Origin of the sequence: Granulicella sp. S190, from assembly GCF_009766095.1 — a bacterium.
In the GTDB taxonomy this organism is placed as follows: domain Bacteria; phylum Acidobacteriota; class Terriglobia; order Terriglobales; family Acidobacteriaceae; genus Edaphobacter.
Genome location: NZ_LMUD01000039.1, coordinates 98,762 through 214,104, shown reverse-complemented (window position 1 = coordinate 214,104; position 115,343 = coordinate 98,762). Strand labels below are relative to the sequence as shown.

Here is a 115,343-nt window from a genome sequence, read left to right as displayed (position 1 = left end):
GAGACCACCGTGGAATCATGAAAACTGTCGATCCCTTTGGAAGTCGCTACCCAGAGTGTGCCTTCGTGGTCTTGGTAGATGTCGCGCACGGCGTCGCTGGACAAACCATCACGACTGTCGAAGTGATCGACCTTGCCGTCGGTGATTCTGTATATCCCGTGATCTTCCGTGCCTACCCACATGGAGCCATTGTGATCCATCAGCAGTTTTCTGATGGAATTGTCGGCAAACTTGAATTCTGGTGAGTCAAGTGGTTTCCATCGACCGTCGCTAATCTTGCCCAGTCCGGAGCCCTTGCTAAGAGAGTTGAGCCCTGCCCAAAGGGTGTTTTGGCGATCCAGGAGAAGTGTTTCGATTGCCCCCTGATCTTCTCTTTGGGGAGGACTTCCGAGAGCCCACGTCGATTTCGACCCAGCTCGCCAACGCACCAGATGCGCACCGCTACATATCCAAAAGTTGCCATCCGCGTCCAAAACCAGATCGTTTGGGAACGGCAGAGAGATTGAATCTAGCTCTCCGACACATTGGGTTCCTGTGCCTTGCACCCGACACAGCACACCATCTTTGTCGCTAGACCTCAATCTTGATCGTGCGAACCAAATCGTCCCGTCCGGTGCCTCAACCATCGAACTTACGTTTTCATCTCGACTGGAATACTGGGTGAGATGGTTATCCTTCCATCGGTAGAGACGGAAACCTGCTCCGATCCAAAGACTGCCATCGCGACCAGCAAATAGCGCCGAAACGTTCGCCGACGCAAGCACCTTGTCCTCCGAGAGGTCTGCCCAAGGCACGAAACGTACTCCATCGAACCGGAACAGGCCATTGGCGGTGCCGATCCAAAGGTACCCATCCAAGGTTTGTGACAGCCGTAGGGGAGACCCGGCAAAGAAACCGTCCTGCGTACGCCAGGCAGTATGGGAGTACTGCGTAATATGTACTTTTGGGTCGAGCGCCCATCCCCTGGGAATAATTAAGAGGAGCGCCGCAATAGCGAATAGGAGTCTCGTCCTAGATACCCAGTCGCGATAATGCAACGGTGTTCGCATGGGAACCAATGTACTTTCGCTCTCAGACCGCAACTCTACCAGGCGGTTCTGCAAGGAACGACTCGCTCTTCATGGCGAACATATCATGCAGTACAGCTCTTATACTCGTCTCAGCCGAACTCTCAGCGAGAAGTACAACGTCTCGCTGAGTCCAGTAAATCGCCTGGTTTAGAGCATCGTCTGGCTCAGGAATCCAAGGTGAATCTGCATTACGCTTTGGAGTGCTCTACAGCTATCGCTTTCTTGCCAAAATAGCCGATCAGATAGAACGCCACGCCAAGCGAAATGACATCTTTGTAGAGAAACAATCCCAAGAAGCTCATATAGCGCATGCCGTGGACCAAGCTCGTCGTTCCCGGCGTAGTGATGAGCATTGTACTGGTTGTGAAAAACATAACCACTGCCACCATACCGCCCAGAACTCCGGCCTTTGGCTTTATATAGCCAACGATCAACAGGGTGGCTGCGAGCCATTCCGTGATGCCGATTATGTCCGAACCGACATATGTGCCGAACAACTTGAATTGCCAGCTGATCAACGGACTATTGGAGACGAGAGGTACGATCCCCTCTGCTCCAGGGGCGGTTAATTTGTACGCGCCAGCCCACAACAGCATAACGATCATGCCGATACTTGTTACGAAGAAGGGGATGTTTCGATCGGCAATCGCAGCGGCTACCTTCGTGATGAGACTTCTAGGTGAAACGGAAAGATCGTCCGTGGTACTTGTTCTCGATGATGTAACTGCTGTCGTCGCTTGGCTCATTTCATTCTCCTTCATACCGTAGTGTGCGATTCCTGGTTGCCTTTTCTCTTCACGTAACAGACCCAGTGAGCCACCGAAAAGACCGCAAGACAAAACTCGCCAACCCAACCGGCTCTCACCCCGCGTAGTCACCATCGCGGTGCAGAATCAATCTGCAAATCAGATGACGACACCTTTAAAAATGATTCTAAATGGTGTCGCAAGATATTAGAAAAAAATTTTAGAACAAATAGACTCGCAATCTTTAACCTAAAAATTGGCTGTATCACCGCAGATTTTGCCGTCTTTAGGGACTCGTGAGTAACGAAAACGTCGAATGATCTCTTAAATGAGACCGTTCAGACATGGAACGTCAAGTAAAGAAAGAGCCTCATCCGTCGGATGAGGCTCGTCAAGATTTTCGTCCGTCTAATTTGTGAGGGTCGCCTGAGCGGCTTCCAAAACTATATCCACGACCGCCTTGGGCAGAGTCAACGAGGGGGTATGGTCGGCAGGCGCACTACGGATCGTTGCGTTCATCCGTTCGGCCATGAATCGTTGTGTCTTCTCCACAATCATTCGATCCTCTTGCGCGATCAGAAACCAGGTGGCTTTTTTCTTCCACGCGGGCGCAGGTGATTTCTCTTGAATGCAGGACACGTGAATCGGACGCTGGACAGCCTCAAGCCGCACCAACTCATCCGCCTTCGCATGCTGAGCGAAGGCCTTCGAGAATGCTTCGTGCGGAATCCAGATGTAGCCATTCTTGTCGGGCGCCAGCTGCGGAGCCTCGCTATGCGGAGTATGCCGATAGAAGACCTCCGCGACTGTTTCACCTTCGTCAGGTGCCAAGGCCGTGATGTACACCAATCCTTTCACTTTGCTGTCTTCGGCACCGGCAATGACCGCACCCGCATAGGCATGACCCACCAGCAGGACCGGACCGTCAATGCGCTCTATCACTCTTTGCACAGCGGCGATATCGTCACTCAGCGTAGTCATAGGAATTGGAGCGCAAACCACCTTGAGGCCAGCCTCGGAGATCGAATTTATCACGGTGCCCCAGCTGGACCCGTCCCCCCAGGCACCATGAACAAAGACCACGGTTGCGTCCTTTTGAAAACTCATCATTACCCCTTTCTTTAGACCAGGTGCCGGGGAGAGCATCTCTCCCCGGCATCTGATTGTTCAGGCAAGAAACCTATTCATCTTTTCAGCAATAAAGTCCAACTCTTCTTCCAGGGCGAAGTGACCGGTATCGAGCAGGTGGAGTTCCGCCTTGGGAACATCCTTCAAGTAAGCCTTCGCACCCTCGACTGTGAAGAACGGATCGTTTTTGCCCCATACGATCAGCATGGGGGGCTGGTGCGTCCTGAGAAACTCATGCCAACCTTCATACTTGGGCGGGTTCGACTGATAGTTGTGAAGGAGATTCAACTGAATATCGTTATTTCCGGGACGATCAAGCAGCGCCTGGTCGAAGGTATACGTGTCCGGACTGATCTTCGAAGGATCTTTCGCGCCATGCGTGTACTGAAATTTAGTGGTATCGAGAGTCAACATACCTCGGACAGGTGCTTCCGTCTCGGCATTCCGGTTCGCCCAGAAGGGCTTCATTGGATCGAAAGCGCCGCCAATACCAACGACGTAAGCATTCCCGTTCTGAACCACGATTTTATCGATCGCCTTTGGATTCGATGTCGCAATGCGATAGCCGATCGGCGCACCATAGTCCTGCACATAAATGCTGAACTTATCCAACCCGAGCTTGCGAAAGAGGAACTCCTCCATAACACTCGCAACATTGTCGAAGGTGTACTCAAAGTCCTTCACGGAGGGGGCGTCGCTGAAACCGAAGCCCGGATAGTCCGGAGCGATGACATGGTTCGTCTCCGCTAGAAGAGGGATAAGGTTTCGAAACATAAATGACGATGTGGGGAATCCATGCAAAAGAACAATAGTGGGTGCACCCCTCTTGCCGGCTTCTCTGTAGAAAATCTTCAAACCGCGGACTTCAGCATGTTGGTACGTAATCATGTCGTATTCCTTTCATCGAAGCGAATCTGTCAGTAGCGGCACCAGTTCGTCCTTGGGAAACCCAAACCGCAACGTCCGATACGAATAACGGCTTAAACACCATATTGACCAATAATACCCGGTGTACATAAGAGCAGAGATCGGGGCAAGGAGATGCAAGAAAATACCCTCGAAATACTAGAACTTCTGAATGGGATTCTGGCATCTTCATCGGTTAGACACCGGAACGGATCGACATGCTGGTGTATGCGACTGGAACTGCTTCATCTCCCCGACTTTGAAGGAGTACGAGTCGGTGTCTGAAAGGCATCTGGAAGAGCGCCCTTAGGAATGTGGCCCGGTTTCGAATCATTCTAGAGGTTCGACTTCAAGCCGCTGCCTTTACTAGCTGAGGAACTTCAACTTCAGGTGCGTTGCTGAAGATCGCCCAGCCAGCCCTCAGCAAGCAAATTGTGGAGTCTAAATGAGGGTAGGGACTGCCCACGCGATGCAACCTGCAACGCAGGTTCGAAGAGGATGAATTGAGCATTTATCTCAAATGCTACAAATCGCCTCTCGGCCTGCCTGTAAGTTGTTCAAAATATGGTGGGCACAGCAGGATTCGAACCTACGACTTCCACCGTGTGAAGGTGGCACTCTACCGCTGAGTTATGCGCCCGGTGGCTTCGGCTGATCTCACGATCCACTCATCAAAGCTTTTACCTAGAATAGCATCCCTCTTTCCGGTTGACCAAGTTCCGTTTCGCCAACAAGTTCCACCTGACCAGGGCTGGGCAGGGAATACTTGGGTACGAGCTTTCGCTGGCGGTACAATCGACCAGCAGATGTCCGCTCCCCCTCCGAATCCCCGCCGTGCTGCCCCCCCAGGCCTCCTTCCCAGAGAGGGCAATACGGAGATTCAGGCGAAATTTGAGGAAGAAACGCAACCCAGTGGCCAAGATGGGGTTGAGGATGATATGGCTACTCTGGCGATCAATCCGAGACTCTTCGAGAACCTCCAGACTGCGGAGACACATCATGCAGCTGGCGAGTTCGGGCAGATGGACGATGCCGCAATCATGCTGGAGTTGCGCACCGGCAACATGGCGGGCTTTGACTTCCTGATCCAGAAGTACCGCAAGCCGATCATTCACTTTATGTATCGTATGGTTCATAACCAGGCGGTGGCCGAGGAGCTGGCGCAAGAGGTGTTCCTCCGGGTTTACAGGTCCAGAGAGACTTATCGAGCCGAGGCTCGGTTCAGCACCTGGCTCTACCGAATTGCGACCAATCTGGGAGTGAACCATGCGCGAGATACCCGGCACGAGCGCACCGCTTCGACCGTCTATCTCGATGAAGCCGACTCCGAGACCGGAACAACTCCGGATGTTGCAGACTCTACCCCGGATGTGGAAGCTAAACTTCTGCGGCAAGAGCGTCTCAACGCTATTCGAGAACATGTGCTTGCGCTTCCTGAACGGCAGCGCATGGCGGTACTCATGCACAAGTATGAAGGTATGGACTACAAGCAGATTGGTGACGTCCTTAAATTGAGCGAGTCCGCCACGAAATCATTACTCTTTCGCGCCTATCAGACACTACGCGAAAAATTGAAAGATTTTATTTAAGCCAGCTTAGGCCTCTGGAATTTATGCGCACACTGAAACGCGCCGCAGCAAAGAAATTGGAAAGGGTCACTATGATCTGTAAAGACTGCCAATCCGCTATCGTCGATCTTCTTCTGGATCCGGGCGTGCCTGTAAGCCGGGAGATGCAAACGCATCTTGAGTCGTGCACGGCTTGCACTCAAGAGTTCAAATCGTTAGAGGCTACGTTTGCTTTGCTCGACACCTGGAAGGCTCCGGAGCCGTCCCCGTACTTCGACCAGAAGCTTGCTGTCCGTCTTCGGGAGGAGCAGGTACTGGCACCGGCGGGCTGGTTTGAGCGGCTCAAATCTCGCTTCCTCTTCAATACCGGGCGTCAGCTTCGTCCAGCGCTCGCGGCAGGTCTGGCACTTATCCTTTTGGTGGGCGGCGGAACGTTTGCTAATCTCACCGGCTTTCCTCACCCAGCTCCTGAGACTTCCGCGACAGTTCAAGACCTGCAGATTCTCGATAAAAATGACCAGGCGCTTCAGACGATGGATCAACTGCTGCAGGACGATAAGCCAGCCGACGATTCCACAACTCCACCCAGCAGCTAATCTTCGAGCCAATGTCCTACTTCAAGAAAATTGATGAAAGGGGGAGGGATCGCGATAAGCTGCTCTTAACAATAAGTTTCTATTGACTTGTATCCTCTTCATGCGCTGAGCACATGCCATCCTCCTTTCACTTCCGGCGTCCTGTTGGTTTGGCACTAGCCGCGGCATTTTTGTTGGTTGCCTCGACGGTTGTCACGGCCCAGGGAGGTGCTGCGCGTAGACCTGGCGCGGTCTTCCGCCCCTCCGCAGCTCAGGCTCAGGTGCGGCCAAGCCCCGCAGGGCCAGGGCCAAGGAGAAACCAGGAGCACTTGGCGCAGTGGATGGATCGCCATAGCAATCTGCCTCTCCCCGAGCAACAGCGCGCACTTGAGAACGAGCCCGGCTTTCGGGATCTGCCGCCGCCAACCCAGCAGCGTATGCGCGATCGTCTCACGCAGTTGAACAATATGTCACCGGATCAGCGCCGCCGCATTCTCGATCGTACCGAGGCGATGGAGAGGCTTACCCCTCCGCAGCGGCAGCAGGTGCGCGGGGCCATGCAGCAGCTTGGAGGACTTCCGGAGGACCGTCGCCGCCTCGTAGCGCGAGCGTTTCGCGATCTTCGCGAGATGCCCCAGGCGCAGCGCCAGGCAATCTTGAACTCCGATAGATTCCGAGGACAGTTTTCGGAGGAGGAGCGTAGCACTCTCTCCGGCCTTCTTGCCGTGGAACCCTATCTTCCTGTCCAGCGGCCCAATGAGGGGCCTTCGTACGGGAAGTAGTCGACTCGTTGGCAGATACTTGCAGAGGAGATAGCCGCCCGAAGGCGGCTATTTTTCATTGCAGGGAGGGGGTAGGGCTATGAGTGAGGAACACCGTCTGCTTTGTGGCCCAGCGTCTAGAGGACATCTTCTGGATGTATACGATCAAGCCAAACAGGATTGCGGCGAGGTGATCGCGAAGTCTAAACAGATCCGAACGATGTCTCCTGAACGGTCTTCCTCCCCATAGTGGATACAGTCTGCGCCTGCTCTGGTTGACTATCCATACAACTTTGGAAGAGGGAGAGTACTTCCTTTGCGCGAGGGCGCTTTCGTATGGGCTTGACCTGGATATGCTGGTCGGCCTAACCTGTTCTTATGCACATGCAGCACAGCTTCTGTTGTTGTCGCCGCTCCCCGCTGGCATAGCTCTGTGCTCTGGGTCCGCTGAGTTCCGCGGATTCCATTTAGACTTCCTCACACAATCCTAAAGAATCGAGATCTTCTATGAAGCTCTTCGCCAGTCTTTTTCTGGTCGCTCTCTCTGCCGCAGCTCAGGGTTCGAAGCAAGGTGTAGTTGTCGGATCGTGGGTCGGTGATGCCACGGTTCACGGCCAGCAGGTTCCCGTTCGCCTTGAGATTACGGGTATGGGGAAGGATCTGCATGCGGCACTTCTTAACGGCCCTGAGCGTAGTCCTGCTTCTAGCGTGAGCTTTGTCGGCAATCATCTGCTCGTCACATTCAACTACTTCGCTCGAACCATCGACGCGACGGTAGTCGATGGTCATCTGACCGGAACCTTCGGCACGATTGCTACCCGCTACCCGGTCGATTTGACGATACATAGTTCAGCCGCCACTGATACGAAAGCCGACGGTCCGCCTATTCCCGGGGATTGGGAGGTAGAGGTCAAATCCTCCAAGGGAGAGTCGGCGTGGCAGCTTCGCATGGAACCCCTCGATCGCTCGAACGAAGTGAAAGCGGTGATTCAACGGATCGATGGAGATACCGGCGCGCTCTATGGAAGGTGGACAGGGAAGGAGTATCTGATCGGCCATTTCACAGCTGCTGGCCCTGCGCTTTATAGCGTTGTTCCGCAGGTGGATGGAACGTTGCTGGTCTCAAACAAGCTGCGGGCCGACGTGAACGAGCAGCAGAACCTTGTCGCTCGCAGGCCTGCACAGGCGCGAGCTGCGGAGCTTCCCGGCATGACCGATCCGACGCAGCAGACGACGGTGAAGGACCCCTCGGCGAGGTTTGCTTTCAGCTTTCCGGACCTCAGCGGGAAGCTGGTTTCAAATACCGATCCGCAGTTCGATGGGAAAGTTGTGATTGTTGCGATCGGCGGGTCGTGGTGCCCTAACTGCCATGACGAGGCTCCGATGCTGGAGAGCCTCTACAAGCAGTTTCACAGCCAGGGATTGGAGGTTGTGAACCTGTCGTTTGAAGAGGAGGATCACCTGAAGGATCCTACGCGATTGCATGCGTTTATTGAAAAATACGGCCTTACCTACACGGTTTTGCTAGCCGGGGAGACCGAGCAGTTGGCTGAAAAGATTCCGCAGGCCGTGAACTTGAACTGCTGGCCGACCTCGTTCTTCTTAGGGCGGGATGGGCGAGTGAAGGAGATTCATGCAGGCTTTGCGGGGCCGGCCAATCCTCCGGCGCATGAGGCTCTGATCAAGGAGACTACGGAACTGGTAGAGAGGCTGCTTGCGGAGCCTGTTCCTGTTCAGTCTGCTTCGCGCTGAGCCTGAAAATAAAGTTCAAAAACGTGGCGTGTTTTTCGTTGTTGAAAAAGCACCTTCAACGCGCCACGTTTCACCACCCATCCACCACGGTCTCACCAGCAAAAAACCACCGCCAGCCACCCACTTTTTCCAAAAACACCCCTCAAAAACACAGCAAAACAACGAAAACCCGACGCCCAACCACACCTGAATTTTTCTTACCAAAATACGACTCTCGACGCCTAGTTTTTGAAGAAATTTTTGGCGAGAAAGATGACGTTGGCGGGGCGCTCGGCTAGGCGGCGCATGAAGTAGGGGTACCACTCAGGACCGAAAGGAACGTAGACGCGGACGCCAAAGCCTTCGGCGGCGAGACGGCGCTGGAGGTCGCGGCGAACGCCGTAGAGCATCTGGAACTCGAAGGCGGATTTGTCCAGATTGTGCTCGCGGACAAAGGCGCGCATCTGCTCCACGATGACCTCGTCGTGAGTGGCGATGCCGCAGAAGACACCCTTACCCGTCGCCGGGTTGCAGAAGGTGACCATGCGCTTCATGAGCTTGACGTAGTTGGCATCCACGTCGGACTTGGCGGGGAAGGCGATCTCGGGGCCTTCCTTGTAGGCTCCCTTGCAGAGACGGATGCGAATGCCTTTGTTGAGCAGGCGTTCGGTATCGGCTTCAGTGCGAAAGAGATAGGCCTGAAGGACAGTGCCGACGGCGCCGGGAAACTTTGCGGCGAGGCGCTCCGTCATGGCGATGGTGGCTTCGGTGTAGGGGGAGCCTTCCATGTCGATGCGAACGAAGGATTGGACGTGGGCGGCGTGCTCGACCATCTCACCGACGATCCGCTCGGCCAGCGCGGGATCGAAGTCCATTCCGACCTGCGAAAGTTTGACGCTGACGTTGGCATTGAGACCGCGCACGCGGATGGCGTCGAGGAGCTGATGGTAGATGTCGGCTGATCTGCGGGCTTCTGCTTCGCTAGTGACAGATTCCCCAAGGGAGTCGAGGCTGACGGCGATGCCTTCCTTGTTGACGCGCTGACAGGCGGCGAGTGCCTCTTCCACGGACATGCCAGCGACGAAGCGGCCGGACATCTTTTTTCCCATCGTGGAGCGCTCTGAGAACGAGCGAAGGGACTTGTTTTGAGAGAGAGCAATAAAAGCAGATCGAAGCAAACGTGGTACCCCTGAATTTGCGAATTAGCGCGAGTTCTATTGTTTCATGGGAGCAATGACGAGTGCCAGAGCGAGGTTTGCCCTGCGCGTCCGGCGGTCACTTTGTGACGTGTATACCCCTTTGGTTGACGCTCCCGTTGGTTGCGACTGATATTTTTAGGGTTCAGTCAGCGGGCAACTGAAATCTGGGTGAGCATCATCTCGAGTGCGCTGGTGTCGGTGTCCTCGTCGGCGGTGAGGGCCAGGTCGGAGTAGTTTTTTGCCGCTGGTTCGCGTTTGAGGCGCTCTTTGAAGTTATGGAATCGCCACGCCAGGCGAGCCATCCGGTAGTGCTTGTAGACGAGGTCGGAGACGTAACGGGGATAGAAACTGAACAGGCTTTGGACGGGGAGGGTAGGGCGGCGGTCGCAGCGGTATTTGCGACGCAGATAACCACCCTGCAGGGGGTCGATCTTCTCGTAGACGATGCAGAAGTGGAACCAGAGCAGAAGCACCATCATGTTCGAGGAGCTGATACCGGTCGCGACGGCGCGGCGGATCACGGTCTCCATGTGTTCCGGGGTGTAGAACTCTTTCCAGGTGTCGCGGTAGAGCTTCTCCCACTGATCCGTCGACATTGTGGAGTGAGTCGTGGTGACGTGCTCGAGGTCGTACTTGTTCAGGTCGGGGTCGAGATAGGCTCCGGCAGCGTGAAGCTGCTGGTGATCCGCGGAGCCGGGCAGGGCGGTGAGACAGTGAGGCTCGAGGAGATCGATGGCGAGCTCTTTTTGAATGACGCGAATGTCGTGGAGTACGGACTCAGGGGTTTCGCCGGGAAAGCCGATGATGTATCCGGCGAAGACGATGGCTCCGGCCTGCTTCCAGGCGAGGAGCATCTTGCGGTATTCGGAGATCTTGTTTTGTTTCTTATGTGCGCTGGCGAGGCTGACGGGATTGATGCTTTCGAGGCCGATGAAGACTCTGCGGACGCCAGCTCTTCCGGCCTTTTCGATGAAGTGCGGCAGCCGGTGACACATGGTGTCTACCTGGATCATGAACTTGATGTTGAGATTTTCCTGTTCGCGCATCTCGATGAGGCGGTCAAAGATCTTTTCCCAGTCGGTGTTTCGGGCGAAATTGTCATCGGTGATGAAGAAGCGCGCGACGCCTTGTTTGAGGTTGTTGCGAACGATCTGTTCGACCTCTTCGACGGTGCGGCGACGAGACTTTCTTCCCTGGACGTTGATGATGGTGCAGAAGGAGCACTGGAAGGGACAGCCACGACCAGCGTCGAAGCTGGTGTACTTGCCGATGGTGCCGCGAATGGTGGCGGCAGGGAGCATGGGAGCGGGAGCTCCTTCGAGCGAGGGCAGATCGTTGAGGTAGTTGTAGAGCGGTTTGAGCCGATTGTGCCAGGCGTCGTGGAGGACGAGGTCGAGACGGCCTTCTTCGGCTTCTCCGGCGAAGAGTGAGATGCCCAGGTCCATGGCGGATTGCAGCTCGGGCGTGACGCCGCCGAGCATGGAGATGCTTCCGGATACGTGAAAGCCTCCGAGGCAGACGGGGATGCCCGCGACTCGCAGGGGGCGTGCGATATCCATTGCGCGGGGAAACTGGTTGGACTGGACGCCGACAAGGATGACGATTCCGCGCTGGCCTTTGAGCTGCTTGATGAGGCGGCGGGTCCGGATACGCGTGTTGTCCTCATCCACGGATTGGACGTCGATGTCGATCTCTGGGCCGAGGATTGCGCGGGCGCGGGCGTCGAGCGTGAGGCCATGCATAACGGCGAGCGAGTTGGAGGGGACGGCGGAGCGAAACCACTGGATGACGTATCCTTCGTCATCGTAGTGAGAGGGTTTTATGAGGACGACGGAGAAGCGATTGTCTTTGCCGTGGACGCCTGAGGGCGTACTGAAATTCGGTTCCGCGCCGGACAACTGCATGGAAGAACCTCTACTGGAAGACAGATTTGGTAGCTATTTCGCAGCAATTGTAACAGGCCGGTTTTGCTTCTCAGTTTGTGATGGGACTTGGTGAGTTACTTTCTGGTGCTGCCGAAGAGCCCTTCTTTATTCGGAGGAATAAATCGGTGGCTGCCCCCAGCGGTCGGAGCGATGGGCTTGAAGTTATGCCCGTCTACGGCTGCCAGTGGGCTTCGTTCTCAGAGTGATCAACTGTCGTATCCGCTGCGCGGTTTGAGTGGGAATAAAAGCAACGCAGAAGAAGGCTACTCCGCTGGGGTGTGGGCTCCGTGGCCACTAAAGATGGCCGACAACAAGCAGGCAACGATCAAAGCCAAACTCTCCAAGCCCAGATTGGATGTGTGCCGCGATAGCTTTGTTTCTCTGCTGCCCTCTAGCTAGACGCGAGGACCCAACTCTATGCCAATCTTTCCGAAATGGTTTGCCTCTTGCAGATGCAGGAAGGCGTCTCTGCTTTTTTCGAAGGAGAATGTGCTGTCGATAATGGGCCGTATTTGATGCTGCTCAAACCAGCGGATCATCTCCTCCAGCATGGTCCGCGATCCAGTTTCAATCCCGTCCAGGCGAATATTCTTCCTGAAGATATCTGCAAGATTCATCTCCACCTGCAAACCACCGGCAAGACCTACCACGCTGACAGTGCCGCCAAAAGCCGTCGCTTCAATAGCCTGGTTCAACGTGCTCGCTCCGCCAATATCGATCACGGCATCGACGCCTTTACCGTCTGCCATATCGAATATACGGCTCCCCCAATCTGGCGTAGTAGAGGAATTCAGGGTTGCCGCTGCTCCCAGCATCTTCAAACGTTCGAGCTTTTTATCGGAACGGCCAACCGCGAAAACCGTTGCTCCTGCGCTCAAAGCCATCTGCATCGCAAAGACCGAAACACCTCCGGAACCTTCGATGAGCACCTTCGCACCTTTACGCATGACATCAGCGCGTTTTAGGGCATGCCAGGCTGTAAGTGCCGCGACAGGCAAGGTTGCGGCTTCTACTGGAGAAAGATAGTCCGGCGCGAGAACCGCTCCCGAGGCTTGCAATACAACCTGTTCTGCGAATACGCCTTCAGCGGAAGGGCCACCAAGTGCGCCGGTACTCTTCTCTGCAGTCAGGTCTCCCTCTCTCCAGTTCGGAAGAAAGGTAGTCAAAACACGATCCCCAACGTTGAAGCGGGTGACTCCAGGACCAAGCTCGCTCACGATCCCAACACCATCGGAGCCGAGGACGCGCCCCTCCGGCGATGCCCACCGTTCATAGGCCGTGGCGACCAGCAGATCGCGGAAGTTTAGTCCGAGAGCCTCCATCTGTACCCGGATCTGTCCCTCTAAAAGCACTTGTTGCGCTGGCTTCTCTACCAATACCAGATCCTCAAGACGCCGGGATGGCGAAACTGTAAGGGTACGAATCTTCATATATGTTCTCCTTAACCTCCTTCATTATTCGAGGAATTCCCACGAAAAGGAATAGAGAAACGAAGGCTAACGAGTGTAAGATCCTTTTTATAGAAGGCTTTCCATCTAGTTTTTCTACTTAATCGGGGAAACGCTTCGTGAACGACTTAAATGACCTGGATAAAGAGATCCTCCGAACTATCGCCACAAACTCCAGGATTTCCTTGAAGGAGCTCGCGGGCAGCGTGGGACTGACCTCTCCGAGCACGGGAGAGAGACTACGACGCCTGGAAGAACGAGGGCAGATCGCCGGATATACCATCAACGTCGACCTGAAAAAGCTCGGATACACCATCGTGGCGATGGTCCGTATTAATCCGCTTCCCGGTAAACTTCGAGTTGTCGAACGGATGATTATCGAGACACCTGGCATCATCGAATGCGACAAAGTCACAGGTGAAGACTGCTTCTTTGTACGCCTTTGTCTTCGTTCTTTGGATGACATGGATGAGGCCTTGGAACAATTTCACGATCATGCTCATACCGTAACCTGCATCGTTAAATCGCAACCGATATCCCGCCGCCTTCCTCCCCTTTGACAATTGCCTTCGTGCACACAAGGATGTCATCGCCCTTGATTATTGCCCTGATTATTGACTGTTCGCTTGCCGGAATATGAGGCATGCCCGCCGCTTCACAGCAAGCGACCTGTTCTTCATTGGCGGATGGATCGAAGCTTGCCCGTTGATCTTCGTCTGCGTTCTCGATGCTGTCGAGATAGCGTTGTAATGCGAGTCGTTCGCGAGTATTATCGATGCTCGCACAGCGCGAAACTTTGTCGTCGCCTAACCGCGGTCAGCGCGTGCATTTGAGTGGTCCTTCAGGAAGGTAGCTCATGTACGCCAACCGACGGCTATGGTGAAGTCGCCCGTCCATCTCTCGTTTTCTCGGGAGGCAGATATCAATTCGTCTATTTTTTGAAGGTTGGTCGAGTGCTCTCCGAGACATCTGCTCTAGACTCACTCATCACTAGATCCCTAAGACGATGCTCCCCCCGGTCAGACCGGCCCCCGCAGCAGTCAGGAGCAATCGTTCACCTGAGACGAAGGGGCGATCTCTATTGGCGAGAGACAAAGACAACGGAATGGTAGCTGCCGAGGAGTTTCCGAACTCCTCGATCGTCCGGATAGTCTTGCTGCTTGCCAGTCCAAGATTTTCGCAGACAGCTTCGAAGAGGCGGACGTTGGCTTGGTGGGGTACAAACCGATCGATGTTTTCCGGCGTCAGTCCAGCCTGTTCCATGGCGCGAATGGAACATCCAGTCATCATACGCACAGCTTGAGAGAATACCGATCTGCCATTGCTCATCGTCATCAGCAGTTCTTTAGGGTCCATGCCAGCAGCGAAGGGCCTCCTGCTTCCGCCAGCGGGAATCGAAATCAGATCATAGTGACTTCCGTCAGATACCAAGTCGACCCCGAGTATGCCAGTGCTCGGTGAGGAGGAAGGAGCAAGAACAATCGCTCCAGCTGCGTCGGCAAATAAAATTGCGCTGCCGCGTTCCTCTGGATTGATACGTCGGCTCAAGATATTGGCGGCCACAATGAGGACGGGCTTTCCCTGCGTCCTGACGAAACCATCGGCCAGGGTCAAAGCGTAAAGGAATCCTGAACAAGCGCCAGCGAGATCGATGGCACCTGAGTTCGGGAGATTCAATCGATGAGCGAGTAGCGGAGCGGATGGCGGCAACAGGTGATCAGGCGTTGACGTTGCGAGAAGTGTCAGCGCCACATCCGCACGCGCGATACCCGCATCCTTCAGGGCCATGTCACCAGCCTTAAGAGCGAGATCCGTGAGCGCTTCATCGGGAGCGGCCCAACGCCGCGCGCGGATGCCGGTTCGACGTTCGATCCAACCGGATTCAAGGCCAAGCCTCGCCTCGATCTCAGCATTCTCGACACGTCTTTCAGGAACATAATGGCCTAAACCGGCGATGCGGCTTGATTGCACATGAGTCACTTTCTGGCCCTTCCGAAGACCTCGGCTGCTTCATCAATGGCGGCATAGGCCCGGTCGAGATCCTCAGGCGTCACGCAATATGGTGTCATCAGATAGATCACGTTGCCGAGCGGACGGAGGAGGAGATCTCTATGTCGAAAGAAAGCTCTAAGCTGGAGCCCGACGTCAGAGAGATAGCCCGATGTCGAAACATCGAGGTCGAGAGCCGCGATGGTACCGCTCTGTCGGACGTTGATGAAGCGTGGATCAGTACGGAATGGCTCTAGTCTTTCACGGTGCATCTTCTCCAGTGCTTCGATACGTTTGAGAACCGGTTCATTCTGCCAGACGATGAGGTTGGCAACCGCCGCCGCGCAAGCAATCGGGTTGGCCGTGTAGGAACTGGAATGGAAGAATGTTCTGCGGCGATCCGATGACAGGTGCGCGTCGAAGATCTCGGCCGAACATAGGGTCGCAGCAAGAGGAAGCGCACCTCCTGTAATGCCCTTGGAGACGCATAGAATGTCTGGCGTGATGCCCGCCTGTTCGCAGGCGAAAAGAGTGCCCGTTCGTCCCCAGCCAGTCATGACTTCGTCCGCGATCAACAAACTTCCGTAGCACTCGGCAATTCGCTTCAACTCAGTCAGGACGTACGGTGGATACATCTTCATGCCGCCGGCGCCGAGGATAAGCGGCTCAACCAGCAACGCAACCACTTCCTGTCCATAGCAGAGGCGCTCGAAGGCATCCAGCGTCTCTTGTTCACGACCCGGTGTAGGAAAAGGAATGGTCTCCACGTTAAAGAGCAGTGGGCTGTAAGCAGCGTTGAAGACGCCACGCTCGCCAGCGGACATCGTGCCGATTGTATCGCCGTGGTAGCCGTGCTCCATGACGACAATGCGCGAGCGTGGATCGCCAGCATTATGAAAGAACCCCAGTGCCATCTTTAGCGCCACTTCGACCGAAGTGGCGCCGCTGTCGGAATAGAAGACGTGCTTGAGGCCGGGCGGAGCTAACCGGATCAATTCTCGCGCCAGTTCTTCCGCGGGCTCATGGGTGTATTCCGCGAAGATGATCTGATCGAAGGTCTCGGCTGCTGTACGAATCGCCTCCATGATGATCGGATGCCGGTGACAATGCGTAATCACCCACCAGGAGGAGATCGCATCGAGAACCGAGTGGTCATGTTCGTCGATGAGATAGGCCCCCTCCGTTCTGACGATCCTGGTGGTTACGGGATCGAGTGCGTGTTGAGTAAAGGGGTGCCAGATAGGGGACGGCGGATGAGAGCGCATCACGCGATCACTTCCCGAAAGGATGAGGTGTCAAAGTTTTCGCGAAATGCTCGGCGTAGACTATCGGGCGTCAATGGTTCCAGCCGGGGTAGCCTGCCAAGGATCCGCACATCTCCCATCTCCTCGATGATTCGTGGCGTGTCGGGATAAGCATCCCCTATAAATGCAACACCCAGGATTGGAATCCGCCGTTGCCGCATCGCTTCCAGCGACAAGAGTGTGTGGTTAATGGTTCCGAGACCGGTTCGGGCACAGAGGACAACCGGAATCTGCCAGCGCGCAAAGACATCTACAAAAGTTTTGTGACGGGTCAGCGGAACGAGCAATCCGCCGGCCCCTTCGATGATGAGAGGCAAGTTAGTCTCGGGCGGCTGTAGCGCATCGGGATCAAGCGTGACCTCGTCAAGTTCTGCTGACAGGTGTGGTGAAACCGGCGTCTTGAGCCGCCAGGCTTCGGGAAGAATGCGCTGTGAGGATATTCGGCCGAGTCGGAGGACTGTCTCGCTGTCGGTCTCCTCGTGAAGGCCGGATTGAATAGGTTTCCAATAGCAGGCACCGAGCGCATCGGTCAGTGCGGCAGAAAACACCGTCTTGCCAATCCCTGTATCAGTACCTGTGATGACCAGTCTCAGATTCACGGCTGCTCCTTCGTCATCACCTGTGCCAGCCGCTCGAACATGCGGGACACACTTGGGAGATCGACATTCAATGTAATGGCGATTCGCAGCCGAGCCGTGTTCGCGGGAACTGTGGGTGGCCGGATGGCTCTGATGTCGAACCCATCCGCCTGCATCTGTTGGGCGATGCGCAAGGTGCGCGCGCTGTCGCCAATAATGACGGGGAGTATCTGCGAACCGCTGCCTTCAATCCCAAGATGAGTGGCGATCTGTTCGTTGGCGTAGACGATCAACCTGTGAAGCTCTTGCCTCCGCTCCGGTTCCTCCGGAAGTATGTGCAGGGCTTCGCGAACACTGGCAGCGGCAAGCGGAGAGGGTGCAGTCGCGTAGATAAAAGGGCGCGCATGATTGACGAGATAGTCGCAAAGAATCCGGCTCCCTCCGACCAGCGCGCCGGATACGCCAAGCGCTTTGCCGCAGGTATGGAGCACGACGACATTGTCGCGCCCTTCCAGCTCGGTCGAGAGACCACGACCATCTGCACCGTGAACGCCCGTTGCATGAGCTTCATCGATCAGAAGAAATCCGTCGTAACGATCGGACACGCCTGCAAGTCCGATCAGGGGAGCCCTGTCGCCATCCATCGAGTACAGGCTTTCGACCACAATCCAGGGATGTCCCTTGCCGCCCGCTTCACGCCACTTGCGGACGACATCGTCAAATGCGTCGAGGTCATTATGGGGCACCGCGACTGCTGTGGCCCGCCCCGCTGCAATTCCCGCATGCACACTCGCATGAATCAACTCGTCATAGACAACCAGATCATTGCGTTGCGGCAGAGTTGAGAGGATGGCGACATTCGCGGTATAGCCACTGCCGAAATACAGCATCTGCTCGGAGTTAAAGAATGCGGCCGCTTCCTCTTCCAGCGCCTCATGCTCGGGATGATTGCCGCGAAGGAGCCGCGATCCGCCTGCTCCAACCGGCACTCCCCTGTCGAGAGCGGAGATCACGCTCGCTTGGAGTCGAGCCGATCCGGCAAGGCCAAGGTAATCGTTCGAGGTGAAGTCGATACCGCTTTGCCGCGCCAGGGCGCGCCTTCGACCTTTGCGTTCGAGCTGCCCGAGCGTCACTTCATATCGAGCCAGCCGTTCCGGCATCATTCGATGGTGCTCATTGCCTCTGGAGTTAATCCGAGGCGACGAAGCAGACTGCTGTCACGGTCTTCTCCGGGGTTGGCGGCCGTCAGGAGAGTGTCACCGACAAAGATCGAATTAGCCCCAGCAAAAAAGCAGAGGGCCTGCAATTCGTCCGACATGCTTTTCCGTCCGGCTGATAGGCGGACATGAGATTTCGGCATGAGGATTCGGGCGAGCGCTATGATCCGAATGAATTCGATCGGATCAACCGGCGCTGCATCGGCAAGCTTCGATCCCGGAATCGGTATGAGCATGTTAATCGGCACGCTCTCGGGCGGGGAGGGCAGATTTGCAAGCGTCACCAGCATGTCGATGCGGTCTTCAGCCGTTTCGCCCATGCCGATAATGCCGCCGGCGCAAACCTTGATCCCTGCTTGTCGGACATTTTCGAGGGTCTCCAAACGGTCTCCGAAGCTTCTTGTGGTGATGATCTTCGGATAAAACCGTTCGGAGGTATCGATGTTGTGGTTGTAGTAATCGAGTCCAGCCGCACCAAGGGATTCAGCTTGCTGCGGCGACAGCATTCCCAACGTCATGCATGTCTCAAGGCCGAGCGCTTTCACGCCCTGGACCATAGTGACAACCATCTCCATGTCGCGCGGCTTCGGGCTACGCCAGGCAGCTCCCATGCAGTAGCGTGTGGCTCCACCGTCCTTTGCCTTGCGTGCTTCGGATAGGACGTGTTCCACCTCCATCAACTTCGAAGCCGTCAGTCCGGTTTCATAGCGTGCAGACTGACTACAATAACCGCAATCCTCCGGACATCCTCCGGTTTTTACACTGAGCAATTTGCTGAGTTGTATCCGGTTCGGATCAAAGTTCTCGCGATATTCAGAATGGGCCCGGAACAGGAGGTCATTGAACGGCAGCTCATACAGCGCACGCGCGCTCGTGGAGGTCCAACGCGCCGAAGAGATATGCGCTGGAATTACGGGCGTATGGGACGCAGAAGTGGGTTCGTCCTTCATGAATTGAAATCTCCTGTAAGCGTCTCTCGGCCGAAGGGCAAAATTATAGATAATCAGCCCCATTCGCAACGGACTTTTCGAACTATAGCAATTTGATGGAAGAGTTATCAGAGATAATCTACAATTATGACGAGAAATGAATCGCTGGCGGAACGAATTGCACACACGCTTGCCGAGAGAATCGTTACTGGGGAACTTTCTCCCGGGGTCCCACTTCGCCAGGACCGTATCGCAGAGGAATTTGAGTCGAGCCATGTGCCGGTCCGAGAAGCGTTTCAGCTTTTACGCGCGCGACGGCTGCTAGTAAGTGAACCTCGGCGTGGGATGCGCGTGGCCCCTCTCAATCACTTCTCCATGCAGGAAATCGTCGAGATTCGTGCTTCCCTTGAGACCTTGGCGCTGTCACATGCCGCCCCGAGGTTGAATGCCGCCTCTTTCGAGAAGATCGAACGCGCGATGCTGGTTGGAGACAACGCACAAACAATCATCGAATGGGAACGGGCCAACCGAACATTTCACAGTGAGCTGATCGCGCCATGCAAAATGCCAAGATTGCTCGAGATGCTCGATGAGCTTCAACTCGCCAACTCCCGAATCATATTTTCTGCAACGCGTTCTGCGGGCTGGAGACCCACGTCAAGTCACGATCACCGTCAGATTGTCGATGCTTTAAGGACAGGGGATTTTTCAAAGGGGGTAGCTCTGCTTCAGAGGCACATACGAGGCTTAGAGCGTGCAACAGGGTGAAGGAAGCAACACACTGAAAGAACAGCTGGCGTCTTCGCAGCCGCTCCCCAACATGCGCAGGTTCGAGACAACTTCAGTTCACCGTTCTTATCAGGTATCTGCTTTCGCGCAGATGTTGATGGAGGCTGGCCAGATGAAAGAGGTATTGGCTGAAGCCTGCCGCCATCTGTTTCATCATGGACGCCCGCTTGCCTACTGCCGCCATGAGATAGCACTCTCTGCCCATGGCGGAGTAGAAGGCGATGTTGTGTCGGTGCTTATTCTGGGTTTGAAAGAAGCCGGCGTAGAGAAGAATGTGCGCACCGGCTGACTCCATCCAGAGAGGATTTTTTGCGCTGGTGAGTTGTCGCATCATCATCTCGGCGATCTGAGTAAGGTCGGCAAACTGCCGAAACTCCCGGTCATCCGGGTTGTAGTCTGGAGAGAGCAGTTCGGCGCGATCTACGGATTGCAGGCAGAAGTGACCCAAGACGCTGGCCAGGTATACCCCTGTCGAGTCGCGGATTTGGGACCACTGCTTATTTCCTATCGCTTCATGAAGATTGGAGGCCCAGAAGTTGAGAGCCCGCTCTTCAGTGACACCGTATAGCTCTTCAAAATAATCAGTAGATGGCATATCCGTACCCCCAACCCCAGGTTTACGAGCGATACGGCATTGTGATGCAGAAGCTGTCAGGTGCGAAGCGTTTCTTGCTCGCTGTATCTAAGTGGGTACCTCTGCTCATGGATAACAGATTCTATTCAGAGGGAGGAATCGGCTGTTGGCCCCAGTGGTCGGAGCGAATGGGCTTGACGTTTTTCCAGTCCCTGAATACACCGGTTGTCTTTACTCTCGAGGTGACTAGCTGGCGGATACGCATGGCTGTCTGAGTAGGGACTAGGAAGACGTAGAACAGTATCCCGCTAAAGTGGGTTTTGGGGTTGTTACTGAAGATCATTGCCAGGAGACCGAAGCAGCATAAGATCAGGCTCGCCCAACGCCAAATTGGATTTGCGACTAACGCCTTTACGGGCTCGAGTTCAGCCTCGCTCCAGAGGTCATCGTGGAAGCCGCGATTGAACCGCCGCTCCGCAACTTGGGAGATCGCAAGTCCGAGAGCAAGGGGGGTGAAGAACGCGACGAATCGCAGTCGATTCATCCAGAGCAGAGCCCAAAGACCGTGCCCGTGGGAGGGGAGCCGTGGAATCGGCACAAAGACCAGGAGATAGGAGCTTGTCGCCAGGAACGCGCCTGCAAGTGCCCATGTGGCCAGCTGCTTCGGTCTCGGCTTTAGCTCTTCCATGGGCGCCATTATAGCGAGGCGTAGTGTTTGTCTTATTGCGCGACGAGAGGTTCTGGTTCACGTTTGCCTTGCGCGGGCGGCGGCCACTTCGTGACTTGTGTACCGGCTTCGCCCGTGGTCTCTCGATGGTCGGCGGAAGTTCTCCCATCCGGCTCAGAAGCCGGGTGGGGTTTCGTGGGCTACGTTGAAGTGGCGTTCGAGGGCGAGGCCGGCACGGGCGATGGTTCCTTCATCGAAGAGGCGACCGATGAGGGTGATGCCATGCGGGACGCGACGTGGGGTGCTGAACTTTGGCGTCGGTTTCGTGGGGTCGGGCGCCCAGTCGCTGCGGGGCTCGGAGACTTCGACGAAGCCGGCGCGGAGGGTGAGGGAGGGGTGGCCGGTGAAGTTGGTGATGGTGAGGATCTCGTCGCGGAGGGAGGGTACGAGGAGCAGATCTACTTCGGACATGATGCGGGCCATCTCCACGGCGACCATGCGGCGGAGCCGGTCGGCCTGGACGTAGTCGACTGCGGAGAGAAAGTGGGACTGGCGGAAGGTGTTAGGCCAGGCGTCCGGGACCTGGGCTTTGAGGAGGTCGAGTTGATGGTTGAGGGTGATCTCTTCGAAGGCTGCGGCGGATTCGGCGAAGAGGATGAGGTCGAGATTGTCGAAGGACCAGTCGGGGAGGGTGACCTCGACGGGCGTCATGCCAAGCGTGGTGATGGCTGCGAGTGCGGCGCGGTCTACGTCGGTGGCGGGTGCTTCCTTCATCCACTGAGGGAAGTAGCCGACCTTCAGATTTTTGATAGGGGCTTGGGCGTCGAAGTCGAGCTTGCTGGGGACGCAGGCTACGTCGTGGCCGTCTGGTCCGGTGATGGCGTTGAGGACGAGCATGGTGTCTTCGACGCTGCGGGCCATGGGGCCGAGTTTGTCCAGGGACCAGCAGAGGGTCATGGCTCCTGTGCGGGGGACGCGGCCATAGGTGGGGCGGAGGCCGGTGACGCCGCAGCGCATGGATGGGCTGACGATGCTGCCTCCGGTTTCGCTGCCGATGGAGAAGGCGACGAGGCCTGCGGCGGTGGCTGCGCCGGGGCCTGCACTACTGCCGCTCGAGCCTTCTTCCGTGAGCCAGGGATTCATGGTCTGGCCGCCGAACCAGATGTCGTTGAGGGCGAGTGCGCCAAGGGAGAGCTTGGCAATGAGGACTGCGCCGGCGGCGTTGAGGCGCTCGGTGACGGTGGCGTCGGCGGTGGGGACGCGATGCTGGAAGGGTTCGGCTCCCCAGGTGGTGGCGATGTTGGCCGTGTCGAGGAGATCCTTTGCTCCCCATGGGATTCCGTGGAGCGGGCCGCGATAGTGTCCGGCGGTGATCTCTGCATCTGCGGCTTTGGCCTGCGCGAGAGCGTGGTTGCGGGTGAGGGTGATGATGCAGTTGATCTTGGGATTGAGGCGCTCGATGCGCGCGAGGTAGATCTCGGTGAGGCGGGTGCTGGTGAGCTTGCGGGTTTCGATCCAGCGGGAGAGCTGGTGGACCGGAGAGAAGGCGATGGCCTCGTCCGTGGTTGGGAGTGGAGCGTCAGATTTGGTGCGGAGAAATTCGTCTTTCCCCGGGAGTGTGGGTTGGCCGGGAAGGATGGAGTTGATGAGCGAGTAGGGAGCGACGGCGTCAGGGATGGCGACTTTGCGTGGGCCGGTGCGGCGTTCGTAGAGGGGGGCCATGGCGACACGCCAGTTGCCTGCGGCCTGCGCGCGGTCCTTCTCGGTGAGAGCGAGCTGAATGAGCTTTTCAGCTTCGGCGAAGGTGCTGGTGGTGACCTCGGGGCCTACGGCGGGTGAGGTGCCGAAGGCTGGCGGTGCGCCGGGAGTGGCCGGGGTCGAGGGAGTTTGGGCGAGTGCGGAAGCAGAGGCAAGTAACGTGAGTGTGCTTTGAGTCAGGAATTCTCGACGTGATTTCGACATTGGTTCCTCTACTGCCGATTGTAGCGGCAGGGGAACGAGTAGAGGTCATTGTTGCGGAGTCGCGAAGCAAGAAAGCCAGCCGATTTTTTGCGGGACTAGTCGGGGACCTGCCAGCCTAAGGGGCTTTGAGCGAGGGTGATCTTGTCGGTTGCCTGGCTGGTGATGGCATGGGCCATGGCGGGGAACGCGGCCTGGACGTCTTTGCTCTCGGCCCAGACGGGAACCTCTTTCATGGTGTAGCTGTAGGTGATCGTGGTCTCTTTGAAGCCGTTGGCGACGGCGACGGGAGTGAAGCTGTCGATGCTGGTGACCTCGCGGTGGCCGTAGCAGAAGCGCGGGGCGTAGCGCGTTCCCGCAGGGGCAACGGTATAGCGGCTGACGTGGATGGCGGTCTCGACGGACTTTTCGAGAAGGAGATTTTTTACTAGAGCATCGAGCTGCTTTGTCTTCTCGGCATCGCTGGTTTCGAAGGGGAAACGGGTGTCGGTGAAGAGGCACTCGGAGTGGTCGAGATAGTGGTTGTTGATGCCGATGGTAAAGTTTGCCGGGGTTGCGGCAGCCTTGCCGGTGTTGTTACAGGCGGTGAGGGGGATGAGAGCAAGAACGGCCATGGATGCTGCAAATAATTTGTGAGTGCGAACGATCGTCATCGCTTCTCCTGTTGGTGTAACTGGTTGGATGCAAAGAAAAGGAGGAGATGGCCTCTATGGCGTTCGATTTGGAGAGATTTTTTTCAGTGCGAAGCTGGAATTGTTATTGCGGTTTAGTCGGCGGAGAGGACTTCGTCAGGGACGGGGTCGAGTTCGCCGATGGTCTTCATGGAGGCGAGTGTCTGCAGATTGGCTTGTAACTGCGCCCACTTCTGCGGATTTTTCTTGGTCTCGATGGGGGACTGCGGGTCAGCGTAGTAAGCGATGAGGTCGTGCTTGAGCTGAAAGGGAACAACGTTGGCGGGATTCTTCGTGATGGTGGCGAGAAGTTTGGCGTAGGTCTCGTCGGCGAGGCGATAGGCGCCTGGCTTTACGACGTCGCCGGTGTCTAGGTCACGGTTGGCGATGTAGTTGCCGATATTGTCGTAGTTCGCGAGTACGAGGCGCAGCGCGGAGATGGAGTGATTCACACTCTTGATGTAGAGATCTTCGGTCTGCTGATTGGGACCTTTTATGGCGAGGAGCTTGAGTGTACCGATCTTGGGGAGGATGAAGATGAAACCAGCGTAGAGGTGGCTGCGGATGCCGGGCTTTTTGCGGTAGGCCTCCCAGTTGTTGTCGGCGGCGGCTTGGTGGAGATCGTTGGCAAGTGTGTCGAGGTCGGGGCTGGGAAGATCGGTGGGGAAGTTCTTTTTGTGGAGGAGGGTTTCGGCACGGGCGATGTTGGGCAGGAAGCGGCGGACGGCGTAGCGATAGATGCGGATGGAGGTCTCTTTGCTGCCGATGATGTCGGGCAGACGCAGGCCGTAGGTTTCGAAGAAGGCTTTGCGGAGCAGAGGCTGGGGAACCTCGAGCCCGACGAACTTGGTGTAGGCGGATGGAGCAAAACGGAGCTTGCTGAGCTGATTGACGTCGAAGGCAAACTCGGTCTGGACGTGGGCGTGAGGGTCTTCAGCGTAGTTGACCGAGGTGCCGTACTTTGTTTCAAGCTTAGGGAATTCGACCGGCACAGACTGATTGACGGCGTATTTGTGCCCGTAGTTGTCACCTATGTAGTGCGAAAGGGAGCCGACAGCGAAGGCCAGCTCGTCGGGGGTATGAGCGTTATGAAGCAGCGAGAGGACGAAGTCGCCGGAGCGGACATAGTGGGTGAGGTCGGAGAAGAAGGCGTTGCCGAAGGGATAGTAGCCGAAGTCCTGAATGGCGCTCCCACCATAGGCGTAGGCGTGTGCCTCCTGGAGCTGCGATTCGGTGAGGGTAGGGAATTTTTTGAGCAGGAGGGGGCGGATGGACTGCTTCCACGCCAGATCGATCAGTGCTTGATGGGTTTGGACGGAGTACGGGACGGCAGGGATCGCGGTGAGGAGCAGGGCCAGAAGAGCTGTCGTTTTGAGGAGACCGGTGCGAGCGCGGGTGCGAATGAGGAGTGTCCCTTCTGGCTGCGGCGGTGGTGCGCCACTCACACTGTACATAGCTCTTGGATGCGAGGAAAGAGTTAGGCTGAGTCGACGGAGTTAGCGAGGTTGGGAATGGAGTCGAAGTGGGCCCGGTATGGAGCAGTGGCGATCGCCTTCGCGGGGCTGAGCTGGGCGTGGTACTTTGCGACGCGACAGTCAGGCGGGATTGTACCGGTGACTGAGCGCAGGGCGATGCCGGAGATGGTGATGTTGCGGCTCGACGGAGGGACTTGGAGGATGGCGGAGCATCGCGGGCAGGTGGTGCTGGTGAACTACTGGGCGAGCTGGTGTGAACCGTGCTGGGAGGAGACGCCGGGGTTGATTCGGCTGTCGCGGGATTTGGGACCGCAGGGGTTGGCGGTCGTTGGAGTGGCGGTCGATGAGGGCGGGACGGCGAAGGTGAGGAAGTTTGTAGAGGAGTTTCATGTGCCGTATCCGGTGGCGCTTCCGGAGCCGGGTTCGCAGATGGCGTATGGGATGGCAGGAGTGCCTGAGACGGTACTGGTGGACCGGCAGGGCAGGGTGGCGAAGACGTACTCGGGTGCAGTGCGGCAGGGAGACTTTGAGAAGGATGTTAACGTTCTGCTGGCGGAGCGATGAGCGAGATGGTTAGTAGCTATTCGCTGAGGATCTCCGGTTTGGTGTCAAAGTCTTTGCCGAAGGTGAAACGCTCGACGAGCATGCAGAAGATGTGCTCAAGGGCCAGGTGAGACTCCTGGATGTTCATGGTGATGGCGGAGGGGATGACGATGTTGTAGTCGCAGAGCGGGCGCATGGTGCCGCCGTCATTGCCAGTGAAGCCGACGGTGGTGATACCGATCTTTTTGGCGGTGTGCAGCGCTTTGACGATGTTCTTCGAGTTGCCGGAGGTGGAGATACCGAGGAAGATGTCGCCGGGCTGGCCGAGGGCTTCTAGCTGACGGGAGAAGAGGTGATCGAAGCCGTAGTCGTTGCCGGCGGCAGTGAGGATGGAGGTGTCGGTGGTGAGGGCGATGGCGCGGAGGGCAGGGCGGTCAACGGTGAGGCGGACTACGAACTCGGCGACGAGGTGCTGGGCGTCGGCTGCGGAGCCACCGTTGCCCGCGACGAGTAATTTGTGGCCGGATTGCATGGCGTTCGCCGTGAGTTGGGCGACGGTAACGAGGATGCAGGTGATGGTGTCGTCGGCGAGTACTGACTGCAGAGTGGAGATGGATTGAGCGAGCTGCTTTTGGACCAGGTGCTTCATGGATTCTCCGGCGTAGCCTTTCGTGCTGACGCAAGGGTACGGGATTGGTGGGTGCGATGTCGAAGGGATCCATGACGAGTGGTCCTGTCGGACGGGCTCGCCGCGAGGCGGCCCGTCCGGCAGAACAGTCAGCGGAGGTAGCTGTCGTCTTTGTCGATCCAATCCTGGCGCGGTGGTGCAAAGATGTCGAAGTCGATGGTGTCTTCGAGCGCGGTGGCCGAGTGCGGAAGGTCAGCGGGGATGACCAGGACTTCCCCTGCTTTTACGGTGTGGGAGGTGCCGTCGTCGTAGTCGAAGCGGAGGATACCTTCGGTGATGAAGGTGATCTGCTCGTTGGGATGAGAGTGCCGCGGAACAACGCAGCCTTTGGTGAGCACTACGCGGGCGAACATAGCCAGCGCGCCGGTGACGAATTGGCGGGTGAGAAGAGGGTTGAGCTGTTCGGGTTCGATTTCGTTCCAGCGATGGAGAGTTGCGGTGGACATGAGGCGTGCCTTTCGGGGGAAGACTATGGGAACAACTTCTCGCTTTGTGTTGCGCGCTCCCTTGTGTAGAGTAAAGCGAACTGGAGCGATGCGGAGGGTGCTTCGCTTCTGGTGACGTGTGAAGATTGAGTTGCAGGCTGCCGGATTGGCGAATTGACGGCACATCTCTTCTCTCCTGATAACTTTGTTTATTTTTAGATGACTAACTTTGAAACGGGTGATTGAAACGATGCGTCTTCCAGTGGCGAAGGTGTTTCTGGCTTTTTTGTTTGCGCTGATTGTTGTCGGGTCAGTGGTGGGTGGGTCGCGTGTGATGGCCCAGACGATGTCTCCTGCGGCTTCGACGGTAGGGACGAGTCAAGCGGATCGGATCGCGGTGCTGGAGAAGCAGAACGCGGATAATGCCGCGTTGATCGCGCAGGCGCAGACGGCTGGTGACAACGGCTGGATGTTGGTTTCGGCTGCGCTGGTGCTGATGATGAGCGGGCCGGGGCTGGCCCTGTTTTACGGCGGCCTGGTACGCAAGAAGAACATTCTGGGCACGATGATGCAGACCTTCGCGATGATGGCTGTGATCACGGTGCTGTGGGCGTTGGTAACGTACTCGCTGGCGTTTGGCGAGGGCAACGCGTTTATCGGCGGGCTGCACAATGTGTTTCTGCGCGGGGTTGGTCTGGCTCCGGATGTCAAGTATGCCGCGACGATTCCTCTGCAGACATTCATGGTCTATCAGTTAATGTTCGCGATTATTACACCGGCGCTGATCACGGGAGCGTTTGCGGAGCGTATGAAGTTCTCCGCGATGCTGGTGTTTATGGTGCTGTGGGCGCTGATTGTGTATAGCCCGATGGCGCATATGGTGTGGGGTAAGGGCGGATTGCTGAATGCTTCGCTGGGCGGACGGTTTCCTTGTCTGGACTTCGCGGGTGGGACGGTGGTGCATGTGACCTCGGGAGTTTCGGCGCTGGTGACGGCGTTATACCTGGGCAAGAGGCTGGGGTACCCGAAGGTGCCAATGCCGCCGCACTCGGTGGTGTTGAGCTTTATCGGGGCGTGTTTGCTGTGGGTGGGCTGGTTTGGCTTCAATGCCGGCTCGGCGTTGAGCTCGGGGACATTGGCGACGTCGGCGTTTGTGGCGACGCACTTTGGCGCGGCAGCTGCGGCGATTGGCTGGAGTGTGGCGGAGTGGATTCGGCAGGGTAAGCCCTCGGCGTTGGGCGCGATCTCTGGAGCAGTGGCCGGGCTGGTGGCGATTACTCCCGCTTCGGGTTTTGTGACGCCGATGTCAGCGCTCTGGATTGGGCTGATCGCGGGGGTGTTCTGCTACCTGATGGTGGTGAAGGTGAAGGCTGCGTTTGGCTATGACGATTCGCTGGATGCGTTCGGTGTCCATGGCGCGGGTGGAACCATCGGCGCACTACTTACGGGCGTGTTTGCGAACAGCGTGATCAATCCGATCTTCGGAGCGGGGAAGGCCACGGGGCTGATTGAGGGAAATGCTCACCAGCTGCTGAACCAGCTGATCGGCGTGGCGATTGCGTGGACTCTTTCGATTGTGGGTACGTTGATTATTCTTTTCATCGTCGATAAATTGATTGGGCTTAGGGTGAGTGAGGACGACGAGCGCGAGGGACTGGATCTTTCGCAGCACGGCGAAGAAGGATACGATTGGGCGCACTAAACTTGCGCAGCAGAGAGCTCCGCTACAGAGACAGGTTCGAGAGGAAGATACGGATATGCAGAAGATTGAAGCGGTGATTCAGCCGTCGAAGCTGGACGCGGTGAAAGATGCCCTGGTGGAGATTGGCGTTGAGGGCATGACTATCATTGAGGCTCGGGGGCATGGGCGGCAGAAGGGGCATACGGAGTTCTACCGCGGGCGCGAGTACTCGGTGGATCTGCTGCCGAAGGTGAAGCTTGAGGTGGTGGTCGCGGACGAGATGCTGGATAAGGCGATTCTGGCGATTACAGGCGCGGCGCGGACGGGGACGATCGGCGACGGAAAGATCTTCATCTCGAAGATTGATGAGGCGATTCGGATTCGGAACGATGAGCGTGGGGAGATTGCGCTTTAGGCTGAAGATGGGTCCTGCCGGACGGGCCCACTGCGCGTGGGGCGGTCACTTCGTGACTATTTAACTCCTTCGGGTGCCCCAGGGCGAAGTCGATATACACGTCACGAAGTGACCTGGCTGTATGCTTAAACTTCTTTCGAGCAAGATAGCCATGCAGGGGAATGAGTCCATAGCGGGTGGGATGCGCGGAGTGTACCAGCGGAAGATGCTGGAGGTTCGTGGTGCCTTTGAAGCGGGTGGCGTCTCGGGTGCGGCTGCGATTGCTGCGCGGGCTGCGGCGATGGATGAGCTGGTGGGCGGGCTCTGGGCGCAGGCGGTGGAGCACGAGCCAACGCTGAAGGCTGGAGTTACGCTGGTGGCTGTCGGAGGTTATGGACGGCGGGAGCTGTTTCCTTACTCCGATGTGGATCTGCTCTTTCTGCTGGATGGGAAGCTGGCGGAGAAGGATGCTAAAGGCGCGATTCGACGGGTGACCCAGGAGATGTGGGACTGTGGGATTCGGGTCTCGCCAGTGACGCGGAAGATTGCAGAGTGTGAAAAGTTCGATCCTGAAAACGCGGAGTTTCTGCTCTCGCTGATGGACCATCGATTAGTGGCTGGGGATGGGGTGCTGTATGAGAAGCTCGCGGGCCAAAGTGGGCCGAAGCTGCTTCAGCGAGAGCACAAGGCGGCGACTACTCGATTGCTGGAGCTGACGCGGGCTCGCCATGCGAAGTATGGGGATACGCTTTTTCATCTGGAGCCGAATATCAAGGACTGTCCCGGCGGCCTCCGGGACGTGCATGTGTGCGGGTGGATGACGAAGTTGCGCCATGTCGCGGTGCTGGCGCAGAAGAAAAACGACGGCGATCATGCGGCTGGGGAAGAGGACGGCGAGTTTCGCAAGGCGGTGGAGTTTCTCTGGCTGGTACGGTGTTTTCTTCATTACAGGCATGAGCGCGACGACAATACGCTGGACTGGCAGGCCCAGGATGCCGCGGCGGAGACGATGGTTGGGTTGACCGGGCGCAAGTCGAAGAAGGCGGATGCAGCGTACTGGATGCGCCTGTACTTTCGCCATGCGCGCAGTGTGGAGCGGCGAGTGACGCAGATGCTGGACGAGGTGCCTGCCCCTTCGGGTTCGAAGCTGTTGGGGTTGAGGCGCGAGCGGAAGTCTGAGATGCAGCATCAGGGGTTTTGGCTGGAGCGCGGACGCGTGATCCTGGAGACGCTCGGCGAGTTTGGACATGAGCCAGCGGAAGATCCGGATGTCGTGCTGCGGGTGTTTGCGGCGATGGCACGGACTGGGGCGACGCTGGGCAGAGAGGCGGAGGAGAGGTTTTCGCGGGGGCTCCCGCTACTCTCGGCGCACCTCGAGGAGGGGCCAACGCTGTGGCATCATCTGCAGGAGATTTTGACCGGGCCACATGCGGGAGATGCGCTGCGGTCGATGCACGCGCTTGGCGTGCTGGAGCTCCTGATTCCTGAGTTTCATGGAATCGATGCGCTGGTGATCCGGGATGCGTACCACCGGTACACGGTGGATGAACATACGTTTGTGCTGATTGACACGCTTCATGGGCTGGAGACCGCGCAGATGGGTGGCATGGCGGAGTGGGCGGCGCGGTTTGGCGGGGTTCTGCGAGAGCTGCCGCATCCGGGGCTGTTGTATCTGGCGGCGCTGCTGCATGACACTGGGAAGGGCCGCAGCACGGGGGATCATACGCGCGAGAGTGCCCGGATGGCCGAGAGTGTGCTGGAGCGGCTGGAGCTTGATGCGTACGAGAGTGGGCTTGTGGTGAGCCTGATTACAAATCATTTGGAGATGTCGGCTGCGCTGCGGCGGGATATCTTCGATGCGGAGACGGTGCGGGCGTTTGCGGGGAAGATGCAGACGCCGGAGGCTCTGCGGATGCTGACGTTGTTTACCTATGCGGATATCAATGCGGTGCATCCGGATGCGTTGACACCTTGGAAGGCGGAGAATCTGTGGCGGCTGTATATGGCCACTGCGAATTTCCTGGATAGGAGCGTAGATGATGAGCGGCTCGGGGCGCAGGAGGAGAGCGAACTGGTGCATCGCGTAGTCGCGTTGCTGCCTGGACAGAAGGCTGCAGTGAGGGAGTACCTGGAGGGATTTCCGGAGCGCTACGTTTTGACGAGAACTCCGGAGCAGGTGCGGACGCACTTCAAGATGGCGATGGCATTTGAGAGCGATGCCGTACAGTTGGACTTTCGCTACTCGTCTGTGGTGAGTGAACTGACGCTGGTGACGCGGGACCGGCCTCAGCTGTTTGCAGCGATGGCAGGGGCACTGGCGGCCTGGGGGATGAATATCGTGACTGCGGATGCGTTTTCAAACCGGCAGGGCGTGGTGGTGGATATGTTCCGGTTTACGGACAGCTTCAAGACACTGGAGATGAATGCCTCCGAACATGCTGCGTTTGTGAAGAGCGTGCATGACGTGATCACGGGTACGGTAACGGTGGAGAAGCTGTTGAGCGGGCGACGGCGAGGGAGGCGGAAGGCTCCATTAGTGGTAGTGGAGACGCGAGTGGAGTTCGATGAAAAAGCCTCGTCTCACAGTACGCTGATGGAGGTGGTGGCGCAGGATACGACCGGGCTGCTGCGTGCGCTGAGCCTGACGTTGGCGGCGCAGGGGTGCAATATCGAGGTGGCGCTGGTAGATACCGAGGGCGAGATGGCAATTGACGTTTTTTACCTGACGCGGAGTGGGGCGAAGCTGGATAAGGACGACGAAAAGACGCTGCGGAAGGCGCTGTTGCAGGCGATGGATGAGAATGCGCGGTAGGCCTGAGCGCGGCTTGCACTTTGTTTGTCTGGCGATAAAGCGAGCGGAATAAGCTATGCGTCACCCGCGCGGGGTTTTATATTAGAGGCATGAGCACAGCTACCAACGACAACACGAGCAATGGCCGTCCGACCGCTACTCCGCAAAAGAACGACCGGTATATCTTCGGCACACTGGACAGCTTCGGTAAAAACCACGAGAAGGTAAGCGAGGTGAGCTGGGGAGAGCAGCAGCCGGAGGGCGTGGTGTTGGCTTCGATGGATGCTGCGATCAACTGGGTGCGAAAAAACTCCATCTGGCCTATGACCTTTGGGCTGGCGTGCTGTGCGATCGAGATGATGTCGATGGGCGGATCGCGGTACGATATCGCCCGGTTTGGGGCCGAGGTATTTCGTCCGTCGCCACGTCAGAGCGACCTGATGATCATTGCGGGACGGGTCTCGCAGAAGATGGCCCCGGTGATTCGCCGCCTGTATGAACAGATGCCCGAGCCGAAGTGGGTGATCTCGATGGGGGCGTGTGCGACCTCGGGTGGGGTTTTCAACAACTACGCGCTCTTGCAGGGGGTCAACCAGGTGATTCCGGTGGATGTGTATGTTCCGGGGTGTCCGCCACGGCCGGAGCAGCTGCTTTACGCGATTACACTTTTGCAGGAAAAGATCCAGCAGGAACGCGGATCTGTTCGAAAAACACTCAATTTGAGTTAACGCACTAGTAACGATGCAGTTTACTGGAAGGGTTCAGGCTAGTTGCTACTGGGAGATTTTTACCTCTCTCGCTGGTAACGTATTGAAAATAGTGTCACCGAAGAGTATTTTTTTACCGGATGCATTAGCAACTGAAGTAAGCTGTAAAGAATCGAACTTACAAAACGATCCCTGTAGAAGTGTGAAGGCTCGTAAAACGCAAGACTTTGAGTGGAGGAACTCGAATGGTTTATCGCCCGTTTCGTAGTACACGCCGGTATGTACTGGCTGCATGTGCAGTCGGTCTCGGAGTTGCCAGTCTCAGTGCGCAGACTCCCAGCACAGCCGCCCCGGTGGGGCCGAACCCTTCGCGCGTCGATGTTTTCCTTGGGTACTCCTACTTCGGAGCTCACGGCCAGGTAAAGCCGGCGGACGTCAACTATTCGTCAGTTGATGTGGGCGCGATCGGCAGCGGTGCGTACTACTTCAACAAATATGTCGGTGGCGAGATCATCTTCGCGGCTCATCCGAATGGCAAAAACGACGATGTCTTCACAGCTTCTGCGGGTCCTATCTTCCGCGTTCCGCTGCAGGGTTTCACTCTGTTTGCCCATGGTCTTGCTGGGGGCGCACGCATCGACGGTCCGAACTCTCATAACGGGACCTACTTTGAGCCCTTCCAGTGGGGTCCGACCCTGACCGTCGGCGGCGGGATGGACTACGATCTTCCCTTCTTCAACCACAAATTCTCGCTCCGCCTCTTCCAGGCCGACTATCGGTACATCCATGCGGACTTTGGCCCGCCTGCGACTATTCCGACCAGCGGCGTTCTTGGCGGTCGTGCCAACATCAGCGCGGCTGAGTTGAGCACTGGCATTGTGGCTCACTTCGGCCACATCATTCCTCCTCCGCCGGTGACCTACTCCTGCGCGGCTTCTCCTTCTACGGTTTTCCCTGGCGATCCTATTACGATTACCGGTTCTGCTTTGAACTTGAACCCGAAGAAGACGGCAACCTACACTTGGACAGCTGATGGCGGCACGATCTCGGGTAGCTCGAGCACTGCTAACATTGACACCAAGTCTGCGAACCCCGGCACCTACACGGCCAAGGGCCATGTGAGCGAGGGTGCAAAGCCTGGCGAGATGGCGGATTGCTCGGCCAGCTATACGGTGAAGGCATATGAGCCGCCGACCATCAGCTGCTCGGCAAATCCTTCGACTGTTGCTCCTGGAGACTCTGCGACGATCACTGCTAGTGGTCTGAGCCCACAGAATCGTCCTCTTACCTATAGCTACAGCTCCTCGGCTGGCTCTGTGTCCGGTAGCAACTCTACTGCGACTCTGACCACGACCGGTGCAGCTCCTGGCACCATTACTGTGACTTGCAACGTTGTCGATGACAAGGGTCAGACGGCATCTTCGACGACTACGGTCACGGTCAATGCCCCGCCGCCGCCGCCAGCGCCAACGACCAGCCAGCTTTGCTCAATCAACTTCGACCGCGACAAGAAGCGTCCGGCTCGTGTGGATAACGAAGCCAAGGCTTGCCTGGACGATATCGCTCTCAACCTGCAGCGCACCTCGGATGCGAAGCTCGCTGTGGTTGGCGATAAGGACAGCGCTGAGAAGCGTGGCGACAAGCTCGCTGCTGAGCGCGCCGTCAATGCCAAGGCATATCTGGTAACGGAAAAGGGCGTCGACGCCAGCCGCGTCTCGGTCTACACCGGTTCTGATAACGGCAAGACTGTGACGACGACGTTGATCCCTGCGGGTGCAACGTTGAGCACCTCTGGTCTCACCCCTGTGGACGAAAGCGCAGTAACCGCCAAGCCACGGACGGCGCCAGTGCACCACCACAAGAAGAAGTAACAATCAGCCGTAGACCTGCACACTGGCTGACTGGGGAGTTCCCCAGTCAGCTTTTGTGTTGATAGGCCGATGCCTTGATTTCTACAATCCGCTACAGACTGGAAAATTCCTTGAACAGATTTCTTCGACTCCCTCTCAGATTTGCTACTCTCCTGATCGTTTTATGTTGTGTCCGTTTACATGCGGCCAGTTGGCTTCCCTATGGTCCCGACGGAGGCGACGCGCGTGCCTTCGCTGTTGATCCTCACGATCACTCTCATCTGTACCTGGGTACGGCGACGGGTTGGATGTATGAGTCGCATGATGGTGGCGGTAGCTGGAAGCGGCTCGCGTGGATCGGTAAACGCGACGATCTGGTACTGGATTCGATTGTGGTGAGCGGTGCCGATTCGAAGCATCTGGTAGTGGGCGCCTGGGTGCTGGGCAGCCCGGATGGCGGAATGTTTCTCAGCAAAGACGGCGGTCTCACGTGGGAGAGTCAGAGCGATATGCAGGGACAGTCAATCCGCGCGTTGACAGCTTCTCCCTCGAACCCGCAGATGTTGGTGGCAGGCACTCTCAAAGGCGTCTATCAGACTACCGACGGTGGCGAGCACTGGAAGCTGATCAGTCCGGCAGGAAGCCAGGAGCTGCACGAGGTTGAGTCGATCGCGATCGATCCTGTCGACCCTCAGATCATCTACGCCGGGACATGGCATCTTCCCTGGAAGACCGTCGATGGCGGACAGCATTGGACCAATATCAAGCAGGGCGTCATCGATGATTCGGATGTTTTTTCGATCATCGTCGACCCCAAGGATCCGAAGGTGGTCTATGCGAGCGCCTGCTCGGGGATCTACAAGAGCCAGACCAGCGGCGAGCTCTTTCAGAAAGTACAGGGGATTCCTTCGACTGCTCGCAGAACCCGCGTGCTGATGCAGGACCCAACGAATCGGAACATTGTCTTTGCGGGAACGACGGAAGGGTTGTTTCGCACGGTGGACTCGGGCAGCACATGGCAACGTACCACAGGCCCGGAGGTAATCATCAATGATGTTTTCGTCGATCCGACCAATACGAATCGGGTGATGCTTGCGACCGACCGCGGTGGTGTTCTCGCGAGTAATGATGGGGGGAACTCGTTCTCCCAGTCGAACAGTGGCTTTTCGGCGCGGCAGATCACCTCGTACCTTGCCGACGCTTCGAATCCGAACGTCGTCTACGTAGGCGTGGTTAACGACAAGGCGATGGGCGGCGTCTTTGCCAGCACCAACGGCGGACTGGCTTGGTCGCAGACGAGTGCTGGATTGAATGGACACGATGTTTTCAGTCTGGTTCAGGGCCCGGACCGGGCTTTGCTGGCTGGCACACGACACGGGATCTATCGGCTGCAGGGAGCCATCTGGAGCCGCGTGGATAATGTCACGCTCAATCCTCCTCCTGCGCCGCCCGTAAAGGCAGGGAAGAGGTCTGCTGGAGCGACTCACAAGCCGCAGGCTACTGCCGTACGGAAGGTTGCTGCCCCGCAGCCGGTACACGACTTCCAACCAGCCATCAATGCCTTTGCCAGGTCCGGAGACACGCTCTTTACCGCGACCTCTATGGGACTCTTCGAGAGCGCTACGTCGGGGCAGAGCTGGAAAGAGGTTGCAGGCTTCGAGCCGCGAAGCTGGAACTTTGTTGCGGCTACGAAGTCAACGATTCTGGCGGCTAATCTGAACTCTGCGGTATTGTCTCTCGATGGCGGCCAACAGTGGACGCCCATCAAGCTTCCCGAGACTCTGGACCAAATCTCGGCTTTGGCCGTGGACGATGCGGGTGGTCTTTGGATCGGCGGTCGTCAGGGTATCTTCGTTTCCGACGATAAAGGGGCTACCTGGCAGACGATCAAGAACCTCTACCTGCGCGATGTGAACAGCATCTTTTATGATGCGGTCTCGCAGCGCGTCCTGATCGCAGCTGGTAATAAGAACACGATTGCGTTTGCGGTTCATCTGCCGGATCGCGCGGTACAGTACTGGAATACCGGATGGAATCTCAAGCTGGTACGTCCCATGGGCGATCACCTGGTCGGAACAACCTGGTTTGACGGGGTGGTGATCCAGCCGCGCATGGTTGATTCAAAGGAAGTGGCGACGCACTGAGGCGTGGCGAAGAGGCCGAGGAGGAATAGAATCTAATTATGACCTTTCCATCGGCCTCTTTGCCCGCGCGACACTCCTTCCAGACAGACGACGCTGCACTCCTGCCCATTGCGGCAAAAGTTCAGCAGGGAGAGCGGCTCAGCTTCGACGACGGAGTTACGCTCTACCGGAGCGGCGATATTCTCGCCGTCGGGTGGCTGGCGAACCTTGTACGGGAGCGGATGCACGGGGACATTGCCTACTTCAATGTGAATCGGCATATCAATCCGACCAACGTCTGTGTAGCCTCCTGCCGCCTGTGCGCCTTTGGGCGGAAGAAGGGCGATGCTGGCACCTACACGATGGCGCTGGAGGAGGCATGGGAGACCGCTGCCACGGGATACTCGGAGGCGGTGACCGAGTTCCACATCGTAGGCGGACTGCATCCCGACCTGCCGTTTGAGTACTTCATGGATCTGGTGCGCGGGTTGAAGGTCAGGTTTCCAAAGGTGCATGTGAAGGCGTTCACTATGGTGGAGGTGGCGTTTCTTGCAAAGCGCGGGAAGATGACGATTCCGGAGACGCTGGAGAAGATGAAAGCAGCCGGAGTGGATTCAATGCCGGGTGGTGGCGCGGAGATATTTGCCGACCGCGTGCGGCACATCATCTGCGACCACAAGATCGACGGCAGCGAGTGGTTGGACACGGCGCGGATGGCGCATCAGATCGGATTGCGTTCGAACGCGACAATGCTCTATGGACACGTGGAGAACGAAGAGGATCGCGTCGACCATCTCATGAAGCTGCGGGCGGTGCAGGACGAGACCGGCGGCTTTCAGACCTTTATCCCGCTGTCCTTTCACCCCGACAATACGGCGCTGGCTCATATTCCGAGGACAACAGGGATGCTGGATCTTCGTCAGATCGCCGTGGGCCGGCTGATGCTGGACAACTTTCCGCACATCAAGAGCTATTGGCAGATGGTCTCGCCGAAGATGGCGCAGATCTCGCTCCGGTTCGGTGCGGACGATATCGACGGCACCGTGATCGAGGAGAAGATATACCACGACGCCGGTGCGACGACTCCTCAGGGAATGCGGCGGACGGATCTGGTCCGTTTGATCACCGAGGCCGGCCGTGAGCCGTTTGAGCGCGATACGATGTACCGCGCTGTGACGCGGAGCGAAGACAGTTTTACTGTCGCGGTCTGAGCCTGCTGAGTCGTTAGAGAATGCTCATTAAAAGACGCCAGCCTCTTCCCACGGGAAGAGGCTTTCCTTTGCTGGACACGAATTTCAGCCAAGTCCCGTTTTCATCTTGTGCCTTATCCGTACAGATCTTTCTGCGTGAGTGAGCGTGAGTTGCCAAATTGCAGAGGAAAAGTGAAAAAGATTTCCCTTGTAGGCAATCTTTTGGCGTTCCCGAGTCGAGCAAGTGCATATTTCTTCTCGCTCCTCTTCAAAAAGCTCAAAAAACCAAGAGTTCTCTAATCTTTGCGATTGGTTCGCGACTTGCAATGAGTCAGGGCGAAGTAAGTATTTTCGCAATGACTTGCTGGTACAAGTTCACTGCTATCGGAACAGGTGCTGGTTCAACTCAATCGTTTTCCGCAGATTCAGTGCCCGGACTTGGGTGGGAGTTTGCGGGGATCAGAGACAACAAAGCTCTGACAACAGTTTCCGGGAGAAAGACCTTTGAAGATTAAATTTGCTTTGCTTGTTCCTATCGTCTGTCTTGGCATTGTTTCACTCGTAGGGAAGGCGGATACGCTCACCCTCAATAATGGTTCGATCAACCCTTCTGGTGGCAGTGTTGAGATCTATCCGTACTCGTTTCAGGTGAGCTCTAGCTCTGGCACGTCGACGCTCAATCTGATGTGCCTCAACTACAACCGCGAGATCGTCGCCGGCGAGAGCTGGACAGCCACCGAAGAGAGCATCCCTACGGGCAACTCGGTGATGGATCAGGACTATCGCGCCGATGCGATTCTCTACTTCGAGATTCTCCATCCGCAGCAGGGAGTGAGCGCGAGTGAGATTCAGTATGCCGAGTGGAGCATCTTCGATTCGGCTGATCTGAAGGGAAATTCGCTCTTCGATTCCATCGCCCAGAAGCTGGCGAGCAATGCGCTAAGCGCTGCGGACAATCAGGCGTTGATCAACTCTGGTTACTTCAACCAGTTCACTTTGTACATCCCCTCTAACGACACGTCTTCAGGCCCGCAGGAGTTTGTGGGAACCGCGGTGACGCCGGAGCCTTCGAGCTTGATCTTGTTTGGCTCTGGATTGATAGGAGTGGCAGGAGCGCTCCGCCGGAGATTAGTACGCGCATAAGTTGAGCCGGAGTCTTTGGTCTTGCAGATGCTCTTATCCAGGTGCCGGGTTGTGCTTTTGGCGGGCCGAATCTACAAGATCTATTTCAGTTACATACCTACTTTGGGAAGGAGGCATTATGTATATTTTGTTTACTCCAGCGATGGCGGCGGTTCTAGTGATCGGCGTTATTCAGCTTCGCGACCATTTTGCAGCTCCTGTCAAATAAAAGCTGCCAGTCGTCAATCCGTAGAGGTCAGGCCTTCGCCTGGCCTCTTTTCTTTGAAGCGCAGTCTAGGAGTTTGCTTTGGCAGTAGCATCAGTTTTTTCAATGACGATGCTGGAGAGAGCCAGAAGAAGGGCGGCTCCTGCGGCTGGTACGATCAACCCGGCGCGCAATCCGTGGAATTGAGTGGAAAAGACTCCCGTCAGCCAAGGCAGCACCGCTCCACCAATAGACGCGCTGGCAAAGAGTGGGCCGAGACGTTTGTGATTTCCAGTGCGGGCAAGCATGAACGCGACAAGAAGAGGAAAGACAGGGGCGAGAGTTAAGGCGCTGAGAACTGTGAGCGCGACGACTCCGGCTGCCGACGGGTGCACGATCAGACAGAGCAGTGCCTCGGTGAGGAGAAGCGATCCCAGGCAGAGTCGATACAGCGCACCCTCGCTGAGTATGGTCATCAGTGCGGCGACGAGCAGGCGCCCTGTGAGCTCTGCAATCCAGAAGTAGATCGCGATGGTGGAGGCGCGGAGGGAAGAGCTGGAACGGATGGCATAACTTGGCAGCCAACCGCCGAGCGAGTTTTCGACGCCGACGTAGAGAAACATCGCTGCGGCGAAGGCGATCATGGGGATCAGAGGAAGAGGGAACGTCCCGGTCCATGACAATCTTGATTCCTTCGGCGCGGATGCAACGGAGACTCTCTTAGGCTGTATGGTTCGCGGTATGGCGAGCGAGAGAATCAAAGCTCCGAACAGAAGCGCGGCGATAACGAGGAAGAAGCGGCGCGTGCTGCCGTTGGTGAGATGGATCAGCAGAGGGCAGCCGATCGCACCGAGCCCCCAGGCGACGTTCAGGATGACAAGCAGTCGTGCGCGAAGCGCTGGAAGGGTTGTTCCCGCGATGATGTTGCCGGCGGTAAGTCCGGCACCGAGACCAACGCCGATACCAAAAAGTGCCAGGTGAGCCGGTCCGAAGCCTGATGAGATGAGAGCGAGACACCCAGCTGCAGAGAGGATCGAGCCGTAGACCAGGCTGGCGCGTAGATTGCGTGCGGCGATCCATGCGCCGCAGAGCTGGCCAATGAAGTCGGCGGTGAAAAGGGTGCCTGCCTGAGAGTCCTGGATCTGCCAGTGCTGCATGAGCTGCGGCAACAGCGGACCCAGCATGACTGTGACCGCACCGGCTACGAGGAAGTAGAAGTACGCTGGCCCTAGGGTCCGAACGACTGTCGAGCGGCTCAGGCTAACCTGGGAGACCTCTGGCTGGACTGATTGCAAGGCGCTCCTGTCAACCTCTACCTCGCCGCGGCCGAGGCGGAGAGGTGTTCTGAATGCTTGCGGTCGATTCTCTCACGACGAGCTCCGGCTCGAACCGGACCTCCCGCGGATAGGGCAGGTCGGGACACTGAATGCGCTTGATGAGCAGCTGCGCAGCGGCCCAGCCCATCTTGTGGAGAGGCTGGCGCACGGTAGTCAGCCGCGGATTGAAGTATTCGGCAACGATGATGTCGTCGAAGCCGATGATCGAGATGTCGCGCGGGCACTCCAGGCCTACATCCTGAATGGCGCGGATAGCGCCGATGGCCGCCGTATCGTTGAAGCAAAACATGGCGGTGAAATCGCGGGTGCGGGAGAGTAGCTCGCGCATGGGAGGATAGCCCAGTTCCGGCGACCAGAGATTCTTCTCGAGGTAGATGCAAAGCTCGGGACGGATAACAATGCCGAGATCCTTCGCAATCTCAACGATCGCTTTCCAACGGGCCTCTGAATCGAGAGAATAAGACTGGCCCTTCATGAAGGCGATCTTGCGGTGACCGAGGTCGTAGAGGTGGCGGAGAGCCATCTTCGCTGCGTAGTCGTGATCCAACAGAATATTGGAGACCTCGGATGCCTTGCTGTGAGAGGAGACGCCGACCACCGGAAGCGAAACGTTTACCGGCAGGTCAGTATTGACCAACAGAAAGCCATCGACGCGGCGACTCATCAAAAGCTCTTTGTACTCATCGCGAAGGTCGGCGCGGCCAAGATGGCTGACCGTGAAGTAGAGAAATCCTTCCTGCAGGAGATACTGCTCAACGCCGAGCATGACACCGGTGAAGTATCCTTCGCTGAGCTCGGGAACGATGACGCCGATGGTGTTGGTAAGACGGGTGCGAAGCATGCGGGCGTTCAGGTTCGGCCGGTATTCGAACCGTTTCGCGGCGTCGAGAACGCGCTCCCTGGTGGCCGGAGAAATAGACTTGGCCACTGGGGAGTTATTGAGAACAATCGAGATAGTTGCAGGGGAGAGCTCCAGATATTCCGCGAGGACTTTAAGCGTCACGGGCTTGCCGTTATCCGGCTTGGTGTCCTTCTTCTGTTCTTTCATCTTGCTCCACAGAGATCATTTTTTGTATGGCAACAGTTGTACACCTTCACGCTCAAGGCAGGGAACAAGATCCTTGCCCGGGAAATAATGCATGAACGTCTGCACGAATGACAAGAAAAAGACAATCCTGAGACCTCACTGTGGCAATGGCCGAGGGAGATTTCAATAAATTCTCTTCATTGGCTCCGTACTTCGTGGAAGCGAGCCTGAAAGACCTCTTGTCAGGTGGAGCTCTCTTCTTCCATTGGAAGGTTGACCCTACGGATTTTGGGTGGAAGATCTCACATCCAGGACAGACGTGCAGCAACGCAGGAGCAGTCCAGGGCGTGAAGTTACACGAAAAATAATCAGAATGTAATGGCGCTGAGATATTGACAGCTGTTCTCGATCATGAAACGTTAGATATCACACATTACTCTTTACATCGTGGAACCGGTCACAGCCTCATCCATCAAGAGAAGCAAGAGGCGCACAAGACCGGACCACCGGCATCACTCCAGGGCATCGGGTGTGTTTTGCACACTACAAAACGATCAGGATCCCTAGTTCAGCAGCCGTAGTTCTTTCGAAGAAGAGTCTTTGAAGGGAGTACGTATCTCCGCAGGAGGCTTGCGATGAAAGTTTCACTGAAGTTCTCAACCGGTTTGTTCGCCTTGGTCGCAGTGATGACGATGAGTGTTGGCTTCTGCTTTGCACAGTCGACTGCAACGCTGTCCGGTACTGTAACCGATCCGACCGGAGCTGTAGTGCCGGGTGCGCAGGTAAAGGTTCATTCGGTTGCGACAGGGCTCGATCGTATGGTCGTTACTGACGGATCCGGAATCTATGGGGTTCCTTCGCTGCAGCCTGGTGTCTATGACGTTCAGGTCACAGCCGCCGGCTTCGGGCTCTACACGGTGCAGAAGGTAGATCTCGAGGTTGACCAGAAGGCTTCGGTCAACGCGCAACTCTCCTTATCGTCAGCCGGCGCGGTTGTTCAGGTGGATAGCGGAGCCGCTCAGATTGAGACACAGACGATGACCGTGGGTCAGGTCATCGACAAAACTACCGTCCAGGAGATTCCGTTGAATGGCCGGCACTTTCTCGATCTGACGGTCCTTACGCCGGGCGGCGTAGTTGCGCCCACAGCGGGAAGTTTGACTGGAGCGAGCCGTGGATTGGGCGCCAACTCCTTCATCACCGCAGGCAATCGCGAAGACTCTGTGAACTTCCAGATCAATGGCGTGAACCTGAATGACATGAGTCAGAACCAGATCACCTTTCAGCCTTCCATCAATACGACTTCAGAGTTCAAGATCGACAACTCGACGTTCAGCGCCGAATATGGCCGGAGCTCCGGCTCGATCGTGAACATCAGCACGCGGTCCGGCACCAATGCCTTTCACGGAGAAGTGTTCGACTACTTCCGCAACGAAGCCCTGGATGCGCGGAACTACTTTAACCGGCCCAACGGAACATCGAGTGGCGATAAGGCTCCATTGAAGCGGAACAACTTCGGCGCCGCTGTGGGGGGTCCGATCTGGAAAGATCACACTTTCTTCTTCGCGAGCTACGAGGCGTTGCGTCAGCATCAGGGAATCCTGCAGAATGGCACCGTCTTCTCGCCTGCGGTACGCAGTGCAATCGCGACCAGCGGTGCCCCGGCGGCAAAGGCTCTTCTTGCGCTGATTCCTGCGCCGAACAATGGCAATCAGTATGTTGCCTTCACGCCGGGCCCGGTGAACATCGATCAGGGCACCATCGATATCCTGCACCAGATCAGCTCGAACGATCAGTTGCATGGTTTCTACGCGTATCAAAAAGATGTTCGCACGGAGCCGAACCTGCAGGGGAATACGATTCCAGGATTCGGCGATCATCGAACCGGCAAACGGCAGATCCTGACACTCAACGAGACCCACGTCTTCAATCCTAATCTCGTCAATGAGGCTCGTCTTGGGTTCAACCGCATTGGGATATCCTTCACGCCGGCGACACAGTTGGATCCAGCCAACTTCGGTATTGGCGATGACATCACTACGGCCATCGGAATCCCGCAGATCACGGTCACCGATGTAGGCACCGGGCTGAACTTCGGCGGCCCATCTGGCTTTCCTCAAGGCCGCACCGATACCTTCGGCGTGTTCTCCGACGCTGCAACATTGTTGAAGGGGAGACACAGCATCAAGTTCGGCGGCGAGTTTCGACGGTTTCTAGGAGCCAGCTTCTCCTCCGATACCGGTACGATTACCTACGACACCACGGCTCACTTCGAACAGGATCTGGCAACAGGATTCACGATCACGCCCCAGACGATCAACAGCCGCATCTACGTGAACGCTGGCGGCCTGTTTGTTCAGGACAACTTCAAACTCACTCCCGCGCTGACATTGGAGTATGGTTTCCGGTTTGAGTGGAATGGAACTCCAACCGAGGGTGCCAATCGTCTCGTGATCTTCGATCCGGGCACGGTTTCGTTGATCAGAACCGGGACCAACGGCGTAGGCAGTATCTATCCGCAAAACTTCAACTACGAGCCTCGGCTTGGATTTGCCTGGGATGTATTTCGGACAGGGAAGACGGTCGTCCGTGGTGGATACGCCTACTTGGCAGATCAGCCGGTCTCCGGCGTAGTCACCGGCCTGGCGTCCAATCTCCCCTTCAGCACCAAGGTCTCTTACGCGAACTCGAAGGCTCCCATTCCGGTGGCGTCGTTATTTGCCTCCGCAACGGCAGCAGGCATCTCGATCAGCTCCACCAATCCGAATCTCAAGAATGCTTATACCCAGACCTACAACCTGAATCTCCAGCAGGAGATCCCTTGGGGCATCGTGACCTCGATCGGATACTACGGCTCCGTCGGCAGGCACTTGCGCGCGGAGACGAATGAGAACCAGCCGGACGCAGCCGGAGTGCGGCCATTCCCGAAGCTCTCTGGAACCAGCCCGTTCGGTGCTGGTCTGTCATCGAACTCCAACATCGGCGAGGTCAACGATGTGGGTTCGTCCAACTACAACGCGATGTGGCTGGTCGCAACGAAGAACGCCGGTCACGGGCTGCAGTTCAATATGAACTACACCTGGTCCAAATCGCTCGATACCAACTCGCTCGGATCGCAGGGAGGCTATACCTTCCAGGACAGCAACAACCCCGCCGGCAACTATGGTCCCTCGGACTTCGATACTCGGAACCACTATGCAGGCAACGCAATCTATAACCTTCCCTTCAAGGGGAATCGCTTTGTGGAGGGGTTCAGCCTATCGACCATCGTCCAGTACCAGACTGGCAATCCGGTCAATCTCACCTACAACACCTCTACCTTTACCGGTGTTGCGGGCGTGATTCGGCCAAATCTTGTCGGTCCGATTGCGACCAGGAAGATTCAGACAGGGATTGCCAATGTTACGTTCATCCAGTCGACGGTCTGCCCCATTGGTCCAACTCTTGCAGTTCCTGCTGGATGCAGCTTTCAGAATCCGGCTACGCAAGCTACTCCAACCTCTGCGGTCGTACCGGTAGAGATAGGGAATATCGCCCGCAACGCCATTACTGGTCCGGGATTCGCGGATGTCGATATGTCAGCGGAGAAGAATACGAAGATTACGGAGCGAGTGACCTTCAAGCTTCGCATCGACGCCTTCGACATTCTGAACCATCCGAACTTTGGTCAGCCCTCGGGCAATACTGCTGGCTCAACCTTTGGGCAGATCAGTTCGACACGCTTCGCCACCAGCGATGGCGGATCATCGCGTCAGCTTCAGCTAAGCGGAAAGTTCGTCTTCTAAGCGGAAGCAAGCAGTAGCGCCCCGCTGATCTCTTCAGCGGGGCGTTTTTTGCTTCTCGCTTTACGTTGCATCATGGCTGCACGCTCAAATTAACCAAGAAAAGATAGACTCGAAGTCTTGTCGCAGGATTATGATTGCTGACAGTCTTTTAACCGTTCGACCGCTTATTCCACTGTGCTGAGTCGATCCCAGCCGGGAGTAAACGCAGGATAGTTTGCAATCAGTCAGGCCATCTCGGAGGAGTTTATGCGCTTTCCTGTGGCACTATTAATCACCGCTTTCATCGTTGGATCTTCCTCGCTCGCTCACGCTGATACCGTATCGTTTATTGTCACGGAAGATGCAACCGGCTCCTATGGCAGCCAGACATTTACCAACGCGCCTTTGACGCTCACTCTTTCGTACAGCCCAGAGCAACTTAGCCAGGCCATTCTATTTGGATACTACGGTCCAAACGATTTCTCGTTTTTTCAGACTCCAAACACCAGCACTGTCAGTATCCAGGGGATAGGGAGTTTTGCTGTGGACCTCGGGGTTGACTCCATTTACGAAGGAGCACAGGTTTACGAGGATGACGACAATGGAGATCTTGGGCTACCGTTCACCCTTACGATTCCCGACTTCCAGCACTCGGTAGGGCCAGTCACTCAAACAGTTGGTTATACAAATCCTGACGATAGCTGCTATCCAAACATAAACACGGCGTGCCCGCCCTACTTTGCCACGACCTCGGGAAGCGACCCGCTCATCGAAAATGCCCCCATCTACGTTACCTCGTTGGGTGGTACGTGGACGCAAGAGATGATCGTCACATCCTCAACCCCGGAGCCTTCTTCGTTTGTCTTGCTGGGGACCGGCATCCTCGGGATGATAGGTCTGTTACGCCGCAAATCCCTCTCCATCTAATTGTCTTTATAGAGCACGAAAGCTCTTTAAAAATTGCATTTAAGCTGCAAGTTATTCTTCTGAGCCAATAAGCTCCTCGCTGATCTACTCAGCCAGGCGCTTATTAAGCAGAGGATGGTGCGGCTGAAACTCTGATATGGTCTCTGAGATTATGCGGAATAACTGACTGATCAGTGCGTTCTTGAGATTTTTGGATCACATAGAGATAAAATCAACTTAGTGTCGGGTGGCAGACAGATTCGGTTGGCTGTTATGTCTAAGTTCAATCGTCATGAAGCTGAATATGACGTTCAAACGTTCCCCGTACGATTATCTGAGGATTACTGCCTTCGACTCTGATAGGGATCCTCGCTTGGATTCGTATGTATCTATCCACCTCAACCACGAATCATTTGTTCGCTCTGTAAAGTCTGCTGAGATCCAGCAGTTGCATCTAGAGGCTGTTTTAGACGCCTCAAAGTTGGCCTGGAATGAGCCCGGAACGGTGACAATTTGCGAAGGTATTGAAATGACATCCGACCAATGCTCGCACTTGCGCTTTAGCAAGATGGTGCAGATGGTTCTGCCCAAAAGGCTACTCATGCTTGGTGTGTGGGGGGGTAGTGCTCTTCTGGTCTGCTCTATGTCTCTAATTGATGGTGCGCCCGGAGAGATTCGAACTCCCGACCCTTTGGTTCGAAGCCAAATGCTCTATCCAGCTGAGCTACGGGCGCGCAATACAGGAAGTGAACTACAAGAGCACTCCAAAACTACCGGAGAAACCAGCTCCAAGGCAACTAGCTTGCCGTAGCGGGCTCCGGCGGCGGCAGCGGGGGAGCGAACATCGGCATCGTTTCAACGATATCGAGCCCTGCGCGACGCAGCAGCTGGTGAATCACCGCTTCGGTCAGGCGTGTAGCGTCGTACTCTATCCGAACCGTCTTCTTCGCCTCGTCCAGCGCCATGTGGCGGACACCGTAGACCTCACGCACCTTTGCCATCGCCATCACAGACGCCTCAGTCGGCGAAACCCCATAACGGTAGAGAACATCAAGCTGTGTCATAGCTTCGATCATACCAGCGAGTCATCTGGTCGTCTCGTCTAAGGACGGAAAGCCTGATCAAAGGCGGAGTCCGCCTTACATCCTCGCTAGAAAGCTGGTGATCTCAGGACTGGTCCAAACCTGCGCTCCGATGAACTTTCTCCGCAGCACGCCCTGCTTGTCGATGATGTAAGTCTCGGGAATCTGCACCGTTCCGTAGAGCGCATTCACCTTCTGATCTTCGTCACGTACCGTTAGCAGGTTGACGTGATGGTCCACCAGAAAGCGCTGATAGACGTCTGGATCGGTATCCATGCTTACGGCGACGATCGCGAGGTCCGGCATCTGCTTCTGCAGCGCCAGCAGGCTGGGCAACTCCTCGATGCATGGCGCGCACCAGGTCGCCCACAGGTTCAACACGACAACCCGACCGCGCAGCTTGCTCAGATCCACGGTTCGGGTCCCGTCCCCCATCACGAACTGAGGCGCGGGCTTATCGATATTACCCGGATGGCTGCCCCGATCGCAGCCAGTCACCAGCATCAGCCCCGCCACTACACTAGCCAACAATCTACGCACAGGTCGCTCCACTTCCTATAATACGAAGTCGTGAGCAATACTGACCCCCAACTGGATCCAAAATCTGCAGAAACAGCCGACCTCGAACTCTCGGTCATCATCCCGGCCCGCAACGAGCAACGCTCGCTGCCGACCTGCCTGGCATCGCTTCTTAGCCAGTCCGAGCCCGGATTTCTCCTTGGCCAGCAATGGGAGCTGATCATCGTCAATGACGACTCGACGGACGATACGCGCCGCATTGCAGCCGAAGCAGCCGCGACTCACGAAGGGGTTGTGCTCCTCGATGCTCCCAAACTCGACCTCAGCAGCAACGGGGGATTCACCGGCAAGAACAATGCATGCTGGGCCGGCGTTCAGGCTGCACGCGGTAGATTCTTTCTCTTCACAGATGCGGATACGACTCACGAGACCAACGACATCTCCCGTTCTCTCCGCGAAGCCGATCGCCACCATGCGGCGATGCTCTCTTACTCGCCGCGACAGGTCGTGACAGGCTTCTGGCAACACGCTGTCATGCCGTTGGTCTTCTCCGAGCTCGCTTCGGTGTATCCCTCGAAGCTCGTGAATGACCCCGTCCAGCGCCTGGCCGCCGCCAACGGCCAGTTTCTCCTCGTTGAACGCGAAGCGTACTTCGCAGTAGGCGGCCATCGCGCCGTCGGCAAGAACGTGCTTGAAGATGTAGCCCTCGCTGAAAACTTGAAACACGGCTCCCACGCAATCCGCTTCCGCTACGCCCCGGAGGCCGTCTCCACCCGCATGTATTGGACGACTTCGGAGATGACTGAGGGCTGGACCAAAAACTTCGCCCTCCTCTTTCCTAAACCCGTTGCCCTGGCACTCTGGCGGGTCCTCGATCTCCTTCTCTTCTTTGGCCTGCCCGTAGCGGCATTCGGACTTTACTGGCTGCAACCCTGGCAGAGAAACGTTATCCTTCTCATCTGGGTTCGAACTCTATGGCGTTTTTACTCCCGTGTCGCCCGGTCGAACTTCCCGGCTCTCGACGTAGCAGTCTCCATCCTGGGCGTTCCTCTCTTTATCTATCTGCTTCTGCGGAGTGTCGTTCACTACCGCTTCAAAAAAAACGTAACCTGGAAGGGACGTAACTACAACACTGCCGCCTAGTTACTCAGGTTTGCATCTGCCCGTCCCCTAAATACGTCTAATCACAGGAATAACGATGATCTTTCTCACCCGCAAAGCCGAATTCTCCTCCGCTCACTTCTACTGGAACGATGCATGGTCACCAGAGGAGAATCAGCGCGTCTTTGGCAAGTGTGCCAATCGCAACGGCCATGGACATAATTACACTTTGGAAGTCACAGTCACCGGATCCGTTGACCCCACCTCCGGCTTTGTCGTCGATCTCAAAGAGCTGAAGGAGATTCTTGAGCGGGAGGTCATCAGCGTCTACGATCACCGCCACCTGAATCTTGAGGTTCCCGAGTTCAAAGCGGCCATCCCGACGACAGAGAATATCGCCATCGCCATCTGGCAGCGACTGGACAACAAAATCCCTCATGCAAAGCTGCACCGTGTTCGCGTCTACGAGATGCCTGACCTCTTCGCGGACTACTATGGTGAGCGATGAAAGCGCATCTCAACCGCCGCTACCACTTCAGCGCGTCCCATCGCCTCCACACCGAAGCCTACGATGCGGCACGGAACTATGCGGTCTTCGGTAAATGCAACAACCCCCACGGCCACGGCCACAACTACGTGGTGCAGGTGACCGTAAGCGGACAGGTGGACCCGTCCACGGGAATGGTTTGCAATCTCGCGGATCTGGACTCCTTCGCGCAAATAAATCTTATGGCGCGCTTCGATCATATGAACCTGAACACTTTGGACTGCTTTGCAGATACGGTCTCCACGACAGAGAATTTAACTACCGAGATCTACCGCATCTTCCAAAGCTTCCCTGCCGCTCATCTGGAGCGGGTTCATGTGGAAGAGACCAGTAACAACTCGTTCGACTACGCTGGCGAAGGTACGACACCGCCCGGCAGGATTTAAAAGAAAGGCCACTATGCCACGCAACTCGGGCACGATCGAAGTACCGCCTGAAGCTCCTCAGCTCGATAGCGTCTCAACCCAGGACCTTTACCGCGAGCTCCTTCTCCGCATCGGCGAAGACCCCACACGAGACGGCCTCCTCCGTACCCCCGAGCGTATGGAAAAATCCATGGCGTTCCTCACGCGCGGCTACACCATGAACATCACGGAGGTCCTCCACGACGCTCTCTTTGACGTGGACTACGACGAGATGGTCATCGTGAAAGACATCGAGTTCTTCTCGCAATGCGAGCATCATCTCCTCCCCTTCTTCGGCAAGGCCCACATCGCTTACGTCCCTAACGGCAAGGTCATCGGACTCAGCAAAATTCCGCGTCTGGTCGATGTCTTCGCCCGCAGGCTCCAGGTACAGGAGCGGCTGACCCGGCAGATCGGCGATGCCATCACCGACGCCATCCATCCGCAGGGTGTCGCCGTCATTCTCGAAGCACAGCATCTTTGCATGATGATGCGCGGCGTCGAGAAGCAGCATTCCTCCACGGTCACCTCCGCGATGCTCGGCGTCTTCAAAACGCAGCTTCAGACTCGGAATGAGTTCCTTTCGCTGGTACGACGTCAGGGAAGCGCTTACTAGCAGCTAAACTGGAGACTGCATGAACGGTCTCCTTGTACTCGATAAGCCCTCCGGCATCACCTCGCACGACGTCGTCGCCATCGTCCGCCGAGCCACTGGCGAAAAATCCATCGGGCACCTTGGAACTCTTGATCCCATGGCCACCGGTGTGCTGCCACTCCTGCTCGGCAAATACACACGGCTGGCGCAGTTCTTCGGACACGCAGACAAGCACTACACCGGTCACATCCGCTTCGGATTCGCAACCGACAGCTTCGACGCAGACGGAACTGCTATGGCTGAAGCTCGCCCTCTTGCTCATACGCTCGAGGAGCTGCGTGCGATGAGCCGGGAGTTTCACGGAGAGCTGGATCAGGTTCCGCCTATCTTCTCCGCGAAGAAGATCAATGGCGTCGCCGCGCATAAGCTCGCGCGAGCCGGGGCGGAGGTCGCCGTAAAACCTGCCCGCATCACCATCCATAACTTTGAACTGACCTCGCTCGAAGGCGACACCGCATCCTTTGTGATGTCTGTCTCGGCGGGCGGTTATGTGCGCTCTGTCGCGCATGAGCTGGGCCAGCTGGCAGGTTGCGGAGCCCATCTCTCCAGCCTTCGACGAACACGAGCCGGAGCCTTCACTCTCGACCATTCGATCACCGTCGAGCAGCTCAAGGCCTCCTCAGTCAGAGAGCTGGAAGCGCTTCTGCCTCATCCGCGCACGCTTCTCCCGGAGATGCCCTCGGTCACAGTGGACGAACAGATGGCTGGCAGGTTGAGGAACGGAATGCAGGTAAATCTACCTGATTTCTCGCAGGCTCCTTTGGTCAAGGTCTTTACGAGTCCAACGGATCTGCTTGCCATCGGCCGCCGCATCGCCGGCACTCTCATGCAACCGATCGTCGTACTTGGCTGAACGCTATCGCTTGAGCAGAGGAGTCACAAGTGGAAGGACATTCTTCGCCACTACCTTGTTTCCTTCGTTGGTGGCATGTGTCCGATCTGTCTGCATCATGCCATCTACCCCGAAGACGCCCTTGAGCAGAAACGGCAAAATCGGTACGTGGTACTTAGCAGCTAGCATCGCATAGGTGTGGGTGAACTGCTTGATGTAGTCCGGGCCGTAGTCGGGCGGCAGCGTGATTCCCGCGAGAACGACCTTGGTTCCACTGGCCTTCAGTGTGCCAACAATCTTGTCCAGGTTTGTGCGTGAATCTTCAATGCGCAGGCCACGCAGACCGTCATTTCCGCCGAACTCGACCACCACCACCGACGGCTTCAGCGCGAGCACCGTGTCCAGGCGGTCAACGCCGTCCTTGGTGGTATTACCGCTGATGCCTTCATTGACCACGCGGTAGTTATATCCTTCCGCGTTCAGATCCGTCTGAAGATAGTCGGGATAGCTTTGCCCGAGATCGGTTCCGTAGCCCGCGGTAAGACTGTCGCCGAAACAAACGATGACGGGCCTCTTGTCGTTCGCCGCGGCCGGAGCGCCCTCGGGTGCTTCAGCAGGAGGCTCTCCCACGGAGGAAGGCTGACTCGAATCCGCCACTCCAGACTGTTTCGGTGTCTTGTCGGCACGGCAGCCACTCAGCGAAAGCGCCGCTACCAAGAAAGACAAGACCGCTAGAATAGCTACAGACACTGTTCTCCGCATCTTTACAAAGTATCAAAACCGTTGCCGAAGAAGGAGAATCCCCGAAGTTGACATCCTCCACTCCTATGATCGCCGTAGAAGGCCTTCGCAAATCGATCCGCAACGGGCCACGTACAGTCGATATCCTAAAAGGTCTGGACTTCACCATTCCGCGTAGACAGTTCGCTGCCATCATGGGTTCAAGCGGCAGCGGAAAGTCGACCCTCCTCGGGCTGTTGGCTGGGCTGGACACTCCAAGCGCCGGCAACGTCCACCTGAACGGAACCGCGATCAGCTATCTTCCGGAGGACAAGCTGGCGCAGGTTCGGGGGAAGACCATCGGATTCGTCTTCCAGTCGTACCAGTTGATCCCCACGCTCACCGCCCTCGAAAACGTTCTGCTGCCGCATGAATTGAACGCCGATGCGAAAGAGAACGGACTCGCCCGCGCACGCGATCTTCTTGCGAGCGTCGGATTGGGCGATCGTATGGATCACTATCCCGTCCAGTTATCCGGGGGCGAGCAGCAGCGAGTAGCACTCGCGCGTGCCTTCATTCTGCGCCCGCCCATCGTGCTGGCCGACGAGCCCACCGGCAATCTGGACACCACCAACGGCGCTCACGTGCTCGAGCTTCTGCTGAATCTGAATCGTACCGAGGGCACCACCCTCGTTCTCGTAACTCATGACCCGGTGCTGGCCACCTATGCCAACCGGCGGATCACGCTGCGCGATGGATTGATCATCGCCGACGAGATTAATCCAAGCCCCGCCGAATCCCCGCGCGAAGCCGCTCTGGCCGAGGGCTGATGGCCACTCTCTCCTATCGCTCCGCCGCCAAGATCGCAGCTCGCGAGATGCACTCCTCCCGCGGAAAGTTCTTCTTCGTCATTCTCTCGGTCGCGATCGGAGTTGCCGCGCTCACCGGAGTTCGTGGCTTCTCCTCTTCCTTCCGAAGCACGCTTCTCAATCGAGCACGCGCCATTATGGCTGCCGATCTCTCCGCAAGAATGTTCCAACAACCGACGCCCGATCAGCAGAAGGCACTCGACGAAATCGCGGCCACAGGAGTCGAGATCACTCCGGTCACTGAACTGCTCTCGATGGCCTCTTCTGCAAAGACCCTCGACCCTCTTCTCGTCTCGCTTAAGTCGGTCGATCCTGCAATGTATCCCTTCTACGGAACGGTCGAGCTCGCACCGGCTGCGCAGTTGAAGACCGTGTTAAATGCCAACACCGTCGCCGTAGCGGACGATCTGCTGGTGCGGCTAAATATTAAGGTCGGAGACCAGCTCAAGATCGGCACACAGCTCTTCCGTATCGCGTCGGTTGTGGTTAACGAACCCGATCGTCTCTCTGGAAGCTTCGCGGCGGGTCCTCGTGTGCTGATCTCACGAGAGGGGCTCGAAGCAAGCGGTCTTCTTGCCCCAGGAAGCCACGCCGGACAGCGTTATCTCTTCAAGGTGCCGAAGCCCGGCAACGGCGCGCCGATCTCTGACAAAGCCGTCGCCGACCTGAAGCTGCGTCTGGAAAAGCTCCTGCCAGAGGCACAAGTTATCGACTACAGGGAGACCAATCCCGCTCTCACGCAGGGTCTTGATCGAGCCACGAGCCTGCTCTCATTGATGAGCCTGGTGGCTCTCGTCCTCGGAGCCATCGGCGTCGCCATGGCCATGCGCGCCCACCTTCAGCAGCGGCTGGACACCATCGCCATCATGAAGTCCCTCGGCGCGCGCTCAGGACAGATCATCAAGATCTACCTCCTGCAGACTCTCCTGCTCGGCCTGGCCGGAGGGTTGCTCGGAGTAGCGCTTGGTGTCGGCGTTCAGCTTAGCTTTCCCCGTCTGCTGGAGAGGTTGATCCATGTCGATACCGAGCTACATCTGCAGCTACGCACCGTCATCACCGGACTAGCCGCAGGCCTGTTGACAACCCTCCTCTTCACCCTGCCGCCGCTGCTCGATATCCGTGGAGTTCGTCCCATCCTCATTCTTCGCAGAGCTGTTGAAGACAACGACGACCCATTTATTACAGCAGCGTGGCGCAAAATCACGAAGAACCTCGCCCAGGTTGCTGCTGCCGTCCTCATCCTTGCAGGGCTCGCCGCGATCGCGACGACACTTAGCGACTCGCTGGTGGTAGGCGAGGTCTTCTCGCTGGGTCTGGTAGCTGTTCTCGCTGTGCTGATGGTTACGTCTGTCGCAGTTCTTGCCGGACTCCGGTTTTTTCTCTCCAAGACCCGCCTTCATCTCCCCTCGTCGCTTCGCCACGGCCTCGCCAATCTCTATCGCCCCGGCAATCCTTCCGCTGCTCTGCTGGCAGCGCTGGGCTTGGGGGTCATGCAGATCATGACCGTCTATCTCGTGCAGCAGGCCGTCGTCTCGGAGCTTCACATCTCCGCTGCTCCCAACCTGCCGAACGTCTTCCTCATCGACATCACGAATGAAGAAGTAGGCGGTATCCGCACACTGTTGAAGTCGCAACCAAGCGTTACCGCTCCGCCCGAACTCCTTCCAGTCGTCTCATCGCGCATCGTTGAGATCGACGGCGTCCCCGCCAACCAGGCCAAGCTGAAAAACTTTCCCAAGCGGATGCTCCGCTCGATCAGCCTCACGTGGTCCGATGTCGCACCTCCGGGAACCAGAACGGTTGCGGGGAACTGGTGGTCCGCTGGTGAGAAGCGTCCATTCGTCGCGGTCGAAGAGCGCGAGGCAGACAGGCTCGGTGTCCACGTTGGCTCGCACATCACCTTCGCCGCTCAGGATACCCAGTTTGTCGCCACAGTAGCTGCTCTCACAAAGTCCGACGGGCAACATGCCTACTCGCGAGCGGAGTTTATCCTGCCGCAGCCTGCCTTGGCGGGTCTCCCGGTGGTCTGGTACGGAGGCGTCCATGCCGACCCGAATCATGTCGGAGACCTGCAACGCGCGCTCTATAACTCTTTCCCCACAGTGACCGTGATCAACGTCGCTCAGGCGCTGGAAACCGTGCGCTCGGTAGTCGTTCAGATCACCTACGTTATCCAGTTTCTGGCGGCGTTTTCAATCTTCGCCGGCATCGTCATCCTCGCCAGCTCGATCGCTGGAACCCGCTACCGCCGCATCCGCGAGGTGGTGGTTCTCAAGACATTAGGAGCCACGCGCGCCCGCATCGCCACCGTCTTCTCCATCGAATTTGCGGTCCTGGGGCTGGTTGCGGGATTGGTGGGCATCCTCTTCGCCAATATCATCGCCCGCGTACTGCTGACGCGCCTTACGGTTACCTACCATTTCCAATGGCTGTGGACCTTGGCGGCGCTTTTGGGAACAGCCGCACTCACTGTCGCCACCGGTTGGCTGGCAAGCCACCGTATTTTGGGGCGAAAGCCCTTGGAAGTTCTGCGCGAAGAATAATCTGATAACGACCGGGCACGTTCACGGTTGTAAGATGATTTCGTATACAACTTTGAAATGTGGGTCTTTTTGAATGAAGGGAAATAACGAAGAGGCGCTCCAGGTACATCGGCAGCGATTTGGTGAGCCAGGACGACGATTTGCCGCGCCGGCGCGCGTGAATCTGATCGGGGAACACACCGACTATACCGGCGGTCTGGTAATGCCTATGGCGATAGGATTCCAAACCGTCGCCATTATTAGTGGAAGGCAGGATGGGCGCGCTGTCTTTTACTCGGCGAACTACGAAGAGGAGATCTCCTTGGAACCGGGTCCGCTGCAGGTCGCTGCCGACGGGCGCTGGGCCGACTATCCTTCAGGTGTACTTTGGGCGCTGCAACAGGAGAACATCGCTGTCGGCGGCTTCAACATGACCCTTGCCGGGAACGTTCCTTTGGGAGCCGGCCTCAGCTCTTCTGCCTCCATCGAGGTTGCGACGGCGATGGCTCTGCTGGATCATGCCGGAGTCGCCATCCCACTTCAGAAGCTTGCAACTCTCTGCCGACGCGCCGAGAACGAATACGTCGGCGCCAAGAGCGGCATCATGGATCAGTTTGTCGTCGCTGGCGCCGTGGCGCATCGCGCGATGCTGCTTGACTGCCGTTCTCTCACCTTTGAGCTTCTGCCTCTCCCCGATCAGGTGCGGGTCGTCATCTGCAACTCAATGGTGAAGCACGCTGTCGCTACAGGCGAATATGGAGACCGAAGCGATGAAGTCGAGGCTGGGCAGGCAGTCCTTCAGCGCGAACTGCCAGGCGTAAAGCTGCTCCGCGATGCGACCCTCGCAGACCTTGAGTCCTGTAAGGATAAGATGTCCGCAGCAAGCTTTGCCCGATGTCGGCACATCATTACCGAAAACCAACGCGTGTTGGAGGCCCGAGAAGCCCTTCTGCATGACGATATGAAACAGTTTGGTGCCCTCATGGTCGAAGCCCACAAAAGTATGCGGGATGACTTTGCCGCGAGCTGCGAGGAGGTCGATAAACTGGTCGAGATCGCCATGCAGCAACCCGGCTGCTTTGGAGCCCGAATCACTGGTGGCGGCTTCGGCGGATGCACCGTCAACGTCGTACGCGCCGAGGCCGCGGAGCAGTTTGTTGCGAACGTAAGGAAGGACTACGCGGCAGTCACCGGCATCACGGCGGAGTGCTTCGTCAGCGCCCCCTCGGACGGCGCGCTGGCTATGGCAGAAAGCGACGGTGCGCGATGATTCCTTTGGCTCAGCAGAATCCTCATCGACGGTTCAATCCTCTGAAGCGCGAGTGGGTGTTGGTCTCTCCGCATCGAACTCAGCGACCGTGGCAGGGCCAGACAGAGACAAAGACAGCAGAGGTCGCACTGACCTACGATCCAACCTGCTATCTCTGTCCAGGCAATGTGCGTGCGGGCGGTGTAAAGACGGACAGATACACCAGCACCTATGTCTTTGAAAACGACTTCGCCGCACTGAAACCGGACGCCCCACACTTCTCAAGTGATGAAGGCAGCAAAGGGCTATTACTTGCCGAGGGTGAGAGTGGAATCTGCCGCGTGATCTGCTTCTCGCCGCGTCACGATCTCACGCTGGCGAAGATGTCTGTGCCCGAGATTCGAGCAGTCGTCGATGTGTGGACCGAGCAGTACGCCGAGTTGGGTGCGCGTGACGACATTCAATACGTGCAGATCTTCGAGAATCGCGGAGCGATGATGGGAGCCAGCAACCCGCACCCTCATGGCCAGCTCTGGGCCAGCCGATCGATTCCCGATGAAATTGCAGCAGAGTTGGCAGGTCAGCGCGAGTACCTCGCAAAGAATAAAACCGTTCTCCTCTGCGAGTACCAGAAGCTCGAGGAGTTGCTAGGGGAGCGTGTTGTAGCGCAAAACGCCAGCTTCCTCGCCGTGATTCCGTTCTGGGCAACTTGGCCCTTCGAAGTCATGGTTCTGCCGCGGCGTCACGTTGCAGACCTTCAGGCCTTCACGGAAGCGGAGCGGTCTGACTTCGCATCCATCCTGCATTTAGTCACCGCAACCTACGATCAGGTCTTCGATACGCCGTTCCCCTACTCCATGGGCCTGCATCCGGCCCCGTGCGATGGCGAAGAGCACCCCGAGTGGCAGTTTCATGCTCACTTCTATCCGCCTCTGCTGCGGTCGGCCACCATCCGAAAGTTCATGGTCGGATACGAGCTGCTCGGTTCGCCCCAGCGCGACATCACCCCAGAATCGGCAGCAGAGACGCTTCGACAGGCAAGTCTGAAAGTCACTGGTAGCTAAGCCCGAGCACTAGCTCTCCAGTCGTCTGTGACGGCCTCCTCTATAAACCTGATGAAAGGGCAAATCACAACGTGATCTGCCCTTTCACCGTTTTATCTGTCCATCAAGAGCCGCAGCAGGTTAAAAGTTCAGCTTCAACTGAAACTCGGTCGTTCGCGGGCCACCGATGTCCGACGTACCCGAGCCGCGCTGCACCCGGTTCAGATCGTGGTCCGCAAAGCTGCTCGGACCATTCAGCAAGCCGCTAAGAGACCCCCCTTGGGCGGTTGTCGTATTCGCCAGCGTGCCGTCGATATAGTCCTTGAAGTTTGAGAAGTTGCCGACGTTGTAGAACGCGATGCCCGGAACAAGCGACATACCCTCCCGCAAACGAGCCAGGCGAATCGGATACGAGACGCTCAGGTCCAGGTTGCGATAGAACGCATTGTTCGGTCCCTGCGCCTCAGGGACAGGAGATATCGGCTGTTGCGTCGCCTGCAACGCCAGCAGTTGTCCCGGAGAAAAGAGCCCAGCTGCAAGCAAGGCCTGGCCCGCTGGCGTAAACTGACCTGCCTGCGTCGAGTTGTACTGCGTGATCAGCTTGTTGAGATTGTTTCCCTTGTACCGATGCATAAAGTCGCCGGGGTTCGTTCCCGGAACGATGTCGCCGATCGTTCCATCGCCGGTCACGTCGGACTGGAAGATCCCTCCTACTGCACTCCCACTGGTCCCAGCATTATCGAGATACAGGTTAGTCGCCGCCGCGGAGAAGAAGTGGCCGATGATACCTACCTGCGGGCCGTACTTGAGCGTCATCGATCCGCCGAACGAAACCTCATGCGTATGGTCCAGCCCGCTCCTGCCTATGTACGCTGTCGGATTGTCATAGTCATAAGAAGGCGACGAAAAGAATTGATCCCCGACACCCGTGTTCCCAGCGTTCGTAGCGGGATTTGCTGTGGAGATGGCTCGCGAAAAAGAGTACGAGATCTGCAGATTGGAACTCATCACTCCAGGAACCGGATGCGTCTTCTGTTCACGAAACACCGCCTGGAGAGCATCGTAGCCAGACCTTCCTGCGGGGAATAAAAAGAGGCCCTGGCCGAGAGCAGGATTGATCCCTGGGAACGCAGCTCCGGTTGCCACCGTGAGCCCGTTATACGATGCGGGATTACTGTTGAGGTAAGCATTGCCTGAGTCCAGGCCGTTGCCGGCAAAATCGGCTATCTGCGCGCCCGCGGCAATGGCGCAGGTGATTGCCGCTGAACTGTAACCGCCTGCACAGCCTAAGCCTGACGTGGTCGTAGCGATGGCGTTCTGCGCTGCTGCGGTGTTCAGTGTGCGCGCAGCGCCTACCCGGTTCACATCGATCTGCTGAGAGATCTTCAGCGTCGAGTTGTGAATATAGTCAACCGAGAGCACTCCGCCCTTGAAGACTTCACGCTGGATGCCGCCGTTCCACTGCTCCGAATAGGGAGTCCGATAAGGAGCGGCATACGCGCCGACGATCGTCAACGTATTTCCTACATACTGACCGTTGCTGGCTGGTCCCACAGCGGCCGTCACCTGCTGGAAGAGGTTTTGCAGGTTGATGAAGTGCTGCCCGGCCTGACTCAACGGCTCCGTGCAGATATCGGCAATCGAAACGCCTCCATCGCTCGTAACGACGGTGCCGTTTGGCAGCGTTAGCGAGTTAGTTCCGCCACAGATGCTGTGGCTCGTGTCATTAAACAATCCCTTCTTAATCAAAGCCTGTCGCGAGTTTGTCGTATTGTTGAAGACGTCACCCTCATAAAAGATTCCGAAGGCCGCGCGAACAACCGTCTTGTGATCGCCGGGGCTGAAAGCAAAGCCGAGCTGGGGCCCAAAGTTCGCATACGGCTGATGGATCCTCTTTCCCAGTCCCCCTTGAAATTGATCGAGCAACGGCGCGCTTCCGGAGCACGGCGAAGGGGTAATAGTTACATCCGAACAGAGCGGCGTTGGAAGATCCTGGTTGGCCCGATCGGTATCGACGCTCCACCGAACGCCCGCCGTCAGCGTAAAGCTTGGAGTGATCTTCCAGTTATCCGACACGTAAGCGCCCTCGCGCCAATCTTCGACGCCACCGCCTGCCAAGTCGAAGCCTGGGTTCTCCGTAAAGAAGCCCTGCCCGTTGCCAAATAACACCGTCGAAGCGAAGTACCCGTTCAAAGGATCTGAAGGGCAAGGACCTGGCGTGCCGTCTCCACAGTTGGCTAGCTCTGTCGAGGCCGTAAGGCTCGCACGTGGAGCGAGTCCAAGAAAACTCGCAAAGCCACCACCAAGAATCCGGTTAAGACTGTAACCATAGCGGATCAAATGCGAGCTCTTCGTCCAACTCCCGTCATAGCGAAACTGTTTATCCGATTGGTAAGTGTTCTGCGGAGAATCAACATTCGGCCCGGAGAACAAACCTGCCGTCTTCAGACGAAAGTTCAACCCGGGAAAACCGTTATACACACTGGTATTCCCAGTCGTGCCATCCACCAGCAGATTGTGAAACTTTTCATAGCTTCCGCGGAACGAGTGAGTGAAGTGGCCTGTCGTAAAGTCAGCGCCGCCCGCAAGCCCGGGTGTGTTGTCGCGATTGTTATAGATCTCATATCCAGCGCCAAAGTTAGAGCTTGAGATATTCACGTCGTAGTTGGCGCGAACGAAGTAGTGCACGCCCCTTGGCCCGTCGTAGTCCAGACGCGCCGTAGAGTAGGTCTCGCGGTAAGGAGAGGGAATCGTCGGGTGTGCCGCCTGAATCGCCGCAAACAGAGGAGACATGGTGATCGAAACCGGCGACTCCTGCTTAATCCGTTCCGCATTCCCGAAGAAGAAAAGCTTGTTCTTGAGAATAGGTCCGCCTATGCTTCCGCCAAACTGGTTGCGTTGAAAGGGCGTATCGATTCCGCCTGCTGTGTTCGCGAAGAGCGCACTGTGATCCTGAAAATTATAGAAGGCCTGTCCATGGAACTGGTTAGTTCCTGAGTTGGTGGAGACTAGCACCTGACCCGTCGAAGTAACCTCGCCCGAGACATCCTGCGTCGACCGATTCAATTGAAAGTCACCGATCGCGCCCTGCGAGACATTGAAGATCGTCGTTCCGACGGTTTCATCTGTGATGTCTTGACCGTCGAGAAGAATGCGCGTGGTGCGGCCAGAGACGCCGCTCGTCGAGATGGCAGAGTACCCCGCCTTCGTCGGATCGAACGATTCGCCACTCTGCAAAATCACGCCAGGCTCAATCTGAGCCAGGTCGAGAAAGTTGCGGCCGTTCACCGGGAGAGAGTCGATCTGATCCTTCGTGATCACATCGCTGACACCCGCCTGATCCGTATTAATCTGCAGAGCACCGGCGTTTACCTCTACTGTTTCGGTCGAAGATCCAACCGACAGCTTGAAGTTTCCGTTCGTCGCCGTACCAGTGCGAACGATGGTCTTCACGGTCAGCTTCTCGAATCCTGAAGCGGTCACAGTCACGATATAAGGCCCTGGATTCAGAGGCCCTACACTGTAGAAGCCGCTCGAGTCGGTCTTCAAGGTCTTGGAAGTGTTGGTGTCGCTGCCAAGGACGACGACCATGGCGTCGGGCACGATGGCTCCTGTGCTGTCCGTAATCGTGCCCTGAATCGATCCCCCGTTCACCGAGATCGCCTGTCCCTCCACCATCATCGTGGCCGCGAAAAAAAGTATGAGCGCCCCAATAAGCTTTTTCATCTGTTAGCTCCTGTCACCTGGCGAGATGAGTCACAACTTCCCGATTCCGCGGGGTACCCTCGCGGATCGACAAACTTGTTTACACGCCAGCTCTGGAGCGAATCGCAGCTAGGTTATCGCGTACACCTCTGGGAGCGGCACTTGCCTCATAAGTACTTCAAGAGACTGTCCAGTCTAGGAACGCTCAGAGGGAGAACCTACAACTGAAAACAGAATAAGTCATTGAAACTATCGTCTTAGTCGTGAAAGTAACTCGAAACAATAGGGGAGCTACTAACTACAAATGAAGTTAGGAGCATTTCAGGCAAGTTGGTATGGCCACCCTTGATTTTTTTTGTATAGCCACTAGCTGGAGAAGTAGGGAACTAACTCCCCACAGAACAAAACTCATCCATTAATGCACACGCTTATGCATGCGGATGAAAAAGGAGCTGATAAGAAAGAGAGATTCGCCGCATCGTGGACGTCGAAGAAAGTAATCGAGTTGCACCCGATCTCCGAGAAGAAAAGTAATAGCAGGACCCTGCTGGAAAACCTACACCACGCTCATCGCAGTAATTCGCGAGACGCGATGCGGAGCACAACGGGACCAGTATGAGAATCTGCCGCAGAAGAAATCAAGAGAGATCAGCCAGCGAAGGAAAGACTCATCGAAACCAGCGAAAGCTGACTCCGGCACCTATCAGAATATTATTTTGACGATCGTCGGCCCCATTCTTAAAGGTGGTCATGTAGTAGTCCGCCTGGATCAGCCTGATCGCGATCCCGGGCCTCAGCGGAAGGTCGACTCCTCCCCCAAGGCGGCCTGCAAACGCAGAGGTTCCGTCGGCGACGCCAGCCATCCCCCCGCCTGCGTGCGCCCCTCCCACAAGAACCTGAACAAAGGGCTGCAGGGCATGATCTCCATGCATCCACGGTCGCGGAAGGTAATAGCGAGCACCGCCAAGATAGGAGGTCAGCGTCAACGATCTGCTTGAGGAGAGAGCATTGCTCGTATGGTCCACACTGAACTCTCCCACTGCGGCCAGTCGCGTGCCAAAGTTCCACGATGCGGAGATGCCGCCGCCATTCAGTGGGAAGCAACCGCACCCTCCATCGGGAGGAGCATTCGTATGCACCCAGTGATAGGCCAGGGCCGCGTCGCCGCTGTGTGACTCTCCTATAGCCACGGCCTGGGCCCAGACCGTTGTTCCAACCATCAGCCAGAAACATATCAAGACAAGCGATCGCATTTTCTCGTTCTCCTCGTCCTCTTAGTTGGACGGCGCGGTAATAGTGGATGAGAGGTTGCTGATGACCGTCTGCTCGTCGAGAGCCCCGGTAGAAGCGCTGAAGTAAAGGTAGGCGACAGGCGGCACTGTAACGTTGCCGGAAAACACCTGAACTCCGTCCATTGTTACCGTCATCACGCCTTGGGCAAGGGAGACGACATAAGTATGCGTTACGGTCGCTCCCGCAGCAGCCAGCGGGGGGATGTTTGAGTTGACGTTGAAGTAGGGATTCTCCCACAACGCAGTCTCTCCCCGGCCAACTCCCAGATAGGGCACTGCTGGATCTCCCGGATCATGGTAGTCATCGAAGGCCAGCACGACTCCAGGAATTCCTTCGGCACCGAGCCCTCCTCCGGGATTCCCTATGCTCGTCAGCGATGCTCCGAGCGATGGGTCGCCCAGGGTCATGGCAAAACCATCCGCCGGCGGAGTACTCGAGTTACTTGTAGTAAGAGTGAAGCTCAGTTGAAGATCTCCCGTGGAGATAAGGTTTGGCCATACGATCTCACCTCGCTGACCAAGCGTCGCTGCGGATAACTGAATAGAGCAATCAGGCGCGGGAGGAAGTGCATCGCCAAGAGACTGCCAGCCCTCGCACAAGTTGCCGATTCCCGTCAGGCTGCCAACAAAGAGTGAAGCAGAGTGGCTCGTCACCGAAGTAGAACTCCCGTTGCTCACGACAACATAGAACACCGAACCAGAGTCGGACACAGCGGTAGTAGCCTGCGTATACGATGTGCTCGTAGCCCCTGGAATAGCGGTGAAATGAGAACTGCCTGGAGCTGCCTCGAACCACTGGTAGGTCAGCGGCAGGGCCGAGGTAGCGGTTACCGAGAAGGTAGCCGGATCACCCGCGCTGACATAAACATCCATCGGCTGCTTCGTAATCAGAATGCCGCTGCCCACCGCCAGTGTGGCCGTCTGCGAAAGGGCCTGCCCGTAGGGATTCGAGACGATCACGTAGTAGCCGTCTTGATCGTTGCTGATCGTTGTCGCACTCGAGGGCACGGTGTAAGTCGTCGCAGTCGCGCCTGAAACCGCAGTCCCCGTCACGCTTCCAGCAGGAATCCGATACCACTGGTAGGTAAGCGTTGGCGATCCGACTGCTGTCACCGTGAACGTCGCCGTGCCACCAATCGCCACCGTCTGGCCCACAGGCTGCATGGTGATCGTAGGTGGATCATTGCCGGTATTGACTGTCAGCATAGCCGAAGTACTTGTGAGTACGCTTCCACAGTTATCTGTAACCGTGGCGTAGAACTGTTCTCCGCTCGAACTTGTAGTCTCGACCGGTGTCGTGTAGACGCTTGAGGTTGCACCTGTAACCGCAGTTCCTGTCGAGCTGCCTGCGGCAATCACATTCCACTGGTAGCTGAACGGCGCGTCTCCCGTAGCCGCTACCGAGAATGTCGCAGTCTGGCCCTGCACGATCGAAAGGCTGACAGGGTTAGAGGTGATAGAACTTCCAACCACTACCTTGGCGGGTTTGGAGGTAACGCTACCCGCTGCATTCGTCACCGTGACCGTGTAGTTGCCCACATCCATCGCAACCGTGCTCGGGATAAAGTAGCTGGAACTCGTAGCCCCGGCAATCGGCGATCCGTTGAAGAACCACTGGTACGTACTCGCATACAGCGCCGTCACCGAGAGGGTGGTTGTAGCGCCATTGCACACGTTCACGTTGAGAGGTTGCCCCGTGATCACCGGCAAGCTGAGCGTTACAGTCGTGGTGACCGCAACCGATGGCTCATCGACGCTTGTTGCTGTGATCGTGTACGTGCCAATCGTAGTGGGGGAGGTCCAGACGTTCCCAATGAAAGTACCCGCGCTGGCAGTCCACATCAGGGTATTTGTCGTTCCGCCCGAAGCAGTCGCGGTAAACGTCTGCGTCCCTGGCGCGATCGTCGCATTCGCAGGAGAGATCGGCGAGATCGTGACACTCATCGGAGTCACCGTGCAGGTCGTAGAAGCAACAGCTCCGCCGGTCCCAGTCACCGAGAGCGTGTAGGTCTTGGCTGAGATCAGCAGCGGAGTCGAATAAGAGCTGCCGCTCACAGCGGACAAGGTAATATCGCTGCTCCCGACTCCCGTCGAGCCGATCACCGCGGTCCCGCCCGAAAATATGGGAACCAGGGTCGCAGACGAGTTATACGGAGGCGTAGAAGAGTTGCATGCCAGACTGGTGGCGACAGGCGTCGTGTTGACGACCGTCAGGGTTGCTGGATTGCTCGTCGCCGCGCCGGTCGCGTTCGTGACGGTCACCGTGAACTGCGAATTGTTATCGCCAATCACTGTGGCAGGCGTCGTGTAACTACTGGAAGTAGCACCTGGAATCAGTGTTCCGTTCTTGAACCACTGGTAAGTAAGAGGGGCAGTTCCATTCGCCGTCACGCTGAACGTTGCAGTCTGTCCCACCTGCACGGTCTGGTTTGCCGGTTGACTGATAATCAGCGGCGCACTCGGCGGTACTGTCGTGGAACTCACGGTCACCGTCAGGGTGGCCGGAGAACTCGTCACACTTCCCGACGCATTCGTTACCGTAACCGTAAAGACTGAGCCGCTATCGGTGCTCGCCGTTGCGGGCGTTGTGTAAGTGCTTGAAGTGGCGCCTGAAATGGCGGTCCCGTTGAGGAACCACTGATAGGTAAGTGTCCCGCTGCCCGTAGCGGTAACGCTGAACGTCGCCGTCTGTCCCACATTCACAGTTTGATTAACGGGTTGCTTGGTAATGGTCGGCGGTGCGCCAGAGTAGCCATTCCATCCGCCGCCGCACGCCGTCATCACCAGCAGAGCAGTCGTCGCAGCGAAAAGTTGCATGCCCGCACGGAGCTTCTTCAAGCTGCTCGTCCGTCGATCGTCAGGCCAAATGGCAACACCCGCCTTGGAGAGGGACGAAGCGACAAGCAAATTGAGAAATGCGGCAACGTTGAACATCGAGTCTCCTGGAATGCATCACAAAGTTTTGCCGATGAGGATTCAACACCCTCACCCACAGCTTCTATGCAGAAAAAGAAAACAAGTGTTCCAGGGCCAGGAATCGGCAAAAAGGTGAATCTCTAGCCAAGATAGCCGTAATGGTGTCTGACTTCTCTACACCTTCCGTGCTACCCCAACTGCAGCAGGGAACTCCATGCGCCACCGGGGCAGGGAAGAAGATATGGCAGGTCTCCAGATTCATACGGAGGTAATTGATACGTTCTCTCTGCGAGCGGCACTATCAGAGGCTCCTAATCCACACCCGAGGTTCATCGGATGAAACGCTCATTCTTGCTCTTGGCTTTCGCGTTCGTTGTCCTGCTCCCACGATTCTCTAACTCGTCTGCTCTTGCAGATACTTACAAGTCAGCGATTCTCGGGCCCCTGGACTCCAATAACACCGCGATCTACGGAATCGATGACGCGGGCGATTTTGTTCTCGATCGCCCGAATTGTGATCCGCACGGGGATCCTTGCTACTCCCTGTACGTCTCTGGTCATGAGGTTTCGACGAGTCTTTCCATCCCTTCTCTTGCCTATGACAGCGGCGCCAAATGCGGTGTCGGGTACATGGGTTCTGAAGAGATCTGCAATAACGGGAGAGAGGCATTCATCGCCGAGGGGACCGGTGCGGCTCCTGTGGTCTTGTACTCTGGAACCCCGTCGGATCTTTCCATCGTAAAGAGTGGAAGTTTTGGCTCCCTCAATCCGGTAATAAACGGCAAGGGGGATATCCTCTTCGACGACGGTAACAACTTCGAAGAGTTTATCGACGAAACCAGCCGCACCAATGTGACCCCCGAACCCTCGAGCATCGCTCTCTTCGGCACAGGAGTGCTTGGACTGGCGGGTATGGCGCGGCGCAAATACCAATTTGCCCGAAGCTAAAAGAGCACCGGAATACATCTATTGCAGCTGCTCGTGACGCTAGACCAGGAGCCCGCCTGCGTCACCGTCGCGAGGTACAGAGCAACTATCCCGGCGTACTAATTTACTTTGCATAATCTGTTCCCTGGGATACATTCGGCCCACCCCTGATTTCTGCGAGGCTGACGAAATGGACTCTCCCCAGGCACCATTACGTACTGGCGGTAACGACGCTGTCGCCTTCACCTCCGGCCCCGAAGGAACCTCCTTCTCGGCCGGGGCGGTACATGCATGGTTAGCGGCAGACCGCGAGAGGCCAAAGGTCGCAACCGGAATATCCATGGGGACCATCGCCGCAGCTGCCATGCGTCGCGTCTACGAAGAGCTCGAGCACGAAGACGGCGACGACCTCGAAGTCAAGCGTTGGCGCTGGTACCAGCGGTACTATCAGGCGATCACGCAGAATCCCATCGGCCCCCTCTGGGATGCGCTCCCAAACCCGGTAGATTTTTTCTCCGAGACTCCGCCCGCGCGAGACCCCTCTGTCCCGGCAAGCCTCTCCAAAGAGTCGGAGTACGCTCGCCGTCACTACTACCTTCTGACCAAGTGTGGCATCTGGCTGGCGAACCTCCCTGTGCGGCTCAGCAGCGTCGCCACGCTCGCCGTCATGTACGTCCGGCGCTCCGAACGCTACGGCGTACGGATACTCACCTGGATCTCGTTTTACTGGAACCTCTTCCTCTCCGTGTTGGGCGTGAACTTTCATCTGGTTCGCAGCCCGCAGTGGATCGCCGAGGGAGGATTCCTTACCTCCCGACGCAAGACCGTGAGACCTCTCATCGGCTGGCCCATGTACCTCTTCGCATGGTTCGCGCCACTGCTGCTGGCTGCGCTGCTGGCACTCTCTATCTGGGGACTCTATTGGTTATTAGGGGTGTGCGATATACCGTCGAAGCTCCGATGGCCATGCATTCTGGCGGTGCTGTTCTGCATATTTCTCTTGCTCGATCGTTGGGCTTACAACAAGGTGACCGCGTCCGGTAAGCCGAAGGCACAGAAACCCGGAGTCGCCGAAAAGCGAACCTGGTACGGAAAACTCCTGCTCAAAGTCGTTGCAGACAATCTCGATATCACGAAGGGGTTGCTCCATCCTTTCGAAGTAAGACGCGCGATCTACGATCTGTTTGTCAAAGGTGCGCCCGACTTCGTTCTCCATGGTCCTCCACCCGATGCCGTAAAGGCTCTGTTCGTCTGCGCAGCCTTGGAAGAAACTGACCAGATCATCCTGAAAGAGAATATGCCGGTGGTGGATGCGCTCACAGCCGCGCTTGCCATTCCAGGCTTGCTGCCGCCCCAGGCAGTTGGTCGGCAATGGATCGCCACGCAAACCGCAACCAACCCCAAGACCTTTCAGGTGATCGACGGAGCCTCCGTGCGGACCAACCCGCTCCCCGCGTTCTTTGACTGGTGTAAGCGCCTCAGCGATCCCGATCTTCGCGAGTGCCTCATGCGGAAAGACGGTGTAACGCCTTCTTTGCATGTTGTCTATAACGTGCCCACCGGCTACGACGGCTCTATACAAGACGCTCCGGGAATGCCTTGTCCAGACATCGTCCTCTCGGCACAGACGGCCATCCAGCTCGCCAAGCGCCGCGATACCCGGCAGGAGGTCCGTCAGACCAACAACCTCTCCCGCTTGGAGTGGCATCGTCGGCTGTTGATCCCCGACTCCCCCGGCGTCCTCATCATCTTTGCGGATGAGATTGCTCCACGCAAACAGATCGATCTCGGCAACGACCTGTCTCCCGATCATGACAAGCTCCGCTGCACCGTGGCAGACGGCTGTCGTGCCACGCTCGAAACTCTGTACCGCGAAGACATTCACCTGCTCCGGCATGGAGCCGCGAAGGTCTCCTGCATAAAGCTGCTCGCTCACGTCGCCCCCCGCCGCGCTGGTGCTATGACCGGCTGCGGAGGACTGAAAGCCGTCTGCGACACCTGCACCGGCGTGCTCGAGTATCGGCCCGCAGTCAGCCCTGGCGCTCCTCAGGAAGGCGCCCTGCAAACCTACGGACAGCAGGCACCGCCAACGAATAAGCAACTGGTAAACCTGTTTCCGCAGCTTGCAGAAGAGAAGTCCAAGGTTATCTTCCTTGGCAGCGGAGGCGTCTTTCGTGGTGCATTCCACATCGGCGTCATGGCGGCGATGTACCAGACTGAACTCTTTCCTGACCTCGTAGTCGGTGCCTCTGTCGGTACGTTGATGGGCGGAGCCCTCTGCCGCATGACCGTAGGCGATCCGGCCAAAGCGCCAGAGGTCTTATCCGACCTCACCGCTCTGTTCTCCCACGTCGACAAGAAGGTATCGCTCACCTTCACTCTGAAGAACGCAACCAAGCAGCTTGGCATTCGCGCAAGAGAGATCCGCCTCTCTCCTTCGGAGCTGGCACGCAAAGTCCGCAGCGGTTCGCAGTCAGACGCTGGCTACGCCGCCACAGGAGCGCCCCCGGTCTTGACGGATGCCTTGTCTTCACTCTTCGTCATTCCGCACATAAGCACCGCCGCGATCTCATCGCAGTTCGTTGCAGGCCACTTTAGCGAGGCTGTAGCCCGATTCCTCAGCGAAGTGAGACGCGAGACCCTCGCCAGCTTCGACATCCAAAGCTGCATCATGGGTGTCTCTTTGCTCGAAGCCGAGACTCGTCGCCTGCTCGCATTCAGCGCATCAGGCGATGAGTTGACGAAGGTTCAGCCCTATCAGGACAACACACCCTCTGGTCGTAAGGTCGCCTTCTTCGGAACAACCTCATTCCTCAACTCCAGCTCGTCGCTGGTGCTGGGCAGAGACTTTCTCACCACCGCCCCAAGTTGGAGCGCCACCCAGCAAGGCCTCTGCTCAAGCGCCTTTCCTGCCGTCTTTGCCGCCCGTACCGAGGCTGAGCTCATGCCGGGAGCAGGAAGAATGGATCGCTACTTTGCCGACGGAGGCATGTTCGATAACCTTCCCTTCTTCCCCGCGCTCGAAGTTCTCTCCGCGATTCAACGCGCTGTACCCTTCGCCAGCCCTGCTGAGGTACAAGCACGTGTGCAATCGCGAGCCGCCAGCCCCAATCTCATCATCTCCGCTGGGCTCAACGCCTCCCCAGTGCCTGACGTTAACGTGCAATCGGACACCATGTTTGCCGTCAAGGATCGCGCGACGAGCCTCTCCTACGAAAGCAAGACAAGCACCTTCAAGACCTCCGCACGAAAGAGTCTCTCTATCCTCCGCGAGATCGGCCAACAGAATCTGTCTGCTTTAGACCCTCGGCAGCTTGAGTTTTTGAACGGCTTCGTCGCAGGCGCAGTCGTCGATATCACGCCCACAGACGCGAATCACATTAACCCCACCTTTGCCTTCTGCAACTCGCTCGGAATGCGAACTCAAAGAGTGCAGGCCTCCATCGGAGATGGCTGCTATCGAAGCATGCAGCAGTTCTCGAAGAACCACCACGTTCGCGAAAGGCTCGCGCAAAACGATAAGCTCGTAGAGTGGATCGCACCCGCAGACAGGCCCACATCGACGCCGGCAAACTCCTGCCCGTACTTCAAAATCGGTCCGTCATCCTTCCTCTGCCCCTTTACCCAGGCACACGCTCCGGAAGCGAAGAACGTCTACGTCGTCTGCAGCACCGATGCCGCGCATCCGTAAGAGTTAGCGACCTTAGCACTTCTCACGACGGCCCCGCTTCGACACAAATTTTCTCCTGCACGTGGCCCCGTATGCGAGAATTCTCCCGGCAATATTCCAGCCCAATGTTCGTCGTCTGTCAGGAGCAAGCCAAATGCCAGAAGAAGTCCACAAAGTCCTAACCTTTGAGGTCGAGCGCGACGGAGACACAGCCGTTGTGAAGTGTCACGGCCGCTTGGTCGCAGGTGCAACCGAAGAGTTCTACCAGGACGTGAAGCGCCAGCTTCCTCAACTCAAATCGGTAACCATCGACCTGGCAGATCTCACCTACGTCGACAGCATGGGTCTCGGCGCGTTAGTACGCCTCTACTCGGCCGCCAGGCAAGGGAACTGCGAGTTCAAGCTGCTTCACCTGGGCAAGCAGCTCCGCAACGTGCTGAAGATGACCAACCTGCTTTCTGTCTTCGGCCAGGCAGAGGACCACGGCATCAACGTCGCCTGACAACCCAACGCGAATTCGGTCAGCACCCAGGCATTCAGGCAGTACGACTTTTGTTCGTCATCTCCAGACGAGTTGTATGGCAAAAATCCAATGCCGTTACTAGTCTGTTAATAACGGACTCGCAGAGGCTCACTTGTCCCAGGGGCTGTCTCCCAGTGAGACAGCCCCCTTTCTAGGGTGCCGGAATTGATCGAAGTGACAATAATTATTCGAATTGATCGTTAGTCGAGGAACTTATCGAACTATTCCGAACGGTTCGGTTGGTGCGATGCGTACGACGCCATGAATAGCCTGCGGCCCGAAGTGTTTGTTTGCCGCCAGCCCCCCAAACACCAGTGTCATGTTCGAAGTCTGGACCGTGTACCGGCCTTCGGTCCCTCCGCTGATGCAGACCTGCAGTGTCGAGGAAGGCGGATCCGTCTCGAAGGGTGCGATTTGCCCATTCCCCGTCAAGAGGCTGACCTTGCCGTTCAACTGAAAGCCCACCGTGGGGACGGGTGTTCCGTAGGTGGGGCAGCCGATCATGTCCCAGGTGATCCTGACGTTCGTCAGCTTGATATGGTGTGTATGAGGGTTCACTATGGGCTGCGTCGGATCGACAGCGCCCGCCTCTGTCCTTCCAAAGCCGGACATTGTCATATCCGCTGCGAAGTCGGCCGTGCCCCATTCCGGGTGCACGTCCATGGACCATTGACCATGCATCTCGTAGGGGCTGCCACTGATAGTGGCACTCAGGGGTACGTAGTCGTTGAACAGGCCGCCGAAGTGTACTGGCCTGGGCCCCTGCGCTAACGCACAGGTTCCAGAAATCAATAGGAGCAGTGAGAGTATGCGTGCTGCCGAAGTCAGGGTGTTGCTTTTCATGAACGATCCTCTAATTTGAGATTTATTTTGAAACGCACGCACACAATCGAACACCGGAGCCGCGGCTTTCAAGCGGTAAGGAACAGAACTGCAGCTATTCCTCAACTTGCCGTCGAATGCCGCATTCTGCTGTGCCGCTACAGCGTCGAGGTACAATTTGGGATTCCGGGTCGGCTATACACTGCGGATCACTCAGGAGAGCTAGATGGGCGAACCATCCCTTGGTATCCCGTTATCCGAGCGACTTGAAGACCGGCTGGACTCCTGGAAGGAGATCGCAGCCTACCTCAAACGCGACGTGACGACGGTTCAGCGTTGGGAGAAGCGGGAGGGGATGCCAGTCCACCGACATCTGCATGACAGGATGGGCTCGGTTTACGCCTCCCGGGCAGACCTGGATGCATGGATGCGCAGCCGGAACCTTCAACCAGCGCAGGAGAATGGAAATATTGCCACCGTCGAAGACCTTCCGGCGCCGACGCCGCAGTTGGCGACATCGAGATCGCTTGCCCGATGGAGATTGATCTTGCCGCTGGCAGCTGCAGCAGCACTGGTAATTGGAGCAGCCCTCTGGCTTCAAAGAACAGAGTATTTCTGGCGAAACCCTATCGCTAACGCACGCTTTCAGACGGTGACGGACTTCGCTGGGCTGGAGCAAGCCGCCGCGGTGTCCCGTGACGGACACCTCGTTGCGTTCCTTTCGGATCGGGACGGACAGATGGACGTCTGGATAACGCAGGTCGGTTCGGGTGAGTTCCACAACCTTACCCGTGGGAGTGTTTCGGAACTGGCCAACTCCTCCATCCGGACCCTGGGGTTCTCGCCCGATGGATCTCTCGTCACCTTTTGGACTCGGAAGTTGGACGGACCGAGTGCAGGGAGTATCGGCGTCTGGGCCGTACCCACACTCGGAGGCGCGCCAAGGCCATACCTTGAAGGGGTGGCGGAATACGATTGGTCGCCCGATGGGGCCCGCCTGGTCTACCACACGCCGGGACCCGGGGACCCGATGTTCGTCTCCGACGGCAACGTGCGATCGGAGAACCGGCCTATCTTCACCGCGCCTGCAGGGCTCCACGACCACTTCCCGTCGTGGTCGCCCGATATGGCGTTTCTCTATTTCGTCCAGGGAACTCCCCCTGACAAACTAGACGTCTGGCGTATTCGTCCGAAGGGTGGAAGTCCCGAACGGATGACATCGCAGACCGGGCGCGTGATCTACCCGGTTCTACTGGACCCTCGGACGCTGATGTATCTCTCCAGCGATCCCGATGGTTCGGGGCCATGGCTTTACAGCATGGACGTCGAGCGTCGTATTCCCCACCGGCTGACATCCGGTCTTGACCATTACACTTCGCTCGCGGCAAGCGCCGACGGTCGCCGTCTGGTTTGCACGCTTGCAAGTCCGAAGAAGACACTCTGGCGATTGCCTCTCAATGATTCAACAACGAATGTGTCGGGAGCCACTCCAATCCCGCTGACAACGATGACGGGATCTTCTCCGCGACTGGGGCCAAATTATCTTTTGTACATCTCTGCGACCAGCACAAGCGAGAGCATCTGGAAGCTCGCTAACGGAGCCAGCACAGAGCTGTGGCGTGGCGAAGGAGCGCAAGTCTTTGGCGGCCCGGCAATCTCCCCGGATGGACAGTATGTCGCATTCTCGGTTAGACAACGCAGAAAGACGCTCCTGTATGTGATGAAGGCGGACGGCACGAACACGCGGAATCTCGCGGATTCGCTCGATCTTCAGGGCGCTCCAGCATGGAGGCCCGATGGTCAATCGATCACCTCGGCGGTTGTTGATCGCGGCGTCCCACGTCTCTTCCGTGTGCCGATCGACGGCCACTCACCCACTCCCTTTGTCCGGGAGTACTCGGTCGATCCCGTGTGGGCGCCGGATGGCCGCTTCGTTGTCTACTCAGGACCGGACATCGGCACTACACTTTCTGTGAAAGCTGTCACTGCCGAAGCCGTAGCGCATCCCGTGCCAGATCTGGCTCTTACTCGCGGCGCTAGACATCTGGCACTCCTGCCTGGAGGACAGACCCTGGTGTTCCTGCGAGGAGAGATTAATCATAAGAATCTCTGGCTCATCGACCTCAAAACGGGCGCCGAGCGACAGTTGACCAACATCGCATCCGACTTCGACATTGGTGACTTCGACATCTCTCCAGATGGCCGCGACGTTGTCCTCGAACGAGTGCAAGAGCGCTCGAATATAGTGTTGCTGGATCTGCCGTGACCATATTGCGTCACCTCATTCAGGAGCGGCGAACGTCTATGTTTCCTTTGACGAAGGCTCCATCGGCGATGGATATTCTCGATACGATCGCGTCTCCACTCATCGACCCTTCGCTCCGAATGTCAAGGTGATCGCTCGCCTGACAGTTACCGCGAACTTGTCCAAGCACAACTATTTCGCTAGCTATCAGTTGAGCCTCCGTCTGACCGTTTCGCCCCACTGTGATCGTGTGACCGGGAAGTGCAATGGACCCTTCAACTCGACCTTCAATATGCATTGCCTCAAGACCTGTGATCTCACCTTTGAGGATGAGAGACTTGCCTATCAAAGTCCGATGTACGTTGATTTCTACCATTTCTATTACCTTCCTAAATGCAGATGGATTTGGACTGCTAATGATCTTCACGGTATCCAGAGTGCAGCCATCTGGACATAACACTTTTGTGTCCGCTGCGGAGGTTGCTTCGGACGTCGCGCCCTCGGCGATTGAGGCTCTAGGCACACTCCAGGTGCGTCGATCCCGCTTCCGGAGCGTGGCTGCCAGTTGCCACCGATCAAGACATCAAGGTGATCGTCTTTTGTTCGGAAGGCTATACGTCAAGTCTTGCGGCTGCGGCCTGCATGATATCGGCCTTTGGCACGCGACGGATAGGGTTGGTCGATCGCGACCAAATAGATTGCTTCAGCCTTTACGTCGAGCAGCCGATACACGATCCTGAATGAGAGCTAATGCATCGTCGCCCGACAGCTCACTCGCGAGGCTCATATCCGACCACGACTATAGTTTCAAAAGCGCGAGTGTGTTTTGCTCAAAACCCTTGTGCTTCTTGGTGTCCCCGATGGGATTCGAACCCATGTTATCGCCGTGAAAGGGCGGTGTCCTGGGCCGGGCTAGACGACGGGGACACATCAGGTTGACGGCTCCAGCAGCGCCCTCACCACTCCTAACGCTAACAAGCGAGCCATGCTCTGTCAAAAACTGGCGCGCCCTTCACTCCCACGGCATACTGATAAATGATGCCCTCCCAACCCAATTCCATCCAGCCGAGCACCACGCCATCATCTCTTCGCAGCTTCAGGTACCTCGACGCCCTCACGACCGCCTTCGTCGTCATCCTCCTCGTCTCGAACCTGATCGCGCAAAAGGTCTGCCTACTTGGCCCTATCCATCTCGGGTCATGGTCGCTCGGCCCGTTCGCCGTCAGCGGTGCGGTTCTCCTCTTTCCCGTCACCTATATCTTCGGAGACGTCTTTACCGAGGTCTACGGCTTCGCCGCCTCGCGCCGCGCCATCTGGCTTGGTTTCTTTGGCACCGCGCTCCTCTACCTCATAGGAGCCGTCGTCATCGCGCTCCCATCCGCCCCCGGCTGGCATAACCAGCAGGCATTTGCTACCGTCTTCGGCTTCATCCCCCGCATCCTCGCCGCAAGCCTCGTCGCCTTCTGGGCGGGCGAGTTCGCCAACTCCTACACCATGGCGCGGCTCAAGCTTTTGACCAACGGACGCAAGCTCTGGACCCGAACCATCGGTTCCACCATCGTCGGTCAGGCCGTCGATACCATCCTCGTCATTACCCTCACCTTCGGTGGAATCTATCCCGTCCGCATCCTTATTAACATCATTGTCACCGGATACGCCCTTAAGGTTGGTTACGAAGTAATTGCCACTCCGGTCACGTATCTTGTCATAAACTGGCTCAAGCGCGCCGAGCACGCCGATGCGTTTGATCGCCACCAGAGCTTCAACCCCTTTTCTTTCACCGAAAAAAGCACTCTCGACGCCTGATATCTGCACCAAAATTGGTAGGGCCAGCTCCAAAAACTCTTTCGTTACACATTCCGAACCCTTTCACGGACCATCTCATCTAAAATGGACATCCTTGAGCTGTTGTCAGATAACTTGCTGATCCGCAGAAACTTGCGTCGCTAATTTTCTTGTCTACTGCTGTTGCCACTTATCTGTGGCTTGTCTTTTGAAGTCGTCGCCCGTGAAGGAGAAGTTCTGTGCCTCTGATCTCGAACACCCCCCGCGTCCTCCCTGTGCTTGTCTGCGCGGCCGTATGCCTGGTCGCTGGATGCAAGCCTGCCGCTCCTCCTGCCGCTGCTCCTCAGGCTATGCCTGTGCAGGTTGCACCCGTGTCGCTCTCGCCTGTTCCCAACTCCGACACCTACGTTGCAACCATCAAGAGCCGCCGCTCCTCCACCATGCAGCCGCAAGTGGACGGCAACCTGGTCAAGATCTTTGTGAAGTCCGGCGATGTCGTCAAGGCCGGCCAGGTGCTCATGCGCGTCGATCCGCTCAAGCAGCTCGCCTCGGTCCAGTCCCAGCAGGGCACTCAATCGCAGAAAAAGGCCGTCTACGACTACAACAAGATTGAAGTCGAGCGCCAACGCAAACTCTTCGAGGCTGGTGTCGTCTCGCGCGACGCCTATGACCAGGCCAATCAGGCCTACGAAAACTCCAAGGGCGACTACGAATCCAACGCCGCACTCACCGACACCCAGAAGCAGCAGCTCGCCTACTACGACATCCGAGCTCCCTTCAATGGCATCGTAGGCGACATCCCCGTGCACCTCGGCGACTACGTCTCGCCCACCACCGTCCTCACCACGGTGGATGAGAACGCAGACCTTGAGGCCTACATCTACATTCCCACCGAGCGTGCTTCGATGGTCCGCAGAGGTCTTCCCGTCGCTATCCTTGATACAGCCGGAAACGTCCTCGTCAAATCGACCGTTAGCTTCATCTCGCCTCAGGTTGATAACGGCCTGCAAAGCATTCTCGCCAAGGCCGAGATTCCGCGCACCGCTGAGCTTCTTCGCAATCAGCAACTGGTCAAGGCCCGCATCACCTGGAGCACCGCTCCTGCTCCTACCATCCCAGTCCTCGCCGTCAGTCTCGTCGGCGGTCAGACCTTCGTTTACGTCGCCACGCCTAAAGGGGATGGCTACATCGCCCATCAGATCCCGGTCACAGTAGGCGAAACCGTAGGCAACACCTATCCCGTTATCGGCGGTCTCAAGACCGGAGAAAAAGTCATTATCTCGGGCCTGCAGTTTTTGCAGGAAGGCGCGCCGGTCAAGCCGCTCGGCTAAGCAGCTGGATTTATCTCCTCCTGCGGAGTCTGCTTTTGGCTCCGCATGTCTCACGTTTCGCCACCGGGCCAGCCGCTCCGGTTAGAGGTCAGCCTTGTTCGTAGATTTCTTTATTCGTCGTCCGATCTTCGCCACGGTCTGCGCGCTTCTCATTGTTCTCGCCGGAGCGGTCTGCATCCCGTCGCTGCCCATCTCGCTCTATCCGACCCTCGCGCCACCGCAGGTCATCGTCAGCAGCAACTACATCGGCGCCAACTCCAAAGATGTAGAGTCCGCCGTCACCATCATCCTCGAGCAGGCCATCAACGGCGTCGAGGGCATGCGCTACATCAGCTCCACCAGCTCCAACGACGGCACCTCGTCCATTACCATCACCTTCGATACCGGCTACGATCTCGATATCGCCGCCGTCGACGTCCAGAACCGCGTCGCCACCGTTCAAGGCCGTCTGCCCGCCACCGTCAACAACACCGGTATCAGCATCACCAAGGCGAACTCGAACTTCGTCTTCGCCGCCGGCTTCCTCTCGCCCGACCACTCGCTCTCCCCGGCCTTCATCTCGAACTACCTCGACGTCTACGTCAGCGATGCGCTCAAGCGCGTCCCCGGTGTCGGCGCGGTCGTCATCTTCGGCGAGCGCAAGTACGCCATGCGCCTCTGGCTCGATCCCAATCGCCTCGCCGCCCGCGGACTCACCGCGCTCGATGTCACCAACGCCCTCGCCGAGCAGAACGTGGAAGTCCCCGCCGGTCAGTTAGGCCAGCCGCCGTCTGACCCTAAGCAGGTCTTCCAGATGGCCGTCCGCGTCGTCGGTCGATTCGACGATCCCAAGCAGTTTGAAAACATCGTCATCAAAAACAATCCCACCGCAGGCGGGGTCGTCCTCTTCAAAGACATCGGCCGCGCAGAGCTGGGCGCAGAAACCTACAGCACCGCGCTCAAATACTCCGGCGGAGACGCCATCGGCGTCGGTGTCCAGCAACTCTCCAACGCCAACGCCCTCGACGTCGATAAGAAGTGTCGCGCCGTCCTCGCCGAGCTGCAGAAGAACTTCCCCCCCGGCATGCAGGGCATCATCGCTGTCGATACCACCCTCGTAATCGGCGAGTCGGTCCACGAGGTCGTCACCACCATCGGCGAAGCCGTCATCATCGTCATCATCGTCATCTTCCTCTTCCTGCAGGACTGGCGCGCCACCATCATCCCCGCCGTCACCATCCCAGTCTCGCTCATCGGGACCTTCGCCTTCATCAAGATCTTCGGCTTCAGCATCAACTCGCTCACCCTCTTCGGCATCACCCTCGCTACAGGTCTCGTCGTGGACGACGCCATCGTCGTCATCGAGAACGTACAGCGCCATCTCTCTGGCCACTCCGTCATTCCCGAGCGCCACGAGCTGAACGAGCCCGACCCTTACGCTCCCGACACTCTCTCAGGAGAAAAAGGCGGCGAGGGCATTGCCGAAACCTCCTCAGACCCGCACAAGGCCACCAGCATCGCCATGGCCGAGGTCACCAGCGCCGTCATCGCCACCTCGCTCGTGCTCATCTCCGTCTTCATCCCGGTCAGCTTCTTCCCCGGCACCACCGGCATTCTCTACAAGCAGTTCTCCCTCACCATCGCCTTCTCCATCGCGATCTCGGCCTTTAATGCCCTCACGCTCTCGCCGGCACTCGCTGCCATTCTTCTTCGCCCGGAGCAGAAGAAGACCGGCATCATGGGCCTCCTCCTAAACCCCATCGAAGCCCTCATCCAATGGGTCATCCGCACCTACGCGCGCATGGTCACCTTCGTCGTCCGCATCCGCTACGTCATGCTTCTCTTCTTCGTTGGAGCCCTCGCTGCTACGGCGTTCATGTACAACTACGTCCCCACCGCCTTCATCCCGCAGGAAGACCAGTCCTACTTCCTCATCATCATCCAGACGCCCCCGGGCGCATCTCTCAGCTACACCGGCGAGTTCGCCGACCGCGTCTCCGAGGTGGTTCGCAAAAACGATGGCGTCTTTGGCACCTTCTCCGTCATGGGCTTCTCGCTTGCCGGCGGCAGCTCACCCAACTCAGGCCTCATCTTTGCTCCACTTAAGCCCATCAACGACCGCACTAAGATGGGTGAGAAGTTCACTGCAAGAGAGATCGTTCGCGACGTAGGACCCAAGCTCTTCGGCGTACCCGGAGGCATTGCCTTCGCCGCCGAGCCGCCCGCCGTGGCCGGTCTAGGCACCGTCGGCGGATTCCAGTTCATCCTGCAGGATGGCGGTCGCAACACCTTCGACGACATCTCCCGCGTAGCCCATACTCTGGTCGCGCAGGGCAGCGCCCCCGGCTCAGGCCTCACCGCCATGAACACGCAGTTCACCTCGAACGACCCCCAGCTTCAGGTCACCATCGACCGTCAAAAAGCGGAGACCATCGGCGTTCCCTTCGCCCAGATCACTGCAGCCCTCGGAACATTCATGGGCTCCAGCTACATCAACGACTTCAACTTCAATAATCGCTCCTACCGCGTCTACGTCCAGGCAGACGAGCAGTACCGCCGCAACGCGCAGGATCTGCGCCAGTACTACGTCCGCTCCAACACCAACCAGATGATCCCGCTCGACAACCTCGCGACGGTCACCCAGATCTCAGGCCCACAGGTCATCAACCACTACAACCTCTTCCGCTCCGCCGAGATCGACGGCTCGCCCGCACCTGGCGTCAGCTCCGGCCAGGGTAACGACGCCATGATCAAGCTCTTCGAAAAGAACAAGCTTCAAGGCATGACCTACTCCTGGACCGGCCTCGCCCTCGAAGAGGTAGAGTCCGCCGGCAAAGCCATCATCATCTTCGGTCTCGGCCTGCTCGTCGTCTATCTCACCCTCTCGGCGCAGTACGAGTCCTTCGCGCTGCCGTTCATCATCCTTCTCGCCGTCCCCATGGCGATCCTTGGAGCCCTCTCGCTCGTCTCGCTCCGCGGCCTGGTCGATGACGTCTACGTCCAGATCGGTCTCGTCATGCTCATCGGTCTCTCCGCCAAAAACTCGATCCTCATCGTTGAGTTCGCCGAGCAGCTCCTGGCTCAGGGCCGCACCATCATCGAAGCCGCCATCGAAGCCGCCGAACTTCGCCTGCGCCCCATCCTCATGACCTCCATCGCCTTCATCCTCGGGGTCGGTCCACTCTACTTCGCAACCGGCGCTGGAGCCTACGGCCGCCACTCGGTCGGCACCGCCATCGTCGGCGGCATGGTGCTCTCCACCGTCCTCAACCTCTTCTTCATCCCAGTCCTCTACGTCATCCTGAAGACCATTCTCACCAACCTCTCTGGCAAAAAAGCCGTAGCTCCAAGCAGGGAGCAGCCGAGCCACTAAGAACCCCGTAGCTCCTCCCGTTGGTCCGGCACGATCTCTAGTCTGCGACCAACGGGAGCACCTCGCGAAGCAATGACAAGTCACGAAGTGACCGCTGCCCGCGCAGGGCGCCCGTCCGGCAGGACATAGCTTAAAACGAACGCCGGACGGGCTATCATTCCCCATGGCAAATCGAACCGCGCATCCTCACGAGAGCTGGCTCCCCGAAGCCAACACTGCCACCACAGACTTCCCCCTCACCCATCTCCCCTACGGCGCCTTCGAGCACGAAGGCCAGCAGCACCTCTGCGTCGCCATCGGATCCCACCTACTGGACCTTCACGCCTGCGCCGCCTCCGGCCTTCTCCCACCCACGCTGGTGGAAGCCTGTCAGGCCCCCACCCTCAATGCCCTGATGTCCCTCGGCCATCGCTCCTGGACGCTCCTCCGCGAGACCCTCACCACCCTCCTCCACGCCAAAGCCGATCCGGCAAAACGACAAGCAGCCGAAGCTGCTCTCCACTCCATCGCCGGAGCCACCCTTGCAAAGCCAATCCATGTCCCTAACTACACCGACTTCTACGCCTCCATCCACCACGCCACCCGCGTTGGCCAACTATTCCGTCCCGACCAACCCCTCCTGCCAAACTACAGGCACATTCCTATCGGCTACCATGGTCGCGCCTCCTCCATCATCCCCAGCGGAACACCCATCACCCGCCCTTCAGGACAATCCCGACCCACCGATCTGACCGCTAAACCTAACTTCCATCCCACCAATGCATTAGACTACGAACTTGAACTAGCACTTTACGTCGGCCAGCCCAGCCTCCTGGGTTCGCCTATCCCAATAGGAGCAGCTGCCCACCATCTCTTCGGCATCAGCCTCCTCAACGACTGGTCCGCCCGCGACATTCAATCCTGGGAGTACCAGCCTCTCGGCCCATTCCTCGCCAAAAACTTTGCCACCACCGTCTCCCCCTGGGTCACCCCCATGGCCGCGCTCGAGCCATTTCACGCCCCGGCATTTCACCGCGACAGTACCGACCCCAAGCCTCTCCCTTACCTCCATTCCATCTCCGATCAAAAGCATGGAAGTCTGGATGTAAAACTTGAAGTATTTCTTTCAACCAAGGCTACGTCCGCCAATAAGCTCCAACCCTATCTCCTAAGCAACTCCAACGCCCAGGACCTCTACTGGACCCCAGCCCAGCTCATCGCCCATCACACCAGCAATGGCTGCAACCTTCAGGTCGGAGACCTCCTCGCTACAGGAACCATCTCCGGCCCAGCCGAATCCTCCGCCGGCTGCCTCCTCGAGCTCACCCGCAACGGAACCCAACCCATCCTCCTTCCCACCGGAGAGTCCCGCACCTTCCTCGAAGACGGCGATGAGATCATCCTCCGTGGCTCCTGCGAAGCCCCCAACCACCCCCGCATCGGCCTCGGCGAGTGCCGCGCCACCATCCTCCCAGCCCACACCTAAGGTCGCCCGGGCCAACCTAGCCAACCCTCACCCGGGTGGACTATTCTCATCCTGTAGAAGCCGGGCGACGAGCCCGCGAATCGGAGACTCGCTATGGCAACACACGCCCCAGTTCACACCCAGTCCCACACCACCCCCGAAACCATCCCCGACTTCCTCCCCCTCAAAGGCACCGACCACGTCGAGTTCTTCGTTGGCAACGCCCGTCAGGCCGCCTACTTCTACCGCGTCGCCTTCGGCATGTCCCTGGTCGCCTACTCAGGCCCGGAGACCGGACAGCGCGACCGCGCCAGCTACGTCCTCCAGCAGGGAAAAGTCCGCTTCGTCCTCACCACCGCTCTCCGCTCCGACTCCGACATCGCCCGCCACGTCGACAAGCACGGCGATGGTGTCCATGCCATCGCCCTCTGGGTCGACGACGCCCGCCAGTCCTGGCTCGAGACCACCAGCCGCGGAGCTCGAAGCGTTCAGGAACCCACCGAGTTCAAAGACGACCACGGCCGCATCGTCACCTCCAGCATCGCCGCCTACGGCGACACCATCCACACCTTCGTCGAGCGCACCCACTACACTGGAGCCTTCTTCCCCGGCTACAAGGCCGTTCCCCACGACGACATTGCTCGCCCAGTCGGCCTCCTTCACATCGACCACATCGTCGGCAACGTCGGTTGGAACTCCATGAACCAGTGGGTCGACTTTTACCGCGATGTCATGGGCTTCGGTCTCTACCAGCACTTCGACGACAACGACATCTCCACCGAGTACTCCGCGCTCATGTCCAAGGTCATGGCCAACGGCAACGGCTACGTCAAGTTCCCCATCAACGAGCCAGCCGAAGGACGCCGCAAGTCCCAGATCGAGGAGTATCTCGACTTCTACCCCGGTCCCGGCGTTCAGCACATGGCCCTCGCCACGAACGATATCCTGACCACCGTCGCCGCCATGAAGCAGCAAGGCGTCGACTTCCTCACCGTCCCCCACTCCTACTACACCGACCTCCAAACCCGCATCGGCAAGATCGACGAGCCCATCGAAGACCTCGAAAAGCTGGGCATCCTCGTCGATCGTGACAACGAAGGCTACATGCTCCAGATCTTCACCAAGCCGGTAGAAGACCGTCCCACAGTCTTCTACGAGATCATCCAGCGCAAAGGAAGCCGCAGCTTCGGCAAGGGAAACTTCAAAGCCCTCTTTGAAGCCATCGAGCGCGAACAAGAGCTACGCGGCAATCTCTAAAGCCTCCTGCGCGGAGCGCGGGCGTTCGCACGCCTTTTTAGAGCTTCGCGTGGTTCTCCCGGTGGTCGGAATCATCTCCATCGCGACCAATCGGAGCGCCAAGCGAAGCGGCATACAAGTCATGAAGTGATCGCCCCACGCGCAGTGAGCCCGTCCGGCAGGACATCTCTTTTTATGTATAAATATCCGTTACAAATGCATAATCATTAGCATTGACGCGCCTTCCGCGCTCCTTCATGCTCTAACACATGAGCACCCAGCCAATCGAGATCACCACCCCGGCGATCCTAGCTACGATCGTTCCCGCACCAGCAGCAACCTTCCTCATGTGCCCCCCCAAGCTCTACGACGTCAACTACGTCATCAATCCCTGGATGGCCGGCAACGTCCACGCCTCTTCGCGCACCCGCGCCGCCGAGCAGTGGCAGCGGCTCTACGAAGCCGTCAACACCATCGCCGACGTCCAGCTCGTCGAACCCCAACCCGGCTCTCCCGATATGGTCTTCACCGCCAATGCCGGTCTCGAGCGCAACGGCACCGTCGCCATCAGCAGCTTCTTCCATCCCGAGCGCCAGGGCGAAGAGCCGCACTTCCGCCGCTGGTTTCAGCAGGCCGGCTACACCGTCGTCGACACCCCACGCACCACTCCCTTCGAAGGGGAAGGCGACGCCCTCTTCTCCACCGACGGCACCCGCCTCTGGGTTGGCTACGGCCCACGCACCGACCCCTCCAGCCACAATCCCCTCCGCAAAATCTGGGGCATCGAGGTCACCTCGCTCCACCTCGTCGACCCGCGCTTCTACCACCTAGACACCTGCTTCGCCCCACTCGAAGGCGGCTACATCATGTACTTTCCCGAAGCCTTCGACAAAGCCTCCCGTGCAAAGATCGAAGCCTTCTACCCCCTCGAAAAACGAATCATCGTCTGCGAGTCCGACGCCGTCTGTTTCGCCTGCAACGCCATCAACGTCGACCGCACCATCATCCTCAACAACATCAGCGCCGATCTCCGCCATCAGCTCGAATCACGCGGCTTCAACATCCTCGAAGTCGCCCTCACCGAGTTCCTCAAAGCCGGCGGCGCCGCCAAATGCCTGGTCATGAAGCTAAGCCGCGCAGCACTCTAAGCGGCAGCTGGAATCCAGTCGAAAACAGTCCTCCCGACCAACGGGAGGACCGAAATCTCTCCCCTGACATCGAAAAGGTATACAAGCCGCGAAGTGGCCGCAGCCCGCGCAGGGCGCCCGTCCGGCAGGACAAATCTTAGAGAAAAGTAGAAACGCAATCCTCTCCGTCATCACCCTGCCAGAGACATCCGCAGCTCTACTCAAACCGCATATGCACCGCGCCAGCGTTCGCAAAAGTCACATCAGCCGCTGAGTTCGAATCCGCCATCGTCACCCCGGTCCAGCTTCCCGTCGTCACCCACTGCCCGGCCTTCAGACCCCCAGTCCGCGCAGCGCCTTCATTCGCCAGCCACGGCAACAACCGCATCAGATTCCCCGAAGTATTCGATCCCGTCCGGTCCACCCTCACCGCCCCATCCACGGCAATCGCCACATGCTCTGTCTTGAAGTCAATCTTCTGCCAATCCGCCACAGCAGGCCCATACACAAACCCGCCATGCATCTGCAGGTCGCCGAGCATCGACATCTTCGCCGCCTTCAACGGATCGAGCAACCCACTCTCAATCACCTCAATCACCGGATGACAGCTCGCAATCGCCGCTGCGATCTCCTCGGAGGAGTAAGCCTGTGTCCTCAGCGGCAGATCCTGCCCCAGCAAAAAGGCAATCTCCGCCTCCAACCCGCGAACCCTCCGCACGCCACCGACCACCGCCCCATCCCGCGCCATCCACGCCAGCGGCATCGGAGCAAACATCGGCGTAGCCTCGGCGCTCGGAGCCCCGATCTTCCACCCGCCAATCTCGCCATACGCCAGCGCAATCACGTCCTGCAGAAAGTAAGCCTCATCGAGCGTCGTCGGCTGCAAAGCCTCCGGCAGATCCTCGATCGCCACGCCCGTCCGCCGCGCATCGAGCAGCAGGTCCGCTGCCTCCATCAGTTGCTTCTCTCTCTCGCCAGTCATCATGTCGTCCAGTGTCTCTCAACCACGCGGCTTCTGTCTCGCCTCGCCTCTATCCACACAAGAGAAAACATTGTTATCTCAACCACGTCGCTTCTGTCTCGCCTCGTCTTTATCCGCACCAGAGAAAATATCGTCATCTCGACCGAAGCTGATCACAGTCTCATCGTGAGCACCGCAGCGGAGAGACCCCCGCATTTTGCAGTTGCGTGTTTTATCTTTACCCCAAACCGCTAATTCGAAGCCTTCCCCAGGCTCAACAGATTCGCAAACAGCCGATACGCCCCCGGCACACCCTCCGGCAGCTCGCGATACAGCGCCAGCGCCACATACACATAAGCGCCTTTACCCGTCTTCGCCACCAACAGCCCACCCTTCTGCGGATCCTGCCCAGGATCATGCGTCTCCAGCGGAGCAACATACTGCGAGTCCCACCTCTCCATAAACCCGTGACCTCGCTCCTCCACCCACCCATCGAAGTCCCGCGCTGTAATCCTGTTTGGCCAACTCAACACCGGACTGTCAGGCACCACCAGTTGCACAGGAGCCTTCTCATCCACCACCTTCTCCGCATCCCCCAGCGAGAACGAATAAGGCCCGTAGTCGAAGTTCCCCAGGTTGTACTGCACGATCACCACGCCGCCGTTCTTCGCATACTGCAGCAGCTGTCCATTCGCCGCCGCCAACCCCGGATGCGCCGCGTACGCCCTCACCCCAAGCACCACCACGTCATATCCGCCCAGCCTTCCACCGGAAATATCGCCCATCGTCAGCGTCGTCGCATGCACGCCCAGATTCTCCAGCGAAGCCTGCACCTCATCCCCGGTGCCCGGCAGATACCCCACCTTCAACCCCGGAGCCACCTTCACATCCGTCCCACGCGCCCGATACGTCGCAGGCCGATAAAGATTCGCCGGCAGCAAACCCGCATACCCGACCGTCTTATACCCCTCGCGATACTCCTTACCGTCGTACGTCGCCACCGCCGTCATCGTATACGCCGTCTCCGCCATCTTCTCCGGCGTCACTACAAACGGCACATCCGCAGAATCCCCATCCTTCACCAGTGAAAACTCCGCCGTCGCAGGTGAAGCTGTCCAGCCTTTCGGCAGCTCCAGCTTCACCGTGCCCGTCGCCGCGCCCTTCACGTTGCTCTTCACCTTTGCCGTCACCATCAGCGTCTTCTCCGTCAGCGGCACCACTCCCGCCGAAGGCGACACCGCCACCGAGATCGCCGGAGCCACCACCAGCGGCTCATACACCGTCCCCAGTCCGGTCACGCGATGCAGTGTCTGCACCTGCTGCCCCAGCTTCACCTCCACACCGTCGTAGTCCACAGTCACCCACGCCGTCAAAGCAGGCAAGGGAAGCGACGCATTCCGCAACGTCGGATCAGCCACGGTGTAATAAGCCTGCTCGATCCCCGGCCGTGTAAATGGAGGCCGCGTCACCGTCGCGTCCGCAGGCAGCTTCACCTGGAACGAATCCTGAAAAGCCTCACCACTCACAATCGTCTTCGGCCCCGCACCAGCCTTCGCACCGGAATCCTCATAAGTAGCCCCAGCATTTGAAGCAAGCCCCGCGCGCTTCAACGTCACCGGCACCGCGCTTCCATTTACCACCAGCATCTGCACGCCAAAGCTCTGCCCCGGCACCGCCGTCACAAACGTATCCGAGCCATCGCTAAACCGTGCAAACGGCCCCGTCTCCGCCTTGCCCATCACCTGCGCCCGCAGACTCAGCCCCAGCGCCTGCACAATTGCATCGTTGAACTGCGTCCGTTTCACCTGCAGCTCATGCAACAGATCGTACTTCTCCCGAGCCGTCAGTCCGCTCGCCTCCACCTTCGCAATCAGCTCATCGGTAGCCTTCAACCCATCCCGCAAAAACGGAGCCGTCTTCTCCGGCACAGCAATCTTATAAACGCCAGCAGCCTGCCCCACCAGCCCATCGATCTTGGCCAGGTCCTGCTTCAAAAAAGTACTCTCGCCCGGAGCAAGCGTACTCATCCCAGTAAGCGTTGTATCCACGCCATCGAAGAATCCCTTCTCCTCCTCACCCGCATTCACCCGCGACCCATACCGGTGATACGGTACATCGAACCTCCCCGCCGACGGCACACCCATCCCGCCGTTCTGCGTCTTCTGGAGCCCCAGCCCCATCCGCGCAAACTGCAGGTACGTCATCCCCAGCACCGGGCTATAGTCTCCCTCCGGCACCTCCACATTCGCCTTCGGAGACTCTGTCGTCCACTCCTTCGTCACGTAGTTATAGAAACGCGCCGGAGCGTACTTGCCCGTCGCATAGTCGTACATCCCCTTCGCCGTCACCGAAAAAAACGGCACCCGCGCATAAACCTTCAGCGGACTCCACGGCATCAGCCCTGCTGCAATCTGATCCGGAAACACCTTCGGATCGCCCGCCGCGTCGAACACCTCCTGCGCCATCTCACCCGACACCTGGTGCTGCCCATGCCCATCCGTAATCCCACCGACAAACACCGCCGTCACCACCAGCGGCCGATACAGTCTCACCGCCCGCACCGCGTCATACAACACGCGATCATGCCCCCAGTTCTCGAAGCTCTCCTCCTTCGTCTTCGAAAATCCGAAGTCCACCTGCGTCCCCCACATCTGGTCGATCCCCATATACCGGCCCGCAGCCAGCAACTCCTGCGTCCGCACCAGCCCCAGCGCGTCGTCAAAATCGGCAGACATCAGGTTCTGTCCACCCTCCCCGCGGGTCAGCGTCAGCATCGCCACATGCGCGCCCTGCCCCCGAGCCTCATAGGTCAGCATTCCGCCATCCTCATCATCAGGATGCGCCACAATCATCATCAGGCTCGCCCGCGTCCGCAGCTTCACCAGGCTCTGCCACAGCGCCGTCGATCCCTCATTCGCCGCAATCTTCTGCACCCCAACCGCCGGCTTTACCTGCTCCCCGGCAAGGTTCGCCGTCTCCCGCAGCTCCTGGCAGCTCACCACCCCGCCTGCCACCACCAGCGCCATCACCGATACCGCACCCAGACCCGCTATAACCCGTTTAGAAGTCATTGCCTTCTAATCTCTCACAACCTCCCATCTCCTATCACTTCCAAATCTTCCATCCATTGCCCCTTCTGCATCGTTTTGTAACCAGGGGCTCCCATTAAGAGTCTTATGAATGCAGATATAGAAGGGAAACACCCTATGCTCCTCCGTAAATCTCCGAGCCACAACGGCACCATCCGCTCCTCAGAGATCACTCCCCAGGAGGTCTTTGAGCAGCAACGTCAGCAGAGCCGGCGTCGGTTCCTCACCGGAGCCGCCACCTTTGGCGCAGCCGCTCTCGCCGCTCGCGCCATCCCCTCGCTCATCGACCCTCCAACCGCGGTGTACGCCGCCGGAGAGCCGCTCAAAACCATCCCCAGCAAATACACCGTCGATGAGCCGCAGACTCCCTTCGCCAAAGCCAGCACCTATAACAACTTCTACGAGTACGGCACCGACAAGTCCGATCCCTCCCACGAAGCCTATCGTCTCCAGACCCGTCCTTGGCCTATCCAGATCACAGGCATGGTCAAGAAACCCCAGACCATCAACATCGACGACCTCATCAACTACCGCCCACTCGAATCGCGCGTCTACCGCTTCCGCTGCGTCGAAGCCTGGTCCATGGTCATCCCCTGGGACGGCTACTCGCTCTCCGAGTTCATCAACTTCTGCCAGCCGCTCCCCAGCGCAAAATACGTGCAGTTCTTCTCCTACAACAATCGCAAGGTCATGCCCGACGAACCCAGCGGCTACGACTGGCCCTATCGCGAAGGCCTCCGCATGGACGAGGCCATGAACCCGCTCACCCTCCTCACCTTCGGCTGCTACGGTCAGGTCCTGCCCAACCAGAACGGAGCCCCCGTCCGCGTCATCGTTCCTTGGAAGTACGGCTACAAATCCGCCAAGGCCATAGTCCGCTTCCACTTCACCGACAAGCAGCCCGAGACCACTTGGAACGAAGCCGATGGCGGCGAGTACGGTTTCTACTCCAACGTCAATCCCAACTACGACAACGCCCGCTGGTCCCAGGCCCACGAGCGCCGCCTGGACTCGAGCCTCTTCCCACGCAACATCCCCACGCAGATGTTCAACGGCTACAGCGATCAGGTCGCCAGCATGTACGCCGGCATGGACCTCAAGAAATTCTACTGAGAAGCAGCGTTGCGATCCGCCGCTCTAGGCATCTCCCAATCGCAGGTCCCTCAGATCATCAATCACCGGAACAATCGCCAGCATCAGCAGAACCACGGCTAACGGCAGCGTCGCAACAAACCCAGCAAGCCGAAACCCGACCGCCCCCACCACCCCGCCGACAAAGAAAAGCCCAACCAGAGAAGTCAGCAGCCAAAGCTTGTTCAGGTCCGCCCGCACCGCACGCTCTGCATCGTTGTTCCGCCGATTCCAGTAGAGCGCCTTCCCCAGCTCAATCCCAATATCGGTCACCATCCCCGTCACATGCGTCGTCCGTATCTCAGCCTGAGAGATCTTCGTGATAATCGCATTCTGAACTCCCATCGTGAAGCACAGCAGCGCCACCGTCATCGGCACCACAAACCACTCATGCCGAGCCAGATGGCTGCCCATCAACCCAAAACACAACAGCAGTCCCGCCTCCATCATCATCGGCAGCGCATACTCGCTCTTCAAATCCCGTCTTCGTCCCCAGTTCACCAGAATCGCCGTGGTCGCCGCGCCCGCCAGAAATGCCAGCAGAGCACTCATCCCCGCTGCCAGCCATCCCAAATCCTGCGCTGCCGTCGCATCCGCCATCGCCGACACGATCCCGGACATGTGCGACGTGTACTGCTTCACCGCAACATATCCTCCAGCGTTTGCCGCACCCGCGATAAACGCCAGAAAGTGCGCAAGCTGCCGATTCGCCTTCTGGCTCCGTTGACTCCCCGTCAATCTGCGAAGATAAAGAACTGGCATTGCACCGTCCGTCTTTATCATCGCAAAGTTTCCCTCACCCACCAACCCCACTCAGAACCACCGCTGTAACTCAAATCTCCTCCGTGCGTCTCATCCCAGCAGCCGCAAGCTAAACTAACTCCACCGAATGTCCAAGCGCGCCATCATCGCCCTCAAAGTCCTGCTCCACCTCCTCTGCCTCGCTCCCATCGCCTGGCTCTGGCACTTCTACACCTCAGGCGGCCTCGCCCTCAACGCCGACCCTGTCAACTACATCACCCACTTCACTGGCGACTGGACCCTCTACCTCCTCTTCACCTCGCTCGCCATCACCCCCATACGCCGCCTCGCCACCAGCCTCGGCTTCCTCATCCGCCTTCGCCGCCTTCTCGGCCTCTATGCCTTCTTTTACGCCACCCTGCATCTTGCGACCTACATCTTCCTCTTCTCCGGCTACGACGTACAGACAGCCCTCACAGGCCTCCGCGCAGGCCACCCGGGCGCCCTCGTCACCCAATGGAGGCTCGTATGGCCACACATGCTCGACGACCTCCTCAAGCGTCGCTTCATCCAGGTTGGTCTCTTCGCGTGGCTTCTCCTCCTCGCACTCGCCTGCACCTCGCCAGCCTTCATCATGCGAGCCATGGGCGGCAAAAACTGGCAGCGCCTCCACCGCCTTGTCTACCTCGCCGGTATTGCTGGAGTCATCCATTTCTGGTGGCTGGTCAAAAAAGGCAACAACGCCCCATGGAAGGACACGGTAGTTCTCGTCATCCTCCTGCTGGCCCGCGTAGCCTATACCGCGATGAAGCGCCTCAAAAAGCCCGCACCAATCCCCGCGCGCCCCAGCTCCGCCTAGCTCATATCGTTCCCGCTAGTCACTTTGAGCGAAGCGAAGAATCTCGGCATCAGGTTGTTGCCGTAGTCTGTTTCGTCTGTCATTCCGCAGCGAAGGGGAGGAATCTGCTGTTTCTATTCCTGGCATCCCGATAGAACGAAGCCCACTCCAGCGACCGTCCCGAGCGAACGACCGCATATTTGCACTAGGGAACCACCCAGGCACCACAAAACGACGACATCAGAAGCCCGTGTCGCCCAACAAACCTGTCAAGCATCAGTCCACTCGAAACCCGCGCCAATCCAGCATATTCGCGTGGCGCATCAGTTCACCGTCAACTTCTATACTTAGAAGACAGAGCATAAAAAACACGGCAGACCCGAACACTCGCTAACTCACTCATAACAAGTATTTTGCGCGTAACTCATTTGGATGGAATATTTTACAGCCACTCACCCCCTGTAAACCACTCCATCCAATAGACTTGCGCCCAAGATACCCCGCGGAGGAGGAGGGGGGTACCCCAAAACCCGAAACGCAACTTCACCACCCGAACTCAGGTCTAACCCACCAGAGGCGTCCATGCGAAGGCTCGTAGCAACTCTCATCGTTTTATTGATCGCAGCGCCCCTGTTCGCCCAGCAAAAACCGAAGCCCAGCAAACCCAAGCCAGCAAAGTCGGCTCCGCTGGTGCCTCTCACCGAACAACAGAGAGCGCAGCAGCTCCTCAACCGCTTCACCTTCGGCCCCCGCCCCGGCGATCTCGAAAAAATCCTCACCCTCACCTCGGAGAAATGGTTCGAGCAGCAGCTCAACCCCGCCACCATCCCCGACGCCGCCCTCGACCACCGCCTCGCCACCTACACCACTCTCAACCTGCCGCCAGACCAGGCCCTCCAACTCTTTCCCGACCGCTTCACCATCCAGCAAGTAGCCGAAGGCAAGCACCCCTACCCCACCGACCCCCTCCTCCTAGCCATGTACGAGGTCCAGGTCAATAAGTACAAAAAAGACGTCGAAGCGAAGAAGATCAACGCCAATGGCCAGCCCGAACTCACTCCCCCCACCGACGCCGAAGCCGCCGCGCAGAAGAAGACCGACCAGGCCACCGCCGCCCGCATCGCGGGAGACCTCTTCTCCCTCCCGAAAGACCAGCGAATGGCCGCGCTCATCAAGCTCCCGGTACCCGACCGCATCGCCTTCACCACCTACGTGGCAGGCGACCAGAAAAATCTCCTCCTCGCCGACTTCAACCCTCGCGAGCGTGAGATCTTCAACGGCATGGCCGCCAACGTCGGCGCCACCTACAACATTGCCAGCGAGCTAGCCCAGGCTAAGGTGCTCCGGGCCATCCTCAGCGAGCGTCAGCTCCAGGAGGTCATGACCGACTTCTGGTTCAATCACTTCAACATCTTCCTCGGCAAAGACTCCGACAACTGGTACACCACCAGCTACGAGCGCGATGTCATCCGCAAACACGCCCTCGGCAAGTTCCGCGAGCTACTGCTGGCCACGGCCACCAGCCCAGCCATGATGGTCTACCTCGACAACTGGCTCTCCATCGGCCCTGACTCTCAGGCCAACGGAGTCAACCCCGCCAACCCCAACTCGAAGAGGGGCAACAAGGGCCTCAACGAGAACTACGGCAGGGAAGTCATGGAGCTTCACACCGTAGGCGTCAACGGCGGCTACACCCAGGCTGACGTCACCGCACTCTCCTCCATCCTCACCGGCTGGACCGTCGACCGCCCCAACCAGGGGGGCCCCTTCCTCTACGACAACAAGAAACACGAACCCGGCCCCAAGAGGTGGCTTGGCCACACCATCTCCTCCGACCCCACCCTCCCCCCAAACACTCCGGCAGCCCAGCAGGCAGGCATGAAAGAGGGAATCGAAGCCCTGACCCTCCTCGCTGCCGACCCGCACACCGCGCACTTCATCAGTTACAAATTGGCCCAGCGATTCGTCGCTGATCAGCCGCCGCCCGCCCTGGTCGACCGCATGGCCGCGACCTATCTCTCCACCGACGGAGACATCAAAGCCATCCTTCGCCTCCTCGTTCAATCCCCGGAGTTCAACTCCACGAGATACTTCCGGAACAAGGTCAAGACGCCGATGGAGTTCGTAGCCTCCGCCTTCCGCACCACCGCCACAGACCCCGTCAATCCAGGCGCTCTGGTCAACACCCTGAAGACGATGGGGATGCCTCTCTACTACGCGCTACCCCCCACCGGCTACTACATCACCGCAGACCAGTGGATGAACTCCACCGCCCTCGTTGACCGCCTCAACTTTGCCTATGCCCTCACCGGCAGCAAGTTCGCCAACCAGAAGTTCGACTCCGCCCACGTCCTCGCGCTGGGCCTGATGGCCCAGCCATCCAACCCATCAGCCCAACAAATGTCCGAGAAAGAAAAATCCAACAGGGCAAAGTTCTCCGAGGCACTCCTCACCTCTGAACTAAACACCAACCCCAGCCCAGCACCCGATGGGAACGGCCAGGACATAGCCCTCCATGTCCTCGAATCAACGCTGATTGACGGCGAGGTATCGACTCAAACCAATCAATTGATCCACAAACAAATTACTGAAATCCCCACCACCAACTCCACAGATACCCTCAACCTCCTCACAGCGCTGGTAATGGGCAGCCCCGAGTTTCAACTCCGCTGAGGAGCTGGATACTACGGAAACAGTCGTTCTTTGCTCCACCCATCGCCGACTCGCGTAAACAAAAAACGGTCGTGCAACCGCCCTTCACCGTCCTTCCAGAACTCGATCTGCTCTGGTCGAAGAACGTAACCTCGCCAGTAATCCGGTCGAGGAATCTCTCCCGGAAACTCGCGCTCCAGCTCCTTTACGCGACTCACAAGCACCTCCCGCGAGGCCACGACGCGACTCTGCTGTGAGGCAGCTGCACCGAGCTGGCTCAGTCTTGACCGGCTATGAAAGTACTCATCTGCATCCTCTGGGGGCAACTGCACCACGCTCCCCACAACCCGCACCTGCCGCCGCAACGACTTCCAGTGAAAGCACATCGCAGCCTTGAGATTCTCCGCCAACTCCGTCCCCTTCTGACTCTCTGCATTCGTGTAGAAGCAGAACCCCTGGGTATCAAGACGTTTCATCAGCACCATGCGCACACTCGGCACCCCCTCACGGGTAGCCGTAGCTAACGCCACCGCATTCGGATCGTTTATCTCTCTCTCGTCCGCGTCTTTCATCCACAGCCTGAAAAGTGCTATCGGATCAACCGCATCGTCAACGTCAATTTCACTCATCAAAGCCTCAATCCGATTCAAGTTTAGAGACGTAGCCAGCCGGTCGATTCAATGTCTCTGCATGCTCTCAGCAAGTGCAAAGCGTGAAACAGTTCTTCTTTTAGAGGTTACTGTCACAAATGTCTTTCTTTCTCACCACTTCGCCACATATCATTCGTGTCACCAACAATCAGGAGCATATTGCATGGCGAAGAATATCGTCATCTGCTGTGACGGCACCGGCAATGCCTACGGCGATAACAACTCCAATGTAGTCAAGCTCTACCAGGCTCTCCTGATCGACGGTAAGCGTCAGGTTGGCTACTATCATCCCGGCGTCGGAACCGAAGGTTCTCCTACCTCGACTAACAAGCTGAGTGCGGCCGTGTCCATTGTTGCAGGCCTTGCCTTCGGTGCGGGTCTTCTGGCCAATGTCGCCGATGCTTATCGCTATCTGATGGACGTCTATGAACAGGGAGATGCCGTGTTTCTCTTCGGATTCAGTCGAGGAGCATATACTGCCCGCGCCATCGCAGGTGTCCTTCAAATGTTCGGTCTCCTCTGTCCTGGCAATGACGGTCTTATTCCCTACGTCGTAAAGATGTACGCCAAACGAAGTCGTAAAGCCGACGGTATGACTCATACCTTTCTCGTAGCAGAAGGATTCAAAGCGACTTTCTGCCGACCTTGTCCTTTGCACCTAGTCGGGGTGTGGGATACGGTCAGCTCCGTCGGCTGGATATGGGACCCTCTGAAGCTTCCCTACACTGGACGCAATCCAGACATGCTCAATGGACGGCACGCCATCTCTATCGACGAGCGCCGTTGCTACTTCCAAAGTAATTTGTGGGGAACACCCTTTCCCGGTCAGAGCATCAAGCAGGTATGGTTCTCGGGTGTGCACTCCGATATCGGAGGCTCCTACCCCAGTGCCGAGGCTGGTCTCTCACAGATCACTTTGCAGTGGATGCTTTGTGAAGCCATCTCACTGGGATTGCTCGTTAATCCCGATCACGCGAATCAAATTCTTTCCAGGACCCCCAACACATCGGAGATTCCCCCAAATCCGGCCCAGCGCGAACATAATTCACTCACTCTGCCGTGGTGGATTCTAGAGATTTTCCCGCACTCGTATTATGACGCAAAGACTCAAAGAAAGAAGTGGCGAATCCCGCTTGGAGCCTCTCGATCAATTCCGCCTAACTCCAATGTTCACGAAACTGTTTGGAAGAAACTGGCCGTCGACCCAACCTATAGACCGCCTAATCTGCCGAGCGACTGGGAGACAAATCCTGATTGGAAAAGTAACGCCGAGCCTGATAGCCCTTGCGGCTTCCCGCAAGCTCACCCTTGATTGGCTCTTTATCAGACAGTCTGGGGGCAACGCACGGAACGAACTTCATGCCCACTCAGCTTGCTTTAAGTTCGCGTCCAGATCTGCATCTTCAAATAGAAGTTCAGCGCTTATAACCTGCTCAAGTGCTGCTTCAGGATCAACTCCGCGAACTGGCGCAAAACTCCTACGATGCAGCGCACACGGTCCTATTTCCGCCAGCGCTCGCCGATGTTCCGGGGTTCCATATCCTTTATGCGATGCCAGCCCGTATCCAGGATGAATTGCGTCCAGCTCTCTCATCAATGCATCGCGATGTACCTTCGCGATGACGGAAGCAGCCGCAATAGAAAGACTCAGGGCATCTCCGTAGATAAGCTTTGTTTGCCGGCAAGGATGATCGAGTATCATGGCATCGATCAACAAATGATCTGGAGCAACCGTCAACCCCTGCACCGCTGCGAGCATTGCCAGGCGAGTTGCCTGATAGATATTTATGCGGTCGATCGTCTCTGCGTCGACTTCGGCTACGCACACTGCCATTGCCATCGCGCGTATCTGCTGGTTGAGCGACTCTCGCTCCTCCCGAGTCATCTGTTTCGAATCTTTCAGACCTGCGTTCGATAACTCCTCCAAAGACTTGGGTAGAATCACTGCGGCGGCAACTACGGGGCCAAACAATGCACCTCGACCTACTTCGTCTACTCCCGCGATCCGTTGAAATCCGTGATACCGCAGAGCTTGCTCTGGCGCGTCGCTGCACACCAGTTGCTTGAGCATGCGTTGTTTTGCTGTAGCTGCTGTAACCTTACGGGTCGCACGTATGGAGGGAGTCGAAGCCATGCTCTTCAAGCCTGAGTGTATAACCATCAGGCAAAGCAAAGCCACGACCGAAGTCGTGGCTTTAGTGGAAAACAGGAACAGAATGCTTACTTCGTGGTGGCGCGCTCAACCTCGCGCAGACGAGCGGCCTTGCCTCGCAGACCACGGAGGTAGAATAGCTTCGAACGACGAACCTCGTAGGAACGTACCTTTTCCACTTTGTCGACAACCTTAGAGTTGTATGGAAAGATACGCTCGACGCCTTGGCCGAAGCTCATCTTTCGAACAGTGAAGGATCCCTGCGCTCCCTTACGGCACGCTATCACCATGCCTTCAAAAGCCTGCAGACGCTCTTTCTCGCCTTCACGAATCTTTACTTGAACTCGAACTGTATCGCCAGGGGCGAACGCGGGTAGATCGGTCCGCTCTAATTTAGCGGCCAGTTTCTGCATAATGGGATGAATGGACATGACACAACTTTCCTATGTTGGACTCGACCTTTAGTGTACACGAAATCTTCACTTTCCGGAGGAATCGCAGGCCAGAAACCCGTTAACTAGCCTAATCTTATTATTCTCCGCATTCGCGCAACTCCGCAAGAATTTCCCGGTCTTCGTCGGTGATCTCGATCCTCTCTAACAGATCAGGGCGGTTTTGAAGAGTCTTCTTCAACGCCATTCTGCGACGCCACCGCCGGATTGTCTCGTGGTTACCTCCAGCTAATGCCTCCGGAATTGTCATTCCCAAGAAATCAGCGGGTCGCGTGTAATGGGGATAGTCCAACAATCCTCCTGCTCCATAAGTTGATCGCGGTGCCCCAGCGCGGTCAACACTTTCGGAGTGGACCTCCTTTGCGCCAAAGCTTTCGAATCGCGAAGAGTCGGGATTCCCAAGCGCCCCGGGCAGCAGTCGAACCACGGCATCCACAATTACTGCCGCTGCAAGCTCTCCACCTGATAAGACGTAATCTCCAATCGAAACTTCGCGGTCACACAGAAGTTCATTGACCCGCTCGTCGATTCCTTCATAGCGTCCGCACAAAATGATAACTCTCTCCGTCTTAGATAACTCATGAGCCAACGATTGAGTAAATGGCTGTCCTTGAGCTGACAAAAGAATCACCGTCTCCTTCTGTCTTTCTCGCGATTCTTTCGGAGAAACATTTATTGACTGCATTGCTTCATAGATTGGTTGCGCCTTTAGCACCATGCCTTCACCTCCGCCAAACGGGCGGTCGTCTACCGTTCGATGGCGGTCGTGCGTGAAGCTGCGCAAGTCATAAGTAGCAATATCGACAAGACCTGCAATACGGGCGCGTTTAAGAATCCCAAAGTCAAAGGGACCTGAGAAAAAGTCGGGAAAGATCGTGATGATATCAAAACGCATAGACGATAAGTGAGGTGCGGTCGGTTGTTTATGACTTCCAGATTGCACCATATCACTTGGAAGTTGTAGAACCACCAGACTGATTTCAAACGAAAATCTTACAGGGATGACCAGTGTATCTATCGTCTTTCAGATCATCGCGGCAGGCCGCAAGAGCCTTGATATGCTGCAGCTAAAACTTATCGCGCTACTGTTTCTGCTGTCAGTATCTTTTGGTTTTACTGCCGAGGCGCAGGATCAGATATTGCCGGATTCAATAGCGCCGCAACTCGCTCTCACGATACCCACGACCACAAATAGTCTCTCGATCTCAGAGCCTACCAAGTCAGCCCGTGATTCATCCAGTAATGAAGGGTTGATACGCAACAGCCTGACAACTCATTCTGCAAAGAGACTGCCGTCACAGAACCCGTTCCGTACAGTAGCCGTTAGTGTCAAAGGCAGTACTTTAGGAGCTGGCATAGAGCTGGCGACACCACTACTCCGATGCTTCAATATCCGTTCTGGTATCAGCTACTTAACTTTCGCCTACCCCTTTGGCATCGATGGGGTGAACTACAACGCAAGTTTGCACTTCAAATCCTCGCAGACCACTCTCGATTGGTTTCCTACAGGTCACACCTTTCACATCAGTCCTGGTGTTCTTTATTCTCGAAACACCGTGTCATCGGTTGCCACGGTCCCCGCAGGGAAGAACTTTACGCTCGGCGACCAAAGCTTTCTCAATAGCGTTGATGATCCTGTTCACGGCACCATGTCCGTCATCTATCCGCATAATCTTTCACCTATGCTGTTGCTTGGCTTCGGGAATACTCTGCCGCGTGACAATCATCACCTCACAGTCCCCGTTGAGTTTGGAGTCGCATATACAGGGGCAGCCACCATTGACGTCAATCTGAGTGGAACCGCCTGCACAAGTGAAGGTTGTGTCAGTTTTATGAAGAACCCAGAGGCGCAGACCAGCCTCAGACAGGAGATCCAAATCCTCAACGAAGATCTAAAGAAAGTTCCCGTCTATCCAATTGTTTCAATAGGCGTGGCCTACCACTTCTAGCGGTATTTTCTAGGTTTTGGCTCTAACTTGGAACTAACTCTTGCCATTAGAGTTTTTATTTACCTCGACCAAACCTTCGGGCAGCTTCATCTCAATGCGTTTCGCTTGCGTATCCACTTCAATCAGAAACGCCTTCACAAAAGGAATTAAAATCTCCTCACCAGCCACCGACGTCACCTCCAGCAGCGGAGCAGCATCGCTCAGACGCCGAACTCCATCAGCGGTGGTGGCAAATTGTACGTTGTCTATGATGCCAACGGGAACTATGCCGTCAAACACCGTGCAGCCTACCAACTCGCTTATGTAAACCGAGTCGTCGTCCAACGGAAGCCTCTCCTCCCGTGGCACAAGCACATCCATGCCTGCGATCAACTGCGCATCAGAGATAGTGAGAACATCTGCAAACTGCAGCACGACGCGACCCTCATTCTTCCCTACGGGCAGCCAGAACTCCACGATTTCAGCGAGACGAGCTTCTGCCTCCCCCCCTGCAAAGCCTGAAGGGGCGAGGAACACTCTAGTCTGATCCTCGAACCGTTCAGGAAAGTCAGTAAACAGTTCTGCCAGCAGCTCGCCTTTGCGACCTTGCGGTCGAAGCAGATGAGCTAACACAATCCAGGCTGGAGCATTTTGCGTCATATAGAAAAATTTAAACCAACGCATGAGCCCAGCAAGTGTGTGCGTGATCAGTACTCTAGGGCGCGGCTGGCGGGTCGTGTTCCACGATGTCTAATGAAAAACGATGCTTCAGCTTCATGCTGGCTGCACTCAGGATCGTTCTCATAGAACGTGCTGTTCGACCCTGTTTGCCTATCACTTTGCCTACATCACTGGTGGCAACCCGCAAACGAATCGCGGTGCTTTCGCCATCTTGTATGGCCTCGACCGAGACACTGTCTGGGTCGTCTACCAAGGCACGGGCTATCTCCGCTACAAGGTCTGTCATGTTCTTTACAGGGTTTTCCCCTGCAGGAAACTGAGTTGCCTGGGTCATCACACACCTTCTGGGTCTGGGAGTCACGATGAAACGCTCAAGCTCTTTCCCTCTGTCTCGTCTAATGCGAGATCTTTGAAAAAGTGCTGCAACGAGCAAATCATCGGTCGCAGAGCGTCCAAGGCTGTACACCCTGGGCTCTCTGCTTTTGCAAGGCCAACTGCATGCGACTGTGCAATACCAAGGAGTCTACGTCAAAAGGTGTGCAGTGCGAAGCACTTGGAACATACTGTGTCAGCTATCTTTGGGAACCAACATCTTATGCCCAAAGATAGCATCGACCAGTGACCCTTAGGCGACGGCTACAGCTTCTGATGGCTTATGCGCCATCAGCTTTCCAACGCGCTCCGACAATTGCGCTCCATTGCCAGTCCAGTAGTCAATACGGTCACGCTTTAGGTCAACCGTCGCAGGGTTTGTACGCGGATTGTAGGTGCCGACAACCTCGACCGACCGGCCGTTACGGGCGCGGTCTTTTTCAATAACAACGATACGGTAGTGCGGTTGCTTACGCGCTCCAACGCGCGCCAAACGGATCATCAACACTGGCATTGCCTTTCAGAACATTTTTGGTTTGGGTGACATAGCCGCGCTGTCGAATCTTTCTCTGAACAGGGACCTTAGATATATTACCCAACATCTAAGTATGGCTGAAAACACAGCTTTTCGCAACGGAGAAGCGAAACTCCCTTAAACGGGCGGAAAGAGGAACCGCAATACATCCCCAAAGCGTGCCGACCAGGCATTTTCATCGTGGACGCCATCAGGATCCTTCATATAAACAAAGTCTTTCCCAGCCTTCCAGCCGTGCTTCACTAACACACGCTCTAGTAAATCCGCATCCCGCACATGACGCGCTCCCTCTGCTGTCCCTATATCCAGCCAGATACGCAATTCAGGCTTTGAGCTGCGCAAGTCGAGCATGCGAACAACACTGCGCTGATTCCACCAGAGCGAAGGCGACATCGCTGCCAGCTTTCCGAACACCTCTGGACATGTAAAGCCAACATAAAGCGAGATCAATCCTCCTAAAGAAGACCCGCCAAGGCCTGTGTCTTTCGCCCCTCGTAACGTGCGGTAGGAGTTGTCGATTAGCGGCTTCAGCTCCTCGACCAGCAGTCTCCCATAGTTGCGGCCTTCGCCACCACCCATCTTGAAGTCACGCGTCGGCGTGTACTCCGCCATTCGACGAAGCCCCGTATTGGCAACCCCTACTAGGATCACAGGCTCGATCTCACCGTCCAACGTGAGCCGGTCGGCTGTGGTATGAGCATTCCAGGTTTGTCCCGCGAGATAAGAAGTGCGCCCGTCAAACAAGTTTTGCCCATCCTGCAGGTAAAAAACAGGGAAGCGGCGTTCTTCCTGCTGCAGGTACTGAGGAGGCAGATACACCGACACTGCGCGGTCGTCAGGCAAAATCTCCGAGTGAAATTCGCGCACAATATATCTCGGATTGGAATCGAGATCGTTTGCGATATGCTCACTCATCTCGCCTGCGGGCGAGTTCGCAGAAGTAGTTTTGCACTCAAGAGTCTCAAGCGCCGGAATGGATTGGGATGGCGATAATTGTTTCAATGCTGAAGAAGCTTCTCCAATAAAATACGATTGCATCAGACTAGCAGAGGGAGCTCGATGAAACGCGAATACCACAAATGGTTCTCACCCTCTCTTGGGCGTGATATGGAACTGCTTGCCTTCGGACACGCAGGCTATCCCGCAATCGTCTTCCCCACGTCCTGCGGCCGCTTCTACGAGTTTGAAGACCGCCAAATGGTCAGCACCGTTCAGGACAAGCTCGAGCACGGCCACCTCCAGCTCTATTGCGTCGACTCGGTCGACGGAGAAAGCTGGTACAACCGTGATGTTCCACCACGCTGGCGCATAGCTCGCCAATTGCAGTATGACAACTACATCATCAAGGAGGTGGTACCTCTTATCCGCCAGTTGAATCAGTACTCCGGTCTAGGTGCCATCGGCACTAGCTTTGGCGGCTATCATGCTATGAATACTGCCCTTCGGCATCCCGATATTTTCACTGGCATGCTTTCTATGAGTGGAGCGTTTGATCCTTCCAACTTTCTCCGCGGTTACTACGATGACGACTGCTACTTCAATATCCCCATGCACTATCTCCCCAATATCGGCGACCCTTGGTATCTCGATCGTTACCGTCGTAACACTTATGTCCTCGCAACAGGTGTGCATGATCAATGTTGGAACGACAACGAACGAATGGCACAGATCTTTCACAATAAAAATATTCCCTGCCGTCTCGACGTTTGGGGCGATAACACAGGCCATGACTGGCCTTGGTGGCAGAGAATGTTGCAGACTTATCTCTAGTTCGCAAGCAAAACTCACCTAATAACCTTCTATGGAGGATTCAGTGAAGAAGATCGGTGTCCTGTTCGGAATGGAAAATACCTTTCCCGGTGCGTTGGTCGATCGCATCAACGGAATGGAGATCGAGGGCATTCGGGCTGAGTTCGTCTGCGTAGGTGGAGTTCAAATGGCCGCGCCCTCAGGCTACGCCGTCATCGTCGATCGTATCTCCCACGACATGCCTTTCTACCGAGCATTTCTCAAGAACGCTGCCCTTACCGGCACACAGATCATCAACAATCCTTTTTGGTGGTCGGCGGACGATAAGTTCTTCAACTATGCTCTGGCTGCGAAGTTAGGCGTGGCTGTCCCAAAGACCGTCCTTTTGCCCCATAAGAGGTTTCCTCCACAAATTAACGAGCGCTCACTTCGAAATCTTCAGTTTCCCCTCGACTGGGACGGAATCTTCGACTATGTAGGTTTCCCGGCCTTTCTCAAGCCACATGATGGCGGTGGTTGGCGCGATGTCTTTCACGTTCACAACCGCGACGAGTTCTTCCACGCCTACGACCAGACCCGCGACCTTTGCATGACCCTTCAGGCCGCAGTCAACTTCAAAGAGTACTTCCGCTGTTACGTTGTAGGTCAGGCCGACGTCCGAATTATGCCCTACGACCCGCGCCGCCCGCATGAGCAGCGCTACGTCCTCGACCCACCTGAGTACGATAAGAAGCTCCTCAAGCGCGTCGAAAAAGATGCCCTAACCCTATGCAAAGCCCTCGGCTACGACCTCAATACTGTAGAGTTCGCAGTAGAAGATGGCATCCCCTACGCCATCGACTTCATGAACCCCGCACCTGACGCGGACCTCCACTCCGTCGGCAAAGAAAGTTTCGAGTGGATCGTCGACAAAGTCGCAAACCTCGCCGTAAAGAAAGCGCAATTCGCCAGCACGCTCCAGAAGCAGTTGAACTGGGGCTCTTTCCTCGCCGGTCCGGCGACAAAGCAACCTGCCGCTGTGACAGCCACGAAAGCGTCACCGAAAAAAGCCCCGGCAAAGGCAGTTAAAAAGACAGCCACAAAGAAATCCGCCAAGAAAGCTCCTTGACCGCCCCTCCACTGGCGGGCTGCTGCTGACCCAATCTGCGGAGAGATACCCGAACATAGCTCGTCTTACACGAGACTCTAGACCTTCGGCATCTCTCTCTTTGCGTTCGCCGGCCCGTCCACAATGCCTTTGATGATCACTAGCAGAGCTTTTGGTCTAAGAGCTGCGCGAAACGCCCTTTTGGGACCGCTACTTCTCCATCCTGGAGATTCTGCCCGGAGTTGAGAATGCTTACGCCCAGAACTATACCGAGCCGCGCTGACGGCCTGACAAAGCCGGCGAACGAGGCTGTTCGCGAGTGCAGCCTCGTTCTTACAAAGCCCACTTCAAGAACCCTTCACCCTTAAAAAGCCCCGGATGATACGCTTCTCACTCAAACTGAAAACAGGAGAGTGTATGCGGCCATCCTTCACGCTAGGCATCGAAGAGGAGTACCAGACAGTAGACCCCGAAACCCGCGATCTACGCTCGCACATTGCGACTGAAATGCTCGCTAAGGGCAAGCTCCGCCTCGAAGAGCGCGTCAAGGCCGAGATGCATCAGTCCGTCATCGAAGTAGGCACTCGCATCTGCAGCAACATTCAGGTAGCGCAAGAGGATCTCTTCGATCTCCGCCGCAACATGATCGCGTTAGCCGAAGAGCACAACCTTCTGCTCATCGCCGGAGCCACGCATCCTTTTGCTGACTGGCGCGTTCAGGAAATCTACCCTGACCCCCGCTATGCTCAGGTTGTCGAAGACCTCCAGCTCGTTGCCCGAGCCAACCTCATCTTCGGCCTCCACGTACACGTCGGCATTGAAGACCGCGAAGCCGCCATCCGCATCATGAACTCGCTTCGCTACTTCCTTCCTCACATCCTCGCCCTCTCCACTAACTCCCCCTTTTGGCTAGGAATGGAGACGGGCTACAAGAGCTACCGCGCCAAGGTCTTTGAAAACTTTCCTCGCACTAATCTCCCCGATAGTTTCGCCAGCTACTCGGAGTTTGAGAGCTACGTCAACCTACTTATCAAGACCAACTCGATCGACAATGCAAAAAAAATTTGGTGGGATGTACGTCCTCATCCTTTCTTCGATACTGTCGAGGTCCGCATTTGCGATATTCCCCTCCGTGCGCAAGAGTCAATTGCCATCGCGGCACTAATTCAGGCTACAGCATGCAAACTCTGGCACCTACACTCAAAGAACATCGACTATCGCCAGTACTCCCGCGCGCTGCTCATGGAAAACAAATTCCGCGCCGTTCGCTACGGCATCGACGGCAAGATGATCGACTTTGGCAAACAAACCGAAGTTCCTGTCCGAGAGCTCATCCTCGAATATCTTGCATTCATCGACGACGTCGTAGACGAGCTAGGCAGTCGCAACGAGCTCAACTACATTCACACCATGCTTGCGCAAGGCACCGGTGCCGATCGCCAGCTCAAGGTCTTCCACGAAACCGGCAGCCTCAAATCCGTAGTCGACTACATGGCCGCAGAAACCCGCGCCGGCCTCTAAGCGCAGCGAGGAATCCCACCATTTATTTTGCTGTTGTCATTCCCGAAGGGAATCTGCGTTTGTTGCCTTTTGCCTCGGTGATGCGTTATCACTACCGCCTCCATTCTTCGCTACTGCCAACCAGACGCCTTAAACATCCTGTCAAGCCCTAAGCTACAAATCCCCTTGCCAGACAAGCAGATTCGGGTGGCACACCACCCGTCCGAACCCGATATAATTAACACAGTCCTATAAATGGAAACCCCGACAGGCGTCGGGGTTTCTTTTTTACCGACAGTTCATAGAAAATGAAGACTCTACAAAACTCCATAACATCTTCAAGACCTAACGCAACGGGGCAAAACCAAGTCCAAACCTAAGTCTCAACGATGGAATACTTTAGAACAGAAACGATGGGGTAGGGCTCTATCGGATGGCCACTCCCGCTAAGAGAGATTCCTTTTCCTCCTGTAAGGCAGCGGTAACAAGCTATCTTAGAGAGAAGTTTTACTCGGAAGGCCGCACCCATGATGGATCAAGCAATACAGACAGCACCAGACCTTCGCGCCACCGCCTTCCCAGCAGAGTTCACACCAGGCGCTCGTAACGCGGTCACCACCTGCCTGCGCGTCCAGCCCAACGAGAAGGTCACTCTCATCACCGACGAGCGCTGCCTCACCATTGCGGCCTCTCTCGTCGCCGAACTAGAGCGCATCGGCTGCACCTGGAATGCTTTCGTCCTCGAAGCCCTCTCGCCGCGACCTCTCACTGATCTTCCTGCGGCAATCCTTGCTGATATGGAGACTTCGCAGGTCAGCATTTTTGCAGTTGAAGTCCAGCCGAACGAACTCCGCAGTCGCATGCAGATGACAGACGTTGTCAATCGCCGCCGTATGCGCCACGCACACATGGTCAACATCACCCCTGAAATCATGACCCAAGGAATGCGCGCCGACTTCCTCGCTATTGATCGCCTCTCACAAGCGGTCCTTGATAAGGTCCGTGTCGCCACATACGTTCGCGCTACAACCCCAGCGGGTACGGACATTCATGCCCAGTTCAATCCTGACTATCGATGGTTTAAGACCTCTGGAATTATCTCCACTGAAAAGTGGGGTAATCTTCCTGGCGGCGAGTGTTTTACAGCACCCGGCGAGGTGAACGGTGTTTTTGTGGTTGACGGCGTTGTTGGCGATTATCTTTGTGCGCGCTATGGGATCCTACGTGCACAGCCGTTGACTATTAATATCGAAGGAAACCGCATTACTAAAGTCTCCAGCGAGAACAAAGATTTGGAGCGAGACTTCTGGACCTACACTCACACTGACGAGAACTCCGACCGTGTCGGTGAGTTTGCCATCGGCACGAACATCGGCGTTGATCGCGTCATAGGTAACATTCTTCAAGACGAAAAGTTCCCGGGGATCCACATCGCCTTCGGAGATCCGTACGGGGCTCACACTGGAGCTCCATGGAAATCATCTACTCACATCGATGTGGTCGGTCTGGAGTTCAGCATTTGGCTTGGAGACGCGGATGGCGAAGAGCAAATTATGCGCGACGGCCATTTCTTGCTCGATGCATAATCGATGTCGTAATAGCGCCAGTCAAGGCTAAAGCATCTTAGTGTGAATCGGTAGTGGTCTTGCCGTCGGTTTTTATCTGATACGGCTTGGTGTCGACGCCCTGGTTGTATTTGATATTGTTGTAAACAGCGGTTCTATAGTCTTCTGAAGGTAGATAAAGGCTTTGTTTCAATTCGATTCCGCGCACAGGGTCAACCCAGATGGTCATGTGAGTGCAATTGTTGCGAAGTGCGGGATCTTTGGGAACTAAATCCAGCTTTGCTGTTTGCACGCCGTTGACTATCTCATCTCCTAAGTCCGAGATTGTCCATGCCTTTGCGAGATCTTTTCCGCTGCCACCGAAGCCTACTGTCAGAAAACTTTCTAGCTGAGCTTTATTTTTTGTTGCATCAACGACCGTCAGATGATCGATAGAAGGATCGTAGAGTCGAAGTAGCCCATTCTTGAATTCGATAATCTTGAGAGAGGGAGAAACCATCTTCACTCCCATTACAGTTACAGGCCCTTCTTTTTTGAAGTAGATGGTACCTTTCTGCGTGGTCGTCTGCTGCACAACCTTCTCGTAGAGATCCCACTGAAAACTGGCCTCCGTCGACTGGAACTTCAGGCTCGCTGCATCCATCTGCCGTAATACTTCATCCAGATGGCCCGGCTTTGGTTGTGCAAATGCGGAGGATATAGCGAGCCCTGAAACGACTGACGATAAGATGAGTAAGGTCGCGATGCGTCTTAGGGTGGTCATAATCAGGTGCTCCCATTTGTTAGATGCCTTATGCGTCAAGATGTTTAGCGTAGGACCCAGGCGTTGTAAGCGATGATTTTGCCTTGGGTATCACGAACAGCTTCGTACCGTTCCAAGGATACCTCCCCCGAGATCGGTTCAATTACACGTAGGATTGAAGCTTTGCGCTCAGAATCCGTACTCGCGCCGCTCATATCATCTGCCCGAACCTGGTAGATGAAACGGCTGCTTCCTCCAGAGCTTCCAGCTTCTCGAACCAACACCTCGCTCGCATGTAGCGCAACAGTCTCAACAGGTTTGTCCTTGAAGTCGATGAAGTATGGTGAGACAAACATGAAGACTAGAATGGCTGTCACCATAACGTCATAATGGAAGCTACCCCGCTCATAAGCCCAAAAGATGTAGTTTCGAATTAGTTTGAACATGGATTAGCTCCTGCCCTGTTGTTTGCGAATGACAGTATCGCCGTTCATATAAGGAACTAACACCGCTGGGATCCGTATGGTGCCATCTGCTTGCTGATAGTTTTCCAAGATTGCAAGATAGGTGCGGCCTACGGCAAGACCGCTACCGTTAAGCGTGTGAAGAAATTCACTCTTTTTTGCTCCGGCCGGGCGATAGCGAATATTTGCCCTGCGAGCCTGGAATGACCCAAAGTTCGAACAGGAAGAGATTTCTCGATAGAGGCTTTGGCCGGGTAGCCAGACTTCCAGATCATAAGTCTTGGATGCAGAAAACCCCATATCCCCAGCACATAACAGCATGCGCCGATAGGGCAGACCGAGGCGTTCGAGCACGGTCTCTGCATGCCGGGTAAGGCGTTCGTGTTCGACACCCGAATCTTCCGGACGTACAAACTTTACTAATTCGACCTTCTGAAACTGATGCTGTCGAATCATGCCGCGAACATCCTTACCGTAGGATCCTGCCTCAGAGCGGAAACATGGAGTGTAAGCGCAGAAGGATATCGGAAGCTGTGATTCGTCCAGAGTCTCATCGCGAAAAAGGTTTGTAACGGGCACCTCAGCGGTGGGGATGAGCCAGTGGTCGTTCTCCTGATAGACTCCGGGCTCGTAGCTGCCTTTGTCATCGCAATGAAAGAGGTCTTCGGCGAACTTGGGTAACTGGCCAGTGCCAAAGAGTGACTTCGAATTGACCATGTAAGGCGGGAGAACCTCGGTATAGCCATGCTCTTTGGTATGAAGGTCGAGCATATAGTTTGCGAGAGCACGCTCCAGCCTTGCCCCCTGACCAAAGTGGACGACAAAGCGCGAGCCAGAGATCTTGGCAGCGCGGTTGAAGTCTAGAATTCCTAGCGACTCGCCAAGCTCCCAGTGAGGTTTGGCGGTGAATTCGAAGGAATGTTTGTCACCCCAGGTCTTTTCTTCACGATTTTCTTCGGCCGACTTGCCAGTAGGAACGTCATCCTGGGGAAGATTGGGGAGAGCCTGTAAAATCTCACGCAGGCGCGAGTCGGAGACTGCTGCAGCCGATTCGAGATACTCCGCCTCAGACTTAAGAGATCGTGTTTGATAAGCCTGCGAGGTGGTGTCGGCACCTTCGCGCTTTAGCTTTGCAATCTCGTCCGTCAGCCTGTTGCGCTGGGCTTTAAGTGTTTCTACTTGAGTAATGGCTTCGCGGCGTTTGCGGTCGATATCTGTGAAGTTACCTAGCGCAGTGGAGGGGTCCATTCCACGTGCACGTAATTTTTCTTCTACGAGGGGCAGGTTCGCCCGCACAAATGCAAGATCGATCATCACTATACATTTTAGCGTCTTCGCTGGGAAACGGGGATAAGACCGCGCAATCGCAGCAAAATGAAGTTACCCTTAGGAATATGCGAAAGTTTGTCTCGGTGCTGACTACAGTGATCAGGGCAGATGCGCGAGAACAACTGGAAGGAAAGAGGAAGAGTGAACGCCTCTAAACGAAGTAAAGATCCTGATATGCGAGTAACCGTGGCAGGGGTTGAATTTGCATCACCTGTGATTGCCGCAAGCGGAACTTTTGGCTACGGAGTTGAGTTCGAGGATATTGTCTCCTTGGAGCGTATTGGAGGATTTGTTACCAAAGGGTTGTCACGCGAACCAATGGCAGGTAATCCCGCTCCGCGGATTATAGAAACGTCTGCAGGGATGATGAATGCTATTGGACTGCAGAATATGGGAGTTAGAGCTTTTATCGCCGAAAAGCTTCCTAAACTGAGGAAAGTTAAGGGTGCAGTCATTATTGCAAATGTATTCGGTTTTACCATCGAAGATTGTCTTGAGGTCATTCAGGCTTTGAATGATGCACCTGGCATCGCGATGTATGAGCTAAATGCAAGTTGCCCCAATACGAGTCATGGAGGTATGGTCTTCGGCACTGATCCACCTCAGCTTTGGGAGCTGGTTGCGCGGTGCAAGGCAGTCGCTCGCCGACCTCTTATGGTCAAGCTTTCCCCTAATGTCACCGACATCGGATTGATGGCCCGCGTTGCAGCCGACGGTGGAGCGGATTCGGTTTCACTCGTCAATACCTTTGTCTCTCTTGCCATCGATGTCGAGACAAGGCTGCCTCGTATAGCCAACGTCACCGGAGGACTCTCTGGACCCGCGATTAAGCCGATTGCAGTGCGAATGGTACACGAGGTTTCAAAGAACGTGACCATTCCAATCGTCGGCATGGGAGGAATCGTGAGGGCCGAAGATGCAGTGGAGTTCATGATGGCAGGAGCCACGGCAGTGCAAGTTGGGACGGCCAGCTACGCAGATCCCCGTGCCGTCGAAAATATTGCCAATGCTCTAAAACGTTGGTGCTCCTCACACGAAATCGTTCAAGTAAGTTCGCTCACAGGAACCGCCTTACTCTAAAGGTGTGACTTAGCTTCCGCTGGCTTAGAATAGTCAGGTGATGATTGAACACGATATTGATTCCTCAGCTGTTTCTACTGATCTTCGTCAGATTCGCCGCGCTTTACTGTCAGTGACCGATAAGACTGGGCTTGTTGATTTCGCTCGAATCCTAGCTTCGTTCGATGTCGATCTGGTTTCGACGGGCGGAACTGCTCGTACGCTACGCGAAGCCGGCCTGCAGGTGCGTGATATTAGCGATCTGACTGGATTTCCCGAGATGCTCGATGGTCGCGTGAAGACGCTCCATCCAAAGGTTCATGGAGGAATATTGCACATTCGCGACAATGCGGAACACCTGACCTCTGTAGCCGAACACCATATCGAGCCAATCGATATGGTCGTGGTGAACCTTTATGCGTTTGAGAACACAGCCAATCGTCCCGGAGTTGCCTTTGCTGACATTATCGAAAATATTGATATAGGTGGACCTTCGATGGTGCGATCGGCGGCGAAAAACTTCGCGGATGTCGCGATCGTGACATCGGGTACGGACTACGCACGATTGGCAGATGAGATGGCTGCAAACTCTGGCAGCTTGAGCCATTCAACACGTTGGACTCTCGCCAAGAAGGCTTTCGCTGTCACAGCAGCTTACGATGCCGGTATAGCGACAGCACTGGAAAGCATCGAAACTCCTGGTGGCAAGGCTGCCTTTTCGCAAGAGCAGCTACCGCCAACAATTCGTGTCATCCAACCGATCCTCAAGACTCTTCGTTATGGGGAAAACCCTCATCAGAAAGCCGCTCTCTACACGGACGGTAGCAAAAACGGTATAGCGAATGCCAGACAGTTACAAGGTAAGGAGCTTAGCTACAACAACATCGTGGATCTTGATGCCTGTTGGGAGCTAGTAAGCGAGTTCGATGAACCTGCGGTTGTCATCATAAAACATACAAACCCCTGCGGAGCTTCTACTGGCGCAACTGTAGTTGAAGCCTACCAGCGGGCGCTTGAGTCTGATCCAGTATCGGCATTTGGCGGTGTAATTGGTATCAATCGCGAGGTGGATGCTGCCGCAGCGGATGAAATCGCCAAGCTATTCGTCGAAGCGATTGTGGCACCTTCTTTTACTGCAGAGGCACTGGAACGTTTTGCGACGAAGAAGAATCTCCGCCTAATCGAAATTTTACCTGCCGAGACACGACGTATTTTGAAGCAGGTTTCAGGCGGATTGTTGGTACAGAATGCCGACCAACTGCGTATCAAAGCAGGGGAGCTCAAGATCGTCTCTAAGCGCAACCCTACCGCAGAGGAGTCGCGTGCGCTCCTCTTTGCATGGCGGGTGTGCAAGCACGTCAAATCAAATGCAATTGTCTACGCTCGTTTTAGCAATGGACATGGTCAGACAGTCGGTATTGGGGCAGGCCAGATGAGTCGAGTGGATGCAGCACGTTTTGGTGCCATGAAAGCTGTACTACCGCTAAACGGTACAGTAGCCGCCTCTGATGCCTTTTTCCCCTTCGCTGACGGGTTAGAGGTTGTTGCAAAAGCGGGGGCTACAGCGGTAATTCAACCGGGCGGCTCAGTGCGGGATGCCGAGGTCGTTGAGGCTGCCGATCGATTGGGTATCGCTATGGCATTCACAGGCGTCAGGCACTTCCGTCATGGATAATCCTCCGATTTTGTTTCAAACGTGGATATAATCACCGCCATGCTGTCAAAATGGCTGGTCTGTGCCACCCTGCATCCAATCGGTCGGCGGTACCGTCTAACCAGTGTCTAGTTGCATCGCTTTGGCTTCCATTCCCTCGGCACAGGAAACTACATCATGACACCTCTCTTACGTGCCTCCTCTCTTCGTTACTCCCGTTTGATTCCCGTTGCAGCGTTTTTCTTTATAGCTCATACATTGGTCGCTCAAACACCAGATACTGCGAAGAGTTCAGTGACTTCAGTACAGGTTGATCGAGCCTCTTCTTACTATCACTATGGGTTAGCGCGACTATATGAAGATATGGCAGTTAATGCTGGACGGTCAGATTACGCCACACAAGCGGTGGAGCAGTACAAATTGGCTCTCGATGCCGATCCAAATTCACGTCTTCTGCAAGATGGTCTAGCTGACCTTTACTTTAAGATTGGTCGTATTCGGGAGGCCGTAACAGCTGCGCAAGATCAGGTGGGGAAGAATCCCGATGATATTGAAGCGCATACGTTGCTGGGAAAGGTCTATCTTCGGTCGCTGGGCGATATGCAGACCCCACAGTCCGGCCAAATGCTTCAACTGGCGATCACAGAATACGAGAAACTCGCGCAGCTAAAACCGAACGATGTAGAGGCGCATCTACTCCTGGGCCAGCTTTACGGTTTGAATCATGACTCCGGCAAAGCGGAGGCGCAGTTCAAGGCAGCACAAGGCATTGACGCAAATTCGGAAGAAGTTGCGCTCAACATGGCGCGACTTTACAGCGAGCAGGGAGATCCAAAACGTGCTGCCGATGTGCTCAATGCCGTGCCGGTTGATGATCGTTCACCTCGCGTCGAATTTGCTCTAGGAGCAAGCTATGAACAACTGAAGAAGAATAAAGATGCGATTGCCGCCTATCATCGGGCCTTGGATCTTGAGCCTGACAACCTGGACACCGAGCGGGGTCTCGCAAATGCTTTGCTGGCGGATGGTCAGCTTGATGAGGCGCTTAAGGTGCTGAATGGCATCGTCGCTGCCGAGCCGCAGGATGCTCAATCGCAAATCCACATCTCCGAGATTGAGCGGAGACAAGGGCACTATGACGATGCCCTGAAGACATTGGAAAAAGCTAAACCTTTAGCTCCAGACTCGCTGGAGCTTACTTACAACGAGGCTCTTATCTATGACTCGTTGGGTAGATATGACGATGCGACTGGAGTTTTATCCAAGCTAGTGGCAGATTCTGCGCATCCCGACGGGAAGTATACCGATGGGGAGAAGGCGAACCGTTCAATCTTTCTAGACCGCCTGGCTATCATCTACCGCGAGGAAAACAAGACTGTAGACGCTGTCGCTGCATACAAACAACTGGTTTCTCTTGGCGGTGATTACGTCAAGAGTGGCTATCAGGGCCAGATTGACGCCTATCGTGATGCCCATGAGTGGAAGGAAGCTACTGCAACTGCTGCTGAGATCGCGAAGGTGATGCCGAACGATCATGGGATTCAGTTGATGTATGCCGGGCAGCTTGCCGATACCGGTTCGGCTGAGCAAGGCATTGCGTTGGCGAATGCGCAGCTGCTGGCGACAAAGGGGACACCGGATGAACGTGATTCGCATCTGGCTTTGGCCCAGATTTATACACGCCTGAAACGTTACCAGGAGGCTTCTGTTGAGCTGACGAGCGCTGATGCGCTGGCGACGAAGCCGGATGAGAGGCTTTATGTAGCGTTTCTGCGCGGCGCGCTTTACGACCGGCAGAAGCAGTACGATCTGGCCGAAGCCGAGTTCCGGAAGGCGCTGGCGATCGATCCACAGAACGCAACCGTTCTCAACTATCTTGGCTACATGCTGGCAGATCGTGGCGTTCGGCTTCCTGAGGCGTTGACGATGATTCGGAAGGCAGTTGAGCTCGACCCGCAGAATGGTGCTTTCCTGGATTCGCTTGGGTGGGCTTACTACAAGTCGGGTCAATATGCGCTGGCTGAAGAAAATTTGCGCAAGGCGAATGAGAGGATTAACACGGATCCTACGGTTCACGACCACTTGGGGGAGGTCTATGAGAAGACCGGGAACCTGAAGATGGCGGTAGCCCAGTGGGAGAGGTCGATGACGGAGTATTCCCGATCCCTGCCGGCGGATGCTGACCCAATGGATGTGGCGAAGGTGCAGCACAAGCTCGAGAACGCTCGCGTGAAGCTGGCGAAGGGTGGAACCGCACCGGTCAAACAGTAGATAAGCAGTTCGACCAGAGGCCCTTCGAGAGATCTCGAGGGGCCTCTGCCGTTTACACTGGAGTAGACCATGTCCCTCGAGCTCCATCACTGCGCGGTCGTTGCCGATCCGGGCGACCTGCTGCTCACACGTGTGTATCCGGCACCTTTTCGGCCGTCGCGGACTCCGTTTCAGCGGGATCGGGAGCGGATTGTGCAGGCCAGAGCCTTCCGTCGGCTGGCAGGGAAGACGCAGGTGTTCACCAGCCGCGCTTCGGACCACTTTCGCAGCCGCCTTACCCACACCATTGAGGTTGCACAGATCGCCAGAGCGGCGGCAGCAGCGCTGGGACTTCAGGAAGATCTGGCGGAGACCCTGGCGCTGGTCCATGACATCGGCCACCCGCCGTTCGGACACGCCGGGGAGCGAGCGCTCGACAAGTGCCTGAAGCGCCATGGCCGCGGGTTCGACCATAATATTCATGCTCTGCGCATCGTCGACCACTTTGAGCTGCGATATGCGGCTCATCGTGGGTTGAACCTGACGCTGGGCGTTCGCGAGGGTATCATCAAACACTCGCGTGACTACAGTATCGAGAAGCATCCCGATCTGACGGGCTTACTGCTCGAACAGCGTCCCCCGCTGGAGGCGCAGTTGATCGATCTGGCCGACGAGATCGCCTACCTGACGGCAGATCTCGATGATGGCGTCGAGTCGGGGCTGCTTGAGATCGGCCACATCTGCGAACATGTGGATATTGTTGCGCGCTGTTACAAGACCGTGGAGCGGGAGCATGCTGGAGTCGATGAGAAGTTCCTGTTCAACGAAGCATTGCAGTTGATGCAGAACGTCCTTACCGATGACCTGATTGAAAATACTGCTCTCAACACGCATGCAATAGGGGCTGAATCGCTTGCCGATATCCGCAGGCATCCGAGCCGGCTGGCGTTGTTTTCGCCTGAGGTTGAGGCTCAGCGTCTGCAGGAGAAACAGTACCTCTACGACACTCTCTACACCTGCCGGGCGCTTGAACATGAGCATGATAAGGCGGAGGAGGTGGTCACGGCGCTGTTCGACTACTGGATCAACGATCCCGAGGAGCTGCCGGTGAACCACTTCGAGTCGGTCGAGAAGCAGGGTCTGGCGCGCGTCGTAGCCGACTACATCGCCGGTATGACCGATAGCTTCATCCTGTTGCAGTACGCGCAGATCAAGCGCGCGGTGCGGCGATAGAGCTTTCTGCCAAATAATAAAAGTGCACGGTCTCTTTCGAGAGAGGGTACACTTTCAGCCAAATGAGCTTCAGCCCGGCGAACATTACGGCGCTTGTGATTGCGGCCAGCTTTGCGGCTGGGCTGAACATCTATGCCACGGTGCTGACGCTGGGGCTGCTGGCGCGTACGCAGTGGGTGGCGTTGCCTCCTGGACTGGACTCGTTGGGGCACACCTGGGTGCTGGTGGTGTGCGGGATCATGTTTGCGATCGAGTTTGTGGCGGATAAGATTCCTGCGTTCGATATGATCTGGAACGCGCTGCATACGGTGATTCGAATTCCGATTGCGGCGCTGGTGGCGTATCACGCAAGCTCGCAGCTTTCGCCGCAGATGCAGGTGCTGGCGACCGCCATTGGAGCGGCAGTGGCGTTGGCGGCGCATGGGTCGAAGACGGCTTTGCGTGCGGCGGTTACGCCTAGTCCGGAGCCGGTTTCGAATATTGCGTTGAGCTCGACCGAAGATGTTGCGGCGGTTGGGTTGACGTGGTTCGCGACTCACCATCCGGTGGTCGCGGCTTCGATTGCGCTGGTTCTGCTGGCGGCTGCGATTCTGGCGGCCCGTACGCTGCTGCGAGCGATACAGAGGCCTCTGCGGCGGCTGTTTGGGAC

General features: G+C 56.8%; 95 protein-coding genes, 3 tRNA genes and 2 pseudogenes (1 of these 100 cut by a window edge). 54 read left to right on the top strand and 46 right to left on the bottom strand.

Annotation, left to right across the window (positions count from 1 at the left end; translation table 11 throughout):
- From GSQ94_RS17560 to GSQ94_RS17540, 5 genes are all read right to left on the bottom strand, one after another.
- On the bottom strand, window positions 1–1,103 hold the 5' end (the start) of the coding sequence (locus tag GSQ94_RS17560; RefSeq protein ID WP_158945147.1) for a sensor histidine kinase. Its footprint begins 2,023 nt before the window's first position; 1,103 of the gene's 3,126 nt are visible here — the first part of the coding sequence; its start codon is at window positions 1,101–1,103; the stop codon falls past the left edge of the window.
- Between the two features lie 155 nt (window positions 1,104–1,258).
- Window positions 1,259–1,816, bottom strand: coding sequence for a DUF417 family protein (locus GSQ94_RS17555; protein ID WP_158945146.1), 558 nt, complete (start codon window positions 1,814–1,816; stop codon window positions 1,259–1,261).
- 408 nt (window positions 1,817–2,224) lie between these two features.
- Window positions 2,225–2,926 (bottom strand): alpha/beta fold hydrolase, encoded by a 702-nt coding sequence (locus tag GSQ94_RS17550; protein ID WP_216843124.1) that lies wholly within the window; start codon window positions 2,924–2,926, stop codon window positions 2,225–2,227.
- A 57-nt stretch (window positions 2,927–2,983) separates the two neighbouring features.
- On the bottom strand, window positions 2,984–3,832 hold the full coding sequence (locus GSQ94_RS17545; RefSeq protein WP_158945145.1) for an alpha/beta fold hydrolase: 849 nt from the start codon (window positions 3,830–3,832) through the stop codon (window positions 2,984–2,986).
- A 583-nt stretch (window positions 3,833–4,415) separates the two neighbouring features.
- A tRNA-Val gene (locus tag GSQ94_RS17540) sits at window positions 4,416–4,490 on the bottom strand.
- 298 nt (window positions 4,491–4,788) lie between these two features.
- Between GSQ94_RS17540 and GSQ94_RS17535 the strand changes: the two genes are divergently transcribed.
- The 5 genes from GSQ94_RS17535 (at window position 4,789) to GSQ94_RS17515 (ending at window position 8,696) form a co-directional block, all read left to right on the top strand.
- Complete coding sequence (locus GSQ94_RS17535; RefSeq protein WP_254063954.1) at window positions 4,789–5,439, top strand: RNA polymerase sigma factor; 651 nt, start codon at window positions 4,789–4,791, stop codon at window positions 5,437–5,439.
- A gap of 71 nt (window positions 5,440–5,510) precedes the next feature.
- Complete coding sequence (locus GSQ94_RS17530; RefSeq protein WP_158945144.1) at window positions 5,511–6,014, top strand: hypothetical protein; 504 nt, start codon at window positions 5,511–5,513, stop codon at window positions 6,012–6,014.
- A gap of 113 nt (window positions 6,015–6,127) precedes the next feature.
- A complete protein-coding gene (locus tag GSQ94_RS17525; protein ID WP_158945143.1) occupies window positions 6,128–6,775 on the top strand; it encodes a DUF3106 domain-containing protein in 648 nt (215 codons plus the stop codon).
- A 486-nt stretch (window positions 6,776–7,261) separates the two neighbouring features.
- Window positions 7,262–8,506 (top strand): peroxiredoxin, encoded by a 1,245-nt coding sequence (locus tag GSQ94_RS17520; RefSeq protein ID WP_158945142.1) that lies wholly within the window; start codon window positions 7,262–7,264, stop codon window positions 8,504–8,506.
- Window positions 8,469–8,696, top strand: a complete 228-nt coding sequence (locus GSQ94_RS17515) for a hypothetical protein (protein WP_158945141.1) — start codon at window positions 8,469–8,471, stop codon at window positions 8,694–8,696. Before GSQ94_RS17520 ends, GSQ94_RS17515 begins: the two co-directional genes overlap by 38 nt.
- A gap of 31 nt (window positions 8,697–8,727) precedes the next feature.
- Here GSQ94_RS17515 and GSQ94_RS17510 read toward each other — a convergent pair whose 3' ends face one another.
- Both GSQ94_RS17510 and GSQ94_RS17505 read right to left on the bottom strand, forming a co-directional pair.
- Window positions 8,728–9,663, bottom strand: coding sequence for a proline dehydrogenase family protein (locus GSQ94_RS17510; RefSeq protein ID WP_158945140.1), 936 nt, complete (start codon window positions 9,661–9,663; stop codon window positions 8,728–8,730).
- A 167-nt stretch (window positions 9,664–9,830) separates the two neighbouring features.
- Window positions 9,831–11,588: a radical SAM protein gene (locus tag GSQ94_RS17505; RefSeq protein ID WP_158945139.1), complete on the bottom strand. Its 1,758-nt coding sequence runs from the start codon at window positions 11,586–11,588 to the stop codon at window positions 9,831–9,833.
- 171 nt (window positions 11,589–11,759) lie between these two features.
- Here GSQ94_RS17505 and GSQ94_RS17500 point away from each other — a divergent pair, with 171 nt between their 5' ends.
- Window positions 11,760–12,008, top strand: a complete 249-nt coding sequence (locus GSQ94_RS17500; RefSeq protein ID WP_158945138.1) for a hypothetical protein — start codon at window positions 11,760–11,762, stop codon at window positions 12,006–12,008.
- Here GSQ94_RS17500 and GSQ94_RS17495 read toward each other — a convergent pair.
- On the bottom strand, window positions 12,005–13,039 hold the full coding sequence (locus tag GSQ94_RS17495; RefSeq protein ID WP_158945137.1) for an NAD(P)-dependent alcohol dehydrogenase: 1,035 nt from the start codon (window positions 13,037–13,039) through the stop codon (window positions 12,005–12,007). The genes GSQ94_RS17500 and GSQ94_RS17495 overlap by 4 nt on opposite strands.
- Before the next feature lie 137 nt (window positions 13,040–13,176).
- On the opposite strand from GSQ94_RS17495, the gene GSQ94_RS17490 reads away from it, so the two are divergent.
- The gene (locus tag GSQ94_RS17490) at window positions 13,177–13,617 is read left to right on the top strand and encodes an Lrp/AsnC family transcriptional regulator (RefSeq protein ID WP_158945136.1); all 441 of its coding nucleotides are present in this window, start codon (window positions 13,177–13,179) and stop codon (window positions 13,615–13,617) included.
- 430 nt (window positions 13,618–14,047) lie between these two features.
- Here the strand turns inward: GSQ94_RS17490 and GSQ94_RS17485 are convergent, their stop codons facing one another.
- Genes GSQ94_RS17485 through bioB form a run of 5 tightly spaced genes read right to left on the bottom strand, consistent with a single transcriptional unit; the run spans window position 14,048 to window position 19,095 of the window.
- Complete coding sequence (locus GSQ94_RS17485; protein ID WP_158945135.1) at window positions 14,048–15,037, bottom strand: beta-ketoacyl-ACP synthase III; 990 nt, start codon at window positions 15,035–15,037, stop codon at window positions 14,048–14,050.
- Window positions 15,034–16,311: an adenosylmethionine--8-amino-7-oxononanoate transaminase gene (locus GSQ94_RS17480; RefSeq protein ID WP_158945257.1), complete on the bottom strand. Its 1,278-nt coding sequence runs from the start codon at window positions 16,309–16,311 to the stop codon at window positions 15,034–15,036. Before GSQ94_RS17480 ends, GSQ94_RS17485 begins: the two co-directional genes overlap by 4 nt.
- A complete protein-coding gene (bioD, locus tag GSQ94_RS17475; protein WP_158945134.1) occupies window positions 16,311–16,949 on the bottom strand; it encodes a dethiobiotin synthase in 639 nt (212 codons plus the stop codon). The genes GSQ94_RS17480 and bioD overlap by 1 nt, the downstream gene beginning before the upstream one ends.
- Complete coding sequence (locus tag GSQ94_RS17470; RefSeq protein ID WP_158945133.1) at window positions 16,946–18,091, bottom strand: 8-amino-7-oxononanoate synthase; 1,146 nt, start codon at window positions 18,089–18,091, stop codon at window positions 16,946–16,948. The genes bioD and GSQ94_RS17470 overlap by 4 nt, the downstream gene beginning before the upstream one ends.
- Window positions 18,088–19,095 (bottom strand): biotin synthase BioB, encoded by a 1,008-nt coding sequence (gene bioB / locus GSQ94_RS17465; RefSeq protein WP_158945132.1) that lies wholly within the window; start codon window positions 19,093–19,095, stop codon window positions 18,088–18,090. Before bioB ends, GSQ94_RS17470 begins: the two co-directional genes overlap by 4 nt.
- 126 nt (window positions 19,096–19,221) lie before the next feature.
- On the opposite strand from bioB, the pseudogene GSQ94_RS21915 reads away from it, so the two are divergent.
- Both GSQ94_RS21915 and GSQ94_RS17460 read left to right on the top strand, forming a co-directional pair.
- A pseudogene (locus GSQ94_RS21915) lies at window positions 19,222–19,416 on the top strand (GntR family transcriptional regulator); the annotation flags it as partial.
- 9 nt (window positions 19,417–19,425) lie between these two features.
- Entirely contained in the window at window positions 19,426–19,842 is a 417-nt protein-coding gene (locus GSQ94_RS17460) for a GntR family transcriptional regulator (protein ID WP_254063951.1), read from the top strand.
- Window positions 19,843–19,915: 73 nt separating this feature from the next.
- Here the strand turns inward: GSQ94_RS17460 and GSQ94_RS17455 are convergent, their stop codons facing one another.
- The 5 genes from GSQ94_RS17455 to GSQ94_RS17435 all read right to left on the bottom strand — a co-directional run bounded on the left by GSQ94_RS17455 (window position 19,916) and on the right by GSQ94_RS17435 (window position 25,188).
- On the bottom strand, window positions 19,916–20,458 hold the full coding sequence (locus tag GSQ94_RS17455; RefSeq protein ID WP_158945130.1) for a hypothetical protein: 543 nt from the start codon (window positions 20,456–20,458) through the stop codon (window positions 19,916–19,918).
- A 121-nt stretch (window positions 20,459–20,579) separates the two neighbouring features.
- Window positions 20,580–21,125 carry a hypothetical protein gene (locus GSQ94_RS17450; protein ID WP_158945129.1) on the bottom strand — a complete coding sequence of 182 codons (546 nt, stop codon included), beginning with the start codon at window positions 21,123–21,125 and terminating at the stop codon, window positions 20,580–20,582.
- A 153-nt stretch (window positions 21,126–21,278) separates the two neighbouring features.
- A complete protein-coding gene (locus GSQ94_RS17445) occupies window positions 21,279–23,066 on the bottom strand; it encodes an amidase (protein ID WP_158945128.1) in 1,788 nt (595 codons plus the stop codon).
- 95 nt (window positions 23,067–23,161) lie between these two features.
- Complete coding sequence (locus GSQ94_RS17440; protein WP_158945127.1) at window positions 23,162–23,716, bottom strand: hypothetical protein; 555 nt, start codon at window positions 23,714–23,716, stop codon at window positions 23,162–23,164.
- Window positions 23,717–23,829: 113 nt separating this feature from the next.
- The gene (locus tag GSQ94_RS17435) at window positions 23,830–25,188 is read right to left on the bottom strand and encodes a zinc dependent phospholipase C family protein (RefSeq protein WP_158945126.1); all 1,359 of its coding nucleotides are present in this window, start codon (window positions 25,186–25,188) and stop codon (window positions 23,830–23,832) included.
- Window positions 25,189–25,245: 57 nt separating this feature from the next.
- Here GSQ94_RS17435 and GSQ94_RS17430 point away from each other — a divergent pair, with 57 nt between their 5' ends.
- Complete coding sequence (locus tag GSQ94_RS17430) at window positions 25,246–25,773, top strand: TlpA disulfide reductase family protein (protein WP_158945125.1); 528 nt, start codon at window positions 25,246–25,248, stop codon at window positions 25,771–25,773.
- 16 nt (window positions 25,774–25,789) lie between these two features.
- Here GSQ94_RS17430 and GSQ94_RS17425 read toward each other — a convergent pair whose 3' ends face one another.
- Window positions 25,790–26,401 carry an SIS domain-containing protein gene (locus GSQ94_RS17425; RefSeq protein WP_158945124.1) on the bottom strand — a complete coding sequence of 204 codons (612 nt, stop codon included), beginning with the start codon at window positions 26,399–26,401 and terminating at the stop codon, window positions 25,790–25,792.
- Window positions 26,402–26,529: 128 nt separating this feature from the next.
- The gene (locus GSQ94_RS17420; protein WP_254063950.1) at window positions 26,530–27,051 is read right to left on the bottom strand and encodes a cupin domain-containing protein; all 522 of its coding nucleotides are present in this window, start codon (window positions 27,049–27,051) and stop codon (window positions 26,530–26,532) included.
- Window positions 27,052–27,199: 148 nt separating this feature from the next.
- Here GSQ94_RS17420 and GSQ94_RS17415 point away from each other — a divergent pair, with 148 nt between their 5' ends.
- The 8 genes from GSQ94_RS17415 (at window position 27,200) to GSQ94_RS17380 (ending at window position 38,744) form a co-directional block, all read left to right on the top strand.
- Window positions 27,200–28,567, top strand: a complete 1,368-nt coding sequence (locus tag GSQ94_RS17415; protein ID WP_371417555.1) for an ammonium transporter — start codon at window positions 27,200–27,202, stop codon at window positions 28,565–28,567.
- A gap of 55 nt (window positions 28,568–28,622) precedes the next feature.
- Window positions 28,623–28,961, top strand: coding sequence for a P-II family nitrogen regulator (locus GSQ94_RS17410; RefSeq protein ID WP_158945122.1), 339 nt, complete (start codon window positions 28,623–28,625; stop codon window positions 28,959–28,961).
- A gap of 121 nt (window positions 28,962–29,082) precedes the next feature.
- Window positions 29,083–31,752: a [protein-PII] uridylyltransferase gene (gene glnD / locus GSQ94_RS17405; protein ID WP_158945121.1), complete on the top strand. Its 2,670-nt coding sequence runs from the start codon at window positions 29,083–29,085 to the stop codon at window positions 31,750–31,752.
- An 89-nt stretch (window positions 31,753–31,841) separates the two neighbouring features.
- On the top strand, window positions 31,842–32,459 hold the full coding sequence (locus tag GSQ94_RS17400; protein ID WP_158945120.1) for an NADH-quinone oxidoreductase subunit B family protein: 618 nt from the start codon (window positions 31,842–31,844) through the stop codon (window positions 32,457–32,459).
- A gap of 224 nt (window positions 32,460–32,683) precedes the next feature.
- Window positions 32,684–34,309, top strand: a complete 1,626-nt coding sequence (locus tag GSQ94_RS17395) for an OmpA family protein (protein WP_158945119.1) — start codon at window positions 32,684–32,686, stop codon at window positions 34,307–34,309.
- Window positions 34,310–34,419: 110 nt separating this feature from the next.
- Complete coding sequence (locus GSQ94_RS17390) at window positions 34,420–36,432, top strand: hypothetical protein (RefSeq protein WP_254063949.1); 2,013 nt, start codon at window positions 34,420–34,422, stop codon at window positions 36,430–36,432.
- Between the two features lie 38 nt (window positions 36,433–36,470).
- Window positions 36,471–37,622 carry an aminofutalosine synthase MqnE gene (gene mqnE, locus GSQ94_RS17385; RefSeq protein ID WP_158945118.1) on the top strand — a complete coding sequence of 384 codons (1,152 nt, stop codon included), beginning with the start codon at window positions 36,471–36,473 and terminating at the stop codon, window positions 37,620–37,622.
- A 483-nt stretch (window positions 37,623–38,105) separates the two neighbouring features.
- Complete coding sequence (locus GSQ94_RS17380; RefSeq protein ID WP_254063948.1) at window positions 38,106–38,744, top strand: PEP-CTERM sorting domain-containing protein; 639 nt, start codon at window positions 38,106–38,108, stop codon at window positions 38,742–38,744.
- 273 nt (window positions 38,745–39,017) lie between these two features.
- On the opposite strand, the gene GSQ94_RS17375 is transcribed toward GSQ94_RS17380, so the two are convergent.
- A complete protein-coding gene (locus tag GSQ94_RS17375) occupies window positions 39,018–40,223 on the bottom strand; it encodes a sugar MFS transporter (protein ID WP_158945117.1) in 1,206 nt (401 codons plus the stop codon).
- A 10-nt stretch (window positions 40,224–40,233) separates the two neighbouring features.
- Entirely contained in the window at window positions 40,234–41,313 is a 1,080-nt protein-coding gene (locus GSQ94_RS17370) for a LacI family DNA-binding transcriptional regulator (protein ID WP_158945116.1), read from the bottom strand.
- 614 nt (window positions 41,314–41,927) lie between these two features.
- Here GSQ94_RS17370 and GSQ94_RS17365 point away from each other — a divergent pair.
- Window positions 41,928–45,077, top strand: coding sequence for a TonB-dependent receptor (locus GSQ94_RS17365; RefSeq protein ID WP_158945115.1), 3,150 nt, complete (start codon window positions 41,928–41,930; stop codon window positions 45,075–45,077).
- 246 nt (window positions 45,078–45,323) lie between these two features.
- Window positions 45,324–45,983 (top strand): PEP-CTERM sorting domain-containing protein, encoded by a 660-nt coding sequence (locus GSQ94_RS17360; protein ID WP_158945114.1) that lies wholly within the window; start codon window positions 45,324–45,326, stop codon window positions 45,981–45,983.
- 636 nt (window positions 45,984–46,619) lie between these two features.
- On the opposite strand, the gene GSQ94_RS17355 is transcribed toward GSQ94_RS17360, so the two are convergent.
- From GSQ94_RS17355 to GSQ94_RS17345, 3 genes are all read right to left on the bottom strand, one after another.
- Window positions 46,620–46,696, bottom strand: a tRNA-Arg gene (locus GSQ94_RS17355).
- 63 nt (window positions 46,697–46,759) lie between these two features.
- Entirely contained in the window at window positions 46,760–47,026 is a 267-nt protein-coding gene (locus GSQ94_RS17350; RefSeq protein ID WP_158945113.1) for a hypothetical protein, read from the bottom strand.
- Between the two features lie 75 nt (window positions 47,027–47,101).
- The gene (locus GSQ94_RS17345) at window positions 47,102–47,584 is read right to left on the bottom strand and encodes a TlpA disulfide reductase family protein (RefSeq protein WP_254063947.1); all 483 of its coding nucleotides are present in this window, start codon (window positions 47,582–47,584) and stop codon (window positions 47,102–47,104) included.
- Window positions 47,585–47,614: 30 nt separating this feature from the next.
- Here GSQ94_RS17345 and GSQ94_RS17340 point away from each other — a divergent pair, with 30 nt between their 5' ends.
- Genes GSQ94_RS17340 through truB form a run of 5 tightly spaced genes read left to right on the top strand, consistent with a single transcriptional unit; the run spans window position 47,615 to window position 51,123 of the window.
- The gene (locus GSQ94_RS17340; protein WP_158945112.1) at window positions 47,615–48,706 is read left to right on the top strand and encodes a glycosyltransferase family 2 protein; all 1,092 of its coding nucleotides are present in this window, start codon (window positions 47,615–47,617) and stop codon (window positions 48,704–48,706) included.
- Window positions 48,707–48,761: 55 nt separating this feature from the next.
- Window positions 48,762–49,172 carry a 6-carboxytetrahydropterin synthase gene (locus GSQ94_RS17335; RefSeq protein ID WP_158945111.1) on the top strand — a complete coding sequence of 137 codons (411 nt, stop codon included), beginning with the start codon at window positions 48,762–48,764 and terminating at the stop codon, window positions 49,170–49,172.
- The gene (locus tag GSQ94_RS17330) at window positions 49,169–49,597 is read left to right on the top strand and encodes a 6-carboxytetrahydropterin synthase (protein ID WP_158945110.1); all 429 of its coding nucleotides are present in this window, start codon (window positions 49,169–49,171) and stop codon (window positions 49,595–49,597) included. Before GSQ94_RS17335 ends, GSQ94_RS17330 begins: the two co-directional genes overlap by 4 nt.
- A 13-nt stretch (window positions 49,598–49,610) precedes the next feature.
- Window positions 49,611–50,231, top strand: coding sequence for a GTP cyclohydrolase I FolE (folE, locus tag GSQ94_RS17325; protein WP_158945109.1), 621 nt, complete (start codon window positions 49,611–49,613; stop codon window positions 50,229–50,231).
- A gap of 19 nt (window positions 50,232–50,250) precedes the next feature.
- Window positions 50,251–51,123, top strand: coding sequence for a tRNA pseudouridine(55) synthase TruB (truB, locus tag GSQ94_RS17320; protein ID WP_158945108.1), 873 nt, complete (start codon window positions 50,251–50,253; stop codon window positions 51,121–51,123).
- Between the two features lie 3 nt (window positions 51,124–51,126).
- On the opposite strand, the gene GSQ94_RS17315 is transcribed toward truB, so the two are convergent.
- A complete protein-coding gene (locus GSQ94_RS17315; protein ID WP_371417550.1) occupies window positions 51,127–51,852 on the bottom strand; it encodes an arylesterase in 726 nt (241 codons plus the stop codon).
- Between the two features lie 77 nt (window positions 51,853–51,929).
- Between GSQ94_RS17315 and GSQ94_RS17310 the strand changes: the two genes are divergently transcribed.
- From GSQ94_RS17310 to GSQ94_RS17295, 4 genes are all read left to right on the top strand, one after another.
- Complete coding sequence (locus tag GSQ94_RS17310) at window positions 51,930–52,652, top strand: ABC transporter ATP-binding protein (RefSeq protein WP_158945252.1); 723 nt, start codon at window positions 51,930–51,932, stop codon at window positions 52,650–52,652.
- The gene (locus GSQ94_RS17305) at window positions 52,652–55,234 is read left to right on the top strand and encodes an ABC transporter permease (protein WP_158945106.1); all 2,583 of its coding nucleotides are present in this window, start codon (window positions 52,652–52,654) and stop codon (window positions 55,232–55,234) included. Before GSQ94_RS17310 ends, GSQ94_RS17305 begins: the two co-directional genes overlap by 1 nt.
- Before the next feature lie 73 nt (window positions 55,235–55,307).
- Window positions 55,308–56,483, top strand: a complete 1,176-nt coding sequence (gene galK / locus GSQ94_RS17300; protein ID WP_158945105.1) for a galactokinase — start codon at window positions 55,308–55,310, stop codon at window positions 56,481–56,483.
- Complete coding sequence (locus GSQ94_RS17295) at window positions 56,480–57,526, top strand: UDP-glucose--hexose-1-phosphate uridylyltransferase (protein WP_158945104.1); 1,047 nt, start codon at window positions 56,480–56,482, stop codon at window positions 57,524–57,526. The genes galK and GSQ94_RS17295 overlap by 4 nt, the downstream gene beginning before the upstream one ends.
- A gap of 120 nt (window positions 57,527–57,646) precedes the next feature.
- On the opposite strand, the gene GSQ94_RS17290 is transcribed toward GSQ94_RS17295, so the two are convergent.
- The 3 genes from GSQ94_RS17290 to GSQ94_RS17280 all read right to left on the bottom strand — a co-directional run bounded on the left by GSQ94_RS17290 (window position 57,647) and on the right by GSQ94_RS17280 (window position 65,436).
- Window positions 57,647–61,231 (bottom strand): carboxypeptidase regulatory-like domain-containing protein, encoded by a 3,585-nt coding sequence (locus GSQ94_RS17290; RefSeq protein WP_158945103.1) that lies wholly within the window; start codon window positions 61,229–61,231, stop codon window positions 57,647–57,649.
- 647 nt (window positions 61,232–61,878) lie between these two features.
- Window positions 61,879–62,463, bottom strand: coding sequence for a hypothetical protein (locus tag GSQ94_RS17285; RefSeq protein ID WP_158945102.1), 585 nt, complete (start codon window positions 62,461–62,463; stop codon window positions 61,879–61,881).
- A 21-nt stretch (window positions 62,464–62,484) separates the two neighbouring features.
- Window positions 62,485–65,436, bottom strand: a complete 2,952-nt coding sequence (locus tag GSQ94_RS17280; RefSeq protein WP_158945101.1) for an immunoglobulin domain-containing protein — start codon at window positions 65,434–65,436, stop codon at window positions 62,485–62,487.
- Between the two features lie 612 nt (window positions 65,437–66,048).
- Between GSQ94_RS17280 and GSQ94_RS21170 the strand changes: the two genes are divergently transcribed.
- The 3 genes from GSQ94_RS21170 to GSQ94_RS17265 all read left to right on the top strand — a co-directional run bounded on the left by GSQ94_RS21170 (window position 66,049) and on the right by GSQ94_RS17265 (window position 70,517).
- Complete coding sequence (locus tag GSQ94_RS21170; RefSeq protein WP_216843123.1) at window positions 66,049–66,366, top strand: PEP-CTERM sorting domain-containing protein; 318 nt, start codon at window positions 66,049–66,051, stop codon at window positions 66,364–66,366.
- 169 nt (window positions 66,367–66,535) lie between these two features.
- Window positions 66,536–70,036, top strand: a complete 3,501-nt coding sequence (locus tag GSQ94_RS17270) for a patatin-like phospholipase family protein (RefSeq protein WP_158945099.1) — start codon at window positions 66,536–66,538, stop codon at window positions 70,034–70,036.
- 133 nt (window positions 70,037–70,169) lie between these two features.
- Entirely contained in the window at window positions 70,170–70,517 is a 348-nt protein-coding gene (locus GSQ94_RS17265) for an STAS domain-containing protein (RefSeq protein WP_158945098.1), read from the top strand.
- A 234-nt stretch (window positions 70,518–70,751) separates the two neighbouring features.
- Here GSQ94_RS17265 and GSQ94_RS17260 read toward each other — a convergent pair whose 3' ends face one another.
- Window positions 70,752–71,381: a hypothetical protein gene (locus tag GSQ94_RS17260; RefSeq protein ID WP_158945097.1), complete on the bottom strand. Its 630-nt coding sequence runs from the start codon at window positions 71,379–71,381 to the stop codon at window positions 70,752–70,754.
- Between the two features lie 205 nt (window positions 71,382–71,586).
- Between GSQ94_RS17260 and GSQ94_RS17255 the strand changes: the two genes are divergently transcribed.
- Window positions 71,587–73,626: a PD40 domain-containing protein gene (locus GSQ94_RS17255; RefSeq protein WP_158945096.1), complete on the top strand. Its 2,040-nt coding sequence runs from the start codon at window positions 71,587–71,589 to the stop codon at window positions 73,624–73,626.
- Between the two features lie 19 nt (window positions 73,627–73,645).
- Here the strand turns inward: GSQ94_RS17255 and GSQ94_RS17250 are convergent, their stop codons facing one another.
- Both GSQ94_RS17250 and GSQ94_RS17245 read right to left on the bottom strand, forming a co-directional pair.
- The gene (locus GSQ94_RS17250) at window positions 73,646–74,032 is read right to left on the bottom strand and encodes a polymer-forming cytoskeletal protein (protein ID WP_371417548.1); all 387 of its coding nucleotides are present in this window, start codon (window positions 74,030–74,032) and stop codon (window positions 73,646–73,648) included.
- Between the two features lie 422 nt (window positions 74,033–74,454).
- Window positions 74,455–74,532 (bottom strand) — tRNA-Glu (locus GSQ94_RS17245).
- Between the two features lie 108 nt (window positions 74,533–74,640).
- Here GSQ94_RS17245 and GSQ94_RS17240 point away from each other — a divergent pair.
- From GSQ94_RS17240 to GSQ94_RS17215, 6 genes are all read left to right on the top strand, one after another.
- The gene (locus tag GSQ94_RS17240) at window positions 74,641–75,411 is read left to right on the top strand and encodes a queuosine precursor transporter (RefSeq protein WP_254063946.1); all 771 of its coding nucleotides are present in this window, start codon (window positions 74,641–74,643) and stop codon (window positions 75,409–75,411) included.
- Between the two features lie 218 nt (window positions 75,412–75,629).
- Window positions 75,630–76,721, top strand: coding sequence for an efflux RND transporter periplasmic adaptor subunit (locus GSQ94_RS17235; protein WP_158945095.1), 1,092 nt, complete (start codon window positions 75,630–75,632; stop codon window positions 76,719–76,721).
- 94 nt (window positions 76,722–76,815) lie between these two features.
- Entirely contained in the window at window positions 76,816–80,073 is a 3,258-nt protein-coding gene (locus tag GSQ94_RS17230) for an efflux RND transporter permease subunit (RefSeq protein WP_158945094.1), read from the top strand.
- Window positions 80,074–80,236: 163 nt separating this feature from the next.
- On the top strand, window positions 80,237–81,538 hold the full coding sequence (gene fahA, locus GSQ94_RS17225) for a fumarylacetoacetase (RefSeq protein ID WP_158945093.1): 1,302 nt from the start codon (window positions 80,237–80,239) through the stop codon (window positions 81,536–81,538).
- A gap of 93 nt (window positions 81,539–81,631) precedes the next feature.
- Window positions 81,632–82,774, top strand: a complete 1,143-nt coding sequence (gene hppD, locus GSQ94_RS17220; protein WP_158945092.1) for a 4-hydroxyphenylpyruvate dioxygenase — start codon at window positions 81,632–81,634, stop codon at window positions 82,772–82,774.
- A 248-nt stretch (window positions 82,775–83,022) separates the two neighbouring features.
- On the top strand, window positions 83,023–83,901 hold the full coding sequence (locus tag GSQ94_RS17215) for a dimethylarginine dimethylaminohydrolase family protein (protein ID WP_158945091.1): 879 nt from the start codon (window positions 83,023–83,025) through the stop codon (window positions 83,899–83,901).
- Window positions 83,902–84,097: 196 nt separating this feature from the next.
- Here GSQ94_RS17215 and GSQ94_RS17210 read toward each other — a convergent pair whose 3' ends face one another.
- Window positions 84,098–84,865: a 2-keto-4-pentenoate hydratase gene (locus GSQ94_RS17210; protein ID WP_254063945.1), complete on the bottom strand. Its 768-nt coding sequence runs from the start codon at window positions 84,863–84,865 to the stop codon at window positions 84,098–84,100.
- Between the two features lie 227 nt (window positions 84,866–85,092).
- Window positions 85,093–87,912, bottom strand: coding sequence for a PIG-L family deacetylase (locus GSQ94_RS17205; protein ID WP_158945090.1), 2,820 nt, complete (start codon window positions 87,910–87,912; stop codon window positions 85,093–85,095).
- A 135-nt stretch (window positions 87,913–88,047) separates the two neighbouring features.
- Between GSQ94_RS17205 and msrP the strand changes: the two genes are divergently transcribed.
- Entirely contained in the window at window positions 88,048–89,043 is a 996-nt protein-coding gene (gene msrP / locus GSQ94_RS17200; protein ID WP_158945089.1) for a protein-methionine-sulfoxide reductase catalytic subunit MsrP, read from the top strand.
- A gap of 48 nt (window positions 89,044–89,091) precedes the next feature.
- On the opposite strand, the pseudogene GSQ94_RS17195 reads toward msrP, so the two are convergent.
- Window positions 89,092–89,823: pseudogene (locus GSQ94_RS17195) on the bottom strand (YoaK family protein); the annotation flags it as partial.
- A 127-nt stretch (window positions 89,824–89,950) separates the two neighbouring features.
- Between GSQ94_RS17195 and GSQ94_RS17190 the strand changes: the two are divergent.
- A complete protein-coding gene (locus tag GSQ94_RS17190) occupies window positions 89,951–90,661 on the top strand; it encodes a sulfite oxidase heme-binding subunit YedZ (protein ID WP_158945087.1) in 711 nt (236 codons plus the stop codon).
- Between the two features lie 561 nt (window positions 90,662–91,222).
- Window positions 91,223–93,313, top strand: coding sequence for a DUF1800 domain-containing protein (locus tag GSQ94_RS17185; protein ID WP_158945086.1), 2,091 nt, complete (start codon window positions 91,223–91,225; stop codon window positions 93,311–93,313).
- Between the two features lie 11 nt (window positions 93,314–93,324).
- Here the strand turns inward: GSQ94_RS17185 and pdxH are convergent, their stop codons facing one another.
- A complete protein-coding gene (gene pdxH, locus GSQ94_RS17180) occupies window positions 93,325–93,921 on the bottom strand; it encodes a pyridoxamine 5'-phosphate oxidase (protein ID WP_158945085.1) in 597 nt (198 codons plus the stop codon).
- 184 nt (window positions 93,922–94,105) lie between these two features.
- Here pdxH and GSQ94_RS17175 point away from each other — a divergent pair, with 184 nt between their 5' ends.
- Complete coding sequence (locus GSQ94_RS17175) at window positions 94,106–95,254, top strand: DUF2235 domain-containing protein (RefSeq protein WP_158945084.1); 1,149 nt, start codon at window positions 94,106–94,108, stop codon at window positions 95,252–95,254.
- Between the two features lie 45 nt (window positions 95,255–95,299).
- On the opposite strand, the gene GSQ94_RS17170 is transcribed toward GSQ94_RS17175, so the two are convergent.
- The 3 genes from GSQ94_RS17170 to trmD form a co-directional block, all read right to left on the bottom strand.
- On the bottom strand, window positions 95,300–96,076 hold the full coding sequence (locus GSQ94_RS17170) for a ribonuclease HII (protein WP_158945083.1): 777 nt from the start codon (window positions 96,074–96,076) through the stop codon (window positions 95,300–95,302).
- Window positions 96,077–96,162: 86 nt separating this feature from the next.
- Window positions 96,163–96,525, bottom strand: coding sequence for a 50S ribosomal protein L19 (rplS, locus tag GSQ94_RS17165; protein ID WP_158945082.1), 363 nt, complete (start codon window positions 96,523–96,525; stop codon window positions 96,163–96,165).
- Window positions 96,526–96,625: 100 nt separating this feature from the next.
- The gene (gene trmD / locus GSQ94_RS17160; RefSeq protein ID WP_158945081.1) at window positions 96,626–97,441 is read right to left on the bottom strand and encodes a tRNA (guanosine(37)-N1)-methyltransferase TrmD; all 816 of its coding nucleotides are present in this window, start codon (window positions 97,439–97,441) and stop codon (window positions 96,626–96,628) included.
- A 106-nt stretch (window positions 97,442–97,547) separates the two neighbouring features.
- Here trmD and GSQ94_RS17155 point away from each other — a divergent pair, with 106 nt between their 5' ends.
- Window positions 97,548–98,495, top strand: a complete 948-nt coding sequence (locus GSQ94_RS17155; protein ID WP_158945080.1) for a hypothetical protein — start codon at window positions 97,548–97,550, stop codon at window positions 98,493–98,495.
- Between the two features lie 33 nt (window positions 98,496–98,528).
- Here the strand turns inward: GSQ94_RS17155 and rimM are convergent, their stop codons facing one another.
- The 4 genes from rimM to GSQ94_RS17135 all read right to left on the bottom strand — a co-directional run bounded on the left by rimM (window position 98,529) and on the right by GSQ94_RS17135 (window position 100,977).
- Window positions 98,529–99,158: a ribosome maturation factor RimM gene (rimM, locus tag GSQ94_RS17150; protein WP_254063944.1), complete on the bottom strand. Its 630-nt coding sequence runs from the start codon at window positions 99,156–99,158 to the stop codon at window positions 98,529–98,531.
- Between the two features lie 31 nt (window positions 99,159–99,189).
- Window positions 99,190–99,489, bottom strand: a complete 300-nt coding sequence (locus GSQ94_RS17145; protein WP_158945079.1) for a KH domain-containing protein — start codon at window positions 99,487–99,489, stop codon at window positions 99,190–99,192.
- Between the two features lie 291 nt (window positions 99,490–99,780).
- Window positions 99,781–100,029 (bottom strand): 30S ribosomal protein S16, encoded by a 249-nt coding sequence (rpsP, locus tag GSQ94_RS17140; protein ID WP_158945247.1) that lies wholly within the window; start codon window positions 100,027–100,029, stop codon window positions 99,781–99,783.
- A gap of 150 nt (window positions 100,030–100,179) precedes the next feature.
- A complete protein-coding gene (locus tag GSQ94_RS17135) occupies window positions 100,180–100,977 on the bottom strand; it encodes an alpha/beta hydrolase (protein WP_158945078.1) in 798 nt (265 codons plus the stop codon).
- A gap of 144 nt (window positions 100,978–101,121) precedes the next feature.
- On the opposite strand from GSQ94_RS17135, the gene GSQ94_RS17130 reads away from it, so the two are divergent.
- The 5 genes from GSQ94_RS17130 (at window position 101,122) to GSQ94_RS17110 (ending at window position 105,984) form a co-directional block, all read left to right on the top strand.
- On the top strand, window positions 101,122–101,832 hold the full coding sequence (locus GSQ94_RS17130) for an esterase family protein (RefSeq protein WP_158945077.1): 711 nt from the start codon (window positions 101,122–101,124) through the stop codon (window positions 101,830–101,832).
- 43 nt (window positions 101,833–101,875) lie between these two features.
- On the top strand, window positions 101,876–102,919 hold the full coding sequence (locus GSQ94_RS17125) for a RimK family alpha-L-glutamate ligase (RefSeq protein WP_158945076.1): 1,044 nt from the start codon (window positions 101,876–101,878) through the stop codon (window positions 102,917–102,919).
- 163 nt (window positions 102,920–103,082) lie between these two features.
- On the top strand, window positions 103,083–103,181 hold the full coding sequence (locus GSQ94_RS21910) for a darcynin family protein (RefSeq protein WP_216843125.1): 99 nt from the start codon (window positions 103,083–103,085) through the stop codon (window positions 103,179–103,181).
- A gap of 134 nt (window positions 103,182–103,315) precedes the next feature.
- Window positions 103,316–104,419 carry a carboxylate-amine ligase gene (locus GSQ94_RS17115; protein WP_158945075.1) on the top strand — a complete coding sequence of 368 codons (1,104 nt, stop codon included), beginning with the start codon at window positions 103,316–103,318 and terminating at the stop codon, window positions 104,417–104,419.
- 506 nt (window positions 104,420–104,925) lie between these two features.
- A complete protein-coding gene (locus GSQ94_RS17110) occupies window positions 104,926–105,984 on the top strand; it encodes an aminopeptidase (protein WP_158945074.1) in 1,059 nt (352 codons plus the stop codon).
- 37 nt (window positions 105,985–106,021) lie between these two features.
- On the opposite strand, the gene GSQ94_RS17105 is transcribed toward GSQ94_RS17110, so the two are convergent.
- The 3 genes from GSQ94_RS17105 to serS are packed head-to-tail and all read right to left on the bottom strand — an operon-like array spanning window position 106,022 to window position 108,483.
- Complete coding sequence (locus tag GSQ94_RS17105; protein WP_158945073.1) at window positions 106,022–106,726, bottom strand: outer membrane lipoprotein-sorting protein; 705 nt, start codon at window positions 106,724–106,726, stop codon at window positions 106,022–106,024.
- A gap of 44 nt (window positions 106,727–106,770) precedes the next feature.
- Window positions 106,771–107,151, bottom strand: coding sequence for a hypothetical protein (locus GSQ94_RS17100; protein ID WP_158945072.1), 381 nt, complete (start codon window positions 107,149–107,151; stop codon window positions 106,771–106,773).
- A gap of 3 nt (window positions 107,152–107,154) precedes the next feature.
- Window positions 107,155–108,483, bottom strand: a complete 1,329-nt coding sequence (serS, locus tag GSQ94_RS17095) for a serine--tRNA ligase (RefSeq protein WP_158945071.1) — start codon at window positions 108,481–108,483, stop codon at window positions 107,155–107,157.
- A 123-nt stretch (window positions 108,484–108,606) separates the two neighbouring features.
- On the opposite strand from serS, the gene GSQ94_RS17090 reads away from it, so the two are divergent.
- From GSQ94_RS17090 to GSQ94_RS17070, 5 genes are all read left to right on the top strand, one after another.
- A complete protein-coding gene (locus GSQ94_RS17090) occupies window positions 108,607–109,578 on the top strand; it encodes a dihydroorotate dehydrogenase (RefSeq protein WP_254063943.1) in 972 nt (323 codons plus the stop codon).
- Window positions 109,579–109,618: 40 nt separating this feature from the next.
- Entirely contained in the window at window positions 109,619–111,232 is a 1,614-nt protein-coding gene (gene purH, locus GSQ94_RS17085) for a bifunctional phosphoribosylaminoimidazolecarboxamide formyltransferase/IMP cyclohydrolase (RefSeq protein ID WP_158945070.1), read from the top strand.
- A 342-nt stretch (window positions 111,233–111,574) separates the two neighbouring features.
- Window positions 111,575–113,482, top strand: a complete 1,908-nt coding sequence (locus GSQ94_RS17080) for a tetratricopeptide repeat protein (RefSeq protein ID WP_254063942.1) — start codon at window positions 111,575–111,577, stop codon at window positions 113,480–113,482.
- A gap of 69 nt (window positions 113,483–113,551) precedes the next feature.
- The gene (gene dgt, locus GSQ94_RS17075) at window positions 113,552–114,694 is read left to right on the top strand and encodes a dGTP triphosphohydrolase (RefSeq protein WP_158945068.1); all 1,143 of its coding nucleotides are present in this window, start codon (window positions 113,552–113,554) and stop codon (window positions 114,692–114,694) included.
- A gap of 62 nt (window positions 114,695–114,756) precedes the next feature.
- A partial coding sequence (locus GSQ94_RS17070) for a DUF4126 domain-containing protein (protein WP_158945245.1) occupies window positions 114,757–115,343 on the top strand: 587 nt, incomplete at its 3' end.

Coding starts and splice junctions, on each gene's coding strand:
- GSQ94_RS17330 (WP_158945110.1), top strand. CDS start 49,169: ATGAAAGCGCATCTCAACCGCCGCTACCACTTCAGCGCGTCCCATCGC.
- GSQ94_RS17170 (WP_158945083.1), bottom strand. CDS start 96,076: ATGGCTTCGACTCCCTCCATACGTGCGACCCGTAAGGTTACAGCAGCT.
- GSQ94_RS17455 (WP_158945130.1), bottom strand. CDS start 20,458: ATGCCATCTACTGATTATTTTGAAGAGCTATACGGTGTCACTGAAGAG.
- GSQ94_RS17450 (WP_158945129.1), bottom strand. CDS start 21,125: ATGGAAGAGCTAAAGCCGAGACCGAAGCAGCTGGCCACATGGGCACTT.
- GSQ94_RS17305 (WP_158945106.1), top strand. CDS start 52,652: ATGGCCACTCTCTCCTATCGCTCCGCCGCCAAGATCGCAGCTCGCGAG.
- galK (WP_158945105.1), top strand. CDS start 55,308: ATGAAGGGAAATAACGAAGAGGCGCTCCAGGTACATCGGCAGCGATTT.
- GSQ94_RS17495 (WP_158945137.1), bottom strand. CDS start 13,039: ATGAAGATTCGTACCCTTACAGTTTCGCCATCCCGGCGTCTTGAGGAT.
- GSQ94_RS17550 (WP_216843124.1), bottom strand. CDS start 2,926: ATGATGAGTTTTCAAAAGGACGCAACCGTGGTCTTTGTTCATGGTGCC.
- rpsP (WP_158945247.1), bottom strand. CDS start 100,029: ATGATCCGTTTGGCGCGCGTTGGAGCGCGTAAGCAACCGCACTACCGT.
- GSQ94_RS17420 (WP_254063950.1), bottom strand. CDS start 27,051: ATGTGCCGTCAATTCGCCAATCCGGCAGCCTGCAACTCAATCTTCACA.
- GSQ94_RS17415 (WP_371417555.1), top strand. CDS start 27,200: ATGGCCCAGACGATGTCTCCTGCGGCTTCGACGGTAGGGACGAGTCAA.
- GSQ94_RS17260 (WP_158945097.1), bottom strand. CDS start 71,381: ATGAAAAGCAACACCCTGACTTCGGCAGCACGCATACTCTCACTGCTC.
- rplS (WP_158945082.1), bottom strand. CDS start 96,525: ATGTCCATTCATCCCATTATGCAGAAACTGGCCGCTAAATTAGAGCGG.
- GSQ94_RS17205 (WP_158945090.1), bottom strand. CDS start 87,912: ATGACTTCTAAACGGGTTATAGCGGGTCTGGGTGCGGTATCGGTGATG.
- GSQ94_RS17155 (WP_158945080.1), top strand. CDS start 97,548: ATGACCAGTGTATCTATCGTCTTTCAGATCATCGCGGCAGGCCGCAAG.
- GSQ94_RS17145 (WP_158945079.1), bottom strand. CDS start 99,489: ATGACCCAGGCAACTCAGTTTCCTGCAGGGGAAAACCCTGTAAAGAAC.
- GSQ94_RS17240 (WP_254063946.1), top strand. CDS start 74,641: ATGATGCCCTCCCAACCCAATTCCATCCAGCCGAGCACCACGCCATCA.
- GSQ94_RS17535 (WP_254063954.1), top strand. CDS start 4,789: ATGGCTACTCTGGCGATCAATCCGAGACTCTTCGAGAACCTCCAGACT.
- GSQ94_RS17090 (WP_254063943.1), top strand. CDS start 108,607: ATGCGCGAGAACAACTGGAAGGAAAGAGGAAGAGTGAACGCCTCTAAA.
- GSQ94_RS17255 (WP_158945096.1), top strand. CDS start 71,587: ATGGGCGAACCATCCCTTGGTATCCCGTTATCCGAGCGACTTGAAGAC.
- GSQ94_RS21170 (WP_216843123.1), top strand. CDS start 66,049: ATGGGTTCTGAAGAGATCTGCAATAACGGGAGAGAGGCATTCATCGCC.
- GSQ94_RS17505 (WP_158945139.1), bottom strand. CDS start 11,588: ATGCAGTTGTCCGGCGCGGAACCGAATTTCAGTACGCCCTCAGGCGTC.
- GSQ94_RS17470 (WP_158945133.1), bottom strand. CDS start 18,091: ATGATGCCGGAACGGCTGGCTCGATATGAAGTGACGCTCGGGCAGCTC.
- folE (WP_158945109.1), top strand. CDS start 49,611: ATGCCACGCAACTCGGGCACGATCGAAGTACCGCCTGAAGCTCCTCAG.
- mqnE (WP_158945118.1), top strand. CDS start 36,471: ATGACCTTTCCATCGGCCTCTTTGCCCGCGCGACACTCCTTCCAGACA.
- GSQ94_RS17175 (WP_158945084.1), top strand. CDS start 94,106: ATGGCGAAGAATATCGTCATCTGCTGTGACGGCACCGGCAATGCCTAC.
- GSQ94_RS17545 (WP_158945145.1), bottom strand. CDS start 3,832: ATGATTACGTACCAACATGCTGAAGTCCGCGGTTTGAAGATTTTCTAC.
- GSQ94_RS17410 (WP_158945122.1), top strand. CDS start 28,623: ATGCAGAAGATTGAAGCGGTGATTCAGCCGTCGAAGCTGGACGCGGTG.
- GSQ94_RS17430 (WP_158945125.1), top strand. CDS start 25,246: ATGGAGTCGAAGTGGGCCCGGTATGGAGCAGTGGCGATCGCCTTCGCG.
- bioB (WP_158945132.1), bottom strand. CDS start 19,095: ATGAAGGACGAACCCACTTCTGCGTCCCATACGCCCGTAATTCCAGCG.
- GSQ94_RS17185 (WP_158945086.1), top strand. CDS start 91,223: ATGCGAAGGCTCGTAGCAACTCTCATCGTTTTATTGATCGCAGCGCCC.
- GSQ94_RS17105 (WP_158945073.1), bottom strand. CDS start 106,726: ATGACCACCCTAAGACGCATCGCGACCTTACTCATCTTATCGTCAGTC.
- GSQ94_RS17135 (WP_158945078.1), bottom strand. CDS start 100,977: ATGAGTGAGCATATCGCAAACGATCTCGATTCCAATCCGAGATATATT.
- pdxH (WP_158945085.1), bottom strand. CDS start 93,921: ATGAGTGAAATTGACGTTGACGATGCGGTTGATCCGATAGCACTTTTC.
- GSQ94_RS17520 (WP_158945142.1), top strand. CDS start 7,262: ATGAAGCTCTTCGCCAGTCTTTTTCTGGTCGCTCTCTCTGCCGCAGCT.
- GSQ94_RS17395 (WP_158945119.1), top strand. CDS start 32,684: ATGGTTTATCGCCCGTTTCGTAGTACACGCCGGTATGTACTGGCTGCA.
- GSQ94_RS17130 (WP_158945077.1), top strand. CDS start 101,122: ATGAAACGCGAATACCACAAATGGTTCTCACCCTCTCTTGGGCGTGAT.
- GSQ94_RS17440 (WP_158945127.1), bottom strand. CDS start 23,716: ATGACGATCGTTCGCACTCACAAATTATTTGCAGCATCCATGGCCGTT.
- GSQ94_RS17100 (WP_158945072.1), bottom strand. CDS start 107,151: ATGTTCAAACTAATTCGAAACTACATCTTTTGGGCTTATGAGCGGGGT.
- GSQ94_RS17400 (WP_158945120.1), top strand. CDS start 31,842: ATGAGCACAGCTACCAACGACAACACGAGCAATGGCCGTCCGACCGCT.
- GSQ94_RS17530 (WP_158945144.1), top strand. CDS start 5,511: ATGATCTGTAAAGACTGCCAATCCGCTATCGTCGATCTTCTTCTGGAT.
- GSQ94_RS17525 (WP_158945143.1), top strand. CDS start 6,128: ATGCCATCCTCCTTTCACTTCCGGCGTCCTGTTGGTTTGGCACTAGCC.
- serS (WP_158945071.1), bottom strand. CDS start 108,483: ATGATCGATCTTGCATTTGTGCGGGCGAACCTGCCCCTCGTAGAAGAA.
- GSQ94_RS17190 (WP_158945087.1), top strand. CDS start 89,951: ATGTCCAAGCGCGCCATCATCGCCCTCAAAGTCCTGCTCCACCTCCTC.
- GSQ94_RS17285 (WP_158945102.1), bottom strand. CDS start 62,463: ATGCGATCGCTTGTCTTGATATGTTTCTGGCTGATGGTTGGAACAACG.
- GSQ94_RS17265 (WP_158945098.1), top strand. CDS start 70,170: ATGCCAGAAGAAGTCCACAAAGTCCTAACCTTTGAGGTCGAGCGCGAC.
- GSQ94_RS17435 (WP_158945126.1), bottom strand. CDS start 25,188: ATGTACAGTGTGAGTGGCGCACCACCGCCGCAGCCAGAAGGGACACTC.
- dgt (WP_158945068.1), top strand. CDS start 113,552: ATGTCCCTCGAGCTCCATCACTGCGCGGTCGTTGCCGATCCGGGCGAC.
- GSQ94_RS17215 (WP_158945091.1), top strand. CDS start 83,023: ATGAGCACCCAGCCAATCGAGATCACCACCCCGGCGATCCTAGCTACG.
- truB (WP_158945108.1), top strand. CDS start 50,251: ATGAACGGTCTCCTTGTACTCGATAAGCCCTCCGGCATCACCTCGCAC.
- fahA (WP_158945093.1), top strand. CDS start 80,237: ATGGCAAATCGAACCGCGCATCCTCACGAGAGCTGGCTCCCCGAAGCC.
- GSQ94_RS17295 (WP_158945104.1), top strand. CDS start 56,480: ATGATTCCTTTGGCTCAGCAGAATCCTCATCGACGGTTCAATCCTCTG.
- GSQ94_RS17280 (WP_158945101.1), bottom strand. CDS start 65,436: ATGTTCAACGTTGCCGCATTTCTCAATTTGCTTGTCGCTTCGTCCCTC.
- GSQ94_RS17360 (WP_158945114.1), top strand. CDS start 45,324: ATGCGCTTTCCTGTGGCACTATTAATCACCGCTTTCATCGTTGGATCT.
- purH (WP_158945070.1), top strand. CDS start 109,619: ATGATTGAACACGATATTGATTCCTCAGCTGTTTCTACTGATCTTCGT.
- GSQ94_RS17480 (WP_158945257.1), bottom strand. CDS start 16,311: ATGCGCTCTCATCCGCCGTCCCCTATCTGGCACCCCTTTACTCAACAC.
- msrP (WP_158945089.1), top strand. CDS start 88,048: ATGCTCCTCCGTAAATCTCCGAGCCACAACGGCACCATCCGCTCCTCA.
- GSQ94_RS17115 (WP_158945075.1), top strand. CDS start 103,316: ATGCGGCCATCCTTCACGCTAGGCATCGAAGAGGAGTACCAGACAGTA.
- GSQ94_RS17080 (WP_254063942.1), top strand. CDS start 111,575: ATGGCAGTTAATGCTGGACGGTCAGATTACGCCACACAAGCGGTGGAG.
- GSQ94_RS17110 (WP_158945074.1), top strand. CDS start 104,926: ATGATGGATCAAGCAATACAGACAGCACCAGACCTTCGCGCCACCGCC.
- GSQ94_RS17445 (WP_158945128.1), bottom strand. CDS start 23,066: ATGTCGAAATCACGTCGAGAATTCCTGACTCAAAGCACACTCACGTTA.
- trmD (WP_158945081.1), bottom strand. CDS start 97,441: ATGCGTTTTGATATCATCACGATCTTTCCCGACTTTTTCTCAGGTCCC.
- GSQ94_RS17500 (WP_158945138.1), top strand. CDS start 11,760: ATGGGCTTGAAGTTATGCCCGTCTACGGCTGCCAGTGGGCTTCGTTCT.
- GSQ94_RS17270 (WP_158945099.1), top strand. CDS start 66,536: ATGGACTCTCCCCAGGCACCATTACGTACTGGCGGTAACGACGCTGTC.
- GSQ94_RS17555 (WP_158945146.1), bottom strand. CDS start 1,816: ATGAGCCAAGCGACGACAGCAGTTACATCATCGAGAACAAGTACCACG.
- GSQ94_RS17310 (WP_158945252.1), top strand. CDS start 51,930: ATGATCGCCGTAGAAGGCCTTCGCAAATCGATCCGCAACGGGCCACGT.
- rimM (WP_254063944.1), bottom strand. CDS start 99,158: ATGCGTTGGTTTAAATTTTTCTATATGACGCAAAATGCTCCAGCCTGG.
- hppD (WP_158945092.1), top strand. CDS start 81,632: ATGGCAACACACGCCCCAGTTCACACCCAGTCCCACACCACCCCCGAA.
- GSQ94_RS17335 (WP_158945111.1), top strand. CDS start 48,762: ATGATCTTTCTCACCCGCAAAGCCGAATTCTCCTCCGCTCACTTCTAC.
- GSQ94_RS17370 (WP_158945116.1), bottom strand. CDS start 41,313: ATGAAAGAACAGAAGAAGGACACCAAGCCGGATAACGGCAAGCCCGTG.
- GSQ94_RS17210 (WP_254063945.1), bottom strand. CDS start 84,865: ATGATGACTGGCGAGAGAGAGAAGCAACTGATGGAGGCAGCGGACCTG.
- GSQ94_RS17290 (WP_158945103.1), bottom strand. CDS start 61,231: ATGAAAAAGCTTATTGGGGCGCTCATACTTTTTTTCGCGGCCACGATG.
- GSQ94_RS17350 (WP_158945113.1), bottom strand. CDS start 47,026: ATGACACAGCTTGATGTTCTCTACCGTTATGGGGTTTCGCCGACTGAG.
- glnD (WP_158945121.1), top strand. CDS start 29,083: ATGCTTAAACTTCTTTCGAGCAAGATAGCCATGCAGGGGAATGAGTCC.
- GSQ94_RS17365 (WP_158945115.1), top strand. CDS start 41,928: ATGAAAGTTTCACTGAAGTTCTCAACCGGTTTGTTCGCCTTGGTCGCA.
- GSQ94_RS17425 (WP_158945124.1), bottom strand. CDS start 26,401: ATGAAGCACCTGGTCCAAAAGCAGCTCGCTCAATCCATCTCCACTCTG.